Genomic DNA, 115343 nt, shown 5'->3' on the forward strand with positions numbered 1-115343 from the left:
ACCAACCGACAGACGTGGTTCATAATATGCAATCAAAATAGATTATCTTAGCCTTAAATTAATTTTTAAGGCTTTTTTTTAACCTGAATTTTTCCGCATGTTTTCTTTCAAGTATGGACCTTCTCAGTCAGTTTTTTTTATAAGTTGTTTCTGGCTAGCTCTTGTATTTGTTTCATGCAACAATAAAAACAACCAACTTAGTAATAACCAAATTTCTACCCAAGCAGACTCTATTTTCTCATTAATAGACAGTTCTTCTAACTCAAGATTTTCACATAACGAACATCTACTATTCCTTGAAAAAGCTGAAACTCATACCAATAAAATAGAGAATGACTCTCTAAAGAATAAACTGATTTCTAAAATTGCACTTAGATATTTAGTACTTAAAGACTCTACAAACTTTAGAAGAGCAAATCAACAAACCCTAGAGCTATCCAAATTATTAAATGATAGTGTAACCTTAGCCGAAGCCAATTGGGATCTGGCCGATTTTCATAGATTATATGCAAAAGCCGACAGTGCTTATCTTCACTTTTCGGAAGCGCAAAAAATATACGAAGCTCTTCATATGGATTATGAATCTGCACGTATGCTTTACAATATGGCTGTTACCCAAGCAGACATTAAAGACTATACCGGTAGCGAAATAAACACTATAAAGGCTATTGATATCTTAAAACCCTTAGAAGAGTACAAAAGACTTTACTTCTGTTATAATAATTTAGGTTCAATTACCAAAGAACTAAAAGAGTTTGATAGGGCGTTAGATTACTATAACACAGCTCTGCAATATCAAATGAAAATAGACGCCCCAAATAATTATCTGCTAAGCCTTAATAATAATATTGGAGTTGTTTATTTGGAACAGGGCAACTACAAAGAATCCATCCCCTATTTTGAAGAAGTTTTAAAGAACAAAAATCTCTCTACGGAACGTCCCTCGCTATATGCCATGGCGCTAAATAATCTTACGTATAGTAAAGCCAAAGTTAATTTTGAATCGGACCTATCTTCCAATTTCAAAAAGGTCATAAAGATTCAAGATAGTATTGGTGAAATTCAAGATATTTCAAGAAGTTACTACTGTTTTGCTGATTATTATTTAGGTAAACAAGACACTGTACAAGCCATAACCCAAGCAAAAAAAGCTATGGGTTATGCCAAAATTGCAAGTAATAATGATCGATTTTTAAAGAGTTTGCAACTGTTGGCTAAATTAGAACCTGAAAAATCTAGTTATTACACGCAACAATACATTTCTTTAAATGACAGTTTACAGCAGGTAGAAAGACAAGCACGAAATAAGTTTGCCCGTATACGTTTTGAGACAGATGAATTTATAGCTGAAAACGAAATACTATCACGACAAAAACAATTATGGACCGGTGTAGCGGTATCCATATTACTGCTAGGACTTATGTCCTACATCATTCTAGATCAAAGGTCAAAAAACCAAAAACTTCGTTTTCAACAACAACAGCAAGCCGCAAACCAGGAGATTTTTAATCTAATGCTTACCCAAAAGGAAAAATTAGAAGAAGGAAAAAAAATTGAACAAAAACGGATATCGGAAGAGCTTCACGATGGCGTGCTAGGTAAAATGTTAGGAGCACGCATGGTACTTACAGGTCTCAACAAAAGAACAGAAGAAGAGGCTATTTCTGAAAGAAAGAAAGCAATAGACGCATTACAAGAGGTAGAAAAAGAGGTCCGTTCTATTTCACATGAATTAAGCCATGCCGCCTACCAAAACATTCCAAACTTTATACACTCTATAAAAGATTTATTGCTTACCGTCCAAGCTACAGGCAATTTTGACTATAAGTTTGTTTATAATGAGACCTTTAACTGGGATTCGCTTGGGGCAAGCATAAAAATTAATGTTTATAGGATGATTCAGGAAAGTTTACAAAATTGTGTTAAACATGCCCAATGTAAAAACGTAATTTTGGAACTTAGTAAAACAGATTCTGGTTTTATGGTCACAATCATAGACGATGGAAAAGGCTTCAAAACAAGTTCCAGAAAAAAAGGTATAGGTTTGCGTAATATCTCGTCTAGAATTGAAAAAATAAACGGAACGTACACGATTAAGAGTAAACCTGGCAAGGGCACCACTGTTACGTTGGAAGTGCCTTTAAATAAAGAAATTAGTTAGAAGCATTTTTTCAAGTGTAGACTGACCAAGAAATTATGGATAATTTAATTAGAATATTAGCTGTTGATGACCATGAGATGATTGTTCTAGGTTACAAGTACACCATTGAAGGGTGTGATTTTGAAAAGTACAAAGTAACCGTAAATATTGCTCCTAGTTATCATGAAGGCAAAGCAGAAATAGAAAGTTCCGCAAACCGCATGCCCTATGATATAATATTATTGGACATCCAAATGTTTCCGGATAGCGCTAAAGAAGAAAGAGGTGGAGTAGACCTTGGGGTTTTGGTTAGAAAAATATCCCCGTCTTCTAAAGTAGTTTTTCTTTCTTCTTTTAGTGACAGCTACCATATTAACAACGTACTAAAGACTGTAAATCCTGATGGATATATGGTAAAATCCGAAGTTGATGAAAAAACGCTGCAAGATATGGTACGAACGGTAATTGAAAATCCCCCCTATTACACTGCAGCGGCATTGCAGGCCATACGCAGAAAAATGGCAAACGAAGACCAAATTGATGAACGTGATAAAAAAATATTGTATCAATTATCAATAGGAACCAAAACCAAGGATATCTCTTCTTTAGTTGCAGCATCCAGCACAACCGTTGAAAACCGAAAAAGACAGTTGAAAGTAATCTTCAATGTTGAAAACGGTAACGACTTTGCTCTTATTGAAGAAGCCAGAAAACGTGGATTTATTTAACAAACAACAGATACATTGTTGAGTAACAACAAATTACACATTAGTTTAATTTCTTAAAACAAAAAAACCCCAGTTTTTATGGGGTTTTTCTTTAAAGTTCAAACAGAACTGAAAACTATCTTTGGCACAAAGTGTATAACTACATCATATGCCACTATACCACGATAGTTTTAGGAACAACCATTCCAATGGTTATACTCCAAATTCACAAATGGAAGGAATGGAGTCTTTCGCAAATAGTTTGGAAAAATTGTTTTTTGCAGATGCTACCATTTTAAATTATACCAATAAAGATGAAAAAACCAATTTAGCCATTGAGCTAAACTGTAATATTTCGTTGGTAGAGATGTTATTTCACTTTAATAAAGGTACTTGGGGCAATTTCAAACCTGGAAGAACCTCTTTTATAAAATTGCTCAACAATCTTGTAAAAGAAAGTGGTTCCAAAGTAGATATTGAAGAGTTTACCTTTTTCCTAAAGGACACCGCTATTATTATCAACAAGATTTATGATAATAGTATTCCTGAGCAATTAGACAAGATTATTTCCGAAATATGTAAGCACTATGTGCATTTCAGCAAGGGTTTAACAGAAACACCTTATGAAATCTATGTTCCTGTTTTTGAGGAAGAAAACAATGAAGGAAACGAAATTCTTATACAGAATATAGAGGCAGATAACAATACCAAGAAAGACTATTTTCAGTATTGGGGTCTTTATTTTGAATCTGAGGATGATGCTGTCATCTACGATTTAAAAAGCTCTACAATAGAACACGGTGACCTATTTATGCTTAACCATTGATTAAAACAAGTTTTTTGAGGTAAATGACAGTAATATAAGCTGCCCATTCCCCAAAATAATCAATTCCCCCATTTTCTACTCAATTTATTGAGTAGATTGGGGGATGGGATTATATTGATTATTTGCTATGCTTTGAGAAGTTGGAACTAAACATTAAAAAGTTCTCTTCCACTCATTAAGGCATTTACTTTTTCCTTGACAGCTTCAATTTTTGCATTATCTTCGGCATTGGTCAAAACTTCATCAACCAAGTCAACAATTACATTCATATCAGCTTCTTTAAGACCTCTAGTAGTTATGGCAGCTGTTCCAAATCTAATTCCAGAAGTTACAAAAGGCGATTTATCATCAAAAGGAACCATGTTTTTGTTTGCAGTAATATCTGCTTTTACCAAAACTTTTTCGGCATCCTTACCCGTAATATCCTTATTTCTTAAATCAATAAGCATCATGTGATTATCCGTACCTCCAGAAATGATATTGTACCCTTTAGCTACGAAAGCAGCGGCCATTGCAGCGGCATTTTTCTTAACCTGTATCATATAATTAAGGAAATCATCAGAAAGAGCTTCTCCAAAAGCTATTGCTTTAGCCGCTATAATGTGCTCCAAAGGACCTCCTTGGTTTCCTGGGAAGACTGCTAAATCCAACAATGCGGACATCTTACGAAGATTTCCGTTCTTTAGTTTTATACCAAATGGATTATCAAAATCCTCACCCATTAGAATAAGCCCACCACGTGGTCCTCTTAAAGTTTTATGCGTAGTTGTTGTTACAATATGGCAATGAGGAATTGGATCACTCAAAATGCCCTTTGCAATAAGCCCCGCTGGATGAGAAATATCAGCTAACAAAAGAGCACCAACACTATCTGCAATTGCTCTAAATCTTTTAAAATCTATATCACGAGAGTAAGCAGAAGCCCCCGCTATAATCATTTTTGGCTTTTCCTTAGTTGCTATTTCTTGAATAACATCATAGTCTAGCATACCTGTTTCTTTATCAACGCCATAAAAAACAGGGTTGTACAATCTACCAGAAAAATTCACCGGCGAACCGTGGGTTAAATGTCCTCCATGGGAAAGGTCAAATCCAAGAATGGTATCCCCTGGTTTTAAACAAGCGTGGTACACTGACGCATTTGCCTGCGAACCGGAGTGAGGCTGAACATTTGCGTATGCAGCTCCAAATAATTCCTTAGCTCTATCTATTGCAAGTTGCTCTATTTTATCAACTACCTCGCAGCCACCATAATAACGCTTACCAGGATACCCCTCGGCATATTTATTGGTTAGTACTGACCCCGCAGCCTCCATAACTTGTGGGCTTGTAAAATTTTCAGAGGCAATAAGCTCTATGCCGTTTATTTGGCGTTCTCTTTCCTCTGCTATTAGTTCAAAAATCTGATTGTCTCGTTGCATAAGCAAATATTCTGTTAAATTGAGATGCAAAAGTACGAATTGCCCCTTGTTAAAACTCATAAAACAATATATTTGATCAAGAATTTATCAAATATAAATTAACAATCTTGCTATGCCCATACATGCCAATGACCCTTCAAAGAGAACATGGCTTCCCGTGTCCGATAATTCAGATTTCCCTATCCAGAACATTCCTTTTGGTGTTTTTCTCACTCGTGATGATATCATAACCATAGGAACCCGTATTGGAGATACCGCCATTGACCTTGGTGCCCTGCACCAACTTGGCTATTTTAATGATATACCCCTTACGGACGATATTTTTCTTCAGGATACATTGAACGATTTTATTTCGGATGGTCAAAAGACCTGGAGGTTAGTACGTAACCGTATTAGTGAAATATTTGAAGTTTCCAATGACACCCTAAAAAATAACGAAGACCATAAAAACGTAGTGCTTTTCTCTATGGATGAAATTGAAATGCAATTGCCCGTACAAGTAGGCGATTACACGGATTTTTATTCCAGCAAAGAACACGCCACTAACGTAGGTACCATGTTCCGCGACCCCAATAACGCCCTGTTACCTAACTGGCTTCACATTCCTGTGGGATATCACGGAAGAAGTTCTACCATTATCCCTAGCGGCACCCCCATTCATAGACCTATGGGGCAGACCATGCCAAAAGGGGCGGAAACTCCTGTTTTTGGGCCTTCACGTTTAGTAGACTTTGAATTGGAAATGGCTTTTATTACCACGGATACCAATGTCTTAGGTGAACCTATTTCCGTAGACGAGGCAGAAGAATATATTTTTGGAATGGTACTTTTTAATGATTGGAGTGCGCGCGACATTCAAAAATGGGAATATGTTCCCCTTGGACCATTTTTAGCCAAAAATTTTGCGTCATCTATATCTCCATGGATTGTAACGTTAGATGCTCTTCAGCCTTTTAAAGTAGACAGTCCAAAACAAGACCCTACTCCTCTACCCTATTTGCAGCAAAAGAAAAGACATAGTTACGACATTAACTTAGAAGTAGCTTTAGCTCCTGAAAATGGTACCGAAACTACCATTTCCGAATCCAATTTTAAATATATGTATTGGACCATGTCCCAACAACTGGCGCACCACACCGTAAACGGTTGTAAGGTGAATAGTGGAGACATGATGGGAAGTGGAACAATTTCTGGCCCAACCCCCAATTCCTACGGTTCCATGCTAGAACTATCCTGGCAAGGCACCAAGCCGGTACAATTGAACGACGGCTCAGAACGCACGTTCATTCAAGATAATGACACCGTAATTATGAAAGGATATTGCTCCAATAAAGATATCCGTATTGGTTTTGGAGAAGTCAGAACTACGCTTTTACCTCCTTTTGAGGCCAAAAAGAAAGGCTAATAAACTCTAGATATTTAATCTTGAAGATACCTTTAAACCACTCCCCTATAACGGGTGGGTTTAAAGGTATTTTTCTAAGTTGATATCCGTAATAGCACCATGGGAATCATGAGCTACTACCCCGCCATTTTTTATCACCAACAACTGAGGCGATTGGTGCATGACCTGAAATTTATAGCCGGTTTCATCGGAAACTTGACGGTAACTATGTAAATCCAAGAAGTAAAAGTCCATCTGCCCCTCTTCTATTGCATAGTTCTGAGTAAACATATTCAGCACCATCCGGCTAATTCCGCAAGTAGTGGAATGTTTAAATATTACTTGAGGCTTTGTTAAAGACTTCCTTTCAATTTCATCTAATTGCTCTAGAGAAGTAAGTGCTATCCAAGGGATTTTAGCTTCCTTTTTTTCTTCACCTTCATTTTTACTTCCAAACAAATTATTAAAGAGACCCATTTTGTATTTTTATAGTATCAGTCTAACGTTCTCCAAAACCTTACAACTGACTAAATGTCCTTTGTTTTATTACAATAAGCGACATTTTGTCCTGTGTTCTATATTGGTAGGATTGTTGACCTATTTCAGTCAAAAATAAACAATAACAACAGATAACAATATACATATGAACTTTAATAATTTCACCACAAAATCTCAGGAGGCCATTCAGCAAGCTCAACAGCTTGCTCAAAGCTTGGGCCACCAGCAGATAGAAAACGAACATTTGTTCAAAGCAATTTGGGAGGTTGATGAGAACGTACTTCCTTTTATACTGAAGAAACTAAATATTAACGTTCCCTTGCTACAACAAATCTTGGAAAAGGAACTGGAAAGCTTCCCTAAGGTTTCGGGAGGGGATATTATCCTGTCCAGAGAAGCAGGGAAAACTTTAAACGAAGCCAGTACCATTGCTAAAAAGATGGATGACGAATTTGTTTCCATTGAACATCTTTTATTGGCCATTTTAAAATCCAGCAGTAAAATAGCTCGGATATTAAAGGACCAAGGAGCTACCGAAAAAGATTTGAAAGCAGCCATTGAAGAACTGCGCAAAGGAGGAAGGGTAACTTCTCAAAGTGCGGAAGACACCTATAACTCCTTGGATAAATACGCCCGTAACCTTAACCAGTTAGCAGACAGTGGCAAATTGGACCCGGTAATTGGACGCGACGAAGAAATCCGTCGTATTCTTCAAATTTTATCAAGAAGAACCAAAAATAACCCTATGTTGGTTGGTGAACCAGGTACCGGTAAAACGGCAATTGCCGAAGGTTTGGCGCACCGTATTGTTCAAGGCGACGTTCCCGAGAACCTTAAAGATAAAATTATCTATTCTTTGGACATGGGAGCTTTAATTGCCGGTGCCAAATATAAAGGAGAGTTTGAGGAGCGATTGAAATCGGTCATTAAAGAAGTGACTTCATCAGATGGGGACATTGTCTTATTTATAGATGAAATTCACACGTTGGTTGGCGCTGGTGGTGGACAAGGTGCCATGGATGCCGCTAACATTTTAAAGCCGGCATTGGCTCGTGGCGAACTGAGAGCCATAGGCGCCACAACACTGGATGAATACCAAAAATATTTTGAAAAAGATAAAGCGCTAGAAAGACGTTTCCAAAAGGTAGTTGTTAACGAGCCGGATACGGAAAGTGCTATTTCAATACTACGCGGTATTAAAGAAAAATATGAAGCCCACCATAAGGTGCGAATCAAGGATGAGTCGGTAATAGCTGCGGTAGAATTATCGCAACGGTACATTACCAACCGGTTTCTACCGGACAAGGCTATTGATTTGATGGATGAAGCTGCCGCAAAATTACGTATGGAAATAAATTCCAAACCAGAGGAGCTAGATGTTCTGGACCGTAAGATTATGCAGTTAGAAATTGAAATTGAAGCTATAAAACGTGAAAACGATAAGGCCAAGCTAAAATTGCTAAATGTTGATTTGGCGAATCTGAAAGAAGACAGAAATGAGCTTTTTGCCAAGTGGGAAAGCGAAAAATCGGTCGTAGACGAGATTCAAAAGACCAAGCAGGATATTGAGGAATTTAAGCTTGAGGCGGAACGTGCCGAGCGTAATGGAGATTACGGTAAAGTTGCGGAACTACGTTATGGAAAAATTAAAGAGTCACAAGAAAAACTGGAGGAACTCCAAAAAGTATTGGATGAACAGCAGCTAGGCGATACTCTAATCAAAGAAGAGGTTACCAGTGAAGACATAGCGGAAGTCGTGGCAAAATGGACCGGCATTCCGGTAACCAAAATGCTACAAAGTGAACGCGAAAAACTCTTAAAGCTGGAAACGGTCCTTCACAAGAGAGTGGTTGGCCAGAACGAAGCTATTGAAGCCGTATCCGACGCCATTAGAAGAAGTCGTGCCGGATTACAAGATGCGAACAGACCTATTGGATCCTTCCTATTTTTAGGTACCACAGGAGTTGGTAAAACGGAGCTGGCAAAAACGTTGGCCTCTTATCTTTTTGATGATGAGAATGCAATGACGCGTATTGACATGAGTGAATATCAAGAGCGCCACTCAGTAAGTAGATTGGTTGGAGCACCTCCAGGATACGTAGGCTATGACGAAGGTGGTCAGTTAACGGAAGCCGTGAGAAGAAGACCTTATTCCGTGGTTCTGCTTGACGAGATTGAAAAGGCACACCCGGACACATTCAATATTTTATTACAAGTATTGGACGAAGGAAGATTAACGGACAATAAAGGTAGAGTTGCAGATTTCAAGAATACCATTATTATAATGACCAGTAATATGGGCAGTACTATAATTCAGGAAAAATTTGAAAACAGCAAAGACCCTTATAGCGCCACCGAGGCTGCACGAGTTGAGATTTTAGGATTGTTGCGAAAAACAATTCGTCCTGAATTCCTTAACCGTATAGATGACATTATCATGTTTACCCCGCTTAGCCGAGAGGATATAACCAAAATTGTTAGACTACAATTAAACAGCTTAAAGAAAACTATTGCAAAGCAGCATATAACAATTGATGCTACTGAAGAAGCCGTTAATTACCTAGCCAACAAGGGTTATGACCCACAGTACGGAGCCCGCCCCATAAAAAGGGTCATACAAAGAGAGGTTCTTAACAACCTTTCAAAGGAACTCCTGAGCGGAAATATAAAAGCGGATAGTATTGTTCTTATTGATTCCTTTAATGACGAACTGGTCTTTAGAAATCAAGATGAACTGGTAGAGTAAAAATATTTTTCTTAAAAATAGACTTGTTTTTAAAAGCACCCTAAAAAGGGTGCTTTTTTTTCTTAGGTATATACCATACAGTATATAATTTCTTTATCTTCGTATAAAACTGTACCATTATGTCTACGAAAGCCGAAAGAACTACAGCCTTTATTATTGAAACTGTTGCCTCCGTTTTTAATAAACACGGATATATCGGAACCAGTATGAGCGACCTTACGGAAGCTACAGGATTAACCAAAGGGGCCATTTATGGTAATTTTGAAAATAAGGAAGCTTTAGCCTTATCTGCCTATCAATACAACAGCAACTTACTCTTATCAAAAGTAGATGAAGTTCTCGCGGAAGAAAACAATGCTCTTGACAAGCTTTTTAAACTCACGGATTTTTATAGAAACTACGACTCGTTTACCCTGAGCATGGGCGGGTGCCCTATTTTAAATACCGGGGTTGATGCGCAGCACAATAATAGATTATTGGTTGCCGCCAACAAGGAAGTTATTAGGGAAATGGAAGGTAAGATAGCCTTAGTGCTTGAGAACGGTTCTAAGAATAATGAACTACACCTTCCCGTCACTCCTCTGCAATTTGCCAAACAACTTTTTACTATGATTCAAGGTGCAATTGCTATGGCCACTATGACCACTGATAAAAAGTACCTAACCAACACCATCGCTTATTTAGAGGTGCTCATAAAGAAAGAGCTTAAGAAGTAAAGTTTTACACCTACCATTCATAGCTTTCTTAAATCTTTCAGAAGTTTAATAGCTGTTACCCCTATTCTTTTTTAAGTAGGATTTAAAGTTTAACCAACCTGTTTTCCTCGGTTTTTTCATCTTCTTACTTGCCCACTACTCTAAAAATCCAAGTGTTACCTGTAAACTTACCATCAAACTTACTATCTCTAGCCTGCCTAGCCTGTCCCATAGTGTTATAGCGCCCTAAGTAGACGTAATTGAATTTGTTCTTACTACGCACAAAAGATTTAGGCTGAAGTCCCCTTTTCTTCATATCCGCCATAAAAGCATCAAAATACTTTTTGGTACCAAAAACATTGGCAATTAAATAGTAGCCTGGTTCCAGCCCGTCCTCAGTTTTTACTTCTTCGTATTTTTCACCTTTTTTAGGAACAACCACTTCTTTTTGTTGTGCTAGCTTGGCCTCTTGAGCCGCCTTCTCTTTTTCAAGCGCTTCTTGTTTTGCCTTTTCTTGAGCTACTTTTTGAGCTGCCGCTTCGGCCTCTCGTCTTTTCTTTTCAACACTCTCGGCTGCAGCAAGTGCCTCTTTTTCTTTGGCGTTATTAATAGAGTCCAGTCTTCTTTTTTGCTCCTCTTGTTCAGCTTTGGCAACTTCTGCTGCTTTCGCTTTTTCAGCCATTACATTTTCTTGCTCTTCTGCTTGTTTTTCTGCTGCTTGGGCAAGAGCTTCCTCTTCTTTGGCTTTTTCGGCAGCCTCCTTTTTAAGTCGTTTCTCCTCTTTTCTTAATGCTAAGGCTTGTTCTTTTTCAGATTTAGCTATGGAGTCTTGGGCAATTTTTTCTAACCTGCGACGCTCTTTTTCTTCTTTTTTAGCCTGCTTTTCTTCATCTTTTGAAGCTTCAGCCAATTCCGCAGCTTTTTCCAATTCTTGGGCTACAGCTTCATTTTTCTTTTCCTCTTCAGCGTCGGCAATTGTTTCAGATTCTATTTGATCGAGCTCATTTTCCTCTAGATCAACAGCCCCCACCATCTTATGACGTTCCTCAGGCTTTCCAAAAAAGTAAGCTGCCATCAACTCAAACGAAGGCTCGGAACTTACGGATGAACTTGCTCCAAATTCTACCAACGCACCTAAGGACAAATGATTAAAAAATGTGCCTCCCGCTCCAATGCCATATCCATAAAAATTGTTAAAGCCTAATTGCCCCCAATATTTATTCGTGTTCAATAATGCATTAAAACCTACTTGATTGGCCTCACCGGGAATGGTACGCAAATACATAGACGGACGTATAAATGAATTTTGTGCCGCACCTAAAGTTACCGGAAAATCATAGGAAACAATCCCCATGAAGACCTTATCCTCTTTTTCCGTATTCGCTTCTTTTTCGGTAAAATTAAAATCGATTAAATTTTCGGAAGCAAAACCTAATGTGAGTCGCTCCACACTCAAACTCACCCCTGGTGCCACCTGTAGTATAAAATCATCCGTTGGAGCGGATTGTAATAATGGAAAATCAGGATTTACGGTAAAACGATCATCGGCAAGAGATTGCACAAAACCAAATACGTTTGCCCCTACCGAAAGTTTTACACTTTCATTAAGATTAAAACTGTGCGCATAATTAATGACCCCGCCCGTATCAAAATAGACACCCGTATTTTGCTGAAAGAATGCCACGCCAACCGCAGACTTACCATTTAATTTTCTAGTGTAATTTAAAAACTGGGTAGTAGGATTACCATCTATTGCCTGCCACTGCCAACGCACCCAATACGCCAAAGAATTGGCATTGTTCCTATCTACGGAAAATGCGGGATTAAATAAACTGGCGTTGTACGTTGTTAAGTTATGTTGTCTTAAGTCTGCAGGCAAACGAGACTCTTGACTCCGCAGAACCAAAACAGACAATAAAAAGAGAAATGTGTATAGAGTTCTGAGCATGATTACAAAAAAACAAAAACCAGTATTCCTACATACTTTTTTTGTCTAAATTTAGTTAACAATTATGCAAGAGTTTTCAACCAAAAACTATTACCTATTATGCAACGGATCAAATCCTTATATATTATTATCCTTACTGCCTTAATTTTTGTAAGTTGTAAAGACGATACAAAAGTTAATCAAGATACCAACACAAATGGTGTAGTTTCTACTTTTTATTTTATTCGCCATGCAGAAAAAGACCGTACGGACCCTGAAAATGTAGATCCGGAATTAAACCAACGCGGTTTGGGAAGAGCTATGCACTGGGCAGAGATATTAAAAGATGTTGATCTAGATATTATTTACACCACAGATTACGAAAGAACTTCTATGACCGCCGCACCAACGGCCGTAAAAAAAGAGCTTGACGTAAAGTATTACGAACCTCAGAACGTAAACATAGAGCAGTTTAAAAAAGACAATCTTGGCAAGAACGTTCTTGTTGTTGGCCATAGTAACACCACTCCTGATTTTGTAAACCAAATGATAGGCATAGACCTATATTATGAAATGGACGATACCGATAACGGAAGTCTTTTTATTGTACAAATAGTTGGCCAACAAGCTACTTCACAAAGACTTCACATTAACTGCAATTGTCCTAAAGAACGGTAATCTTCTTTTTTGACGGCACAAAGAAAAGCGGTATAAGTTTTTAATATGCCCTTATCAAATATCTATACCCATGAATTAGTCTATAATTTAGGGAACTTCACTATTTTTGCGGTATGGTTCAGAAGAACATCAACATAAAGAATAAGAAGGCCAAGTTTGAATATGAGTTCATAGACACCTATGTAACGGGAATTGTTTTGGCCGGAACAGAAATAAAATCCATTCGTGAAGGAAAAGCTTCCATTACCCAAAGCTTTTGTGAGTTTAATGAAGCAGGAGAACTGTTTGTAATCAATATGCAGATAGACGAGTATTCCCATGCTTCCCATTTTAATCACAAGCCAAAGGCGGAACGCAAATTGCTCATGAACAAACGGGAGCTTAAAAAATTGCGCAAAGAAGTTACTACTTCCGGTTTTACCATCGTACCCACCAACCTGTTTATAAACGATAGAGGCTTGGCAAAATTAAAAGTGGCTTTGGCCAAGGGTAAAAAACTTTATGACAAGCGAGAAACCCTGAAAGACCGCGACAATCAACGTAATCTTTCCAGAATCAAGAAAAGTTTTAATAGCTAAAAAAGAGTGGTTTAGTTCTTATTCTCCAGAAGAGGAACAAAACGAAAAGAACCGAATTCCTTTTTCTCGAATTCTTTTTCGGACTTTCTGATGAACAAGGTCATGATTTGATCGTCCGTACCTACGGGAATAACCAATCTACCCCCAATTTTCAACTGGCTCATGAGTGCCCTAGGTACTTCTGGAGCACCGGCAGTAACAATTATACCATCATAAGGCGCCTGCTCCGGCAACCCTTTATACCCATCCCCAAAAATCATTTTCTTAGGTCTATAGCCCATTTTTCTAAAGAAAATCTTGGTCTTCTTGAACAGTTCCAATTGGCGTTCTATAGTGTATACCTTAGCCCTTAAAAGCAATAATACTGCCGTTTGATACCCACTGCCCGTACCTATTTCCAAAATATTCTGATCGGGTTTTACCTCTAATAATTGCGATTGAAAAGCTACGGTATAGGGTTGAGAAATAGTTTGATCGGCCGCAATAGGAAACGCCTTATCTTGATAGGCGTGTCCCTCAAAACTACTGTCCATAAATAAATGTCTGGGTATGGTACGTATAGCTTCCAGCACATTTTTATCCGAAATGCCTTTAGCTACCAATACTTCGGCCAACTTATTGCGCATTCCCCTATGTTTTAAAGTATCTCTCAATGGTTTGGTTTTGGAAGGTAAAGTTAACTTGTAAAATTTCAACTCACAAGTCTACCGACTAAATGTCAGCCTTCATTTTTTAAAAACCCGTAAACTTTAATCTTCCTAAATGAAACCCGAAAACTCCGAAACTATCCTTATTTTTGATACAAATTGAAATTTATGCTCAGAGTTGGCGTATTAGGCGCAGGTCATTTAGGAAAAATACATTTACGTCTGTTAAATGAATCAAAAAAATATGAATTGGTCGGTTTTTATGATGCCGATGCTATAAACGGAAAAAAGGTAGCGGATGAATTTGGGTACCATTATTACGACAACATCAATAAACTTATTGAAGCTGTAGATGTAGTAGATATCGTAACCCCTACCCTTTCCCATTTTGATTGTGCCAAAAAGGCTATGGAAAAAGGGAAGCATATCTTTATAGAAAAACCGATAACCAATACTTTTGAAGAAGCAGCCCAGCTTCTTGAACTGGAAAGAAAGTATAATGTTAAAGGCCAAGTAGGACATGTGGAACGTTTCAATCCCGCTTTTTCTGCGGTAAAACACCAGATTAACACCCCAATGTTCATTGAAAGTCATCGTTTGGCGGAGTTCAATCCCCGTGGTACGGATGTGCCAGTGGTGCTAGACCTTATGATACATGATATTGATGCTATTCTTAGCGTTGTAAGATCTGAGGTAAGGCAAATCAATGCAAGTGGGGTTTCGGTCATAAGCAAGTCTCCGGATATTGCCAATGCACGAATAGAGTTTGAAAATGGTTGTGTTGCAAACTTGACCGCTAGTAGGATTTCATTGAAAAACATGCGCAAATCACGTTTCTTTCAAAAAGATGCTTACATATCCGTAGACTTTTTGGAGAAAAAAGTTGAGGTGGTAAAAATGAAGGATGCTCCCGAAAAAGTAGGCGATTTTGATATGGTTCTCCAAAATGCGGAAGGCGAAAAGAAACAAATCTATTTTGAAAATCCCGAAGTGGGCACCAACAACGCCATTCTTGATGAATTAGAAAGTTTTGCAGATGCTATTGCCAACAACACTACACCAATCGTAAGCCTAAAGCAAGGCACACAAGCATTAAAAGTTGCATTACAGATTATTGCTTCTTTTTAAATCTTAAAAAACAAAACCTATGCAGAACATAGCAGTTATAGGTGCAGGAACTATGGGCAACGGAATTGCCCATGTTTTTGCCCAAAACGACCATAATGTACATTTAATAGATATTTCAGAAGATTCGTTGACCAAGGGATTAGCCAACATCTCTAAAAATCTGGATAGAATGTTGGCTAAGGAAAAAATATCAGAGAGCGATAAAAAAGCAACTCTAGACCGTATTTCAACCTTTACCACGCTTAAAGATGGGGTTGCCAACGTAGATTTAGTAGTTGAAGCCGCTTCCGAAAATCTAAATGTAAAACTGGGTATTTTTAAAGAGTTAGACGCTATTTGCAATGAAAAAACCATTTTAGCTACAAATACGTCCTCTATTTCTATCACTCAAATTGCAGCCTCTACAAATCGGCCGCAGAAGGTTATCGGCATGCATTTTATGAACCCTGTTCCCATCATGCAATTGGTAGAAATCATAAGAGGTTATAGCACTTCCGATGAAACTACGGCACAGATTATGGAGCTTTCCATGCAATTGGGCAAAACCCCAACAGAAGTAAACGACTACCCCGGTTTTGTAGCGAATAGGATTCTAATGCCCATGATTAACGAAGCCATTGAAACACTTTACAATGGTGTGGCCGGTGTTTCTGAAATTGATACGGTAATGAAATTGGGTATGGCACACCCAATGGGCCCGCTTCAACTAGCTGACTTTATCGGTTTAGACGTATGCCTATCCATCCTAAACGTTATGTACGATGGTTTTAAAAATCCAAAATACGCACCTTGTCCACTTTTAGTAAATATGGTAATGGCAAAAAAATTAGGGGTAAAATCAGGCGAAGGTTTTTATGATTACAGCGAATCAAAAAAGGCAGAAAAGGTTTCCGGCCAATTTTTATAAAAATTAAAACAAGCTCAGTAGAACCTACAATCCACAAGTAACATAATGATAAAAGATCATCTTTTAGAAATAAAGAATACACTTCCCGAACATGTAACCCTGGTTGCCGTTTCCAAAACAAAGCCGGACGAAGACATTATGGAAGCCTATGCCGCCGGCCAACGCATATTTGGAGAGAACAAGGTGCAGGAAATGACAGGCAAATGGGAGCGCCTGCCAAAAGATATCCAATGGCATATGATCGGCCATTTACAGCGTAACAAAGTAAAGTACATGGCTGAATTTGTTAATTTGGTTCATGGTGTAGACAGCTTTAGACTTTTGACCGAAATCAATAAAAGAGCGGAGCAAAACAACCGTACCATAGACTGTCTTCTTCAAATTCATATTGCGGAAGAAGACACCAAATTTGGACTCAACAAAGAGGAACTGCATGTCATTCTAAATTCGGAAGCATACCGTGAACTTAAAAATATAAATGTGGTAGGTTTAATGGGTATGGCTACTTTTACAGATGATGAATCCCAAGTAAGAAGGGAGTTCAGGCAATTAAAGTCAATTTTTGATTCCATTCAACCTGAAAATCCAAAAATAAAAACCCTATCCATGGGGATGAGCGGAGATTATCAAATAGCTATTGAAGAAGGAAGTACCATGGTACGCATTGGAAGTAGTATCTTTGGTAAGCGGAATTATTAACATTCTACTTTCAACCAAGACCAAACCGCTACCACAGTACAAAAACAGATAGATGTATTCCATTTTAGATATTGAAACCACAGGAGGTAAATTTAATGAAGAAGGCATAACAGAAATTGCCATTCATAAATTTGACGGACATAAGGTGGTAGACCAGTTTATTAGTTTGGTAAACCCGGAAAAAGAGATTCAGCCATTTGTTGTAAAACTTACCGGTATCAACAATAAAATGTTACAGACCGCCCCAAAATTCCATGAGGTGGCCAAACGAATTGTAGAAATAACCGAAGACACTGTACTCATTGCCCATAACGCACAATTTGATTATAGAATATTACGGACTGAATTTAGACGGTTAGGCTATAATTTTGAGCGAAAAACCTTGTGTACAGTTGAGCTTTCCAAAAAATTGATTCCGGAAGCGGAATCACATAGCCTTGGTAAACTGGTAAGGTCTTTGGGCATTGCCGTAAGTGACAGGCATAGAGCAAACGGTGATGCCTTGGCAACACTTCAACTCTTTAAAATATTACTTTCTAAAGACCTTGACAAGACAATCATAAAAAGTGTTATTCGCAAAGAAACGGAAGGTGAACTTTCTGATCGTCAGTTGGATATTGTAGACTCCTTACCCTCCGAAACAGGAGTATATTATATGCACGATAAGGACGGGGAAATACTCTATCTAGGCAAAAGTACCAACATAAAGAAAAGGGTAAATCAGCATTTTACCAAATCAGGCGGACGTTCAAGACAACTACAAAAAGCGACTAAAAAGGTAACTTTTGAAAGAACCGGGAATGAATTGATTGCTCTTTTAAAGGAAAACGAAGAGCTTAAAAGAAACCGACCTAAATATAACCACAGGCCCAAAGCCGTTATTTTTAGTCACGGAATATATGTTGAAAAAAATGAAGCGGGTTACGAAACTTTCAAAATCAGGAAAACAACAGAAAGAAACGGGTCTTTTGCTACGTTTAACAGTCTTGCCGGAGCTACTAACTTTATTTATAAGTTAACCCGTGAGTTCAATCTCTGCGATAAAATAAACGGTATATCAGAAGCTAAGGGCAATTGCTCTAACTACGATAATGATGCGTGCCTTGGTGCCTGCATTTCCAAAGAACCGGTTGAGGAGTATAACCAACGGGCCGCTCAAGCGGTAAATAAATATTCGTTAAACCAAAAAAACGTAGTTATAATAGATAAGGGGCGAGAAATTGGTGAATACAGTGCCGTATTAATAAAAAATGGAGACTTTAAGGGTATTGGTTATTATAACTTGAATCATCAAATTAATAATATTCATATCTTAGAATCTATAATCGTGCCTATGCGCGGTAATCATAATACCACGCACATAATTGAAACCTATATACGTAAAAAACACAGTTTAAAAATTCTAGAATTAAGCGATCAATAAAATTTGAGAGAACATAAACCCGATAAAGGCTGGAAGTATAAAGTTCATGAAATTATTTATGAAGCGGATACTCCTTTGGGTAAATGGTTTGACATTTTGTTGTTTATCCTAATCATCATCAGTGTACTTCTGGTAATGTTGGAAAGCGTAAAATGGATCGATGCAGAATACCACCAAACCCTTTTTATACTGGAATGGGTGGTAACCATCCTCTTTACCATTGAATATATTGCTAGAATCATCAGCATAAAACAACCTAAGAAATACATTTTTAGCTTTTATGGAATAATTGATCTGTTATCTACCATTCCATTATATCTTTCCTATATTTTCGCAGGGTCGCAAGTACTTTTGGCCATCAGGTCATTACGTCTTTTAAGGGTCTTTAGAATCTTAAAATTGGTTCGGTTTTTAGGAGAAGCCTCTCAGCTTAAAAATGCATTAAAAGCAAGTAGGGCCAAAATAACCGTTTTTCTATTTGCCGTACTTATTCTATCTGTAATATTGGGTACGCTCATGTATTTAATTGAGGGAGACGAGGCCGGTTTTACCAGTATACCTACGAGCATCTATTGGACTATAGTAACCCTAACTACAGTTGGCTATGGAGACATTGCGCCCATTACACCACAAGGGCAGTTTATAGCCACATTGATTATGTTGGTCGGTTATGGTGTAATTGCCGTTCCTACGGGTATTGTTACGGTAGAGTTTGGTAAAAGAGGACAAGAACAGAAAAAAGTAGGCAACAATCATTTTGTACACGTAAACACTCAAGCTTGCAGGAATTGTGCTAAAGAAGGTCATAGGGACGATGCCAGCCATTGTTATAATTGTGGAAGCGAGCTGTAATGGAAAAAATACTTTTATCCGTAGTAGGCCCAACCGCGATTGGCAAGACCAAACTTGCAATTTCCCTTGCACAGCATTATAATACCGAAATTATTTCTGCGGATTCCAGACAGTTTTTTAAAGAAATGAGAATTGGTACTGCTGTACCCACACCAGAAGAACTAAGTCAGGCCAAACATCACTTTATACAACATATCAGCATTTTTGATTCGTATTCTGTGGGTGATTTTGAACGGGATGCCCTTCAACTGTTAGAAACCCTTTTCGAAAAAAATCATATAGTGGTCATGGTTGGCGGAAGCGGATTATATACCAAAGCCGTAACCGAAGGTTTGGACGACTTTCCAAAAGTAGACCCAAAAATACGTGAGCAGCTTAATCAACATTTTGCCGAAAAAGGAATTGAATTCTTGCAAAAAGAACTTCAAGAAAGAGACCCCAAGTACTACACATCCGTAGATTTAAACAATCCGCATAGACTTATAAGAGCACTTGAAATTTGCATGGGTACCAACAACCCCTACTCCTCATTTCTATCAAAAAATAAAAAAAATCGTCCGTTTAAAACCATTACTATTGGTTTAGAAGCAGACCGCGCCCTAATTTACGACCGCATTAACCAGCGTGTAGACATTATGGTTAAGGAAGGCCTTGTTGAGGAAGTAGAACAACTAAAAAAACACAAAGAGCTTAACGCGTTACAAACGGTTGGCTACCGAGAGCTTTTCAGTTATTTTGAAAAGCAAGAGAACCCTGATTATAGCCCAGAACATAATGACCTTAACTTTGCCCTAGAGGAAATAAAGAAAAATACACGCAGATTCGCAAAACGACAATTAACTTGGTTCAAACGAAACGAGGAGACCATCTGGATTCCTTATAATGCAGATTTTCAAGAATTGATAGCGATACTAAATAATACTATTTCAAATGAAAAGTAAACACCCCATAATATTCGTCATGGGCGTATCCGGCTCGGGAAAAAGTACAATTGGCAAACTCTTGGCCAAAGAGTTAAATTTAGGATTCTATGATGGGGATGATTACCATCCGGAAGCCAACGTAAAAAAAATGGCCGAAGGCAATCCGTTAGATGACAATGACCGCCAAGGCTGGTTAGAAAAACTGAATCTTCTAGCCATAGAAAAAAGTGATACAGGAGCAGTAATAGCTTGTTCCGCACTTAAAAATAAATACCGCACTATATTACAGAACGGCCTAGATAAGGAACTTCAGTTTGTATACTTAAAAGGAACTTTTGATGAAATTATGGAGCGTCTTTCACAACGCAAAAACCACTTTATGCCCTCAGAATTATTGCGTTCCCAATTCAATACTTTAGAAGTCCCAAAAGAGGCAATTACAGTATCCATTATGCAGACACCCGAAGAAATTGTTGCTAAAATAATTAGCGATTTAAATTAAAAAAGCCCTGATATACAATATCAGGGCTTTTTATAAAATATGCAGTACTACTATACGTCCTCTTTTACCACTAAACGGAAACCTTCTCCGTGAATGTTCAAGATTTCGACCGTATCATCTAATTTTAAATACTTTCTTAGCTTAGCAATGTACACATCCATACTACGGGAAGTGAAATAGTTATCATCTCTCCATATTTTTGTCAATGCTAATTCCCTTGGCATCAAATCATTTTCATGAAGAGCCAAAAGCCTTAAAAGTTCATTTTCTTTTGGCGAAAGTTTAATAGCTTCCTCCTCTTTGTACTTTAAGAATCTGAGTTTAGAGTTTAAGTGGAAGTTTCCAATTTTAAATTCAAACTTCTTACTATCTGCCAATGTATTAGATGCTTTTCTTTGAAGAATAGCTCTAATTTTCATTAAAAGGACTTCAGAATCAAAAGGCTTGTTCAAATAATCATCAGCCCCTGCTTTATACCCTTTTAGAACATCTTCTTTCATGGTTTTAGCGGTCAGGAAAACGATCGGAACATTTTCATTCTTTTCACGAATTTCCTTTGCCAAGGTAAAACCGTCCTTATAAGGCATCATCACATCTAAAATACAGATGTCATAATTATCCTTTTTAAATTTTTCAAACCCCTCCATACCATTCTTGGCTAAAGTGACATCAAAATCATTCATTGATAAATAGTCCTTTAGCACAATTCCAAAATTGGGATCATCTTCTACTAAGAGTATTTTTTTATTAATTGTTTCCATAACTTGTTGAGTTAGATTAAAGGCAATTTTATATAGAAAGTACTTCCCTTTCCTTTTTCACTTTCTGCGTAAACTTCACCTTGGTGATCGTCTACAATCTTTTTTACATATGCCAATCCTAGGCCATGCCCCTTAACATTATGTAAATCTCCCGTGTGTTCACGGTAAAATTTTTCAAATACTTTTTTGACCACGGCTTTGCTCATCCCAGCTCCTTGGTCTTTTATTTCTATTACAATATAATTCTTGGCTACCTCTGTATATATATCTATACGTGGTGCCTTTGTTGAATATTTAATGGCGTTATCCAGAATATTTACGATAACGTTCGTAAAGTGCATTTCACTAGCCAAAACCTCAGTTCTACCTGCGTTTAAATGTGTTTCTATATATCCGCCTCTGTCAGATACAATCAACTCTACGTGGGCAATTGCATCCTCTATTATGTCGTGTACATCTACCCTATCCTTACTAATATCCAACTGGTTCTTCTCCAATTTGGATATTCTCAATACGTTCTCTACTTGGGCATGCATTCGCTTGTTTTCCTCACGAATCATGGTTAAATACCTATCTACTTTTTCCGGGTCTCCTATTATTTTAGGGTTTCGGATAGCCTCTACCGCTAAATTGATAGTTGCAATAGGTGTTTTAAACTCATGTGTCATATTATTTATGAAATCGGATTTTATCTCCGAAATCTGTTTCTGACGTATAAGCTGATAAATTGCACCGGAATACGCTATGACTATGACCAAAGTAAAAAGCAGTGACAACAGCGCCATTTTTATGATAGACTGAATCAAAAACTTTTTCTTCTTTGGAAAAGAGATCAAGAGCGAAAAATTGCTTGCTCCCTCACTATCCTTAAAGATAGCGGTTTCATACAGCATGTCCTTATCAAATTTGAATTTCCTAGACTTTACCTTGGTAGGAAGCCCTCTACTGTACACCCCATATTCATAATCAATATTAAGGTTCCTGTTCTTTAGCTCACGATTTAAAAGCAACTGAATTTCTTGATTGGAAACTCTTTTGTGGATAGGTACTTTCTTGGCGTATTCACTAAAAACGTCTTCAAATTGGGCCTTCTCTATTGCAGAGAGTCCACCAATTTTTTCAAGTTTTTGTACCGCATTCAGCTTATACTCCTTACCGTCCAATCCAAAATCTTCCTTAAAAATAGTTTTGGAACGCTTGCTCGTATAGTTTTTAATTGTGGCTACGGTATCGCTACCATTACCGTTATCAAAGAACGTAGATGCTATATTGTAATCTTCTTCTAAAATACCATGGGAATAAAACCGAATCTCATTGGAGTTTATATCACGGTCTATAAAAAAGATATTTCGTAAATGGGAACTTTTAGGCTCGCCTACACTATCTTTTATATTAATGTAGCGTTCAAAATAATCCTTTGTCTCTCTTTCCTCAATTTTATCCGACACTTCGTTCAAAACTTCGGACACTGTGTTGGAAAATTGTTCTTCCTTATCTTCTACAGACTGCTTTATCCACAAGAACTGAACAGATATTATTCCTATCAAGGAGAGACTCATCAACGCCACCAAAAGGACAAATAACCTCTTATTCATTTAAAAACAAAATTAAAGATTTAACAACTAGTAGATAGTAGGTTTAACCAAACCTTAACAAAAATGTTAAAACTGCGTGAGGCCTATATTTTATTAAGTATATCGCGATGCACATCTAAAACTTGAACCTTGGTTTGCTCTATGTTCTCGTTTTGGATAATATAGTTAGAAGCTTCTATTTTTTTAGCATCGTCCCATTGATTTTTCATTCGTGCTTTTATCCCTTCAACGGTATTGTCACCATCTCGTTGCATAACACGTTCTATTCTTGTCTCCTCCGGAGCGGTCACTAAAATGATACAATCATAAAAATCCTGTGAACCAATTTCGAAGATTATAGCCGCTTCTTGAATTACATATCCTGATTTTTGCTCCTTGGCCCAACCTATAAAATTTTGCCGTACCGCAGGATGAACTATGGCATTGAGGGCCTCTAAAAGTTCCTTGTTATTAAATACCTGCTGTGATACGTACGCCCTGTTCAATACTCCGTTAAGGTAAGCTTCTTCCCCTAACAAATCTTTAATGCTTTTGACCAATTCAGGGGACTCCTGCATTAAACTTTTGGCCCGGTTATCGGAATTGTATACCGGCACCCCCAACTCTCCGAACATTTTGGCAACAGTGGTCTTACCACTTCCTATACCACCTGTTAAACCTACAATGGTCATTTTTTATTCAATATATATTCCACACTGGTTGTTTGCAATTTTACGCTATGCAGACCACTTGGTTTTTTTCTTAATTCTAATTTAAGTTTTTCCCGGTTACCATCTCTTAACTGCCCATAATCTGCAATAACCTCAAAATCCGAAACTTCTAATTTTTTAAGGCGATCCAACTTGGCCTTACATATTACCCCTACTTCATCTGGAAACGTCTTTACCTCAATATTACCGGGAAAGTGAACCGTCTTAATCTTAACCTCAAAAACCTTTTCCGAAAAACGCGCAATTTTTGCAGTAAGCTCCACCTCGTTTGCAGAGTACATCGTGTTTTTTAGTTCTTCAGGTTTAAAAACCGCTACCATTTCAGAAAAATTGGTATCTAGATCTGGCAAGGTCAATTTATGGGTTCGGACCACATTTATGGTATCTATTTCCTTTGAAGGCCCCGTAATGGTAATGGAATCCGGTTTAACTTCCATTTTTCCATCCAACAAATAGTTTCTGGCCATATTGACCTCTACATTTGGTCTAACCGGCACTTTCTTGGAAATAACGGCCAACATACCCACAAAAAGAGTGTCGGTTTCAATATCTATCAAAGACATTGATCCACTTAACTGCTTTTCTACTTGTTTTCTATAAATCTCTTGGGGAATATAAAATATGGAGTCCTTTTGTTTGGCATCCGCTAGGTCAATATCAATTTTTGCATGCTTAAAATTAAAACCTAAAAACTGAAACCCACCGGCCTTAAGCTTAACTTTTAGCTCACTATCCGTAGAACCCTTAAACAAATACCCTTCTGGAACGTTCACATATTCCAAATCAAAATTTGCCGTACTCACATAACTCCGTGAAAGGTTGTTTATGAGCCATATCAAGGTGGAAAAAAACAAAAACACTAAAAATATTTTTACTTTTCTCTTCTTAAGTGCCTTTTTTACAAAATCTACTACCTTGTTTATCAATTATTTAAAAAATAAATATGGAAACAATGTTTCCGGTTCCTTTTTGCTAAAGTTAAGGAAGATGGTCGATTTTAAAAAACCATATCCATATCCCATAAATTGAATGCTCACAGCCACCAAAGACAATAGAGCAACAGCCAAATTTCTATTCTTCAAAAATGAATCTATAAAAATGAGCGAAAAATATATAGTGTATAAATACAAGGGTAAGGGTATACCAACCGCCATAAACACCAAAGATGCCAAAAACCCCAAACAAAACAACGTTGGAAACCAATAAGTCATTTTTGATGTCTTAGGATGCCATTTGTTCAAAATAGGCCGTACACTACCAAATTTCTTCACCTGTATAAAAAACTTGTTCCAATCTATACGGCGTTTATGATATACGAATGCCTCAGGTATTAGTTTAGTATCATACCCTTTCTCCCAAATACGAAAGGTAAAATCCGGATCTTCTCCCGGATGAATTTTACCAAAGCCGCCTACGGTTTCAAATGCGGTTTTGGAAATACCCATATTAAAACTTCGCGGCTGGAACTTATCAACTGCTTTCTTATTACCACGAATACCTCCCGTGGTAAGTACCGATGTCATTGCATAGTTAATAGCCTTTTGTAAAAGACCAAAAGATTCATGCGCTGCATCCGGACCTCCAAAACAATGCACATAGTCCTTGTTCAAAGCGTTATGAACCGCTTCCAAATACCGGGGAGGAATCATACAATCCGAATCTACAATAAGAAAATAATTGCCCTTGGCACGGGCCATTCCGTAGTTTCTGGAATTACCAGGTCCTGAATTTGCCTTTTTATAGTACGATATAGAAAGTCTATCCTTAAAATCTTCCACCACCTTTTCTGAAGAAAGCGTAGAGCCATCCTCCACAATCAGCACTTCAAAATTCTTTGAATAGGTCTGGTGCGTTAGGCTTTCTAATAGCTCCGTAATTTCATCGGGTCTATTATAAACAGGAACTATAAATGAAAAAGATAAATTCATGGGCTTTTTTACGGAAATTCTTAGGGCATTTTACATTACCTTTTTCCGCAATGTAAAATGCCCAAAATTTATGCCGAAAACAAACACTTCGCCAGAATTAAATCTATTGAAACGTATTCTATTTCTACTCGGTAAAGTGCTCTATAACTTCTTGGCTAACCCCTGTATTGGAGAAACCTCCATCATGAAACAAGTTTTGCATGGTAACCTTTTTAGTTAGGTCAGAGAATAGGGTTACCGTATAATCCGCACATTCCAATGCTGTTGCATTTCCTAAAGGTGACATTTTTTCGGCATAGCTAATGAAGCCTCCAAAACCTTTAACACCTTGACCAGCTGTAGTTGGCGTAGGCGATTGAGATATAGTATTGACACGTACATTCTTTTCCTTTCCAAAGAAATAACCAAAGCTACGCGCTACCGATTCTAGATAGGCCTTATTATCCGCCATATCATTATAATCAGGAAAAACGCGCTGTGCCGCCATATAGGTCAAGGCAACAATGCTACCCCATTCCGCCATGGCATCGGCTTTATATAAGCTTTGCAATACTTTGTGAAAAGATAGGGCGGAAACATCCCATCCCTTAGTTGTAAAGTCGTATTTTTCATCTGTGTAAGAACGACCTTTTCTAACATTAATGGACATACCGATAGCGTGCAGTACAAAATCGATTTTCCCACCAAGAATCTCCATAGACTGGGCTACCAAGTTTGCTAAATCTTCTTCGCTAGTTGCATCGGCAGGAATAACCTGAGAACCTGTTTTTTCGGCCAAATCTTTAATTTGCCCTAAACGCATGGCTACGGGTGCATTAGTCAAAACAAAAGTACCACCTTCTTCATGAATGCGTTCTGCTGTTTTCCAAGCTATAGAGTTTTCATCCAAAGCTCCAAAAATAATTCCTCTCTTACCTTTTAATAAATTATACGACATTGTGTTAGATTCTGTTGGTTGTTCTTAAAGCTTCAAAGATATTTAAAAAGTTGGCAACAAATAGTTGCCATGCGAAGAAAAACACATTTATAGTCTTAAAATAGACCTTAAACTAATAATATAACCCCCTGTAGTTAGGTACTAAACCTATATTCTAGTTCAAAAGTTGTCTTGCATGGGCCATTGCAGAATCAGAAAGTTCTTTACCCCCTAACATTTCTGCCAATTCCACTACCCTTTCCTCATTGTTCAATTGCTTCATATTGGTTTTGGTTACAGCACCTTCCTCCTGCTTGTACACCTTAAAGTGATGATCGCCTTTTGAAGCTACTTGAGGTAAATGGGTAATGGAGAATACCTGCATACTTTTGCTCATAGCCTGCATAATATCTCCCATTTTCCCGGATATTTCACCGGAAACACCAGTATCTATTTCATCGAACATAATGGTTGGCAAGTTTTCATACTTGGCCAAAATAGACTTTATAGTGAGCATAATCCTTGACAGCTCCCCTCCGGAGGCTACTTTTTTCAGCTCTCCGTAATCGCCACCTTTATTGGCCGAGAACAAAAATGTAAGGCCGTCCGCACCATTCGCTTTAAAATCATTTGCTTTAAAAAGTTCTATTTTAAACGTAGCACTAGGCATACCCAATGCTTTTAAAGAACTTTCTAATTGCTTTTTAAGCTCCGGCACTACTTTTTTACGTCTAGCCGTCAAGACATCGGCAGCTTTTTGCAGCGCTACTTTCTGATCCGCAAGCTCTTTTTCTTTTCTCTCTATATCCGCCTCAAGGTTTTCCGTAACGCTTACTTTTTCGGAGAGGTCTTCCCTGATCTGTAGCAGTTCGGAAACTTCTTGAACACCATGCTTTTTTTGTAAATCATATAGCTGCTGCAACTTGGTATTGGTCTCTTCCAATAATTGCGGATTGGCCTCTGTGCCTTCTTGGTAATTCTGAAGTTCGGAAGCTATATCATCAACTTCTATAAAAACCGATTGTATACGCTGGTTAAGATCTGCGTACTGACTACCAAATCCGGATAATTTATTGGCCACTTGCTTCAACTCCGTAAGCAAGCTCACAATACCCACCTGCTCATCATTTAAAAGTTGATGTCCGGACGATATAAGCTCCAATATATTCTCTACATTGTTCAGCTGCTCATACTGCTCCTCCAACTCTTCTTGCACCCCCAATTTTAAAGGTGCGGCCTGAAGTTCCTCTAACAGAAAACTATTATAATCATGCTCCTTGTTCGCTTCTTTTTGAAAATCAACAAGTTCTGACAACTCTTTTGAAGTTGTTCTATATAGGCGAAGTTTTGAAGCGTAATCTGTTAATTGAGCCTTGTTATCCGCAAGTGCATCTATAACTTTAAGTTGAAAATCATTATCCGTTAACTGTAAAGTCTGGTGTTGAGAATGCACATCTATAAGACCGCTACCCAAGCGCGAAAGAATATCCAATGTAACGGGAGAATCGTTGATAAAGGCACGGGATTTTCCACTGGGCTGTATCTCTCTTCGGATAATAGTCCGCTCTTCATATTCTAGGTCATTATCCTTAAAGAACGGTTTCAAATTGTATTTTTCAATTTGAAATTCAGCTTCTATAACACATTTATTATCCTTGTTCTGTAGCGAGGATAAATCGGCCCGTTTGCCCAGAACAAGGGATAAACCACCCAATAAAATAGATTTACCGGCACCGGTTTCGCCCGTAATACAGGTAAACCCATTGGTAAAGTCTACATTGAGATTATCTATTAATGCGTAATTTTTTATGGAAAGGTGTACTAGCACAGTTTTCTATTCGATTTGTGCCGTAAAGATAATTGATAATTCCGTACGGAAACAACTAGTACTTAATATCGTTCCAAGTACTGGAGTATAATGGCGCTATACTATTAAGTGTTTCTTTCAACTGAACGATATCCACTTTTGGACCATCAGAGAAAATATTCTGAATCTCGTCTGATTTGGCATCAAAAAAAGTCTGGACCAGAAAAGCATTGGGCCTACGCTTGATCATAGTTTCAAACAATTTCATAGTACCGGCAATAACCTGTTTTCCCGTACTGTTGTTATCGCCCAAAATATCCAATCCCTTACGATGGTAGTTATACATGGCAATACGATATTCGCGATACGTATTGGACAAAAGATTATCCACGAGCTCAAACCTACTGCGATCACTATTCTGATCCCAGCCTGCATAATTACTACTTTGTGCCTGTGTTGTAATTTGTTGTGCCTTTCTAAAATATTCCGTGCCGCCTTCCAAAGAAAAAGTATCTGCATCCAACCCTAAAATAATATACACGTAGTAAGACACCACACTAATTAAATTAGATTCGAATACGTTTTCATTGAACACCAAAGGTTGAAACTCTATATACTCAAAATTCAACTGATTGTCCTTGTAATTAAAAACAGGCGTTTCATAAGATGTATTAAAAACAGGCCGTGAAGATTGTATCTGGATGTTCCCTTCAAAACGATTGGATTCGTACTTGGTAATGGTAATGAACATTTGCGTATTAATACGCTCATTTTCCTTGAAGGTACGATTCGTCCATTTATTTTTATTGACAAAATCGTTCAGAGACCGTTCTAACGTACTAAATATCTGCTGATTGGTCTGCGATACCTGATCGGCGTTTATAGTAACAACGCAGTTCATTTCCTGTGCCGATACGGACACCATAAAGAATGAACCTAAAAGTAAAAAAATGAAGTTACGCATGGTATCTTTTCAAGATTTCGTCAAAAATGTCTTTGGCAACCTCCGCCTTTGTCTTTAGTTCAAACGGCTTAATTGATGAATTCTTATCTATAAAAGTAATTTTGTTCGTAGGTTTTCCAAAACCAGCCCCTTTGTCGTTCAGTGAATTAAGAACAATTGCATCTAAATTCTTCTTTTTAAGCTTAATTTTAGCGTTCTCCAACTCATTTTCTGTCTCTAGAGCAAACCCCACTAAAAACTGTTTGTGCTTTTGATCGCCCAGTGAAAGCAAGATATCTTTGGTTTTTACCAATTCAATAGAAAACTCGGTTACCTTCTTCTTTATCTTCTGGTCTGCAACAGTTTTTGGTCTGTAATCTGCTACCGCAGCGGCACAAATAGCAATATCTACCTCCTTATAATGTAAATGCACCTCATTGTACATTTCCTCAGCCGAGGTAACTTTTTTTAGGTCTATTGATTCATGTGTAACCGAAAACTTAGAAGGCCCAGACACCAAGATTACTTCAGCTCCTAGATTAGCCGCAACCGAAGCCAGCTCATACCCCATTTGCCCGGAAGCGTGATTACCAATAAAACGTACAGGATCAATAGCCTCATATGTAGGCCCAGCTGTAATGAGCACTTTCTTTCCGCTAAGCGGAAGTCCCTTTTTTAAATAGCCCTTAACAAACCCTACAATATCTTGTGGCTCCGCCATGCGCCCTTCTCCATGGAGACCACTTGCCAGTTCCCCAGAAGTTGCCGGAATCATAACGTTCCCAAAAGACTGCAATTTCTCAAAAGAATTCTTAGAGGATGGATGCTTGTACATATCCAAATCCATTGCAGGCGCAAAGAAAACAGGACATTTAGCAGACAAATACGTAGCGAGCAATAAATTATCGCAGGTACCCGAAGCCATTTTAGAAAGGGTGTTTGCCGTTGCTGGAGCAACCAGCATTAAATCTGCCCAGAGCCCCAATTCCACATGATTGTTCCATTCTGTTGCATCCTCTTCTTTTTTCACAAAAGAAGAAAGCACTGGGTTCTTGGAAAGGGTTGCTAAGGTAAGTGGGGAAACAAAAGAACTGGCGCTCTCCGTCAAAATAATTTTGACATTGGCGCCAGCTTTAATCAGTAAACGTACGAGAAAAGTAGTTTTATAAGCGGCAATCCCTCCGGTAATGCCTAAAAGGATGTTCTTACCGCCTAGCATATACTACTGGTCTTTCTCCGTATTTCTGTGATAAATTTTGTCATTTAACCACTCCTCCACTGCTAGAGCATGTGGTTTAGGTAACTTTTCGTAGAACTTAGATACTTCAATCTGCTCTTTATTCTCAAAAACTTCCTCTAAGCTATCGCTATACGTAGCAAATTCCTCTAACTTTTCTAAAAGTTCTTTCTTAATTTCAGAATTGATCTGTACCGCTCTTTTAGCCGCAATTGAAATTGCTTCATAGATGTTATCCGTTGGACGGTCAAACTCATTTTTGTTGATCGTTACTGTGGACACTGGAGCGTTCGAATTCTTAAGATCGTTCATATTCATAGTCAAACTAATTTATTTTGCTTCTTTCTCTTGGGTAAAACCCTGTAATTGTAACTGTACTTTTTCAAGTATCTTATCCGCCTTATCGGCATATTTTGTTTTAGGGAACTGCTTTTTTAATGCGTTATAGTCGGCAATAGCTTCTTTTAAACGCTCTTCCTGCAATCTTTCAAAACTATTCAAAGCAAACCTTGAAGCAGATTCAAACCTATAGAACATGGCATCTTCACGATAAATAGAGCCCGGGAAATCCGAAACAAAATTATCAAATGCTGCTACTGCAGGTGTAAGGAACGTATAATCAAACTGACCCAATTTATTAAACTGCTTGGCAATTTCATACGCCTTTAGTTCTTTTTTTGTTGTCAGCTCCTTTGCCATTGCGTTCGCTTCGGCAAAATACTCAGAATCTGGATATGAGTTGATGAAAAGTTGCAATTTTGCCAAGGCCTTATCCGTATCCGTTTGATCCAAAGAATACGATGGCGAAAGTTCAAAATAACTTTTAGCTCCTAAAAAAGAAGCCTCACCAACTTTATCACTTTTAGGGTAAGATTTCACAAAACGTTCAAACTGATAGCCCGCCATATTATAATCTTTCCTCTGGAAATAGGTATCTGCCAAGAAAAACATGACACGTTCGCCCTGGGGCTTACCAATATATTTAGGTGCTATTTGTTCAAAAAGACGATTGGCCCTTTTCATATCACCTTCCTCATAGAATTTCTGAGCCAGGTCATACTTGGGCTTAACTTCTTCATTTTTAAGTACCTTCTGATATTCGCTACATGACTGTGTCATAAGAGCGAGCAATAAGACAGGGGCTAATAACCTCATTTTAAAAAGCATTTTGCAAAATTACGGATTCCGAACGGATATAAAAAACAAAAAATAAAGTAGCTAAAATAGCATTCTAGAACCCTTACACCAATGCTTTTGGGGAAGATTTAACACCACTTAGGCAAAAACCTTAAAAGGTTTTACAAAGTCCGCAATACTTTTTTTCAAGTTTTCGGAGGCTTCCATGAGCGGAAGTCTAACACCGGCATTGGCAAGACCTAAAACCTCAAAAATAGCTTTTATTCCCGCAGGGTTACCCTCTTGAAAAATCAATCCCATACCATCTTGGAGCTCATAATGCTGTCTATAAGCTTCATCTACCTTACGGTCCAATCCCAATCTGATCATATTGGAAAACTCCGCAGGTAATCCTTGCCCTATTACAGAAATAACTCCAGAACCACCAGCAAGCACTGTAGCTAAGGCCGTAGCATCATCTCCTGAAATTACATGAAATCCCTTGGGACATCCTTTGATCAGCTCCTGTACTTGCATCAAGTTTCCGGATGCTTCTTTAATAGCTACAATATTATCTACATCATTAGCTAAACGTATAACGGTTTCCGGAAGCATATTGCTACCCGTCCTTCCTGGCACATTATAAAGTATGATAGGTTTTGGTGAAACTTGGGCAATTGCCTTAAAGTGTTGATAGATGCCTTCTTGTGTAGGCCTGTTATAGTAGGGAGATACTGATAGAACAGCATCAAAATTGGTGAGGTCTAAATTCTGTAATTCCTCAATAACGGCAACCGTATTATTACCACCTACACCAACTACTAAAGGTAATCTGCCTGCATTGGCAATAGTAACCGTATCAATAACCAACTGTTTTTCGGCCTTAGTAAGTGTTACGGATTCACCAGTGGTACCTAATACCACCAAATAATCTACACCACCGTCCACACAGTAATTAACGATGTTATGCAAAGCATCTACGTCTACTGAAAAATCTGTTTTGAACGGAGTGATCAACGCCACACCTGTACCAATTAATTGCTTCATTATTCAATTTCGTTTAATACACCAAGGTATTTTTTAAGCTCCGATTTAAAGGTCTTAAAATCTTTCAATGGTGAATCCATTATCAAATCATTATACATGAGATCCACATCTTTGAAACCTACACGAAATCGGGCCCTAGTTTTTACGCTCATCAACTGTAGCAATAAATTATCAGAGGTATAATAGTTTACGAGCAAATCATACTCCCTACTTAAAAATTCAAGTGCGTAACTATTTTCTATAGCTCCGTTCCACCCAAGGTCCTTATCCGAAAAAACAGGGGTGGCATACGGCGAATTTTTGTCGTAATAACTTTTATAACCAATAATCTTTACCGCATTCGGTCGCAAATTATAATCTTCTACGAACGCATAAAACTGGTTCGCATCATCAAAACTGTCCAGATCTACAATGCAACCAATTGAAGTAATACCTTTACTTCTTTCAATTACCGGCGGATCTTTAGCCAGTTCTTGTTTCAGAAATTTAACGCTCGATTTGTATTTGAACTTATCTTTTATTCCCTTAAACATGTACTTTTACATTTTGAACCATTCTGGTATGCAAAAATGGAATGGCTTCTACAAATGTAAAGAATCTCCACGCATAATATGGCGCTAAGATAAAACGAAATATGGTTTTAAAAATAAAACACTTTGTTATATTTACAACATTAACATTTTTGCATTCTTGCAGCGAGCAACACCCTACGCTTCAAAAAATAGATGCAAAACAAGTTCCTATTGACAATTCACTGGCAACTACAGAAAGCATTGAAACTCTTGTAAAGCCCTACAGGGAAAGGATAAACCATGTACTGGACAGCACTCTGGCCTACGCCCCCTATCCTATTTCCAAAACAGACGGAGCTCTCAACACCACTGCCGGAAACCTTATGGCAGACATTGTATTTTCCGAAGCTAATCCCATATTCAAATCAAGAACAGGACATTCAATTGATCTTGTTTTATTGAATCACGGTGGTATTCGCTCCTTAATATCAAAAGGAAACGTTTCTTCAAGAACGGCCTATGAAGTAATGCCTTTTGAAAATTCTATTGTTGTTGCAGAACTTAAAGGCAGTTCTATCCTAAAATTAACGGCCTATTTAAGAGATTCCGGTCGCGCCCATCCCATTTCCGGGTTGCAACTGACCTTGGATGCGGAAAACGAAATAAAATCCATTTCCATACAAGGTAAACCTTTGGACCCAAACAAAGTATATTACGTAGCTACATCTAATTATCTAGTAAACGGTGGGGATAGTATGGTCTTCTTTAAGGAAGCTCTAAAAATTACAAATACCGATTATTTAATCAGAAATGCCATGATAGACTACTTTAAAAAAGTAGACACCCTTAAGCCCATTGTTGATAATAGGTTCGTTAAACTACAGAAGTAAAAAAGATAAGCTTTTATGAACAGAAGGAAATTCATCAAAAATACTACGGCCTCCAGTGCCCTTGTGGGGCTGGGCGGACTTTCTCTAAGTTCTTGTTTTGGCGATGTAAAAAAGCATATTACCATTTTACACACCAATGATGTTCACAGCAATATAGACCCCTTTCCCACCGATCATTCTGAATTTCCCAATTTAGGAGGATTGGCCAGGAGAGCTACCTTGGTTGATGCTATTAGAAAGGAAAACCCGAATACCTTGCTTTTTGATGCAGGCGATATTTTTCAGGGTACACCATATTTCAATTTCTATGGTGGTGAGCTGGAATTTAAGCTAATGAGCATGCTTAATTATGATGCGGCAACTATTGGAAACCATGATTTTGACAATGGTATTGACGGACTTTTGGCTCAAATGCCCAATGCCAATTTTGAGATGATCAATGCCAATTATGATTTTAGCAACACGGTCATGAACGGGCAAGTGAAGCCTTACAAAATCTTTACAGTTGATGGCATTAAAATAGGGGTTTACGGCCTAGGCATTGAGCTAGATGGCCTAGTTACCAAAAAACTGTATAAAGAAACCCAATATTTAGAGCCTTTTGAAATAGCACAGGATACGGAACGTGCTTTGAAGAACGAAGAAAATTGCGATTTAATAGTATGCCTATCCCATTTGGGCTATGAATATAAAAATAAGCAAAAACCTCAGGATGTAACTCTGGCCGCCGCATTGGAATATACAGATTTGATTATTGGGGGCCACACCCACACGTTTCTAGACAAGCCTACTATCGTAGAGAATAAGTTGGGAAGAAATGTTTTAGTGAACCAAGTGGGGTGCTTCGGTATAAATCTAGGTAGAATTGATTTTTATTTTGATGGTTCAAAAAACAGCAATGCCACAGGTATATCCATAAATGTATAAGTATGATTAAAATTGAACGGACTACATACCAAAATGAACATTTTCCAGGCTTAGTGGCCAAGTTAGACGCCTATTTAAGCCAAACGGATGGGGACGAACATGAGTTTTATCATCAATATAACGGAATAGAAAATTTAAATCAGGTTGTTATTGCTTATATAAACGAAGTTCCCGTAGGCTGCGGAGCCATAAAAGAATTCAACCCTACTTCTGTGGAAGTGAAACGCATGTATGTTTCACCTGAGACCCGGGGAAAAGGTATTGCTACCCGTATCTTAACGGAACTAGAAAAATGGGCTGCAGAATCCGGATATGAAAGTTGCATCCTAGAAACAGGAAAACGTCAACCGGAGGCTATCGCTCTTTACAAAAAAAGCAATTATCAAGTGATTCCCAATTACGGCCAGTATGCGGGAATGGAAAATAGTGTATGTTTTAAGAAAGAGCTGACCTAACTACCTTTCCAACAAATTGGTTGTAATTTCCTGAAGCTCTTGCTCCAATGATATATTCGGAAAAGGTTTTCCCGCTTTCCTATACCAATACCCTGCATTAAACTTATCTCCTTCTACCCTATGAAGATAAGCGTGAATCCAACTCCCCGTTTCATTGAACATATCTTGCGCTATATCATGTGAAGCCTCCCAATTATCGGTCGCGGCAAGCCACATAGCTTTCAATGCATCTGGCCAATCCGTAGGCGGAGTTGCACTGGTTAATGTTTCTGTAAAATCTTGGTAACTTGTAGGTACTGCCATCAATTTATAGTGTCATTTGTTTTTTCCTATACAAAAATACCTAATTTCGATTGAAATTAACTGTGCGCTTTAATGGTTCAACTATTCCGAAGCTTACTACCCTGGAGGCCATTGCCCTATGTAATGGCATTACTCTGCGCCCTAACCATATTGGGCATACATATGTTGCCCAGCGTAGATAGTATGCTTAACGAAAACAATACGCGTATCTCCCATGTTTTTCTAAAATCACAAATCAATTACCATAAGGAGATAGCCCCTTTTGCCCGAAGGCCGTTAACTACATTTTTAATAGAATCTTCACAAAAGATATTTGGTTTTAGAGCCGGCTACGCTTTTATCTTGGTTAATTTTTTGTTGCTGGGTTGCAGTGGTGTTTTAGTGTACAAGCTTTCCCGGGTTCTCAAGGCTTCCAAAATCCACGGTTTAACCAATATGATGGTATTTTTCACATCATTTTCAGTGTTATTTGCGTTTTTCCCTCCTGTATTTACTTATGATGAACCTTTACAATATTGTTTTCTTCTTCTCGCACTAATTGCCTTTGTGCGCCGTAAGTGGCTTTGGTATATTATCTTATTCAGCTTGGCCCTAGTGGCCCGTGAAACTAGTATTTTATTACTCCCAGCATTGGTCTTGTTTCTTCCCAACACCGAAAATCATTTTGGAAAAAATATTTTTTCGAACTTAAAAAAATACGGCCTCCTTATTCTGCTGCCTGTTTTTTTCTACGGGTGTTATGTGGGCTTTTTTATTTACCATCAAAGGTTGCTACACGCAACCCATATTGAGATGGCCAGTAGATATTCCTGTTTTCTAGAGAATATTGAAAGTATTAAGAACAGCGTTGAATCCGTCGTGTCCATTTTTATTACCTTAGGACTGTTTCTTTACTTTACCTATTTCTATTTAAAAAGAAAAAACAGACCTAGTTGGCAGAACAAGTTTGTTTTTGCCTTTCTACTCACCGTAGCTATCAATACACCGATTGTCTTTTTAACCGCTTTTGCAAGGGAATCGCGACTATTTGCCTTACCCCTACTTTTTGTTTGGCCCATGTTCATGCAGCTTTTTGGAAGCGACCTAACCTTTTTAAAAAGCAAAAACGATTACAATAGCTTATTGAAAAATTGGCGAATGATGCTTGTTTTTACAACAATTACATTCGCTAACATTGTATTCTGCTTTGTCTATTACCCACAACTTGGACTGGGTGAAAACACGTACTTTGCAGCATACTTGTTCTGTACAATTCTATTACTGACTACACACTATTGTCTTTATAAAACTACGAGTAAAAAAGAGCTGTTATAAAAACACCCTACTTCTGGACCAACTATTTTACCATTTCCAAGAACTCTCCCTCAGTAACAATAGGCACATTTAAAGATTCTGCTTTGGTCCGCTTGCTAGGTCCCATTTTGTCTCCAGCTACCAAATAGGCTGTTTTTGAGGATATACTTGAGCCAACCTTACCTCCGTTCGCTTCTATTATTTTCTTAAGTTCATCGCGACTTACCGTCTCAAAAACTCCAGAAACCACAATGGTAAGCCCTTTTAGTTTGTCCGTTTGATTTTCCAATTGCTCCTCGGAAAGGGAAAACTGTAATCCATAAGTCTTTAAGCGAGCTATAATTTCACGGTTGGTATCATTGTTGAAAAACTCCACTACGGAACTGGCAATTCGTCCGCCAATTTCATCAACGGCAATGAGGCTCTCTTCAGAAGCAGCCATCAAAGCATCAATATTCTTATAGGCCCTTGCCAATTTCTTGGCAACAGTTTCCCCAACAAAACGAATTCCTAAAGCAAAAAGCACACGCTCAAAAGGAATCTTTACCGACTCTGCAACACCTTGAACCAAATTTTCGGCGGACTTCTCAGCCATTCGTTCCAAAGGCAGTACTTGCTCTTTTGTGAGTGTATATAAATCGGCATAGTTGTTTATGAGCCCTTCTTTGTAGAGCAACTCTACGGTCTCACTACCCAAGCCTTCAATATCCATGGCCTTACGGGAAATAAAATGCTGGATTCGCCCGGTAATTTGAGGTGGGCATCCATAAAAATTTACACAGTAATGCTTGGCATCACCTTCGGTACGGACCAATTCCTCATGACATTCGGGACAATGTATAATATATTGGGTAGGTTCTGAATCTTGAGGACGTTTTGTAAAATCAACACCCACTATTTTTGGTATAATCTCCCCTCCTTTTTCAACGAATACAGTATCACCTTCACGAATATCGAACTTTGCAATCTGATCGGCATTGTGCAGCGAAGCTCTTTTTACAGTGGTTCCTGCCAGAAGAACAGGTTCCAAATTAGCCACAGGTGTTATAGAGCCCGTACGCCCTACCTGATAGGTGATTTCGTTTAGATGTGTAGAAACTTGTTCCGCCTTAAACTTATAGGCCATGGCCCACCTAGGTGATTTGGAAGTGAAACCTAGTTCATCCTGATGCTGCAGACTATTAATCTTTACCACGACACCATCGGTTTCGTAAGGAAGGTTGTGCCTTCCTGAATCCCATTCGTTAACAAATGCCATAACTTCATCCGTTGTCTTGCAAAGTTTTGCTACTTCAGGGACTTTAAAACCCCATTCACGGGCTTTTTCAAGCATTTGCCATTGGGAGCTTATTCCCGTATCCTTTCCTACAATACTGTACAACAGACAATCTAACGGCCTTTGTGCAACTGCCGAACTATCCTGTAATTTTAAACTTCCCGAAGCCGTATTTCTAGGATTCATATAAGGTTCTTCACCATTTTCAACACGCTCTGCATTCATTTGCGCAAAACCTTCAAACGGCAGTACAATTTCTCCACGGATATCAAATTTAGGTGGATAATCACCTTTTAGTTGCAGCGGTACGGACTTTATGGTTTTTACATTTGTAGTTACATCATCGCCCTGAAAACCGTCTCCCCTTGTAACCGCTCTCACCAATTTTCCATCCTCATAGGTAATGCTAATAGACGCTCCGTCGTATTTTAGCTCACAAACAAACTCTACTTGGGCATCACCCAAAATACGCTGCATGCGCTTTTCCCAATCCTCTAAATCTTCTTTGGAGTAAGAATTATCCAAAGAATACATACGCTCATTATGAACAACCGTTTCAAAATTTTTGGTAACACCACCACCCACACGCAAAGTGGGAGAGCTGGCATCATAAAATTCCGGATGCTTTGCTTCAAGCGTTTGCAGCTCCTTTAGTTTTACATCAAACTCATAATCGGTTATGGTGGCATTATCAAGCACATAATAATTATGGTTGTGCTCTCGCAATTCTTGACGAAGGGATTCTATCTGTTCTTTTATTTGCATTTCCAGTTCAGTGTTACTCTAATTTAATATCTGTTTGAAGTTTTTGTCGTGGCGAATTACCCCAAAACTCCCTTTGTCATTCGGTCATTACCAAATATATCTTTTCGGACCTCAATTTCTGAAAAATTATATTCCCGTAAAAGTGCTTCCGTTTCTTTTGCCAAATACTGGTTGATTTCAAAAAAGAGCCTACCCTTTTCCGAAAGACTTTCTTTGGCCAGTTTTGTTATAGCCTCGTAAAATAGTAATGGATTTTCATCTGAAACGAAAAGAGCCATATCCGGCTCATGTTCCAAAACATTTTTGTACATCTCCCGCTTTTCTAATTCGCGCACATAAGGTGGATTGGAAATAATGATATCAAAATCCGAAGCAAACCCGTCCAAATTCAAAATATCAGCTTGAATAAATTCAACCTTAACCGAGTTAATTTCCGCATTCTTTTTTGCTGTTTGCAATGCTTTTTCTGAAATATCCAAAGCGGAAACTTTAGCCTGTGGCAGTAGCTTTGCCAACGAGATAGCAATACAGCCACTGCCGGTCCCGATATCCAAAATCCGTATACTTTCACCTTTTAAAGTACTATTCCCAACCTCCTCAACAATCCAACGGACCAAATCTTCAGTTTCCGGTCTTGGGATAAGCACATTTTCGTTCACTTTAAAATCAAGATCCATAAAAGTTGTACTCCCCATAATATATTGAACCGGACGATGTAATTTTAAACCGGCCAGAGCCTCAAAAAGCGGTTGCTCCTCTTCTTTTGTCAACGTTAAATTGGGCTGTAAGGCCAGTACAAAACGCTCCAATTGCAAATAATGGTCTATAAGCAAATAGAAGAAACTATCTACTTCTTCCTTTGGATACAGGGCGTCCAATTCTTTATGATAAACATTCTTGATTTCTCTTAAAACCATTGTTATTGGGGCTATACATTACAATTTAGCGAGCATATACACCGGGCAGGAATAGTGTCCCGTATCACCTAACGGTTTATCTATATATTCAAATCCCATTTTTGCATAAAGCTTTTGAGCGGCTTTCATATAGGGCATGGTCTCCAGATAGATGCTATCAAAATTGAATTCTTTTGCTTTCTTCAAACATTTTTGTAGCATTTCAGCGCCAATCCCACGTCCGCGGGCTTCTTCAAAAAAATACATCTTTTGGAGTTCGCAAATGTTATCCTCGCAGTTATCCAATTGTGCTATTCCTGCGCAGCCTAAAATAGTACCGTTTTCTTCCACTACAAAATATGCGGCACGCGGTTTTTCATAATTTTCAAACATGCTGTCAAGGGATACATCGGCGTAAGCCGTGCCTACCTTTGGCACCCCTAAATCCACTAACACCTTACGAATCAATGCCGCTACTTGGGCATTATCCTCTTTTCTAATAGCGCGAATGTTCACTACACCCATTTCCAATAAATAAAATTCTATTTTTACAGTGTGAAGATACGTAGAAATGTGCGCATGCTAAGTATCTAAAAACACCGCAAACAAAGTTTATGTCCACCAATAAATCCAAATCAAAAACCATAATATCCAAAGACGAAGCCTACATGCTTCGCTGTTTGGAAATTGCGAAAAACGGATTAGGAACCACAGCTCCTAATCCCATGGTAGGTGCCGTACTCGTTCATAACGACACCATTATTGGAGAAGGTTTTACCAGTCCGTACGGTGGGCCACATGCCGAGGTGAACGCCATAAATTCCGTAGTAGACCAATCACTTCTTAAAGAAGCCACCATTTACGTAACCTTGGAACCCTGCTCCCATTATGGAAAAACACCGCCTTGTGCAGATTTGATTGCCAAGCATGGTATACCAAAAGTTATCATTGGATTAATAGACCCACACACGAAAGTAGCAGGCAAAGGTATTCAAAAGCTCAAAGATGCCGGAAGTGAAGTGTTAACGGGGTGCCTGGAAAACGAATGCCGCACGCACCACCGCCGATTTCTAACTTTTCAAGAAAAGAAACGCCCTTACATTATTTTAAAATGGGCAGAGACTGCAGACGGTTTTATCGCTCCGAAAAAAGAAGAACGGGCCACCGACCCCGAGCCCTTTTGGATTACAAATCCATATTCCAGACAACTGGTACACCAATGGCGGAGTGAGGAGCAAAGTATTCTGGTAGGCACGAACACTGTTATTGAGGACAACCCAAAATTGGATGTTAGGCTGCACACCGGTAAAAATCCTATTCGGGTTATATTGGACCGAAAACTAAAAATAAGTAGCGATTATCATGTTTTGGATGGAAGCGTGCACACTTTAGTTTTAACCGAAGCATTCAAGACCGCCCAACCCAATGCAAGTGTAACCTATCATCAAATTAATTTTGATAAGGACGTAGCACAGCAAATATGCGATGTTCTTTACCAAGAAAATATAAGCAGTATTCTCATAGAAGGAGGAAGCCAAACCCTGCAAACTTTTATTGATTCCGGCCTATGGGATGAAGCAAGGGTCTTTACGGGCATGAGTCATTTTAAATCAGGAATAGCTGCCCCAAAATTTAAAGGAAGGCCTAACAGCACTAAATTCATTGAGACGGACACCCTAAAAATATACAGCAATGATTAAGAACATTATTTTTGATTTTGGTGATGTATTCATCAATTTGGATAAAGGCGTCATCTTCCGAGAAATGGAAAAATTTGGAGGCTCCATAGATTTATCACCGGAACTATTGGAATTGAACGGAATTTACGAAGTTGGCGGCATGACCTCCGAAGCGTTCGTAACCCAACTCCAAAAGCAATATCCCAAAGCAAATACCGCAGAAATTGAAAACATATGGAATTCCATGCTGTTGGATTTTCCTGAGGAACGACTAGAGTTTATTGAAAAGCTTGCTTCAGAAGGCGATTACCGACTTTTTTTACTCAGTAATACCAACGAGTTGCATATTACCCATGTAGAACAAAAAATGGGTGTGGACCGCTATACACGGTTTAAAAAACCATTTGAGAAGTTTTACCTCTCACATGAAATCAACCTAAGAAAACCCAATGCGGAAATCTATCAATTTGTTTTGGACGAAAACGGACTCAAGGCCGAAGAAACATTTTTTATAGATGACACCAAGGAAAATACGGATGCCGCCGAAAAATTAGGTATTACCTGTTGGAATATTCAGGTGGGCAAGGAAGATATCATTCAATTGAAATCAAAATTATAAGATGGCGTTCCTTGCGTTAAGCATATTGGCATCTAGCCTCATCTTCATTATTTTTAAGCTATATACCCGCTTTAAGGTAAATACGCTTTTTGCCATAGTTGCCAATTATTTCGTGGCCTGCAGTGTAGGTCTTATACGGTATGAAGGGACAACCCAAATAACCGAAGTACCGGAAAAACCTTGGTTCTTAGGCACTTTTATTCTAGGTATACTTTTCATTGTAGTCTTCAACCTTATGGCCATGGCCTCTCAAAAGGTGGGTGTTGCGGTTACTTCCGTGGCCACCAAAATGTCATTTGTAATTCCCGTTATTTTTGGCCTGTTATTGTATAATGAAGAATTGGGAACTTTTAAGGTAATAGGAATTTTGCTTGCCCTAGCAGCGGTTTATTTCGCTTCTGTGAAGGATTCTTCCATAAAATTCGAAAAATCATCCCTAATACTTCCTGCCCTAGTATTTTTAGGGTCCGGTATAATTGACGCCAGCCTAAAATACATACAGGAAATACACATTAAAGAAGAGGATTATCCAATATTTTCCGCAACCGTGTTTGCCTCAGCCGCGTTTATGGGGCTCGTAATTACTATTTTTAAACTTAAGGATTTGCGCTCAAATTTTAATCTAAACACACTATTTGGTGGAATTGCACTTGGTGTGGTGAATTATTTTTCCATCTATTTTCTTTTAAAGGCATTGCAAAACGACACCTTGAACAGCGCCTCTGTATTTACCATAAACAATGTAGCCATAGTCATGTTCACAACACTTTTAGGGATTCTTTTATTTAAAGAAAAGATAAGTCCTAAAAACTGGAGCGGTATTGCTTTGGCCATAACCAGTATAATTTTAGTTGCTTTTGGCTAATGGATGAAATAACCGATACATATAAAACTATAGCCAAACCCTCCGAAGAAATTCTGTTCAAAGAAAAAAAGAGCAAGTTTTTTGGATATACGTTTCCCGTTGAAAACGAGGAAGAAGTTAAAGATATAATTGATGCATTAAAAAAGAAACACCCCGGCGCCAACCATGTATGCTACGCATGGCAAATGGGAGTTGAACAACCTAGCTACCGTGCCAACGATGATGGAGAGCCGAACAACTCCGCCGGAATGCCTATTTACGGACAAATCCAGTCTTTTGAAGTTACGAATGTATTAGTAGCCGTTGCCCGAATATTTGGAGGAACAAAATTAGGTGTTGGAGGACTAATTTCTGCCTACCGAACCGGGGCACAAATGGCTTTAGAGGCTTCAAAAATTGAAGAGCGACTTATTGAAGATTCCTTTGAGCTCTCCTTTGAGTACTCCGAAATGGATAAAGTAATGCGCATTTTAAAGCAAAGACAATGCAACATTGTATCCCAACAAATGGAAATGGACTGTAAAATCATAGTTTCCATTAGAAAAAGAGATGCAAAGAGCCTATTGAAAGCTTTTGAAGGGTTACATAAGATCGGTGTTAAACCAATTACCTCATAACCCCTTTTACCTAGTTAAATACAGGTATCCAGCCCTAGACTGTGAACCATCTCCCAAATCAAGAACATAATAATAGGTTCCTACAGGTAACAATTCATCTCTTTCATAGGTGGAACGACCGTCCGAAATGCCGGTCCAAGTATTGGCATACCCTTCTTGCTCGTACACCTTTATCCCCCATCTATTGTATATCATCAATCTATTATTAGGGTAATTCATAATACAAGCAATTTGAAAAACATCGTGGGCACCATCGCCATTTGGTGTTATGACGTTAAAAATATTGATAGGACAAATAGGTTCGTCAATTTCAACTTGGGCGCTGGCTTCATCATTTGAAACATCTGTATCCGGTTGGTCTACATGAATCAATCTTATGATATTTAAATAATCGGTAGCTTCTACAACACGTACCCGTATATTCAGTTCAGCGGATTGACCGCTACTTAAGCTTTCAATATCCCACAGAGCACTAGACACATTATAAACCCCTGCCGTTGTTGTGTGTTCAATATAGGAATAACCATTAGGAATTCTTTCGGTTATAGATATATTACTAGCGCTAGCTGTTCCAATATTACGTGTGCTCATAGTGAAATTTACCTCGTCTCCAACTGCGGCAGAATTTGCATCCACAGACTTGGACAAAGCTAAATCTACATAGGAGATAGGAAGTTCTGTCAAAGTACAATCCATACAAGAAGTATCTACAATACAACTCGCACACGGGGTAGGGTCCGTAGAAGTATTTGTTGTAACCATACCGTTGGAGTCTTCCCCTGCAACACTAGCCAAGTTATTTACCTGTCCATTATCTATATCCGTTTGTGTAATTGCATAAGATGCCCTATACACCCAAGTCTCAGAGGTATTTAAAAGCCCATCTCCATTAACGTCTCCACTAGGAAGTTCTGTTACATCCCCTCCTAACAGCGGGTCGGATACCACAATATTAGCTAGCTCCACGGTTCCTGTATTGGTTACAGAAAACGTATAGGCAACTGAATCCCCAACATTGGTTGTACCATCTGCATCGGAATCAACATATACACCATCCTTGGTAATAGTTATTCCACGAATACCAACTTCTACACTAGCTTCATCATTGGATGGGTCTATATCCGTTTCGTCCAAACCAGTTAACCGAGCTGTGTTTACATAATCCGCCCCATCAACTACACGCGCCTGAATATTTAGATTAGCAGTTTGGCTATTGCCTAACGTAGGAATATCCCATACGCCCGTTGCAGAACTGTAATTTCCTAACGAGGTAATATGAGTGATATACTCAAATCCATTGGGAAGTATTTCTAATATTCTAATATTATTTGCGGTTACCGCACCATTATTTGTAGCGGATATAGTGAAAAATATTTCATCCTCTATGTCAACAATATCCAAGTTTACGGTTTTCGCTACCGCAATATCAAGGGTATTGGGCAAAGCCGTCATTGTACAATCAACACACAGCGGGTCTATGGTACACGTGGCACAAGGGGTTGGATCCGTAGACGTGCCTTCAACATTAATTCCGTTTGAATCTTCCCCACTAGCGGTAGCCAGGTTATTTACTTGGCCATTATCAATATCTGCCTGAGTAATACTGTACGATGCATTATAGACCCATGTCTCCGTCACATCCAAAGCTCCGTCTCCATTGGTATCACCAGAAGCAGGACCGGATATTGCCCCTCCCAAAAGTGGGTCGGACACCATTACATTCGAAATAATCTCGTTACCGGTATTGACCACAAGAAAAGTATAGTTGATAGTGTCTCCCGTATTTGTTAAACCATTAGAATCTGAATCTACGTAAACACCATCCTTGGTAATATCCAGGTTTCCAATTGCCGCGGGTACACAAGCGCTATTATTAGAAGTGTCCGTATCTCCTGTTGCCGTTATATCATTCCTAAACCCTCCTCCATTGGAACAGTTTTGGGTTGGGTCCACAATACTTTTATCCACTGAAAAAATAGCGGTTACAAGCCAACTTTCTGCACGAAGTCCGGCTATTGATTCCGAAGTTATTATTTGATCTCCACTGTTAAACGGACTTAAAATAGTTCCATCAATGCCATCGCTCTCTCCTCCATAAGCTAAAGTTGCAGAATTTAAGGTGTATCCTGCTCCTAGAATAAACGTATCCACAACATCATACACACCAGCGAGCCCACCACTATTGTCTGCCGTAATCCTATATGTAACGGTATATTCATCCGTAGCACTGTTATATACTGGACCAGATTCAACCGTTTTACTTACATCTATACTAGCTTGACAAGGAGAATCGGGTATGGTAACGGAACCATCATAAACCGTACAACTTAATCCCGGAACAGCCACTTGCAAAGTATATTCTCCTGCTTGAGAAGCGTCAAAAGGGTCAAAAACAAGTTCGTTACTCGTGCCTTGCTGCACTGTAGTACCCATGGAGTCAATCCAAGTAAATACTGCATCCGGCACGGGATTGGCCATTAAGGTCACCCTTGTTCCCGTTGCATCACAATTAGCAACTAAATCCGGTACGTAAGGAGTTACTTCAAATGCACCATCCGCAGAATTACCACAACTATCGGTAATTCTAATCGTATAGGTACCTTCATCTGTTCCTGTAAAAACACCATCTGTTGAAGTTCGCCCGATATTTGCCGGAATTGAAGAATCAATAATTTCATACTGATAAGGCGCTACCCCATTGGATCCTTCCGCTTGAATAACTCCCGAGCCCTCCGTACAGGTATACCCTACTATGTTTTCAAACGAAGTAGAAACATATACCGGAATATTAATATCAACGGTCTGAGGTTCACAAGGACAAGTAAATGGAAGCGCCGAAGTACAACTACCCCCACTCTGAAACTCTAGAAATAGCTGATAATTTCCTGGCGGAAGATTAGGTACATTTACCGGGGTTTCTTCCGTAAAAAAGGAAATACTCTCTCGAAACACCGTACTTCCCGTATCCGAATTCACCACATTTACATTTGTATAAAATGATGAACCAGAAGCTTTTATCTCATTTGGGTTAATAATTAAAGTATTGGAATTACCACAACTTTGTAAAAAATCCAATGTAAAATCGTGTTGAACAGTTTCCGATGGCAAAATCTCAAAAGTTACATTTCCGGATTCGCAGCCATCCGAAATTTCCGCTTCGTAATTTCCTGGAGGAAACGCTACGGGAAAAACAGAACTGTTGCTCATATTTTCAAATACCCTAGGATAACTATACGTTGTAACCACTCCGCTTTCCGAAGTAAAACTTGCCGGTCCGGAAAGAATGGTAACCCGCCCGTAATTTGTCCCCCCATTTCTCACACGAAAGGACATACCCGTTGTTCCGTCCATACACCCACGTTCAGGTCTTACAGTAGCTTCAAACACAGTAGGTGCTACAGGATCAAATGTTAAAGTGGTGCTTAATGTAGTGCTACAGCTATCTTCTAAAGTAACATCATAGATAGCCCCAAGCATAATATCAGTCTGACTAATTTCCGCCTCAAGATTATCAGCATCAGTAAACGTGTAAACAAGAACATCACTCGCATCGGTTTGATTGGTCAACGTTAATGTTGCCGGCACCAGTACACTCTTTTCCTGAACACTATTGGAAGCCAAGGATGCAAAAACAAAAAACGAAGTATTTCCTGAACAATCCAATGATTTTTGACGCCACATGTCAATATCAGCAGAATATGCAAAATTTATACGCTCCGTTTGTCCACAGGCATCAACAATATTGGCTGTATAGGCCGTACCAAAATCGTAATTGGTTCCAATGGGGTATGAAGTGTCACTACCAACGGACCCTGAAAAAATAACAGTTCCTGTTCCATCTTCAGTAACCGTGATACCATGTGGATAAACTCCGCGACCATAAGAAGAATACTCAGCCTCATAAGTATCACAACCTGCTTTTTCAATAAAATCAATTGCACCATCTAACGCCTCAATAGAAGGGACTGAGATAGTTACGGTTTCACTAACCGTATTTTGACATCCATCTTCAATTTGAAAAGTATATGTTCCTTCTGATAGATTGGTAAAGGTATCCGAATTCTGTTCCTGAATTATAGTTTGGGGCGTTGTACTTAAATCTACAATACGATATTTATAAGTGGGAAATGCCGGTGTTCCTATCAAATTCCCATCACTTCCATTAAGAATAGTCTCTCCGTCCGAACTTGTGGAGCACGATGGTGGCGTTATAGCTACATTAAGACTAGGTAAGGTATAACTGCCCAAAACTTCTATAGACGCTGTAAAAACATCAAAACTGGCATCTCTGACCTCTATGTCATATATTCCGGGCTGCAAGGCCAAGAAAGTGCCAGAGGATTGAAAACCTCTAAGTTCAGGACCATTACTAATTCTATATTGATAAGGTTCCGTACCACCATTAGCTTGAGCCGTAATGCTTCCATCCGAAGAACAAACCGATTCGGATTGCGTTAAATTAAGGTCTAACTGCGCCGTGAGAGTTGTGCAACAAAACAAGAATATATATACTAAAAGTTTAGACATATAAGTGAATTCAATACTTTATGAAAACACGTAACGATTACTAAATCCTAGGTATTGCTATATAGACATTAAATTGCACAAAAAATCGGTTGAATATCACTTTCTGTTCTAACCCCGTTAAACACATGTATTTATATTTTCGTTTCGTTCATCCTCAATTGGAGGATAAAAAATATGTCAGACAAAATAAAAACCAAATTCAAATGCGTATATCAAAGCTTAAATTTAGATAATAATCAATGCAACAAAAATGACTTATTTCTCATTTTCAATTATAACCTCCAAGATGTTTTTGGGGCACCTAATAGGCCTTTTACTTTTCTTATCAACAAACACTAAAACCGTATTTGCTTCTACAAGAATTTCCTGCTTTTCATTACGGATGACATAGTTAAATTCTATCCTAACCGAAGGTGTTTTTTTAAGCCTAGTTTCAACGCTGATGAGGTCATCGTAAAAGGCTGATTTTTTGTAGTTCAACGACAAAGAAACCACTGGTAGCATAATTCCGTTTTCTTCCATGTTTTTGTAAGAAATACCTTTACTTCGTAACCACTCAACCCTTCCCATCTCCAAGTATTGCGCATAATTGCCGTGATACACTACTCCCATCTGGTCTGTTTCCGAATATCGTACTCTAAAAGAAATTTTGTTAAAACTCATATATTATCATGTAAAAATTATATCTTTAAAAGATTTCGATTTTCGCGTTCTGAACATGCAAAAAAAAAAGGGTAAATTCAATAGAGTTTGATTTTTTTTTTAGTTTTTTTGTTCACATATTTGCCCTCCGAGAAAGTAAGGATTATCCCATATACTTTCAACCGACTTACGAAATCACTAACCAACAAAAATAAGATAAACTTTCACATGGGTGTTACTGCTATTTCCGTATGGAACAATTGTTTAACTTTTATTAAAGACAATATTCAACCGCAGGCATTCAAAACTTGGTTTGAACCTATTAAACCAATTAAGTTATCTGATAATGCTTTGAGTATTCAAGTACCCAGTAAATTCTTTTATGAGTGGTTAGAGGAGCATTACGTAAAATTATTAAAAGTAGCCCTTACCAAAGAGTTAGGTGAGACCGCAAAATTGGTGTACATCATTAGAATGGAAAACACCTATGGCAACAAAGAGCCTTTTACGGAAAAGATTCCAAGTTCTAACAGAGCTACAATGAGTCCACAAGAAATGGACGTTCCTATTAAATCAAAAAATCCAGAGCTCAAGAATCCTTTTGTGATTCCCGGTATTCGAAACATAAAAATTGAATCCCAGCTTAACCCCAATTATAATTTTGACAATTTCTTAGAAGGAGACTCCAACCGCTTGGCCAGATCAGCAGGTATGGCCGTGGCCAATAAGCCCGGGGGCACTTCTTTTAACCCATTATTGGTATTTGGAGGTGTTGGTTTAGGAAAGACCCACTTGGCCCACGCCATTGGGGTTGAAATTAAGGACAAGTACCCAGAGCGTACCGTTCTTTATATTTCCGCAGAAAAATTTACGCAACAATACATAGAATCCGTAAAAAAGAACACCAGAAACGATTTTATCCATTTCTATCAATTGATAGATGTGCTTATTATTGATGATGTTCAGTTCTTAAGTGGAAAATCGGGAACACAGGATGTTTTCTTTCATATATTCAATCATTTGCACCAAAACGGAAAGCAGGTTATCCTAACCTCGGACAAAGCTCCGGTAGACATGCAGGATATTGAACAACGCTTATTGTCCCGTTTTAAATGGGGATTATCGGCAGAGTTACAGAACCCCGATTACGAAACACGAATTTCCATCCTCAAAAACAAGCTATATAGAGATGGGGTTGAAATGCCGGACGACATTATAGATTATGTTGCTAAACACATTAAGAGCAATATTCGTGAGCTGGAAGGTGCCATTATTTCATTAATAGCCCAATCTTCTTTCAATAAAAAGGAAGTTACTTTAGAACTGGCCCAGCAAGTAGTTGAGAAGTTCGTTAAGAACACCAAACGTGAAGTTTCAATAGATTATATCCAAAAAGTGGTTTCAGATTACTTTGAGATGGATGTGGCAACGCTTCAATCCAAAACTAGAAAACGCCACATTGTACAGGCCAGACAGTTGGCTATGTTCTTTGCCAAAAAGTTTACCAAGGCATCATTGGCCAGTATAGGTTCACAAATAGGAAAAAGAGACCACGCTACCGTACTGCACGCTTGTAAAACGGTTGATAACCTAGCGGAGACCGATAAGCAATTCAGAAAATACATAGAAGACCTTACCAAGAAATTTTCTTAAATCCTTATGAAAGCCAAAGTCTTAATGGTATGTCTTGGCAATATTTGCCGGTCGCCATTGGCGGAAGGCATTCTACAGGCTAAAGTTGACCCGGAAAACGTTTTTGTAGACTCTGCCGGAACGGGAGGTTACCACATTGGCAACCCACCGGACCCGCGCTCTATTGCCGTTGCCAAGAAACATGGGCTGGACATAGAAAATCAGCGTTGTCGTCAATTTCAAAAGTCGGATTTTAAAAAATTTGATGTAATTTATGCTATGGACCGTAACAATCTTAACAACATTCTAAATTTAGCCGATTCTCCTGATGATGCTAAAAAAGTGAAGTTATTGCTTACGGAGGTAGAATTACCTGTAATTGAAGTGCCGGACCCCTATTGGGACGACAATGGCTTTGAAAAGGTATTTCAACTTATAGACACCGCTTGCACGTCTATTGCAAAAAAACTTTAACCCATTTAGGATTATGGCCAACTACAATGAAAACCAGGGAAAGTTATATTTAATACCCACTACATTAGGCAATAATGAACCTTTGGAAGTATTACCCATTTCCATAAAACAGGCCATAGAACAGATTGACCATTATATTGTTGAAAACGAAAAAACGGCCAGACGCTTTATAAAAAAGATAAGCCCCAGAAAATCACAGCCCAGCCTTCAATTATCCGTTCTTAACAAATACACCGAAGCCGAGGAAATACCCACATTTTTACAATCCTGTTTAGACGGTTTCAACACAGGAATCTTATCCGAGGCCGGTTGCCCCGGTATTGCCGATCCCGGTGCGGACGTGGTAAAAATAGCACATGAAAAAAACATTCAGGTAGTACCCTTAGTGGGCCCATCCTCTATTGTATTGGCCCTTATGGCCAGTGGCATGAACGGCCAAAGCTTTGCTTTTAACGGTTACCTGCCTATTGACGGGTCTGAGCGTAAAAGTGCCGTTAAGAGGTTGGAGAAGCTAAGCAAAGATTACGGACAATCACAATTGTTCATAGAAACCCCCTATAGAAACGACAAGCTCTTTGCAGAGCTGCTTAAAACACTACACCCTAACACCAGAGTATGTATAGCTTGCGATGTGACCCTACCTGAGGAATTTATACAAACGAAAACCATTGCCGACTGGAAACGCTCCAAGGTAGAATCACTTCATAAGCGCCCAGCTATCTTTATTATTCAAGGGTAATTCTACTTTTTGAGTTTTTATATCTTATTCTGGAACAATTATTTACTCCACTCCAAATTATTTTTTATTTTACTAGCTAACTTTTGATATAAGCCTAAATTAACCAGTATTTTTAGTGTTCTTAAAAGTTACTCTAAAGTAGCTGCTTTATTACACCATTAATCATTAACCTTTTTTTTCTAATATAGCACCCAAATTGGAATTTCTACTTAATGAAAGATAGATTAAAAGAAAATATTGAAAACTTGATAGCTCTTACGGACGAGGAGTTCTCTTTTATTTTATCTCATTTCTCATTAGAAAAGCACAAAAAAAATGATTTTATCATTAAAGAAGGAGAACATGTAATGCATTGCTATTTTGTGATTTCCGGGCTATTAAAATTAGTTTACGATGACAAAAATGGGAAACAACATATTGTATCCTTTGCCATGGAAAACTGGTGGGAAAGCGATTTTTCTGCCTATTTCTCACAAACTAAAGCTAAAATGGCACTACAATGCATTGAAGACACTTTAGTATTTTCCCTAAGTCTTGACAATTACCAAAAACTATCCGATGAATTACCCAAAATGCAGCATTTTTTCCTTCAAAAGTCGAATTTAGGACATATTGCATCGCAAAATAGAATCTTATCTTTTTTAACTTCAAATGCTAAAGAAAGGTATGAGCAACTTCTTAAACAGTACCCCATATTATTTCAACGTGTTCCTAAAACTCTGCTAGCTTCTTACTTAGGTGTGTCCCGCGAGACACTTAGCCGTCTTTCCTCATAAAATTTGAGCTTCTTTACAATTGTGATGTATGTCACGCTATAACCATACCATTAGTTAAATATTTGCAGCGTATATGGCAAAGCACAAGTATTAACAAATAAAGTATATAATTAGCTACTGCGTACGCAAAAAAAAGCAATATGGAAAAACGAATAATTAACCCGTGGAAATGGCAAAACGAAAGAAGTTATGTACAAGCCGTAGAAGTTACGAACCCAAAAGGCACGCTTTATATTTCCGGGCAAACTGCAATAGATGATGAAGGTAAATCTAGTACTGCTAGCATGAAAGCCCAATTAATTCAATCTATAGAAAACTTGGAACGCATAATAAAGGATGCCGGATATGAATGTAAAAATATTGTGAGATTAAACCTTTATACAACTTCAACTGAAGAGCTGTTTACGTGTTTTGATGTTTTCCAAAATTGGACAACCAAGCACAACATACGGCAGGCAAGCACCTTACTGGAGGTTAAAGGCCTTTTTGAAACATTAAAAATAGAACTGGAAGCTACAGTCATAAAATAACATCTGAATTGAGGTATTCATAAATAAAAATACCCTAAAACCAAGATAGAAAACGACCGAAAAAAAACAAACCCCAATATTTCTATTGGGGCTCGTCCACTTTCATATGTACATTAAATCTTAAATAGGCGATAGTTACACTTTAGGGTTTCGCCTTGGCGAAACATATGACATATCGTATCCTGAAAACTTTTTCATGTAAATTGCTATTGTTGTTCCGTAACTGTCCGATACATCAAACGCACCCCACGATCGCAGGTACTTTTTAACGTTACCGGCACCGGCCAAATGGGCCGCGGCCAACATTCCGGATTCCGTAATTTCAACACCACCTATTCGTTTTCCAACGAAACGGTCAATGTCTCTTCTCAAAATCCACTTATTACGAGCTACATTCGTGTGAAAAGCTCTTTCTTGCAACACTGGGTCGTTTAAGAAACTTGTTGCGTTATACACACCCATAAGCTGTAAGGTACCAATACCAAACTGGTATTTTCCCAAATACCCAAGTGTATTTGTTGTAAAATAGTTACCCTGCGATTCTTTAAACGCTAGAGCTTCTTTAAATCCGATATAAGAACTCCCTAAAAAAGGCGGAGCTATCAATATCGTTGAATGCATAGTTTTGTTTTTGGGAAACAAAACTTCAGTAGGTTGATTTACTTTAAGGGTTTCCGGCACTTTCACCTCTTTAGACTCAAATCCGAAACTCAATAAAATAAAGGTAATGATTAGGGGGCTTGAAAATCCTAGCCACTTTCTCATACATTATATTTACCTAAGACTTACGAAAATTTAACCTGCTTAGATTACGAGGGGCAAAGATAAGCCCGTTTTAGTCTTACAAATTAGAATGCTTTGTTAAAAATATACCGTTTTAGTTAACAAGTATTAAACTACGGACAAAATGCCTATCTATTAATTTTTTGAGCATTTATCCACCGGACATACTGCGCTTTATTGCGGTTGTGCTGGGCTAAAGTCTTAGCAAATTTGTGGTATCCAAAATTTTCCACATTGGCTACAAAGTAGAGGTAATCGTGCTTTTCCGGACTAAGAACCGCGTCAATAGCCGTAATATCCGGCATAGCAATTGGCCCTGGTGGTAGACCTGCGTACTTATAGGTGTTATACGGAGAGTCTAATTCCAAATCCTTATAAAGGACCCTTTTGATTACAGTGTTAAAGTTGCCGCTTTGCTTTTTGATGGCGTAAATTACTGTAGGGTCTGCCTGAAGTAATATGCCCCTTCGTAAACGATTAAGGTAAACGCCCGCTACTCTTGGGCGCTCATCAACTTTTGCGGTTTCTTTATGTACTACAGAGGCCAAAGTAATCACCTCTTCGGGAGAAAGCCCTAATGCTTTTGCCTTGGCTAAACGAGCATCCGTCCAAAAACGTTTGTATTCCTTTAGCATACGCTCCCTGAACTCTTTCTCGGAAGTATTCCAGAAAAACTCGTAACTGTTGGGTATATACATAGCCAACTCCGTATCCCTATTAAATCCGTTAGCTTTCAAGAAAGCTTCATCTGTAAATGCCTTCAACAAAGTTATGCTATCCGGCTCTATTTGCATCGCTATTCTACCGGCTAGGTCCGCTAATGTTTCCTGGTTGTTAAATGCAACTTTTACAGGTATATTCTGACTACGGAGTGAGTTTACAATATCATTATTGCTCGCCTCCTTTTTAATAGCGTACTTACCTCCTCTTACATTGGCGGCGTACCCCTTACGCTGTGCCACTTTCTCAAAAGAACTCATATCCTTAAGAAGTGGAGATACCAAATTCTTTACTTCGTTAAAATCTGCATCCGAAGGCACAAATACAAAGGCTTCGTTATTTTCAAAAGCCGTATTAGGCGCAAAAATGGCGTTGTAAACCGTGTAAGCAAAGATTCCACCGCCTACAAGACCGGCAATTGCTATAAATACTAGAATACGTTTTATATACATTAGGTATTTATTTTTTGAAACAAAATTTCATTTATATACTTCCCCTCGGAAAAAATCCAATCTCTTTTAATTCCCACCTCTTCAAAACCCATCTTCTTGAACAAATGAATGCTTGGGTCATTACCCTCCAATACATTGGCGTAAAGCTGTCGCAGATTCAAGACCTTATGAGCATAATCACACACCAATTGAATGGCCTCCGCCCCTACTCCTTGGTTCCTCTTTTCTTTATCCAAAATAACTATACCTATTCCCGCCCTAAAATTCTTAGGATCAAAATCAAATAGGTCAATAAGCCCAATTGTTGAATTCTGCTTATTGCAGATACAGAGCCGCAATTGCTTAACATCATAAATGTCCCTATGGGCGTTTTCCAAATAAAGCGCTAGTACATGTTTTGAATATGGGGTAGTCGTACCACTTATTTCCCACATCTGGGTGTTATTCTCAAGTTCGTAGAGAAAATCTAGATCATTGGGTTCTAAAGCCCGCAGATTTATATGTTCTCCATTTAAACTTAACATTCGATCTCTCCTTTGAATACCTGTTTGGCAGGGCCAATTAAATGAATCTGCTCGTACACACCATCCTTTTTAGCAAACTCTACCTCTAGCTCACCGCCCTGAGTATTCACTTTTATTCTATTTGCAGATGTTTTTCCGGAGTTATGCATAGCTATTGCTACAGCTGTAACCCCAGTTCCACAGGATAAAGTTTCATCCTCTACACCACGCTCATAAGTTCTTACGGCAAAGGCGTCATTATCTAAGGTTTCAACAAAATTAACGTTGCTTCCGGTTTGTCCGTACATTCCGTAACGCAACTTTTTCCCTTCTTTATAAACTTCAAAATCTTGAACGGACTTTACTATTTGCACGTGGTGTGGCGAACCCGTGTCCAAGAATACATACTCCGGTTTCTCTTTTATTTCGGACACATCCTGCATCTGCAGGCTAACAATACCATTTGCTATAGTTGCGTGGTGCTTGCCATCTGCAGCATTAAAAACAGTATCTTTATCTATAACACCCAAAAAATTGGCAAAAGCTACAGTACAACGGCCGCCGTTACCGCACAAACTGCCCTCACGGCCGTCTGCATTGTAATAGACCATATTAAAATCTGACAGTTCGTCATTTTCTAGAAGTATTAAACCGTCTGCCCCTATGCCAAATTTGCGGTCACATAAAGACGCTACCAGTTTGGTATCGTTTTTGGGGAAATGTAGTTGTCGATTATCGATGAGCACAAAATCGTTTCCGGTGCCCTGATATTTGTAAAAACTAAGTGTCATAGAATTATTTAAAGACACAAATATAGGCTTTTATCCCTATCGGAAATAACCTCTTTGGTCCACCACTTAGCGACCTGAAATAGTAGGGATTAAGATATATTTAGCAGTTAAAGAGTAGTTAAAGCAAATATAACGCACCTAAAAAACGACTAATTTTAACATATCAAAAGAATTTAAACAAAACGATAACATGAAAAAAATTGCCAGTACCTTTTTAATCGCCCTCTTTGCTGGAGCAATAACACTGGGCAGCTACAAATTATTTTTTGAAAACACCAATTACGCCGTTATATCCCAAGACGAAGGACATTCGGTTTTTAATACGAGCCTAACACCTACCTCTGCAAAAGGGGCGGGAATTAATGAGGTTGACTTTACCGTTGCAGCAGAAAACACCGTAAACGCGGTAGTACACGTTAAAAATGTAACCATTAACAGAACTCCCCATAGCCTTATGGACTTCTTTTATGGAAGCGGAGGAAATGAAAGGCCTCAAGTAGGAACCGGATCTGGGGTAATTATTTCGCAAGATGGTTATATTGTTACGAACAACCACGTTATTAGCAAAGCAAATCAATTACAGGTTACCCTAAACAATAACAAAACTTATGATGCCGAACTTATTGGCACCGACCCGAACTCTGACATCGCCCTAATTAAAATAGATGCTGAAGGAAATTTGCCATATTTGGCCTTTGGTGATTCTGATGACGTTAAAATAGGTGAATGGGTTTTGGCCGTTGGTAACCCTTTTAACCTTACTTCTACCGTAACTGCGGGTATAGTAAGTGCAAAAGCACGTGATTTGGGAAAAAATCAGTCGTTTATCCAAACCGATGCAGCCGTAAACCCTGGTAACAGTGGTGGGGCATTGGTTAATACGAACGGAGATCTTGTGGGTATCAACACCGCCATTACATCACAAACGGGAAGCTATGTGGGCTATTCCTTTGCAGTTCCCAGCAACATTGCCAAAAAAGTAGTTGATGATATCCTAGAATATGGAAACGTACAAAAAGGCATTTTAGGAATTAAGACCCTGAACATAAACACGCCTTACGCCATAGAAAAAGGACTTAATGAGATTGAGGGTGTATACATTTCCGGGGTTGAAGAAGGAACTGGAGCTGCCGAAGCCGAACTGATAGAAGGAGATATCATAAAGAAAGTAGACAATATCAAGATCCGCAAATTTGCCGATCTTACCGGTTATCTTTCCGCTAAAAGACCCAACGACTCTGTAGAGGTTACTATTGATAGAGACGGAGAAGAATTTACCGTGCCTGTCATGCTTAAGAAAAGACAGACCGTAATAGTTCCGGTAATGGGCCTTGAAGTAAAGAACTTAACAAAAGAGGACAACAAAAAGTTTAAGACCAAACAAGGTGTAAAAATTGTTGGTGTACCTGAAACCTACCGTGGTTACGGGTTGGAAGGAAAAGTTCTTCTTTCGGTTGACAATAATGAAATAAACGATATTGAAGAGGCCAGAACCCTTTTTGGAAGCATCTCTAGATACGGTAAAACCAGTATCACAATGATCAACGAAAAAGGAGAAAGAGAACGCCTGATTTTTCAATAAAACATTAAAACTTTAAATTAAAAACACCTCAATTGAGGTGTTTTTTTGTTTACTATTGTTTCAAACAACACTAAATAGCTACTTTTATACCAAAATATAACTCAACTCAACAAAATGAAATCTAACGCTTCTTACGAAAAAGAATTAGCCTTTCAGGCTGATAGAAGAAAAGCTACAACCGAATTCATAAAACTGGTCAGTGACCTTTGGTATGATAAGACGATAGAAATCGTGCTTTTCAAAAATCAGGTGATAGACAAAAACGTAAGTGACATTATAAATCTGCATGAATATGCAGGTGAATTTGTCCAAAAACCCATTTCTATTTTCGATTCCACCGAAATATTGCGGGCCATAAACGATATTCAGCTACCTCCTGCTAAATTAGACATTGGCAAGCTTACCTATGAATACCACTCAGATGACAATCACAATACAGATATAAAAGCCTTTGTGTTTGACAAACTAAAAGACGCGGACAATGCCCCACCTTTAAAACCTAAGGATATTGTTCTTTATGGCTTTGGAAGAATAGGTAGGCTTCTGGCTAGAGAGCTTATGGCAAAGACCGGTCAAGGCAATCAACTGCGCTTAAGAGCTATCGTAACCCGAAAAGCGGACAACCATGAGATTCTGGAAAAAAGAGCCAATCTTTTACGTATTGATTCCGTTCACGGTAAATTTTCCGGCACGGTAGAAACAGATATAAAGAATAATGCCTTGATAATAAACGGTACTACCGTTTACATGATCAGCGCCGATCGTCCCGAGAAAATCGATTACACCCAGTATGGAATAAACGATGCATTGATAATAGACAATACAGGAGCTTTCAGAACCAAAACCGAATTGGCCAGACACCTGGAAGCCGAAGGAGCTTCGCACGTGCTCCTTACCGCTCCCGGAAAAGAGGTACCTAATATTGTTCATGGAGTTAATCACAAAACGTATGACCCGGACGCCATTAAAATATTTTCGGCCGCTTCGTGTACTACCAATGCCATTACCCCTATTTTAAGTGTTATTGAAGATTCCTTGGGAATTACAAAAGGGCATTTGGAGACCATTCATGCCTACACTAATGACCAGAACCTAGTGGATAACATGCACAGCAAACATAGACGGGGCCGAGCAGCCGCTCTGAACATGGTCATAACCGAAACAGGTGCAGGTGCTGCAGTAGCTAAAGCTCTACCGGAATTAAAGGATAAGCTTACCTCTAATGCAATTAGGGTACCGGTTCCCAACGGTTCTTTAGCTATTCTAAACTTAGAAGTGAAAAATAAAACTTCCATAGATGGTATTAACGCCATTATAAAAAAGTATGCCCTAGAGGGAGATTTGGTAGAGCAAATAAAATATTCCTTGAGCAAGGAAATGGTATCTTCGGATATTGTAGGAACAAACGCACCTTCCATTTATGATAGTAACGCTACAATTGTTAACGGCAGCGGAAAAAATATTATACTTTATATTTGGTATGACAACGAGTATGGTTATTCGCACCAGGTAATACGTTTGGCCAAATACATATCAAAAGTAAGAAGGTATACTTATTATTGATTTTAAGCTACTTACAAGGGAATACTTTCCGCTTTTTTGAAGGTATTCCCTACTAAATAGCAACCTTATCCTTGATTTTTTTTATTAATTGATATTATTGAATTACTTTAGTCGGCTCTAAATAATTAATTCACAGAATCACTTCAACATGAAAGGCTTAAGAATCCTGTTACTGATAACGGCTTTATTAGCATATAACCTACAATTTGCCCAAGAAGCGGAAGCTCAAGAAGAGTTGTCACTTGATAAAGGGCCTATAGATAGTCAATTTGAGTACATTTTTACCAAATCTGGTAATTATCGTGCAGATGGAAAAAAATATGAGGTCGTGCGTACGATTTCATTGGACAAACTGCGCCAAAATGTTCTTGATACACTAAAAGGGTATAACAAAAGAGCTGCCGAATTAAAAGCTACTATTGGCGGACACGAATCTACAATAGGTTCGCTAAACAAAAAATTGGAAGAGACTACCAACAACTTGGTAGCTGTAACCGAGGAAAAAGACAGCATGTCCTTTTTAGGTATTATGGTTTCAAAAAGTACATATAATGGTATTCTTTGGACCGTTATTGCTTCTCTGTTAGCACTGTTACTTTTCTTTATATATAGATTTAGAAACAGTAACATCCTAACCCAGGAAGCCAAGACTAATTTAGCCGAACTGGAAACCGAGTATGAAGACCACCGTAGAAGGGCTTTAGAAAGGGAGCAAAAAATTAGCAGGCAGCTGCAAGATGAAATCAACAAGTACAAAAAACAGAAATAATCTAAAAAGCTCCTCACGGAGCTTTTTTTATTCTTTGTGTTATGAAAATTATTCAAGCCAACTCATCGCATATACCATTACTAGCACCTTTGTTCGATAGTTACAGGGTTTTCTACAAACAAGCTTCGGACATAAATGCCGCTACTTCTTTTCTTAAAGAGCGCTTTTCCCAATCGGAATCTATAGTTTTCATGGCTTTTATTGATGGGGAAGCTGTAGGCTTCACCCAGTTATACACTACATTTTCATCCGTTTCTATGCTCCCCTATTATGTGTTGAACGATTTATATGTAAACCAAACCCAAAGAAAAAAAGGCATAGGCTCCGCATTGTTGAATACAGCACAAGAATTCTGTTTAAAAAAAGGGTTTAAAGGCTTAGCCCTAGAAACGGCAACGGATAATCCCGCACAAAAGCTTTATGAAAAGCTGGGGTGGAAAAAAGATTCGCACTCTTTTCACTACTTTTGGCGCACTAATTCATAGCCCAAACTAAAATGCGTATTGATATTATCACCGTTTTACCGGAATTGCTGGAGAGCCCGTTTAACGCATCTATCTTAAAACGAGCCATAGAAAAGTGCATAGTTGAGGTGCACATGCACAATATACGGGACTACACGGACAAGAGCTACAACCAAGTAGACGATTACCAATTTGGTGGCGGTGCGGGCATGGTACTTATGATAGAGCCTATAGACAAGTGTATTTCTAAGTTAAAGGCCGAAAGAACGTACGATGAAATTATCTATATGACACCAGATGGGGAAACCCTGAACCAAAGAATGGCCAACGGCATTTCATTGCTTAACAATGTAATCATACTTTGCGGCCACTATAAAGGTGTTGACCAAAGAGTACGAGATGCTTTTATTACCAGAGAAATTTCAATAGGCGATTATGTACTTTCTGGCGGTGAACTAGGTGCCGCTATTCTTTGCGATGCCGTAATTAGGTTGATTCCCGGGGTTTTAAACAACGAAACATCGGCGTTGACGGATACCTTTCAGGATGACCTCCTTGCTCCTCCTGTCTATACCAGACCCTCAGAGTACAAAGGCATGAAAGTACCGGAAGTGCTTTTGAGCGGTAACTTTCCCAAAATAGAGAAATGGAGGGAAGACCAAGCACAAAAAAGAACGGAAGAACGTAGACCCGATCTACTGGAGTAACAGCCCTACGTATTTTGATATATCAAAAAATCAAAAAAATTATTGTCAGTTCTAAATTATAGAGTATTTTTGCAGCCTGTTAAATCAACCTCTGACGAAAATCGTGAATGTTGACCATAACATAATCATTAATAAAAAAATCATGGAAGAATTATTAAAATTCGTTCAGGACGAGTTTGTTCCAAAAAAAGAATTTCCAAAATTTTCAGCTGGTGATACTATCACTGTGTACTATGAAATTAAGGAAGGTGAAAAAACACGTACTCAGTTCTTTAGAGGTGTTGTTATCCAAAGAAGAGGTTCTGGTGCTACCGAAACTTTTACAATCCGTAAAATGTCAGGTACTGTAGGTGTTGAACGTATTTTTCCAGTAAACATGCCAGCCTTGCAAAAGGTTGAAGTTAACAAAAGAGGTAAAGTACGTAGAGCTCGTATCTTCTACTTTAGAGGTCTTACTGGTAAAAAAGCACGTATTAAAGAGGTACGTTCTTAAGCCAAGAATACATACAATAAAAAAATCCCGCAATAGCGGGATTTTTTGGTTATGAACAATTGTTAATATCAGCAGTTCATAAGTTGTTGATTTATAATATGTTAAAAAAATTGGTGGCTTAGACTATTTTTCCTACATTTATAAAACAATTAAAGAAAACATCTGTCGAAGATAGCTTCTGAAATTGTTATAGAGGTAGCGTTCTTTATAGTATTGTTTAGGTTTTATAAATGTTTAAAGATGTATTTCAGAGTACGCCATTTAGTAAAACGAACATATCAACAAAAGGCTGTCGCTTTTTGAGAAATGATTATGTGAACATATTTGTAAATATTCAACGGATGCAAGTCTAGGAAATATGCACAAAGAATGTGTAGACAATATGAAGAGATATAAATTGTAGCTTGGTTTGATAATTAAGTGCAATTCATCTCAAACGTTGAAATTGTGATGCGAATGCAATCAATGGTTGCCGATCTGTCGTAAGAACAGGGAAGAAAGTTTGCTATATCAGTTTCTAAAAAGCCATATCAATGTACAAGTACAATGATATGGCTTTTGTTTTGCCTTTTTTTTTCCTAATTCGCAAGGTTTTTGTTAAAATAGCCCATAAAGAGATACAGCTCAAAACAACCCCTTATCTTTTGGCTTGGAAGAATACATAAAGTTGTATATTTACTCCGCTTTAAATTAAACCTTTCCTTACATGTCCAAAATTTTTTATACAAAAACAGATGAAGCTCCGGCTTTAGCTACACAATCATTTTTACCAATTGTAAAAGCATTTACCAAAACGGCCAATGTTACCATAGAGACCAAAGACATTTCTTTGGCCGGAAGAATTATAGCTGTATTTCCTGATTTTCTAAAAAATGAGCAAAAAATCGCAAATGATTTAGAAGAGTTAGGTGCTTTGGCTAAAAAACCAGAAGCAAACATTATAAAGCTTCCTAACATTAGTGCTTCCGTTCCACAATTAAAGGAAGCCATTAAGGAATTACAAGACAATGGTTATGATTTACCAAGCTATCCGGACGAGCCTTCCAATGAAGCAGAAAAGGATATTAAATCTAGATATGACAAAATTAAAGGTAGCGCCGTAAACCCGGTACTACGAGAAGGAAACTCCGATCGTAGAGCTCCGCGCGCCGTAAAAAATTACGCAAAACAAAACCCACACTCCATGGGTGCCTGGAGTCCTGATTCCAAAACCCATGTTGCCACAATGGATCATGGGGATTTTAAAGCCAATGAGAAATCATTGACACTTGCCCAACCTACGGATATAAGAATAGAATTGGTCAAGAACAATGGAGAAACCCAAGTTCTTAAAGATAAATTAGGCCTTCTAGAAGGTGAAATCATAGATGCTACCGTTTTGAGCAAAAATGCACTTGTCGCATTTTTGAAAAAGCAGGTGCAAGACGCCAAAGACCAAGGTGTATTGTTCTCGCTTCATATGAAAGCTACCATGATGAAAGTTTCCGATCCAATTATTTTTGGACATGCCGTTGAAGTTTTCTTTGCAGACGTTTTCAACAAATATGAAGACACGTTCAAAACTTTAGGAATTAGTGCAAATGACGGTCTTGAAAACTTGTTCGCCAAGTTAAATGAGCTGCCAGTAGATAAAAAAGAGGCTATTGAAAAAGATATTCAAAAAGCTATAAATGAAGGTCCGGACTTGGCCATGGTAAATTCGGACAAGGGTATTACCAACCTTCACGTTCCTTCGGATATTATTATTGATGCGTCAATGCCGGCTATGATCCGTAATTCTGGTCAAATGTGGAACGCCCAAGGAAAACCACAGGATACCAAAGCGGTAATTCCGGATAGCAGTTATGCAGAAATATACTCGGCCACAATCGATTTCTGTAAAAAGAACGGTGCTTTTGACCCTACTACTATGGGAACCGTTCCCAATGTAGGTTTAATGGCCCAAAAGGCTGAGGAGTATGGTTCTCATGACAAAACTTTTGAAATTGGGGCTGCTGGAACCGTAAAAGTAGTAGACATCAACTCTGATAAAGTTTTAGAAGAACATGCGGTTGAAGAAGGTGACATCTGGCGTATGTGCCAAGTTAAGGATGCTCCTATCCAGGATTGGATAAAATTGGCCGTATCCAGAGCGAGAGCAACAAATGACCCTGCAGTTTTCTGGTTAGATGAAAATAGGGCGCATGATGCAGAACTTATCAAAAAAGTAAACACTTACTTACCTAATCATGATACCACCGGGTTAGACATTCGTATTCTTTCTCCTAAGAAAGCTACTGAATTTACCTTGGCAAGAATGAAAGAAGGTAAAGACACTATTTCCGTATCCGGAAACGTGCTTAGAGATTATCTTACAGATCTGTTCCCTATTTTAGAAGTGGGCACCAGTGCAAAAATGTTATCTATTGTACCACTTATGAACGGTGGTGGTCTTTTTGAGACCGGGGCAGGTGGATCAGCTCCAAAACATGTGGAACAATTCATTGAAGAAGGTCATTTACGATGGGATTCTTTAGGTGAGTTTCTTGCCTTAGGAGTTTCTTTGGATTTCTACGGAGAAAAAAATCAAAATGAAAAAGCTAGAATTTTAGGTGATGCTTTGGACAGTGCCACAGAAAAATTCTTGATTAATGATAAATCGCCTTCAAGAAAGGTAAAAGAAATAGATACACGTGGAAGCCACTTCTTCTTGGCCATGTACTGGGCCGAGGCTTTGGCCAAACAAGATAAGGATGCCGAATTAAAGGCTACTTTCTCTAAAGTCTATGAAGCTATTCAATCTCAAGAATCTAAAATTGTAGAGGAGCTAATGCAAGCTCAAGGCAAACCTCAGGACATTGGAGGGTACTACAAGCCAGATGCAGAACTTGCCGCTAAGGCAATGAGACCTAGTGAGACTTTTAATTCTATCTTGGATACATTATAACCATTATGAGTTAAGTACAATAAAAAGGCCCTGCATTTGCAAGGGCCTTTTTCTTTTTAAAATAGTGTTAACATTTTCTGTAAAGGTCTTTTTCTAGCTACATTTATAAAAAAATTGCTCTTAGATGAACCAACTTACCAAGGTCGTTCTCAGTGTCTTTCTACTTTGTTTTTTTAATAGTTTTGCCCAAAGGCAATACACTTTAAGCGGAACAATCTCAGAAGATTCCAGCAATGAAACCCTTATTGGGGTGGCTATTGTTTTTCCCGAACTGGAAACAGGGGTTACCACCAATGAATACGGTTTTTATTCCATTACCCTTCCAGAAGGCACCTACCAGTTGTTGATCAGATACCTGGGTTTTCAGGATGTTGTAAAAACGGTCACACTGGATGCGGATAAAAAAATGAATTTTCAGCTGATGGAATCCGCTGAACAGTTGCAAGAAGTTGTAGTAACGGAAGACGTAGAAAAAATGGATGTACGCAAACCCCAGATGAGCGTGAACTCCTTATCTGTGGGAACTATTAAAAAAATTCCGGTTATCTTGGGAGAAGCCGATGTTATTAAATCCATTCTCTTACTGCCCGGTGTAACCAACGCAGGCGAGGGTGCCTCCGGTTTTAATGTACGGGGCGGTGCCGTAGACCAAAATCTAATTTTATTAGATGAGGCCACTATTTTTAACTCCTCCCACCTATTCGGCTTTTTCTCTGTCTTTAACCCGGACGCCATAAAGGATATTAAACTATATAAAGGGGGAATTCCGGCCCGTTATGGCGGTAGAGTCTCGTCGGTTCTGGATATTTTCCAAAAAGAAGGAAATAGCAAAAAAATTAAAGTAAACGGAGGTATAGGCGCCGTTGCCAGCCGTTTGTTGGTAGAAGGCCCTATAAAAAAAGATAAAGCTGCGTTTCTTGTGGGAGGCCGTGCCTCCTATGCTCACCTATTCCTGCCCCTTTTTGACGTAGATAATACCGCCTATTTCTACGATTTAAATACCAAGCTCAATTACAACATAAACGATAACAACAGTATTTTCCTATCAGGATATTTTGGTCGTGATGTATTTGGTATAAGCGATAGTTTTGTAAATACTTATGGAAACGCAGTAGGTAATTTTAGATGGAATCACCTTTTTTCAGACAAGTTATTTTCTAACCTCTCTTTAATCTATTCCAACTATTACTATGGTCTAAAACTGGATTTTGTAGGCTTCGATTGGAATTCGGGCATTGAAAACTTCAATATAAAATATGACCTGAAACACTATATCACAGACAAGTTTCAAATCAATTACGGCATCAATAATATCTACTATCGTTTTAACCCTGGAAAAATACAGCCTAGCAACGAAGATTCCGGTATAGTAGAAGAGCAGTTAACACAAAAGTATGCCAATGAATTTGCAGCCTATATTGATATTGAACATGATATAACCAAAAACCTGAGTCTAAATTATGGACTCCGCTTCAGTAATTTTTTACGATTGGGACAAGACGAGGTAAACGTCTATTTAGATGATAACCCTGTCTTTTTTGACCCGGTACTGCAAGTATATCAAGAAGGCATACCTATAGACCGGTATAACGTAAAAAGAAGTGGTAGCTTGGCTACCTTTAACAACCTGGAACCACGTATATCCTTGGCATACACCTTAAACAACAGTAGTTCTATAAAGGCCAGCTACACCCATTTGGCACAGTACCTGCATTTACTTTCCAACACGAGCTCTCCTACTCCATTGGATGTTTGGACTCCAAGCGGCCCCTTTGTAAAACCCCAAATTCTTGATCAATACGCGGTGGGGTATTTTAAAAATCTAAAGGATGGTGATTTCTCTTTTGAAACCGAGGCTTTTTATAAGGACGTTCAAAATCGCATAGACTATATAGATGGCGCCAACCTTATTGCCAATGATGCCATTGAGCAAGTTATTCTAAATGGCGAAGCGCGAGCTTACGGTCTGGAATTTTTACTACGCAAAAACGAGGGTAAGTTTCAGGGTTGGCTTGCCTATACGCTTTCAAAATCTGAGCAAAGGACACCAGGAAGAACCATTGAATTGCAAGACGGGACTTCATTTACGGAAACTGGCATAAACTCCGGAGCCTGGTACAACACCCCGTATGACAAGACCCACGATATATCGGCCTATGCGAGCTATGATTTAAATCAAAAATGGAATTTTAATACCAATTTTGTATTTCAAACAGGGCAACCCACCAATTACCCTATAGGTCAATTTCGTTTTCAGGGGCTTACCGTTCCCTATTATGGACTGCGAAATGAAGAGCGTTTGCCCGCTTACCATCGTATGGATGTCTCCGCAACCCTGACCCCAAAAAAGAACAAAATCAGAAAATGGCAGACCGAATGGGTCTTCAGCGTATACAATGTATACAATCGCAGGAATGCCGCATCTATAAGTTTTAGCCGCAATGAGGATACCGGAGCCAATGAAGCGGTACGTACGTCAATCTTTGGCGTGGTACCGGCGGTAACGTATAACTTTAAATTTTAAGGCCATGAAAAAGTTTATCTATATACTCTGCCTGCTTTCGTTTTTATCCGCTTGTGAAGATGTTGTGGAAGTAGAAGTTCCAACGGACCAGTCTCGCTTAACCGTAGATGCCTTAATGCGAATTGATCTTACTCAGCCCTCCTCTACATATTATGCCGAAGTAAGAGTGAGCACATCAACTAATTTTTTTGAATCTGTAGAACCTGCACGACTAGACCAAATAAGCATTACCAATCTGGAAAGCGAAGAAACTATACCCCTCTTTGAAACCTTTAGCGGTAGCGGTGTCTACCAGAGTGAAACGACCACAGATTTTATGACGTCCGGTGATTTGGTACTGTTTATTGAACATCAAGGTTCTAGATATGCAGCGCAGACTGCCTATGTGCCTACGGTACCAATTACCAAATTAGAGCAGGGCGATGCAACTCTTTTTTCAGGCGAAGAAACAGAAATAGTAGTAGCTTTTAAGGACCAACCCAACCGAACCGATTTCTATCTTTTTGATTTTGATTTTAACGAATACTTGGTCACGGAAGATACATTTTACCCTGGAGAGACTTTTGAGTTTTCTTATTTTTATGATGATGATGTAAAAGACGGAATGGTACTGGATATAAGCATACTGGGTGTTGATAGGGGCTTCTATAACTATATGAACCAACTTATTGTGCAGTCCGGAGGAGACCAAGGTCCGTTTCAAACCCCAGCAGGCACGGTAAAAGGCAATATTATAAATATCACTAATGTTGAGGATATTTCGGATTTGGACAATCTTGATAGCCTAGTTGACCAAGAGAATTTTGCCCTAGGTTATTTTGCCGTTTGCCAAACGTACTCCAAGTCCATTTCTATTGAGTAATTTTACCCAAATTGAATTTTGCAACTATGTCTCAAAAGAGAACGGATAAAGATTTACTGGTAAAAGGGCTTAAACATATTGCCTATACAATTTTCCTAATGTTCCTGGCTCCAGGTGTAATATACCAAGCTTTCAAAAACCAAGGTCATCCCTTATATTGGCCCGTTCTAATATTAGGTTTTATATTCGCCATTGGAGCAATAGTAATGGCATTTTACAGTTTACGGTTAATTATGGAGTCTCTGTTCGGTAAGAAAAAGTAAAAATAACTCTATTGTTTGCTTCCTACATCTCCCCACTTATTAATTAACTGGGCATAATCATAATCTAGTACAGATTCTTGGCGCTCCAGCCTAAACTCGGAGAAAGCGCGCTGCAATATATCTTCTATGAGGTAATCTTCATGGACTTGATCAGGCTGAAATCGTTCTTTTAAGCTTATTTTAAACATGCTTGCCGTGGTATTGTACCAAAAGGCACGCCAACCGCTCCTAAGCTCCTTAACGAGGTCAAAAGCCGTTTCTCCGGTCTGTCTGTATATCAGTTTCACCAAAATCTGACCTTCAGTACGAGTCAGTTTTTTTAATTCTTCGGAAAATTCCTCTTCAATAAACTTTTGGATTTCTTTGGTATATTTCTTTTGGTGCCTACGCTTCTTAATTTTTGTAATACTGTCATTAAGTTCCTCTAGCCGCTCTGCCGCCAATTTGGCATAGGGATACACCTTTAATGTCTTTCTTCTCAGAATATAATACCTTAATTTATCCTTATAGGAAGTGAATTTTAATTTCCCGAACAGATAAACTTCATCCAAATCTATGGAATTCCTAAATATAGAATCGCCTTCTACGATAATCATCTTTTCCGCAATGGAGTCCAAAGGTTCTTCCTCTATTTGAGAATACCCTAAAAGAAAGAGGTTGGTAAAAAATAAAAACAGAATTGTTTTTTTCATAACGGACATTATACAAAAGCCTTGCCAAATTAACGATAAATAGGTCTGCTTATTATTAAATAAAAGTGAATATTAGTAAATTCGTATTTAAATATAAATTTAATGGCTACAAAGAAAATTCTTACCAAAAAATCACTTGATTTTTTTGAAAAATATTTGAATAACGCAGCTCCAACGGGCTACGAATGGGAAGGTCAAAAAATATGGATGGACTACCTTAAACCCTATGTGGACACCTTTATAACGGACACATACGGTACGGCCGTAGGGGTAATTAACCCAGATGCCAAATTCAAGGTGGTAATAGAAGGGCACTCAGACGAAATATCATGGTACGTAAACTACGTTAGCGACAACGGATTACTGTACGTAATTAGAAACGGAGGTAGTGACCACCAAATAGCCCCTTCCAAATGGGTGAATATCCACACGAAAAACGGAATAGTTAAAGGAATTTTTGGATGGCCAGCTATCCATACCCGCGATAAGGGCAAGGAAACACCTCCTAAATTGGATAATATATTTATTGATATAGGAGCAAAAAACAAAGAGGAAGTAGAGAAAATGGGAGTTCATGTTGGGTGTGTTATTACCTATCCGGACGAGTTCCAAATCTTGAACGGCGACAAATTTGTTTGTCGTGCCATAGATAACCGTGCCGGTGGCTTTATGATTGCCGAAGTAGCACGTTTGCTTCACGAGAACAAGAAAAAATTGCCTTTTGGGCTATATATTACCAACTCGGTTCAGGAAGAAATAGGTTTACGTGGTGCAGAGATGATTACGCAGACCATTAAGCCCAATGTAGCCATCATAACAGATGTTTGCCATGACACCACTACCCCAATGATCGAGCAAAAAACACAAGGCCATACCGAAATTGGTGCCGGACCCGTAATTTCCTATGCCCCAGCGGTTCAGAACAAATTACGAGAACGTATCATTGAAACTGCTGAGGCTAACAAAATACCTTTTCAGCGCATGGCAGCTTCCAGGGCTACCGGAACGGATACAGATGCTTTTGCTTACAGCAATGGAGGCGTTGCTTCCGCTCTTATCTCCTTACCGTTACGCTATATGCACACCACTGTTGAAACGGTTCACAGAGACGATGTTGAAAACGTAATCAGGTTGATTTACGAAACGGTCTTGAACATTAAAGACGGAGAAACTTTTAGTTATTTCGATTAAACAAATCTAACCCTCCCCAAAAAGGAGGGTTTATTTTTTACATATGGATGAATTAATTGATATCCTCGACTCCAATGGAAATACCACTGGAACGACGACAATGAAATCCGAAGCTCACCTAAAAGGGTTATTTCACCCAACGGTTCATATTTGGTTATACACCAAAAATGGACAAATCTTGCTTCAGCAACGGTCTAAAAACAAAGATGTATTTCCTTTAATGTGGGATGTATCAGTGGCAGGCCATATTGGGGCCGGAGAAAATATAGAGATTTCGGCAACGCGTGAAATTGAAGAAGAGATAGGCCTAAGCGTTCAGCCCGAAGCTTTGGAAAAAATCGGCATTTTTAAATCCGTTCACAAACATTCCGAGCAGTTGCTAGACTGCGAGTTTCATCACACCTTCTTATGTGAACTTAAAGCGCCCTTACATCAACTAAAAAAACAAGAAAGTGAAGTTGAAGAATTGGCCCTACTATCTTTAATTCAATTTTCTCAAGAAACATGGGGGCTGGCCAACACCCAAAAATATGTTCCTCATAGTACGGAATACTATAAGACCATTATTAAAGAGATTAAAAAGAGACTATAATGTTGTTATAAAATCCGAAATGGCATTCAAAGCATACGTTTTTTGCTCACCATTTTCCATATGCTTTACAACAAAAGAATTTTCTTCCAATTCTTTTTCCCCAATCAAAACTACATACGGTACATTTCTATTATTTGCGTATTTGAATTGCTTCTGAATTTTTGCATTGGACGGGTAGACATCTGCTTTAACACCATTTTTACGCAAAGCGGAGACCAATTTTAACGCGGCCAAACCTTCTTTATCCCCAAAATTCAAGCAAAGTACTTGCAATGATTGATCAATACGTTCAGGAAAAAGGCCCAGTTCTTCTAACACCAAATAGATACGGTCCAAGCCAAAAGAGATGCCAACCCCGCTTACATCCTTTAAACCAAAAATACCGGTAAGGTCATCATAACGGCCACCACCACCAATAGACCCCATTTTTACTCCTTCCGGTGCGCCAACTTCAAAAATAGCTCCTGTATAATAATTAAGCCCTCTAGCCAGAGTAACATCAATAGAAAGTTTAGCGGATTGTAGACCCATTTCTTCAATAGTACTCACGATAAAAGTCAGCTCTTCAACTCCTTTACTACCTGTTTCAGAGTCTTTTAACAGATCTCTTAAAGCTTGAAGCTGCTTTAAATTACTACCCGTTAGCGAGAAAAGTGGTTCTACCTTGGCAATAGCTTCCGGAGTCAACCCTCTTTCCGCCATTTCTTTCTTCACACCCTCTTCTCCAATTTTATCCAGCTTATCCAAAGCAACGGTAAAATCTATAAGGAGGTCTTGTGCACCTATAACTTCGGCAATACCCGAAAGAATTTTTCTGTTGTTCATTTTAATGTTAACACCTTCCAACTTTAAATCAGTAAAAACGGCATCGTACAACTGCACAAACTCTATTTCCTGCAAAAGGGAATCAGAACCAACTACATCTGCATCACACTGAAAAAACTCACGAAAACGTCCTTTTTGAGGCCTATCCGCACGCCAAACCGGCTGAATCTGATAGCGCTTAAACGGAAAATCAATTTCATTCTGATGCATGACTACATAACGAGCAAAGGGCACGGTCAAATCATAACGGAGAGCTTTTTCAGAAATCTTTGGGGTTAAAGAACTTGAATTTTTAGAACTGTAGGTAACATCATCTACCTTGTTCAAGAAATCACCCGAATTCAAAATCTTAAAAATGAGGCGGTCACCTTCATCACCATATTTTCCCATTAAGGTATCCGAATTTTCAAAAGAAGGGGTTTCAATAGGCTGAAAACCAAAGGTCTGAAAATGCCTTTTTACAATATCAAAAATGTAGTTTCTTTTGATGACTTCGGAAGGGGTAAAATCCCTGGTTCCCTTAGGTATGCTCGGTTTTTGTGCCATTAGATGTAATTGTGGTGCAAATATAAAATTTTAGAAAGACGAGCAGTGAATTATATAGATAATCCCAATTCCGTCCTATGTTGTAAAATTAGCGTGCTATAAAAATAAGGTTCGCCTAAACCTCTATAACCTTATCAAACCATTGGTACAGATCACCTTTTGTAATAACTGCACCTTGTTGGATAAGCTTAAATTTATCTAGGTTTTTATCTTCAGTATACATCTTGGAAGCCGTTAAATATTCTACGAAGTCTGACTGCCAATTTTTCTTGAACCAAGAAAACCCAATATTAGTGGTCAAATCTATTTCTGGGTTCATCACCTTTACCGAAATTAATTTCATTTCCTTTTCGGCCAAATAGAATAAATGCATTTGCTTTTCGGAAATATTTTCCAAATACGCTACTTTGGTAAGTACGCCCTCCCAGACCAAATCACTAAAAACATCTATCTCTTCTTCTGCAACTTGTGGTCTGTTCGTTTTAATTTCTTCCCATTCATCACCCGTTATGGATTGTGTAGCCAGGAAGTTTATAAATTCTTGATGCAGCTCTTCTAATTGCTGCTTGGTAAGCCTCATGTATTTCATTCTGCAAAAATAAAAAGACCGTACGATAAGTACGGCCTTTGTGCAATAAAATATGATTATTAGTTCTAGAAAATATAGCGTAGACCTATTTGAGCCTGCCATCTAGAGGCTAAGCTTGAGTCATAACCAAAAGTTCTACTTTCCGCATTACCATTAAAAGTATATACAGGTAATCCGGCTGCATCAAAGTTCACCCCTAATAATTGCTCACTATTTGGTTGTTGAATTAATCCCCAATCCGAATTGATCATGTTACCTATATTCAATATATCAAAGCTCAATTGGATGGTATTTGTTCTTCCATTGGCACATTTTATTCTATAATCTTGCAACAATTTTACATCCCACTTCCCTCTCCAAGGTGATATTGCTCCATACCTTTCAGCATACTCACCTCTTCTTTCATTTAAATAATCATCTTGGGAAATATAATTTTCTAAACTTGCGGCATCATCCGTACCACTAAATTGCATTGCTCCAATTTCACTGGTAGTTGGGATATATATTAAATCATTAATACTAGAACCATCTCCGTTAATATCCCCTCCATAAGTGTAGTTAAAACGTGCACCTTGCGCATACTCAAAAAAGGTGGAAAGTGTTGTTGACCATTTATCGTTACCGTAGTCCCACTTCTTACTTGCAACTCCAATAAAACGATGTTTGTCACCGTACTTGGAATGGGCCAAAACATCATTGTTTACATTACCTAAAGCTGGGTTTCCTGCAAAAGCATCTCCTGTTATCTCTGCTTCAATTGAATTTACATCCCTAGAATCCAAGAAGCTATATGCCAACATTGTATACAATCCATTGGTAAAGGATTTTTCAGCTTTTAAAGAAGCATTCCAGATTCTTCCTTTATCAGAATTTGTCATTACATAAGCGTTTCCATTAACAACATCACCCCAAGGTAAAGTAGCCTTTGCATGGTCACCGTCTAAATAAACTGCCCTATTATCAACTCCTTGCAATTGTCCTGAAGGCTCTTTCAAACCCCAGTTCTGAACGTGAACACCATTTATATCTTTCGTATAAGAAAAATCCGCAGTCAGAACAAGACCATTATCCAATCGTTTATCCACACCAATGTTGGTTCTCCAAACTTGGGGAAATTTAAAATCTGGATCTACGGCCTGATAGAAAAAGGCATCCACACCACTTACTTGGTTACCTACCCAAACAAAAGGAAAACGACCAGTAAATACTCCCGTTCCTCCTCGTAATTTAAACGTATTGTCTCCCTTTATATCATAGTTAAAACCAACTCTTGGAGATATTAACCAATCATTATTAGGCATTTCTGTAGAATCAATCAACAGAGCTTCTCCCGTTTCCGGGTCAAAATATTCTGTATCCGGTAGATATACCTCACCATTATCCGTATCAATAAATTCCTGGGCTTTATCCGCCGTATCAAAAAATAGAGGTTTATCCATACGTATGCCATAAGTCAATCGGAATTTTTCAGATATATTCCACTCGTCTTGTACATAAAAAGCTAATTGACCGACATTCGTTTCGGCCAACAACCATCCTCCATCTGCTCCATCACCTAAAGCATTTTTAGTATTAAAAGTAGCTTGCGCCGCAGTAAAGTCATAATTACTTGCATCAAAATCCGCAATATCTACACTACCAAAGACATCAAAGCCATAGCCTTTTAGATTAAATGAATTATCAAACTGAAATTTTTCAAAAGAAAATCCAACAGTATATGTATGATTACCTTTAAAGAAGTTCATGTTATTTGTAACCTGAAAAACTTTTTGATCTAATTTATTATTAATAGAAAAAGGCTCATGACCAGCTATAATATAAGGTGAGCCATCTTTGGTAATATTTATTACTGGAGCAGGTGTTGAGAACGGGTTTCTAAAATCATCAAAATGAGTAAACCCAACTTGCAACTTGTTTGTAGTTGTTGAGGAAAACGTTGAATTTAATTCTAACTGAAAAGAATTTAAGTTGTTGTTAATCTCATATCCCGAATTTTGAAACTGCAATGTATTTGCATTGGGTCCTCTAGTATTAATAGCCGTTGGATGCGCTGGTTTTTCCTTAGATGCTCTTAAAAAATTATAAATAACAGCTAAGCGATGATCATCGTTAATGTTCCAATCTAGTTTAAAAATACCTTTGGTAGATTCCGAAGCATGCGTAAAACCATCATATGAGCCGGTATTATAACCCGCCGCTGCAAGGGCTGATTGAACAGAAATCAAATCACTCTCCAAAACTCTAGATTCATTAATAGCACCTGACCCACTGTTTGAAACCCAACCATTTGTTCCCAAATCATCTCTTTCATCTTTTTCAAAGTTTGCAAAAAAGAATAATTTATCCTTTACTATAGGCCCCCCAATACTAATTCCGTATTGATTTTGGTTCAAGTCGGGTTTTGTAACATCTTCCCCTTTTATTTTTCCTCCAGTTAAACTTTCATTTCTAGTAAAGCCATATACTGTTCCATGAAACTCGTTTGTACCGCTTTTAGTTACCGCATTGACCGCAGCTCCGGTAAAACCAGATTGTGTAACATCATAAGGGGCTGTAGAAACTTGAATTTGCTCAATGGCATCTAACGATATGGGTTGAGAGCCAGTCTGCCCACCAGGAGTAGCTGCATCCAACCCGAAAGGATTATTAAAAACTGCCCCATCCAAAGAAAAATTGTTAAACTGATCATTACGTCCACCAAAAGAATTGCCACTGGCCGTTGGCTCTAACCTAGTAAAATCTTGAGCAGAACGAGAAATGGTAGGCAGGCGTGTTAATTCCCTTCTACCTACACTTGTTTCCGCACCGGTTCTGTCACCATTAAATGTCCCGGACCTATCAGAAACCACAACTACTTCGTCCAATGCCTGACTTTCACTTGTTAAGTTTATGTTTGCATTAAACGTTTCCCCTAATGACAAATACACATTAGTTAAACTATGTGGCTTAAAACCAACATAAGAAACTGTAACCGTATAGGGCCCACCCACCCTAAGGTTAAGTATTCTAAATAGACCATCTTCGTTAGTGATAGCGCCATACTTGGTACCCGTTGGGGTATGTACAGCAACTACGTTTGCACCTAATAAAGGTAAGTTCTGATCATCAACCACCGATCCGCTCATGTTGGAGGTCGTAACCTGTGCAATTGCGCTAAAGAAAGAAAGGAATAGCACAAGACTTAAATGAAGTTTGTTAGACATAATCATCTGTTTGAGTTAGTCTTACAAAAGAGCGCAAAAAAAAAGAGCTATGCAAGCATAGCTCTTCTAAGTTATCATAAGGTTATTAACGTTCTGTTAACGTTATTTTTTGTCTGCGACAACCTCAAAAGGGAAATCTACAATTACTTCCCTGTGCAATCTTATTTGTGCATTATAAGGACCAGTACGCTTAACGGCACCACCTTGAATGCTGATAAATTTCTTATCAATACTGTGACCTTCTTTTTCAAGGGCAGCAGCTAGATCAATAGTAGTAACCGATCCAAATAATTTATCGGCAGCACCTGTCTTAGCAGCTATTTTCAATTCCAAAGCTTTAAGAGCTTCAGCTGTTTTGCTAGCAGCATCAACAACTTTTTTCTCTTTGTGAGCTCTTTGTTTTAAGTTCTCTGCCAATACCTTTTTAGCAGAAGATGTAGCCATATCGGCTAAACCTCTTGGAATAAGGTAATTTCTACCGTAACCGTTCTTTACGTTTACGACATCATCTTTAAAGCCTAAATGCTCTACGTCTTGTTTTAGTATAAGTTCCATCTTGCCTTAAATTTATTTTAATAAATCTCCTACGTATGGCATCAAAGCCAAATGACGTGCTCTTTTGACTGCTTGAGCCACTTTGCGTTGGTATTTTAAAGAAGTTCCTGTAAGTCTTCTAGGTAACAATTTACCTTGCTCGTTTACTAACTTCATTAAAAAGTCCGCGTCTTTGTAATCGATATATTTAATACCTGATTTCTTGAAACGGCAATACTTCTTTTTAGTATTGGTCTCAATGTTCAATGGAGTCAAATAACGGATTTCACCGTCTTTTTTTCCTTTTGCTTGTTGTTGTAATGTTGCCATAATTCCTTAAGCTTTAGCTTTTAACCTTGTTCTTCTTTTCTCAGCCCACTCAATTGCGTGCTTGTCTAGTTTTACCGTTAAGAAACGCATAACACGTTCATCTCTTTTGAACTCTTGCTCATAAGGAGTAATTACCTCTCCGGTAGCTGTAAATTCGAACAAGTGGTAAAATCCACTTTTCTTGTGTTGGATGGCATAGGCCAATTTCTTCAGTCCCCAGTTTTCTTTGGAGACCATCTTGGCGCCATTTTTAATTAAGAAATCCTCAAATTTCTTAACTGTTTCCGCTATCTGATCATCAGAAAGCACGGGATTCAAAATGAAAACAGTTTCGTAATGGTTCATAAATGTATATTTTTTAGGGTTGCAAAAGTAATAATATTTATGAGACTTTACAAGAAAACGGAAATTTCTTCGTTATACTTTGATAATCCTAAAATCTTACATAACCAAATCTTAACCTATGTCATTACAAATTACACAAAAAAGCAGGCCAAGTTTACAATATTATTGTATTTAAGCCCGTTTTTTTAGTATTTTGTCGATGATTTAACCCCACAAATCGACCCATTTATGAAATTAAGAAGTATTATCGTAGACGATTCGTCCATGCAACGAATGGCAGTCGCGAAGCTTGTAAACAGTCATCCCAACCTAGCTATGGTGGCCGAGTACAGCAATGCGATCGAAGCCAAAAACGGCATTAAGAACAACGAGATCGATCTTATTTTTCTTGATGTTGAAATGCCTATCATCAGTGGATTTGACCTACTCGAATCCTTAGAAAACAGTCCTCAAGTAATTTTGATTACAGGTAAGCCAGATTATGCCCTTAAAGCATTTGATTACGATGTAACCGATTATTTGCACAAGCCTATTACCCTTGCCAGATTTGATGCTTCGGTAAAAAGAGCGGTTGCCAAATATGAACAAATGAATAAAGTTCAAGAAGACGAAGAACATATTTTCGTTAAGAGCAACCTTAAAAAACGTAAAGTTATATTAAACGATATTAAATGGATAGAAGCTCTTGGTGACTATATTAAATTGGTTACGGATGAGGCCAACATTGTTATCTTGTCTACCATGAAGTCATTTGAGCAGCAACTACCGGAAGATAAATTCTTACGCATTCACAAATCCTACATAGTGAATTTAGAAAAGATAGAAAAATTCAACAGTAAAAATGTTGAAGTTAGTGGAAGGTCCATTCCTCTGAGCAGGAACAAGAAGACCGAGTTAGCAGAAGCATTGGCCAATGTCTAGCACTTCTACTTTAAAATATAAATCCCGAACATCAAATGGTGTTCGGGATTTTTTTTATTCGCCCTTAAATATGGTCTACATTATAGATTACCCGTACACTGCGATACTGTGAAACGGAATTAAACGATTTTTCTATTCTCTTGATAGCCATTTTTGTCTTTACAACAGATTGGGCATGTGGTATCTTTATCAATACGTTTTTTAAGAAAAGATTCCGTACTCTGGCCACCGGCGGATACTCGGGCCCTAGTACATTACCCCCTAAAGTTGCACGAAGTGCTTTTGCAAACCATTCTGTTGCTTCGTTCAGACGGTTATACTCCCTATGCTTAAAAGTGATTTTTATTATTCTATTACTGGGAGGATATTTATACTGTTCCCGCTCGTACAACTGCTCATTGAACATAGTATCATAATCATGGGTAGATACCTGTTGTAAAATTTGGTGGTACGGATTATAACTCTGTATTAAAACTTTACCTCTTTTTTTGGTACGTCCTGCCCTACCCGCTACTTGTGTCAATAGTTGAAAACAACGTTCGTGCGCCCTGTAATCCGGAAAATTCAGAAGAGAGTCTGCATTCATAATACCTACCAAACTCACATTTCTGAAATCAAGCCCTTTGGTCAACATTTGCGTACCCACAAGAATATCCATCTCTTGTTGCTCAAAAGCGGTTATTATCTTTTCATATCCATGTTTACCACGAGTAGTATCTAAATCCATACGCCAGGTCTTAGCATCTGGAAATAAGGTTTCCAGCTCCTTTTCCACCTGTTCTGTCCCAAATCCTTTGGTATCCAAAGTCTGGCTACCACAGGCTTGACAGCTTACTTGCAATGCCATATGATACCCACAATAATGACAACGTAATTGTTTTTTATATTGATGATAGGTTAAACTTACATCGCAATTGGGGCACTGGGGCGAATGCCCACAAGTAGTACATTCCATTATTGGTGCGTACCCTCTTCTATTTTGAAATAAAATTACCTGTTCGCCTGCCTCCAGAGCTTCTTCAATCGCCAGAAACAAGCGTTCCGAAAAATGTCCCTTCATACGGCGCTTACGGCTCTGTTCCTTTATATCTACCAATTCAATATCCGGCATAAGCACATTTCCGTAACGCCGGGTAATTGCCGCATATCCGTATTTTCCAATTTTAGCATTGTAAAAACTTTCAATACTTGGTGTAGCCGACCCTAACAGAACTTTACTATCATGTAATTTACCCAACACTATAGCAGCATCACGCGCATGATATCTTGGTGCCGGATCAAACTGCTTAAAAGAACTCTCGTGCTCTTCATCAACCACAATAAGCCCTAAATTGGAAAAAGGCAAAAACAAAGCGGAACGCGCTCCTATGACTATTTGGGCTTTATCTTTGCTGGTCAAAACATTGTTCCAAGCCTCTACACGCTCCTGCACACTGTATTTGGAATGATACACCGTTATTTTTTCACCAAAATAATTCTGTAAACGAGAAATAAGCTGAGTGGTCAAGGCTATTTCAGGTAGAAGGTAAAGCGCTTGCTCCCCTCTGTGCAAACATTCTTCTATCAGTTTTACATACACCTCTGTCTTTCCCGACGAAGTTACTCCATGTAAAAGAGTAACCTTATCCGCTTTAAAACTCTCGGTTATATCGTCAAAAGCTTGTTGCTGATATTCGTTTAAATCCTTTAAACTATAGTTTTCTTCCTCTCCTTCGTAATTGACCCGGTCTGTTCTTATAAAGTACTCTTCCAGGATTCCTTTATGTACTAGCGATTTTATAACTGCTTTTGACCCCCCACTGGTTTTCTCAAGCTCGTCAACTTTAATCGGCTTTTTATTGGCAGCTTGTAATTGAAATAAGGATAGAACCACTTGGCTTTGCTTGGGAGCCCTGGACAAATCGGTTAAAAGAGCTTCTAGTTTTTCTTCCGAAAGGTATTCTTTGCCCAGTTTTACATAACGAACCAGTTTAGGCTTATACTGCTCGTACATTTCTTCTTTAAGAAGAATAACATTCTTTTCTATTAGCCGGTTCAATACCGGCAGAATATTTTTTCGTTCAATAATAGCGCTTACCTCCTGCACTTTTAGTACAGCCTGATGCTGTAATGCTTCATAGACCAAGAACTCATCATCCTCTAGCCCAGACTCATCTACTTCCCCACTGCTGTTCCGCAGAATAAGGGTCTCACTTTCCAATAAGAACGCTCCGGGTACGGCACTCCTGAAAACCTCGCCAATAGTACACATGTAATACTCAGCGATCCATTGCCAATGTTTTAACTGAATAGCATTAATAATTGGGTCTTCATCCAAAATACGGTCAATCTCCTTTGCCTCGTATATTTCAGGGTCATTGGTATGCACCTTGTTAACCAAGCCCGTATAGACTTTAGACTTTCCAAAAGGCACCCCTACCCGCATACCAGGACGCAAAAACTTAGCCTCGGTTTCAGAAACGGTGTAGGTAAATAGTTTCTCTAAAGGAATCGGTAATATAACATCAATAAAATACTGCATACAGTGGAGTGAAAATCTATCCGTCTACCCGTACCCAAGTCTGGGTGCGGTAAATAAAGGCCAAATACCCTCTTACTTTAAGTTCATCAGGATTATCCGGGTTAAGCCAAATTTTACATCTAAAGGTCATTGCCTGCTGAGGGTCAAAGAGAGTATCTCCTTTATAAACCCCGTTCCCATGGTATTCTGCATCTTCAATAATGGTCATACCCAATACAGGCTTGTCTTTCATATCTCCCTCGCATTTGGTGCAAATAAAGTTTTCCTTTCCTTCTTCCACTATTTCAATCACCTTACCATGCATTTTTCCATCTTCTTCATAAATTTCGATAATTGCTTTTGGTTTACCGGTGCGGTCATCTATGGTTTTCCATTTTCCGAATACACTTTGGGACTGCCCCATTGGAAGCATTGATAAAAACAGGAAAATTAAACTCGTAATATTGGTTACACTCATCTTCTAGAATATGTTTTTCTTAAAGAGTTCAATGAAGCATTAAGCTCGAACCCGAGCAACAATATATTAGAATTTAACCAGATATATACCATAAGTATCAACAAACCTCCTAAAGCTCCGTATAATTCATTATATCTAGCAAATTTTTCAACATATACCCCAAAAAGATATGATGTAAGCATGAACAATAAGGTAGTCATTAAAGCTCCAACAGAAAAGAAGCGTGCATGTTTACCCTCCATCGTACCAAAATAATACAATATAGCCGTTGTAAAATAGGACAGTATAACAAAGAAGAGCACCTTGCCTATCTGAGCTCCAACAATATCATTCTCAGTAAGATCGTAACCACGTGTTTTGGCCGCCCAAACACTTAAATAATCTGTAATATAAAACTCAAAATACCCGTAGGTAACAGCACCTACAATGAGTAAAATGGACAGGATAAGCCCCACCATTAGGGCATAAAGATATTGACGGAAAAAATTCCTGGTAAGCTCTACGTGATACGAATTTTCAAACCCTCCAAAAATGGCATTTACCCCATTGGCCATCAGAAAAATGGAGAACAAAAAAGCCGAGGATAGCAACCCACCTCTTTTCTGGTCTTTTATTTGCTGATAAATATCCCCAAAATAATCACTTGTAGCCGAAGGCAAAAAAGATTCTAAAAAAACAAGGAACTGAGAATCAAAATTTTCATTGCCCACACTTACATAAGGCAGTATAAAAGGTATTAAGGTGATGAGAAATATAAGTAACGGAAACAGCGCTAAAAACAAACTAAACGCAATGGAACTGGCACGTGTAGAGATAGCCCCACGAAAAATACCAAGAATATACATTTCCATTAAATCATAGAGCGATAGCCCCTCAAAAGCCGGTAATTTTATTCGTTTTAAGAAACGAGCAAGCCGGTTAATGACAGGAATTTTTTCAATTCTATCCTCTATCTCCTGCGACATTTACACCGCTTTTAAGCTTAAATCCATATTGTAGACAGAATGTGTTAGCGCTCCAGAAGAAATATAATCCACACCACACTCCGCATATTTACGCAAGGTATCTTCGGTTATCCCTCCCGAAGATTCCGTTAGGCACGTATCACCAATTAACTTTACCGCTTTACGGGTATCTTCATAATTAAAGTTATCTATTAGAATACGGTACACACCACCGGCTTCAAGAATTTGTTCAATTTCGTTTAAGTCCCTAGCTTCAACTATTATCTTAAGGTCTCTATTGGTTTCCTTTAAATAGTCTTTTGTTTTCTGAACAGCCTTACCAATTCCACCCGCAAAATCTATATGGTTATCCTTAAGCATAATCATATCATAAAGGGCAAATCTATGATTCTCTCCACCCCCTATTTTTACCGCCCATTTCTCCAAAGCACGAATGCCGGGCGTAGTTTTTCTTGTATCAAGAATTTTAGTTCCCGTACCCTCTAGCAACTTTACGAACGAATTTGTTTTGGTTGCGATGGCGCTCATACGCTGCATGGCATTCAAAACCAATCTTTCTGCCTTTAAAATGCTCTGTGATTTTCCTGTGACATAAAAAACGATATCACCATGTTTTACCGCCGAACCATCTTCTATAAGTGTTTCTACCTCCATACCAGGGTCTACATACTTAAAAACTTGTTTAGCGAATTCCACACCCGCAATAACACCTTGGTCCTTTACCAATAATTTAGCCTTACCCGTTGCTGTATCCGGAATACAAGCTAGAGAACTATGGTCTCCATCTCCTACATCTTCACGAATGGCGTTGGTTATGATATACTCTATTTCTTTTTGAAATTGTTCTTTGGAAATCATCTATGAAATTTTACTTAAAGCTAAATTAGTAAATTGTTGGGGGTTTATAGACTTTACCCCAAGGGTTATTTGTAAGAACTGCTTTGGACAGGAATAACGAATTTTTATTATTTCAAATTATATTTGCAGCATGACCATAAAACTCATCGCTATCGGAAAAACGGATAGCCAAGCATTGCTGCAACTTATTAGCGAATACGAGAATAGATTGAAGCACTATGTTAAATTTGACCTGACCATTATACCCGACATTAAAAACACCAAAAACCTCTCCGAAACCCAACAAAAGGAAAAGGAAGGTGAACTTATCTTAAAACAATTGACCAATACGGATGTACTGGTTCTCCTAGATGAAAACGGAAAACAGTTTTCATCCGTAGATTTCTCTTCCTATCTACAGAAAAAAATGAACGCCGGTCTTAAACAACTAGTTTTTGTCATAGGCGGGCCGTACGGTTTCAGCCCAGACGTTTACAGCAAGGCACAGGGCAAGATTAGTCTGTCTAAAATGACTTTTTCTCACCAAATGGTACGTTTATTTATAGTGGAACAAGTTTACAGGGCATTTACTATTCTACGTAATGAACCTTATCACCACAGGTAGAGCAATACCCTATTCTTCAACCGTTCAATCTAAAAAAAACCTCTTGTAGCTTATATTAACAAATCAACTTTTCTACATTAGCAGTCTAACAAAAAAATTGCCATGATTGTTACTAAAGGAATTCCGTTTAAGAAGTTATTTGATTTGTCTTTCCACCATATCATTTGGCTATTTCTATATATGGGTAGCGTTGCCGTGCTATACCGTTTTAATATTATTTCGTACGAAGTTCCTTGGTTACCAGTCTCTGTAATTGGTACCGCTGTTGCCTTTTACGTTGGTTTTAAAAACAATCAATCCTATGACAGAATGTGGGAAGCCCGAAAAATATGGGGAGGAATAGTAAATGATAGCCGTACATGGGGTATGTTGGTAGATGGATATATAACTAACATGAACGCCTTAGAAAAACATAATGAAGAGGACTTACACGCCATAAAAAAAAGACTTATTTACAGGCAGATAGGATGGCTTTACACCCATAGAGAACAATTATTGGTATCTACCTCTTGGGAACATGTTTCACAAGGTGGCTTGACCACCAAGCACGCCCAAAGACTTGAAGATAACTTTGGAGTGGGTATCATAAGTGACCATCTAGAATACCGTCAATTAAAAAACTTTCTTTCTAAAGAAGAATTTGAACGTTTGGTTACCAAAGCCAATACCGCTACGCAAATTATAAATGAACAATCCAGAGATTTACGAGAATTACGCAAAAAAGGGTTAATTGACGATTTTAGACATATTAAGATGCAAGATGTTTTACGTACTTTTTATGAATTACAAGGTAAGAACGAGCGAATCAAAAAATTTCCCTTCCCCCGCCAATACGCAAACATGAGCTATTATTTTGTTGGGATATTCATTTTTCTATTGCCATTTAGTATGATGCCCGAAGTGCTAGATTCCGGAACCGCCAACCTATGGCTTGCCGTACCAATCTGCGTATTGTTAGGATGGATATATGTTATGATGGAATTAATTGGGGATTATTCTGAAAATCCATTTCAGAGAATGGCGAATGATATTCCTATGCTTTCGCTTTGCAGAACAATTGAAATAGACCTTAGGGAAATGTTGGGAGAAACAGAACTACCACCTCCGGTAAAAGCAGAAAAAGGGGTGCTTATGTAGTTTTATATTGTAGTTATGGCATTATAAACTAAAAGTTGCTTATGCCCACCCTACCTAGAGTCACAACGAACCTTAACGGAAGTAAGCCAAGAAACATTTACATAATAACACATAAAAAAAGCCCTAATTAAAGGGCTTTTTCAATTCTTATCATTTAGAGAAGGGTTTAGTACAATACTCTAAACTTAATGGTATTCTCAACCTTTTTAAGGGCTTTGATTACGTCTTTATTATATTCCTTATCCAAATCGGTTATAACGTAGCCAACCTCACTATCCGTAGAAAGGAATTGCCCTGAGATATTTAAACCATACGTAGCACATACTTCGTTGATTTTTGCCATAATGCCAGGAACGTTCTTATGAATATGCAAGAAACGGTGTGCGTTCTGTTGTTTTGGCAAACGGATGTTAGGGAAGTTTACCGCATCTACCGTATTCCCAGAATTGATATAGTCCATAATTTTATTAGGAACAAAATCAGCTATATCACGTTGTGCCTCTTCAGTACTACCACCTACATGAGGCGTTAGGATAACATTCTTTAAACCTTGAAGCGGTGTATAGAAATCACCATTGCTACGAGGCTCCTCAGGATATACATCAATTGCAGCACCTCCAATTTTTCCGGATTTTAGACCATTGGCCAAAGCTTCAATATCTACAACAAAACCTCTAGAAAGATTGATAAGCATTGCGCCGTTTCTCATTTGGCTAATTTCTCTTGCGCCAATGAAATTCTTGTTTGCCTTGTTATCATCTATGTGTAAGGTAACTACGTCCGAAACATTCAACAAGTCCTCTAACGTATTGCACTTTTTAGCATTACCTAAGGACAACTTATCCTCAACATCATAGTAATACACACGCATACCTAGAGCTTCCGCCAAAATAGAAAGTTGCTTACCTATATTACCATAACCAACAATACCAAGATTCTTACCACGAACCTCTCTTGAACCTTCGGCGGTTTTTTGCCATTGCCCACTATGAATTTCGCTACTTCTAGAGAATACACTACGCATAAGCATAATGATTTGCCCAATAGCCAATTCCACAACGGAACGGGTATTACTGTACGGAGCGTTAAAGACTACAACGCCGTTTTTCTTGGCATGCAGCAAATCTATTTGTGTAGTACCGATACAGAACGCACCAACAACCAAAAGTTTATCCGCCGCATCCAATACTTTTTGCGTCACTTGGGTCTTAGAACGAATACCCAATACATGAACACCTTTAATCTTCTCTATAAGTTCTTCTTCTCCAATACTGTGTTTTACCAGTTCTACTGAAAAACCATCATCTGACAGGTTTTTGAACGCATCAGGGTGAACATTTTCCAAAAGAAGAATTTTAATTCTGTTCTTGGGATAAGAGATATTACGAGGTAAATCGTTTACAAAAAGAAATTCATCCATATTAGGTGTGATATAATCTGCATTTTTTGCCGCTTTTTCGCGATGCACATTTTCCGTGTACGCAAAGAATTTATCGGCAATACCGGCTTCGCGCATTACATAATCGCTATACCCATCTCCAATAACTTGAACTTCTCCTTCTAAGTTCATGTTTTTAAGACATTCTATTTTCCCGTTATGCTGAGAAAGCACATTTTTAGCATCAAAACCAATAATATTTCCTTCTTTATCAAATTCAAAGGTATTTGCATATACCCTATCCGATGGAATATTATACTCCTTAACAATAGGATCTATAAACTCTTTAAACCCGCAAGAGATTACATAAATATCATCCGAAAATTTTTCAAAAAACTCTTTATTGGAAGCAATAGACTTTGAAATTTTATGGCGCAACTCCTCAACTAACGGCCCTAAATCATCTTTATGGGCGTTTAATAATTTTATTCGTCTTTCAAGTGATTCGGTAAAGGATATATCTCCGTCAATACCCAGATTTGTAATCTCTTGAATTTGACTAATGATTTCGTCTCGGTTAGACTTGCCTTCCAAGGTCATTTCGGCCAGTACATCCAAAGCTTCTACCCTTGTTAAGGTGCTATCAAAATCGAATACGTATTTTCTACCTGTTTCTACCATGTCTTTGCTAAAAAATTAAGCAACAAAAATAAAGATTATTTCTGTCCAAATTGGACTAATGTTGCTAAAAGTTATCCTTATAACTAAACTAGTTCTTTTTGATAGGGATTTTCATTTTAATAAGAATGATAAAACGTACTGTGCTAATCCAGAAAAGAGAGTATCGCCTTTGAAAAAGCAGGAGTTTTATATGTTCCGTTATGGTCTCCGTCCACAATTACAAATTCGCTTTTGGGAATAGCTTGATGTAGTTCCTCCGGACTGCCATTGTCCAAATCTTCATTACCCGCTATGACCAAAACTTTGGCCTGCACATAACTTAAATGACTTTTTCTTGTGTACGGCTGAAAACGCTGTTGCAAATACAGACTCCTAAAATCCGCATTTACGGATTTAGCATAATCTACCGCTTCTTGGGTCTCTTCCGTTACCCTGCCGTTAAATGCCTGCATAAACTTTATTTTTCGGGGCCACCGGTAATGGGTGAAATCTATTCCCATACCGCCCAATACCGCTTTTTTTACCCGTTTATCCTTCAACAAAAGTTTGGCAAGCACAATACTCCCTCTAGAATACCCAACGGCCATATATTTTTTAAGCCTAAGGTGCTGCATTAAAAACATAATATCCATGATTTCTGAATCTAAGCTATATGCATCTTCCGTTTGCGGTTTGTCCGATTCTCCGTTACCCCTTAAATCAAGCGCAACCACCCTAAAATCTTCGGCTAATAGGTCAGCCTTTAAACTTGTATCTCCCCACGATTCCTTGGTGTTTATGAACCCGTGAACCAACAACACAACATCTCCTTTACCTTCATCCGTATAGGCTATTTTTGTATCATCAAACGAATTGAAAAATTGGGTCTGAGCCGATAATTTGGTAACGAACATGAACGGCATCACCAAAAGAAAAATACGAAGTGTACGCTTATACATTAACATAGATAATCCCTGTAATTACAGCAAGTCCAAAACTTAACAATGTTCCTATTAAAATATATTCCGTAAGTTTCCTGTTGTTGCTTTCCTTTAAATCGTTAAAGCGAAAAACAGATTTTGCCCCTATCAAAAGCCCTATAGCCTCCCATCTGCCCATAATAATGAACATAAGAACAAATAACCTTTCTATTATTCCAATATACTTTCCGGCATTGGGCAAAGATTTATGGTCTAGTTCAATTTTATCGGACATGGCTTCCAACAACTTCCCCATAATAATCGCAGCAGGAGAACTAACAAATACAAGAGCGGTTACCAACGGCCAATCCAAACCTTGAAAAAGAGCTACCGTATGCTCCGTTAAGTTTCCATAGTATACACAACAGTACAGTACGGCCACATGCAGCACCTGATCTATGAAAAAAGGAATGCTCTTGAGACGGAATTTTGGAGTTAAGTATAGTTTTAGCAAATCGATAACATAATGCGAAACCATAATAACCAATGCTACTTTCCAAAAATTAAAATCCCAGACCAAAAGCATGGTCAAGGCAAAGTGAAGCAAGACGTGCGCGTACAAGTATTTAGACTTCTCCTTATTAGCTTCCTTATGAACTACCCAACGGTTGGGTTGTAGCAAAAAATCACCTATTAAATGTGCCAATAAAAGTTTTGTAAACAGAACCATCTAACCTAAATCTTTTAAAGTTTTTGAATAGTACCCGAGTAACTCCAGAACCAAATCTAAACGTGCTCTTTTTTGACGTTGACTTACCGCAGATTGTTTAATATTTAGCCTTTCGGCGATTTCCCGTTGTGAAGCATTGGGATTGTCTAGCGCCAATACAATTATTTCTGCCGATACGGTGCTCCAATCATCCATAAAGTGCAGGGCCAACTTAAGCATAAGATTTAAGGTGTCATCAAAAAAGCCATTGCCCGTAGCTATGGTTAAATTAAGCTTATCCTCTTTTAGTGATTCAAAAGTTCTACCGGATCTATGATAAGCCGGACCGTTAGACTCACTAACCCCCACCCCCTTAAACGTTTCATTACCCAAACCAATACCCATACGGACATCTAGCCCTTTTACGGTCTTCATTAAAGCCTTGATATATATTGCCGCTTGCAAAGCATCTTCCTTTGCTATTTTTAGCTGAAACTCATCTCCTCTGTAAACCTCCCAATCTACTGGAGATTTACCAAGTTTGGATAAGTAATCCTTAAGAATGCCCAACCACTCCGATGAGTTGTAACCCTCGGAATTAATAATATCTCCTGTTATTATTGCCACCATAATAATATAAGCTAAAACGCTAATATACTAAAATATAAGCTAAAACACTAATATTTTTCTTTATAAGTCAAAATGCTTATAATCAAAACCATCTTCGCACATTTAGACAGTACTGCTTGTACTCCTTTCCAAAAAGCTCCAAAAGAGCCATTTCTTCAGGAATAATCTGAAACCTGTTCATATACGCCACAAAACCGGCAGCCAATAACGTATTAAAGGCATTCCCTAACCAAATACCCAAAGCCAGTAACAATATGAGCAATGCCAAATACATAGGGTTTCTAGAATAGGCAAAAATTCCTCCGTCAACCAATTTACTCGCTTTAGAAGGTTTGGTCGGGTCTATAGTGGTTCGCTGGCGAAGAAACTGAAAAAGAGCAACACCAGCTACAAGCCCGGCAAACACCAATAAGCCATAAATCAAATAATATCTACCAAAAAAATCAAAATAACCAAAAGGCAAAAAAGTAGCAAGCAAATACATAAGACCTGCAAAAATCAAGAAAACAACTGCTGGAGGTATCTTCAATTCCATAGAAAGAAATATTTATAGCATATCAAAATTACTACTTTTGAGACCGCTAAATGCATCCAAGGAAAAACAATATTAAAATTGGTCTATATGAAACTTGTTTTCGCTACGCATAACAAAAATAAACTTGAAGAAGTTAAAAAAATCGTCCCTCCACATATAGAATTGGTTTCCTTAACGGACATTGGTTGCTTTGACGATATTCCGGAAACAGGGGCTACTTTGGAAGAAAACGCCCATATAAAAGCAGACTACGTTACCAAAAACTACGGCCTTGCATGCTTTGCAGATGACACAGGACTCTTGGTAGATTCATTAAATGGTGCTCCAGGCGTTTATTCCGCCAGATACGCCGGCACAGATAAAAATTCTGATGACAACATGAATAAGCTTTTAGAGAATCTAAAAAGCAAAAATAATCGCGCTGCACACTTTAAGACCGTTATAGCCCTGAATATCAATAATGAAAAATATGAGTTTAGCGGTATCGTAGGAGGGGAAATAACAGAAGCAAAAAAAGGCGATAAAGGCTTTGGGTACGACCCTATTTTCCTTCCCAATGGTTATAATGAGACCTTTGCAGAACTTCCTTTGGAAACCAAAAACGCCATTAGCCACAGGGGCCGAGCCATGAGAAAATTAATAGATTTCCTCCAATAACGGCTATCTCAATAATAAAACGTACCTTTGCGCCTTAATTTTAACGCCGCCGGTATGGCAGGTGTTGCTCTGAGTACTAAGGTTATACACGATAATCGCTCTATGCAACACACCTATTAGCGATTAAGTATACCTTTTTTATGACAAAATTTGAAGCCTTAGGGCTAGACAAGTCCATATTGGACGCTGTCAAAGATATGGGATTCGAAAGCCCATCTGAAGTACAAGAAAAAGCAATCCCTATTTTATTGGAAAGTGAAACCGACCTAGTTGCACTAGCGCAAACAGGAACCGGTAAAACTGCTGCTTTTGGTTTTCCATTAATTCAGAAAATAGATAACAATAGCAGAACTACCCAAGGTTTGGTACTCTCTCCTACCCGTGAACTTTGTTTGCAGATTACAAATGAAATGCAAGCTTATTCTAAATATGTAAAAGGCCTCAATACCGTTGCCATTTACGGGGGAGCAAGTATTACGGAACAAGCAAGACAGATCAAACGTGGCGCACAGATAGTTGTAGCAACTCCTGGGCGAATGAAAGATATGATCAGCCGTGGCCTGGTAGATATAAGCAAAATAGACTACTGCGTTCTAGATGAAGCAGATGAAATGCTTAACATGGGCTTCTTTGAAGATATAAAGGACATCCTTTCAAATACTCCCAAGGACAAATCTACGTGGTTGTTTTCGGCTACTATGCCAAGAGAAGTAGCTACTATAGCTAAAAAGTTCATGCACAGCCCTATGGAAATTACCGTGGGAGCTAAAAATGCTGGAACTTCAAACGTACAGCACGAATATTATGTAGTTGGAGGTAGAGATAGATACCCTGCCCTTAAAAGACTTGCAGATGCCAACCCTGATATTTTCTCGGTAGTTTTCTGTAGAACAAAAAGAGACACACAACGTGTAGCTGAAAAGCTAATTGAAGACGGTTACAACGCAGGTGCTTTACATGGAGATTTAAGTCAAAACCAGAGAGATTTGGTTATGAACTCTTTCCGTAAAAAGCAAATACAAATGCTTGTTGCTACAGATGTAGCGGCACGTGGTATTGATGTTGATGACATTACGCATGTTATCAATTACCAGCTTCCAGATGAAATTGAAACCTACACCCACCGTAGCGGTCGTACTGGTAGAGCTGGGAAATCAGGTATTTCAATGGTTATCGTTACCAGAAGTGAGATGCGTAAGATTCACGCTATAGAGAAAAAGATACAGCAAGATTTCATCTCCAAGAAAATTCCGACCGGAATAGAAATCTGTGAGATTCAACTATATCACTTGGCCAACAAAATCAAAGAAACAGAAATTAATGCAGATGTAGAAAACTATCTTCCTGCCATTAACGATGTATTAGAAGGTCTGGACAGAGATGAGCTTATTAAAAAAATAGTATCCGTAGAGTTTACCCGTTTTTCGAATTATTACAATAAGACGAAAGACATGAACACTTCTGATGACCGTGGTCGCGACAGAGATAGAGGAGAAAGAAACGCACACGTACCTTCAAACGGTTCTGTACGTTACTTCATAAACGTTGGAGAAAAAGATGGTTACGATTGGATGTCCTTAAAAGATTTCTTGCGCGACACATTGGATTTAGGCAAAGAGGATGTTTACAAGGTTGATACTAAAGATTCTTTTTCATTCTTTAATACCGAAGCTGAACATACAGATAAAATTCTTTCGTTTTTCACGGACTTTAAACTTGAAGGTAGGTTTATAAACGTAGAAGTATCCAAAAACCCTGGCGGAAGTGGCGGCGGTGGTCGTGGCAGAAGCAGAAGCGGCGGTGGCAGAAAAAGAGATCGTGACAACGATCGTGGTGGCCGCTCAAGAAGCAGAAACTCTTCTAAAGGAAAGCCAAGTCATTCCGGAAAAAGAAGAAGCTCAAAAAGTAGAAGCGATTTCTTCTAGACCTCAAGAAACTTATTTTTAAAGTTAATTGTATATTAAAAAATACGCTTCGGCGTATTTTTTTGTTTTGTTTAGTACTTTTAAACCTGTATGCTTAAAGTAATGAAACCACTCTTAATAATTATTCTACTATTTATCTCAACCTTTTCATTTGCTCAAGAGGAAGAAGTTTTAGAAGAAAAAGAAATAAAAGCCATAGTTGTTAATGCCCAAACCGATGCGGTTATGGGTGATGTTCATGTTATAAACTTGAACAAGGTAAAAGGAACAATTACCAAAGAAGATGGGGAATTTACAATTTCGGCATCGGTAGACGATATCCTTTATTTTTCTTTTTTAGGTTTCAAATCACAAAAAATCAGGGTTACCAATGACATGTTTAAATTCAAGGACACTAAAATTGCCTTAACGGAACTGGCCTATGCATTGGAAGAGGTGATCGTTAAACCGTATCAACTCACCGGCTATCTTGAAATAGACGTTAAGAACGCTCCTATAAATAATGCGTACCAATATAGTATTTCAGGACTTTCAGTAGGTTATGAAGGCGGTAATAAAAACCCAAGCGCCGTTACCAAAGTGTTGGGCGCCATTTTAAATCCCGCAGATTTATTGCGTAATCTCTTTGGAAAACAGCCCAACCAGATGAAAAAGCTACGCAAAATAAAAGAAGATGATCAGATACGAGATCTTTTGGCTTCAAAGTTTGACCGTGAAGTCTTAACGGAACTACTTCAGATAGAGAAACTGGACATTCAAGATATTCTAAACAATTGTAATTACTCCAAGTCCTTTATAAGAACTGCCAACGACCTGCAAATTCTAGATGCTATAAGCAGTTGTTACGAAGATTTTAAAGTATTAAATCGTAAAAAATAAATTTTCTATTTTCCACAGCATTTTATAGCTTTAGGGAAAATAGACTACTTATGAAAAGACTGCTCTCTGCGGTTGTTATTTTCTCCCTTCTTATCGCCTGCAAAGAAAAGCGAAAGAATCTTATAGAAGAAGTATCAATTAAAACCGATACTGTTTCCAAAACTATCGAACCCAAAAAAAAACTGCCCTTTATATGGGATGCAGCCAATATTTACTTTCTACTAACGGATAGGTTCAATAATGGCAACCCTGAAAACGATGTAAATTTTGAAAGAACCCAACCCACTGGGCCTTTAAGAGGTTTTATGGGAGGAGATATTCAAGGTATCACCCAAAAAATAGAGGAGGGTTATTTCTCAGACTTAGGTATCAACGCCATTTGGTTTACGCCCGTCATAGAACAAATTCACGGTAATACAGATGAAGGTACGGGAAGTACCTATGGTTATCATGGTTATTGGGCAAAGGATTGGACCGCTTTAGATCCTAATTTTGGGACCCGAAAAGATTTGGAAATCATGGTTAAAACCGCCCATAAAAACGGAATTAGAGTTTTAATGGATGTGGTACTGAACCACACCGGACCTGTTACGGAGATAGATGAAGCATGGCCTGAAGAATGGATTAGGACTAAGCCTACTTGTGATTTCAGTTCCTACCAAACTACCGTAGAGTGTACCCTTGTAGATAACTTACCTGACGTTAAAACAGAATCCAATGAAGCCGTAGAACTGCCTGATGCCCTATTGGCCAAATGGAAAGAGGAAGGACGTTTAAGTCAGGAACTAGATGAACTTCAGCTTTTCTTTGAACGTACCGGTTACCCAAGAGCTCCAAGATACTATATCATAAAATGGCTTACGGATTATGTAAACAATCTTGGAATAGATGGTTTTAGAGTAGACACGGTAAAACATGTTAACGAAAATGCATGGTCCGAACTTTATAAAGAAGCTTCCCACGCCTTTGAAAATTGGAAAAAGATGCACCCTGAAAAGGTACTTGATGACCAGCCGTTCTACATGGTGGGCGAAGTGTACAATTATGGTATTTCCGGTGGTAGGGAATACGATTTTGGCGATAAAAAAGTAGATTATTTTGCCCATGGATTTAAAAGTCTCATCAATTTTGAACTAAAGGAAGATGCCAAAAAAGACTACGAATCTATTTTTCGCAAGTATAATAAAATACTGCACTCGCAGCTTTCCGGAAAAAGTGTGGTAAACTACCTAACCTCCCATGATGATGGTCACCCTTTTGATGCCGAGAGAACAAACCCATTTAAAGCCGCAAACATACTGTTGCTTACGCCTGGTGCATCACAAATCTATTACGGAGATGAAACGGCCCGAGATCTAACCATTAAAGCTACCGAAGATAACCCCGTACAAGGAGACGCCACACTACGCTCCTTTATGAATTGGGACGAACTTGATAGCTTACCAAGGACTCAAGAAATACTACAGCACTGGAAAAAACTGGGTACTTTTAGAAGAAACCATTTGGCAGTTGGCGCAGGAAGACATAAAAGACTGGGGAAAACGCCTTATGTTTTTAGCCGAAGCTACGTAGACGGTGACTACAAAGACAAAGTAGTTGTTGGGCTAGATTTACCAAAAGGGAAAAAATCGCTTTGGGTAAAAGGCTTCTTTGGTGATGGAACAACACTTTACGACACCTATTCAGAAACAGAAGTAGTGGTTGCAAACGGTAAAGTAATCTTAGAAAATGATTATGATATTGCTCTTTTGGAACTGAAAGAATAAAAGAGAATAAACACAATAAAAAGAGCCCTTTAAAACGAAGGGCTCTTTTTTATTTTACACCAAATTTACTTTTCCAAGTTTTCCTTTAAACTGGCCAAACCTGCTTCAAAATCCTTTCCTACAGCCTTATCCATGCTCATAAAGAGCATCATAATATTCATAGGAAACTTATGCTTTCCTGAAAAGCCCCAAGTTACCTTAGTATTTCCGTTACTCGCATCGTCTACCTGAAGATAACAATCAGACGTCGATTTAAAAGGTTTCAAAAACCGAAGTTCAGATTCTATGCGTTCTCCATCTATAATATTCTTAATTTCCTGTTCTCCTTCCCCTACTTCTTTGTTGCCGTTCCAATAACTGGTACAACCTACTTCTCCATCAGTACCGGTAAAGCGCTTCTCCATATTCGGGTCTTTTTTTGCCCATGGAGACCACTCATCCATCTTTTTTAAAGATTTTAAATATTGAAAAACTTCTGGTTTGGACTTGGCCACCTCCACCGTCCTAAAAACATTATAGGTTTTTGGTGCAATTAGTGATAATACAAAAATTAACACGACAACACTTACTACAACATAAAGTAATGTGTACATAATAGATTGATTTGTTGGTTATTACAGAAATATACTAAAAACTCCCGTGATTTTAAACAAATCAAAAATCTGAATTCTCCTTTTTAAATATAGCTAGTAACTTATGCGCCGTCTTTTTTAATTTCGGCTTCGTATCGCTTCAAGACGTCATCAATACTCCGTACAGATTTTTTGGTCCAATCCAGCTGTTTTTTGGCCTTTTCCTCTTCGGTCAAACCCCATTGCAAATCCGTAGCACGCATTTTCACCGTTAAGTGCTGTAAAATAATCGCTGCCGAAACGGATATGTTCAAGCTTTCCGTAAAGCCCATCATAGGAATTTTTAAAAACCCGTCACTCATATCAATTGCCTCTTGACTAAGTCCTTTCCGCTCCGTCCCGAACAACAGGGCCGTTTTTCCTTCAATCTTAAAATCCTCAAGCAAATTAGAATCGTTATGCGGTGTTGTAGCAATGATTTTATAACCCTCGTTCTTAAGCTTTTCTATACAGTCCCTAGTGTTTTTATGACGGTGCACATCTACCCATTTCTGTGCTCCCATAGCTATTTCACTGTCCAATTTTTTACCAAACCTAGACTCTATAACATGCGCTTCTTGAATACCGAACACTTCACAACTACGGATTACGGCACTGGTATTGTGCATCTGGTATACATCTTCAATGGCTACGGTAAGTAATTTTGTACGATCTTTTAGTACATCTAGAAACCTTTGCTTTCTTTCTTCGGTTATAAAATTCTCAAGATATTTAAGAAGTTGTTCATCTGCCATATATCGAATATAATAAAAACTCTATTTTTATAACGATGAAGAAAAAAATTACCATTTTAACAGGAGCCGGAATCAGTGCGGAAAGCGGCATAAATACGTTTAGGGATGCCGGTGGATTATGGGAAGGACATGATGTTATGGAAGTGGCATCTCCCCAGGGCTTTGCTAAAAATCCAGAACTAGTGCTTAATTTCTATAATCAAAGACGAGGACAATTACCCGAAGTATTCCCCAACGAAGCACACAAGGCACTTTTTAAGTTGGAAAAATCGTATGATGTTACCATTGTTACCCAGAACGTAGACGACCTTCATGAAAGGGCGGGCAGCACCAATCTTATTCATATTCACGGAGAACTTCTAAAGGCAAGAAGCACAGGAAACGAAAACACGGTACTTCCTTGGAAGGCAGATTTAAATTTAGGCGACCTATGTGAAAAAGGCTATCAGTTACGACCGCATATCGTTTGGTTCGGGGAAGCGGTACCTTTACTCGAAGAGGCCGCTTTGGCGACTCAAAACGCGGATATTGTCATAATTATAGGTACCTCTATGCAAGTCTATCCTGCAGCAAGCTTAATTGATTACGCCCAGGAAAACGTGCCCATATATTTTATAGACCCCAACCCTAACGTTTCCAAAAACCTTTATAACAACCTGACCGTTATTGCAAAAACAGCCGTAGAAGGTGTCCCTAATTTAGTTGACGAACTCCTGAAACAGGCTTAGAATAAAGCTATAATGACACAAGAGGAACTATACAAAGCACTGGACTATGTGAATCACTCCCGTGAAAAACGGGCAGAAATGGCCGATTTTATTAGTAAAAACCCACAATTGGTGGAAGCTCTTTTGCAAATTGCTTTTACCGTTGATGACCCTATTTCCAATAGAGCATGCTGGGTACTGGAGTTTACGGCAAAAGAAAACTTACCATTTATTTACCCACATCTAGATGTTTTCACCGCTAACCTAAGCAGAGTGCGTTTTGATTCTGCCATTAGACCAGTTGCCAAGATTTGCGAATTCCTGACCATGGCTTATTTCTCAAAGGAAAAGAATGAACTGCAGCAAGTATTGACGGAAGACCAACTAGAACAAATAACCACTGCCTGTTTTGATTGGCTGATAGGAGATTATAAAGTAGCCGCCAAAGCGTATTCAATAACTTCCCTTTATTTATTAGGGCACAAATTCCCATGGATACACCCTGAACTAAAAATGGTCCTAGAGCAAAGTTATGCAGATGGAAGTGCCGCATACAAAGCCAGAGCCAGACATGCTTTGGCCAAACTCAAGAAGCATTAGCCCTAAAAACCGAGTTATTAACTTTTTAGGTACAACTTTTTACCACAAGAACCTTAAAAACCTTTTAAAACTACCCATCTTAAGGTATCTTTGCTTTTTTTCAAAAATCAACCTTATACAACGTTATGTCGCTAAACGCTTTGAACGCTATTTCGCCTATAGATGGGCGCTACAGAAGTAAAACTGAACCATTGGCACCGTTTTTCTCGGAAGAAGCCCTTATAAAATACAGAGTACGTGTTGAAATTGAATATTTCATAGCTCTTTGCGAAATTCCGCTACCTCAGCTTGCCGATTTTGACCATTCCAAATTTGGGGCACTTAGAGAAATCTACCAGAATTTTGATACCGTAGATGCACAGGAAATAAAAGATATTGAGAAAACGACCAATCACGATGTAAAAGCAGTAGAATATTTCATTAAAGCTGCTTTTGACAAATTGGGACTTTCCGCTCATAAGGAGTTCATTCATTTTGGACTTACTTCCCAAGATATTAACAATACGGCAATTCCCCTTTCCATAAAAGAGGCCACCAACGAAGTATATGTACCCGAGTACACCAAGCTATTGAACAAAATTCAAGAATTGGCAACAGAATGGGCAGAAATACCCATGCTGGCAAGAACACATGGCCAACCCGCATCTCCTACGCGCTTGGGCAAAGAAATTGAAGTTTTCGTGGTTCGTTTAAAAGAACAGTTCAACCTTTTGAACGATATACCCAGTGCGGCTAAATTTGGTGGGGCTACGGGTAATTACAACGCTCACAAAGTGGCCTACCCATCTATTGACTGGAAAGCTTTTGGAACTAAATTCGTTCAGGAGAAATTAGGTCTTCACCATTCTTTTCCTACTACACAAATAGAGCATTATGACCACATGGCCGCCTTGTTCGATACTTTAAAACGAATAAATACCATTATTCTAGATTTGGACCGTGATTTTTGGACTTACGTATCCATGGATTATTTCAAACAAAAAATTAAAAAAGGAGAAGTTGGCTCTTCTGCCATGCCACATAAGGTAAACCCAATAGATTTTGAAAATTCAGAAGGTAATATAGGTATCGCCAATGCGCTGTTTGAACACTTATCCGCCAAATTGCCTGTTTCAAGATTACAGCGCGACCTTACGGACAGTACCGTACTTAGAAATGCCGGTATGCCATTTGCCCATACAGTTATTGCTTTTCAATCTACTTTGAAAGGATTGAACAAGCTTTTATTGAACAAAGATAAGTTTGAACAAGACCTTGAAAATAACTGGGCGGTAGTTGCCGAAGCTATTCAAACCATTTTACGAAGAGAAGGTTACCCTAACCCATACGAAGCTTTAAAAGGGTTAACCCGTACCAATGCTAAAATAGACCAGAATTCAATTGCAGATTTCATTGATACACTTAATGTTTCGGATGCAATCAAAAAAGAATTAAAAGTAATAACACCAAGTAATTATACCGGTATCTAAGGATTATAAAAATATCCCTAACGAAAAAAAGGCCGCAAATGCGGCCTTCTTCGGGGGATAATGGTTAGTGTTTATGTAAAAATTATCCTTTCTTTTGAATCTCCACTTGATGTGGATAAGGAATTTCAATTCCAGCTTTATCCAGGGCGATTTTACAGTTTTCTAAAGTTCCAAAGTATACATCCCAATAATCTTCTGGCTTACAGAAAGGACGTACGGCAAAGTTAACCGAGCTATCTGCCAATTCCGAAACATTTACAGATGGTGCTGGATCCTTTAAAACCTTTGGGTCTGCCAAAAGAACGTTAAGCAAAACTTCCTTGGCTGTTTTAATATCCTCTCCATACCCTACTCCAATAGTAGTATCTACTCTCATTTTACCTTCCGCAGTATAGTTTATGATATTTCCATTTGCCATGGCACCATTAGGGATAATGGCCAATTTGTTCTGGGGTGTTACTAGTTTTGTGGTAAAAATTTCAATTTCTTTTACAGAACCTAAAACTCCTTGTGCTTCTACCAAATCCCCAATTTTATAAGGCTTAAATATGATAAGCAATACGCCACCCGCAAAATTGGACAAAGAACCTTGTAACGCAAGACCAATAGCAAGACCTGCTGCTGCAATAATGGCGGCAAAACTAGTTGTTTCAACTCCCAATTTTGAAATGACCATTATGATCAAGAAAATTGTAAGAGCCCATTTTACCAAACTCAATAAGAACTTCTGTAAAGATTCATCATAACTCTTACGAGCCATTCCTTTACTAAGAACGTTCATTATTTTTTTGATAATCCATGAACCAATAATGTAAATTACTATTGCTCCTAATACTTTTGGACCGTATTCAACAACAAAGTCAATTCCTTTGCTCATCCATACTTCTGCTTGTTCCATAATCTTTTATAGTTTTCTGGTTAACGTTATACTAGGTAAGACACCCAATATTTTAAAAGGTCACTTAAAACTTTAATTTTATTCAAAAAAAAACAAACCAGAAGAACTGATTTGTTTTTTCAAAATATAATATGAGGTGTACTTTATTTCATAAAATCCACAAAATTAGACAGTTCACTTTCTTTTAGTTCCGATTTTTCAAGCGCTTGAACAAACTGAATCATTTTTGCCGGATTCATATTATTTCCTAAAACCCGGACCACTAAAAAGCCCTTATCATCATTATCTCCATAAATCACTACCTCATCTATGGCATCTTCATCTCCCAAATACTTAATGGTAGCCTTGCCAAAATCTGTATTCATTTTCATGAGTTCAGTAAAGTCTTCAGCGTTTAATATAGATTTTACAATAGCCTTCTCCTTCTGAAAATCTGCCTTGTTGGCCTCTGTTTTCTTAAAAGCAAGAACATTTAGTTTCTTTAACGAACCTAAGCTTTCTTTTTGTTCAGGAGACAATTCTGCTTCCTTGATATTTAACAGACCCGCAGGCAAGTCTAAGGTCAGGAAATTAGGGTTCTCTGAATTTGTTACATAATACTGCTGTAGGCTAGGTGTAGAATTACAAGCACCAAGTACACCCAGAAGCAGTACCGCCACAATCATATTTATTCTTTTCATATAATTCTTTTTAAAGGATTAAGTTTTAACAAAAGTTTATTTGGGACTCCAGTATTACCTTCCGCCTACTTCGTTTAATTCTTCAGGTAAATCCATCTTTCTAGTTAGCGCCCCAATCTTATTTAGATCTATATCTCCCGTTAAGGAAACCAACACACTTTCAAAACTTCTGTTGCCCATATCAAGTTCATCGTTATTAATATCCGACACAAATAATAAAAGTTCACTAACATGGTCTTCATCTCTACCCTGCTTAATATAGAATTTTACGGTGGCATCTTTATCCCTCACTTTCATGAGTTCTTCTAGATTAGAAGATTTTAGATACTTCTTTACCGTTTTGCCCATGTCTTCCGAAATTCTAACATCTTCGGTAATAAAAACTTTAATACCATCCAGACCTTGAGCAATATCCGCAAAATCTTGGGCGTCTTGGTCTTCCTTATCAAAAGCGGCAATATTACCTGCTAACCTTATCATACTTTTATTCACGGTTACTGACCCCACATTTTTCATATTATCATACTTATCGAATATGGACTGCGAAATTCCAAAGAATGGCAAAAGGGCCAATGCTAGTACTACACTTAATTTTTTCATGACTGTTCGTTTTAAGATTAATGATGATTTTAATTATTGATTGATGATGATTTCTGTATTATTTATTCTTACCTGCCTCATTAAGTTCTTCGGGCAAGTTCATTTTTTTTGTTAATGAACCTATTTTGTTCAAGTCTATGTCTCCGGTTAAGGATAACAATACGGTTTCAAATTTTCTTCCGTTTACATCTATGTCAGATTTCATTCCGGTTACGAACATCAAAAGTTCGCTCACATGGTCATCGTCTTTACCACTACGGATGTAAAATTTTACGTTGGCATCTTTATCCTTTACGCGCATAAGTTCTTCTAACTTGGCCGATTTAAGGTATTTATCTACCGATAGTTTCATATCGCCCGCAATAGCTTTGTCTTCTGTAATAAAGACCTTTAGGTTATTTAAACTCTTGGCAATATCCATAAAATCTTTGGCCTCAGGGTCATCTACCTCAACATCTATTTTACTTAATAAATTAAACATGCTACGGTTTACTACTACCGCACTTACCTTATCTAGGTCTTCATATTTATCAAAAAGGGACTGTGAAAAGCCTATGACCGGTAACATTGCTACCACTAGTACAATTAATATCTGTTTCATTTTTCGGGTTTTAATTTTACTTCTTGTTATAAATTTTTTGTTTTGCTACCACAAACTCGTTTAGGTAGCCCATTTTTTCCGTGCCTCTCTCCATATTCTGGCTAAGCATATCCAAGGCCTTTTTGGTTTCGTTATAAGCGTAAAGGGCCTGTTGCTGCTCTAGTTCTTTTTCATCATAATAGGTTTTGCCCAAATACACCCCAAACATAAGTACCACCGCTGCAGCAATTGACATCCATTTATACAAACTTCTGTTACCTCCTGTAGTCTTAGGTTCCAAAACAATTTCCTTAGAAAGTTGTTCCTTTTTAGCTCCGCTCGTAAAACTGAACAGCGGAATATACTGCTCCAAGTTTTCAGGCACCTCTCCTTTAGAAAAAAACGCTCGTAGCTCTTTTTCTTCTGCCACTGTTGTTTCTGCTTCAAAATATTTTTCCAGCAATTTTTCTATTCTATCCAATTCCATAGCTGTGTTTTTGAATTAATCTCTCCCTTACGGTCTTCCTTGCCCTGGACAAGGCCACTCTTACCGCCGTGGGTTTCATTTCTAACATTTTTGCAATCTCTTCATAGTCATATTCCTCAACATCTCGCAACTGCAATACCATTTTTTGTTGTTCCGGCAAATCTTCCATTATTTTTTCTACCCATGAAACACTGTCATTTGCTTCAACTTGTTTTTGTAATGAACTACCTTTTTCTACATAGTTGGTATGCACCAACTTCAGGTTTCCGGCCTGTTTGGATTTTAAGCGATCCAAACAAAAGTTTTTGGTCATGGTCATAGCAAAAGCTTCTACATTCTTATATTGGCCCATATTCTTGCTTTTGGACCAAAGTTTCAGCAGAATTTCCTGTGTGGCATCTTCAGCTTCTTCTCTTGACACCAATAACCGTTTTGCCAAACGAAATAGCTTATCCTGAAAAGGACCAACAATTTTTAAAAAATCTGCCTGTTGCATTCTATTGGTATAGTTATTTAAACATCTTTAAAAGACGTTACACAATGAAGACGAACCACTCTTAATTATGTTACAAATATTTTTTATATTTCATTTTTGTAAGTAAAGGCTACAACCTTTTACTAATCATCTACGTATACTAATTAAGAACTTTTAATTTAAACTCCCCCATTATATTATCACTCATTTTTTGGAACGGTAATTGATTCGGTAGTTATAGCCTCATAAAAAAACTATGAAAAAGTATTTCTTATCGCTCCTATCTGTTGGACTTCTATTCGCTAGTTGTAAAAATGACGACAATATTTTTCCTGACGAACCGGAAGAAGTAAAGACGGCATCTGATTTTCCTGCTCAAAATTTCATGTACCAGGTCATGAATTCTTTTTATTTCTGGCAAGCCGAAGTTCCAAATCTCTCGGATAACAAGTTTGAAGACTTGGCGGATCCCGATTATATTTCGTTTTTAGCTTCTGAGGATGACCCTAGTCGCTTTTTTTACAACGATTTATGTAAAGATCATGTTGACGCTGTTGGCGAGAGTGCCGCCCAAGACAGATTCAGTCGTGCTGTTGAAAATTATAAAGATCTAGTAAATTCGTTACAAGGCATTTCTAGTAGTAACGGTCTTGAATTTCAATTATATCTTGCAGAAAATGAGATTGATGTATACGGTGTTGTCACTTATATTTTACCAGATTCAGATGCATCTAGCAAGGATATTTCAAGAGGGGACATCTTTAATGGTGTAAACGGACAGGCCCTTACCCTTAGCAATTATATAGATTTACTTTTTAGTGATAATGCGAGTTATACGCTTAATATGGCAGATTTGTCTGAAGATGACCTTATAGGAAATGGTAAAGAGGTAGCGTTGACCAAGATTGAGAATTTTGCGGAAAACCCTATCCATTTGAGTAAAATCATAGAGCAGAACGGCACAAAAATAGGTTACATAATGTACAACGGTTTTTTAGCCGCATATGACGACCAATTAAATGATGTTTTTGGTACGCTAAAAGAACAAAATGTTCAAGAATTAATTTTAGATTTTAGATACAATGGTGGTGGCAGAGTAACTTCCGCAATACAAATCGCCAGTGCGGTATATGGTACAGAAACGGATAAGCTTTTCTTAAAAGCCCGTTACAATGATAAAATTATGGCCACTTTTGAAACTGGAGATGGAGAGGATTATTTTACGGATGTAACGTATGACTCAAAAACGCCTCTCAACACCCTTAATCTAAAACGGGTCTTTGTTATTGCTACAGACAGAACGGCATCCGCCAGTGAGCTTGTTATGAACGGTCTGGCTCCATATGTAGATGTTGTACATATTGGAGACGTAACCGTTGGTAAGAGCGAATTTTCAAATACAATGGTAGACGATCGTGAAAGTAATTATTTCTATTCAGAAGAACGTGAAGACTTTATCAACCCTGACAACCAGTGGGGGCTACAACCCTTATTTGGTAAAAATGAAAATGCAGACGGGTTTTCAGATTATGAAAGTGGATTAATTCCTGATTACCCATTAAGGGAGGATCTTGAGAATATGGGGGTACTTGGCCAAGAAGATGAGCCGTTATTAGCATTGGCCTTATCAGTAATTTCGGGTAATACGGCCAAACAAAATTTGAACGCTTCATTAGCTCCCAAACCCTTTTCAAATTCTAGGGTTTTCTCTTTGACAACGAACGCAATGGTTATGGATGGTTTACTTAAACCGTTAAAAAGAAAAAATTAAAAAATAAGATTATAATTTTTACGTTGTGATATTCTATTCACGGTGTTCTTTAAAACTTCCCCGAGTAACTTATATCAGCGGCTATGAAAAAAAGTATAACAACAGGATTGTTCCTTTCACTTTTTCTATTTTTCTCTTGTACTAAAAGTGATGATTTCTCCATTCCTGACACAGTAGACCCGGATTCGGATGCAGGAGTGGAAATACAGGATTTTATGTGGAAAGCCATGAATTTCTGGTATTTCTGGCAAACCGATGTTGAGAACCTTTCAGACACCAAGTTTCCTAATACTCCAGAGGGTTCCGAAGCTTACACTGCATTTCTAGCTTCTGAATCTGACCCTGGAAAGTTTTTTGACAATAAGCTACTGTCTTCCAAAGACCGCTTTAGTTTCTTTTCGGATGATTATGTAGAACTTACCCAATCTCTTGCCGGAATTTCCAAAAGCAACGGCCTTATGTTCGGTCTTGCCAGACAGAATAAGAACAGTAGTGAGCTTTATGGCTATGTTCAATACATTGTACCCAACTCTAATGCGTCTACAAAAAACATTAAAAGAGGAGACCTTTTTACAGGTGTTAATGGTACTACCCTTACCGACCAAAACTATATAGCACTTCTTTTTGGCGATAATGATACCTACACCTTAAATATGGCCGATATTGTAGGGGAAAACGCAGAACCAAATGGTACGGATATACAATTAACCAAAGAAGTGGGCCTTATGGAAGACCCTATTCTTCTAGATGAGATTATAGAGATACAGGATAAGAAAATTGGCTATTTGGTCTATACAGGTTTTACCAATGAATATGACGAAGAGCTTAATAGGGTATTTGGGCGCTTTAAAGCAAGTAACGTTACAGACCTTGTACTAGACCTTAGGTATAACCCTGGTGGATCAGTAAATACTGCCGTTCTTTTGTCTAGCATGATATACGGTACCAATTCCAAAGATGTTTTTCTAAAGGCGATATATAATGAAAAATATCAAAAAATATTAGATGACAATGATACTGAACTGAGACAGTTTTTTACAGAAAAAACAGGAAAAGGAACAGCTATCAACACCTTAAACTTAGATAAGGTCTATATTTTGACCACTAGTGGAACCGCCTCGGCAAGTGAACTAGTTATTAACGGACTTGACCCCTATATGGATGTTATTCAAATTGGGGGCACTACACGCGGAAAAAATGAATTCAGTGTAACCATGGTAGATGATAGGGACAATAACTACATCTATAGTCCGGAACGAGTAGGAAAAATAAATAAGAAAAATAATTGGGCCATTCAGCCTTTACTGGGAAGAAATGAAAATGCGGAAGGTTTTTCCGAATTCACTAGCGGACTCGCTCCTCAGGTTGAGCTACTAGAAGACCTTAGCAATTTAGGGGTTCTAGGTGATTTGCAAGAGCCGTTTTTGGCCAAAGCCATAGAACTTATAACCGGTTCATCTGCAAAAGGTGTGCAGAAAGTAGAATTCCCTATTAAAACTATGACCAATTCTAAAATGTTTACCCCTTTAAAGGATAATATGTACGTTACCGACCCACCTATTATTTGGTGATTATTTTTTAAGAGATAATTACTCTTGATACATAAGAATTAAATAATTTAACCTCCCGCTAAAGTTCTGTTTTTTAAGTCTAAAATTATATGGACTACAAAATACTGTCGACTAGAACTTAATCTTATACTAATCTCTCTTTCAGTTGTAGTAGAAGATTTACTTTTAAATGCGGTTTTGTTGTTTGCGAGCACTTACAAATGTGCTACAAAGGTACCAAAACCATTCTCAAACACATTTGATAGGTTAGGTCGTTTAGGTGCAGAGTACTTTAAGAAATAATCCGAGCAAACGGAAAAAGACTTGACTCTTATATCTCAGGAGAAACTACTATTTCAAGAAAAGCCACGGATCTCGACAACATTCTTGAGGGTATGTGAAGAAAAATTTGCACGAACTAATTACTAAATATAGAATTGAGGCAAAGCTCAACTCTAGAAAGCTTATTAATTCCCCCATTATCTGACCAATACTACCTTAAAATTACATTGTTAAATAAAACGTTGCTAAAATGATCGAGCATATTAAAATGTTTTAAAAATATGGAATAGAAATCATATTTTTAGCTGAATACTAAGTTTGCGAAATGAAAAATGAATTTTTAACGCCCCTAATAAACAAAATAGGATTTTCCGATAAATATATAATCCTATGTAATAATTTCAGTAGTTTCAAAGATGGAAAAACTCCTTCAATCAATGTTATTAGAGAATTAAATAACACATACTCTTGTTTGTCATATAGTAACAGCGATATGTGTTTTTACATGGAAGAGATAATCAATAATTACATTATTTATTTAAGTATATCTTTTAATAAAGGTTTAATAGAATGTATTTATTCTATCAAAATCAAAAAGGAAGAATTGGCAGCGTTTGCTTCCCGATTTGATTCTTTGGCGGCATTGAATAATAATAAGTTTGAAGACTTAGTAAAATACAATCTTCCAATTTCTTCATCAGACAGTGATTTTAAGAGTATTTTAGAACAAGTACTTATGCTAGATGGAGAGTTTAAGTCAGAATTGAAAAATGCTGATGGAATATAAGGGGGCTAATTTCAACCGATGACCTTGTTACTGATATGAGATGGTAAAATCACAAACTAAAAAACGGCCTGTGGAATACAGGCCGTTTTTTTTAATAATCCATTATAACTTCAGTATTCATAAAACTTTTGATACTTACGTTTTAAATGCGAGGGAATAGAAATTGCTTCCGGATGGAACAATCCCGCCAACAGCTCTACTCCATCTACCAAGGTGGCTGCAGAAGATTGCGTAAACAAATCAAAATCCGCAATATAAACTTGTTGTTTCTGTACGGCATCCAGTGAAGTCCACCCTTCTTTTAATAGTAACAAGTACATTTCCTTTAATGTTCTGTTCATATTAAAACCGCAAGGCGCAATGACCATTACTTCAGGATCATACAACTTTACCTTGTCCCAAGAAAGAACTCCACTGTTCCCAGATGGATTGGAAAGCATATCCACCCCACCGGCAAAACCTATTTGGTGCGGAATCCAATGGCCACAATTATAAATTGGTTCTATCCACTCCAACAACAACACTCTTTTTGTACGCACTTTAGCTGCCCTTAGTTGGTCTACCACATAATCTATTCGTTCATTTAACTTTGACAAATACGTATAGGCCACCTCTTCCTTATTCAATGCCTTGGCAATGGTAATGGCATTTTCAAAGACGTCGTCAAAACTAGATGGACTTATTGAAATAAGCTCCGGTTGCTTTTCTAGGTTTGCAACGGCCGCGGCGGTACATTCCGTATCAATCTGGCAAACATCGCACATATCTTGTGTAAAGATTACATCGGGAGCAATATCCGCCAGTGCTTTTTCATCTACGTAATAGAGTTTCTTTCCTTCTTTTTTACTTTCGGAAAAAAACACGTCTATCTCTTTACTGGAATAGTTTTTACCTTCCAATATACATCGTACTACGGGCTTTTTCTCCTTTAGTGCTTGTAGCGGACATTCAAACGTTATACCATATAAATGCTCTTGCAGCCCCATATCATAGAGCATTTGCGTAACAGCGGGCATGAAAGAGCAGACTTTGAGCATTTAGTTTAATTAAAATATATACCTCCTGGAATGATTCCTACAGCAATGGTGCTGATTAACTCCTTAGTACTTAAATCATAAATATATAAGTCTCCTTTACTAGCATAGTCTTTTGCATCTGTACCATAAAGCTTACCATCATTAACAGTCATACTATAAAACGAGACATTGGTTATATGAGCCTCGGTTGGCAATGCCTCTGATCCAGAATCAAATGAATAAACCGCATTAGACATGCCAAAATATAATGTGTTATTTTCCACACTTAAATCGCCAGGATGCTCTGTAGTTTCAAAATCTAAAATCTGTGCCAACGTATTGTCTGACGTGTTAATTTTTGCAAGTGTGCCATTGGTCTCTTCTCCAGTATATGCTGGAGCTCCACTACTTAACACCCATAAATTTCCAGCATTATCCCATTGCATAGAATTGGGAAAATCACCAACAGTGAGCGTAGTTGACACCACATCAGTGGAGACATCTATGATAGAAACCTTATTGTTCTGGCCAAAAGCCCCTTGATGTGCAACATATACAAAATCTTCATTGGAAGTAATTGCCTCTGGTCCTAACTCGGTAGGAATGGATTTTGATACTACATTGGACTCTAAATCAATAATGGCTACGTAATCATCCGTTTCATCGGCCGTATCACCCCAGTTTGTAACGTATCCCTTACCATTGGCAACAGTAAAGTACCTAGGATTTAAAAGTCCGTCTTCTATGATCGCTTCACTTTTAAACGTATACCGGTTGACCACATGAATTTTATGTGAGTTGTTAACTACAATATATGCCATGTCTTCATCAAAAGCTATGGATTGCACAATGTTGCCAAGATCTTCATTGTTTTCTGCCTTAAAAATAGTCTCTTTAACAAGCAATGAATCATTTGATATATATGTGACAGTTCCAGTACCATTGTTAAACGGACCTTCATTACTTATCAAAATTCCATTTTGGTAATCTCCCTTCACCTCTTCCATTATAACCTCATCGTCATCATCAGAACAACTAACTGCAAATAAAGCCGCCATGGCTACTAAAATTGATACCTTTTTCATTTTCATTTTGTTTTTTTAAATTTTCAACTTTAACTTTAATTGTATGTTTCTATTTGGCATAGGCCTAAAAGCCACATTTTGATACTCTTTATTATATAGATTGTTTATTTGCATTAACACTTCCATATTCAACTTCCGCTTCATTCTAAAATTTCTTCCAAACCCTAGGTTTGAAACGGAATAGCCTGGCAACGACCCAGAATTATCCGAAGTACTAAATACGCTACTATTAAAAAATAATTGGTAAAATAAGCGCCAGTCCGAATATGCATACGTTAAACTAGAAGTTACCTTATGTTGGGGCACATACATTAAAGTTTTATCTGTCTCTGAATCTACCGCCTTAGTGTGCGCGTAACTATTGTCCCAATTAACATCATGATTCCCCCAATTTTGCGAGAATATCAAAGAAACTTCTAGACCATAGTTTAATGCGTCTTTGATATTGACCGGAGACCAAATTCCCATATTGTTAGGTCTCCATTGTATTAGGTCCTCTGAATCAATATAAAAAGCAGCCCATTGAAAGGTATAACTCTCTTTTTTAAAGGTCTGCCCAATGTCTGCCTGTAAAGAAGATTCCGGCCTAATATCCGGGTTTCCACCAGCCCCCCCACCTAAAATCCAATAAACTTCATTGAATGTAGGAACCCTATAATTTTTTGAAGCATTAAAATAAACAGCGTGTTGAGGACTAAAAGAATATCTAGCGTTTAATGAGTAAATTAATGGGCTTTTGTAGTCACTTATAAATTCTTTTCTCAAGTTAGCTCCATAGGTAATTCTATCACCTAAATCGTGCTTAAATAAAAGGGTTGCAGCAAGTGTTTCTCTCTTGCCATTTTCAATAGAAGTCCCTTTTGCTTCAATATGATTATAATCGGCAATTCCATTAAGGACAACATTTTTAAAATTAATTTTATAATCATAATTGACCAAAAACGTATTTGTATTTCCAAAGGAAAAGTCTTCTCTTTCCTTGTTATCATAGTATTTGTACTTTTCATACAGATAACCAAGCTTAACCCGGTGAATACGTTTTGCATTAAAGCTACTCCATTCCAAAAGGTTACGGGAATTGTAATCCCGATAGTTAGAATTTGAAGGTGCGGTGATAGTGCCAGAAAAGTCACGATCGCCAATAAAAGTATTGTGGTAGTACTTTAGTAATTGCCCATCAGTTATTTGGTACCCTATGTTTGTATTGACATTGACATTATTAAAGGCTCCATTTTCATTTCTTTGGTCTGTTCCCAAATATTTATAATTATTTTCTGATTCAAGATAGCCTACTCCAAAACCCACTGTGGTTTTCGCGTCTCCAATAGAAGTATGATAGTTAAAATTCCTTGTATCAAAGCTTCCGTAACTAAAAAGCAACTCATGTTCAGAATGTTTATAGAATCTAAACAAGTCGTTCAAGTGTATACTACCCCCAATTGCTCCACTACCAAATTGCACACTCCCACCCCCACTTCTAACACTTACTGACCCGTAATTTCTTGGTATAATTGTATTAAAATCGGTTTGTCCAGTAAGTTGTGAGTTAATATTGACACCATTCCAGATGACCGCCGTCTGTGATGCGTTAGTTCCACGAAAAGATGGAGAAGAAATCATTCCTAATCCATTTTCTTTCAAATACACATTAGAATTAAATTGTAACAGGTCCGTTAAGGAACTACCGTTACGGTCTACTACAGAGTCATTTAGGATGTCTACTTTTCCATTTGAAAAATGCAAAAGTCGAACATCTGTAAGAATGACCTCATCCAAAACAGTTATGCTTTCCTGTTGGGCATTACAAAGGATAGTGCATAATAAAATATGAATAATCAAAAATGGCTTATAATCTCTCATACCGTTAAAGACCTTTTACCCGAAAGTCTTGTTTAAGGTTATGAAATTGGCAGGTCTCCTGACTTGTTCCATGTTATTTTACCTTCCCATCCATTTAAACGGACAGTGGTGTAGAAGAAAACAACACCCTCATTAAGAGGCACCAAGAAATTCTTGGTAAGAACATACAGTTGCGGGAACAGTTCCGGATTTTAACCGGATTCCCTTTTAATCGACAAAGTATATGCTACCGTATCGAACCAAAATTCGCGGCGAAGGTAATCAATTCGTTCAAAATTACAACCCTAAAAAAAGTCCGTTCTCAAACGATATAGAACAAAATAGATGTGCTTTTTACAAAAACGTCTTAATTAGTGGCTAAAAGCTTAACCTCAAAAATAAGTACGGAACCCCCAGGAATACCACGGTTATCAGAGTTTCCATAACCCAAAGCCGCAGGTACCAAAAGAATACCGTTTCCTCCTTCTTTAAAATAGGTGATTCCTTCTGTCCACCCAGCAATTACCTGCCTTAGGTTAAAAGAAACACCTTCCGCACTACTTTCATCAAAAACTTCTTTGTCCGTAAAGTAACCTTTATACGCCACAGTAACATCCGAATTAAAATTTGGTCGTTCTCCCGTACCTTCTTCTTCAACTACATAATAGAGTCCACTATCGCTCCTAGTGGCATTTAAACCATTTGCCGCAATATATTCCTTTATCTCCTCTTCATTCTTGGCTACATAATCTACTTTTTCATCATCACTACACGAGCCAAATACAACTAAGGCTAAAACAAATAAAATTTTCTTCATTACAATTTTTTTAAGCATCAAATATAATGAACTATTAACAGGCCTTAAACTATTTTTAAACTCCCTTAAAATTAATTTAATAGCACAATGACAATTAGTGGGTTACGTACCTCCTCTTTCAAAAAATATTTAGCCCGCCACTTTTTTCTTAGGGCATAAAGAATGTACCTTTAATGCCATAATAGAGCCATACCTCAACTACAGAAACAAAACAAACCCATTGAAAAACAGCATCTTAATTCTATTTTTTTGCTTCTTTATCGCTTGTAAGACCGATAAAAAAAGTGACTCGCGATTACAACTTGAGCCTTCAACAGAAATTGAAATTAGCCATGCCAAAGGTTTTTCAATTGAGACCTCCAGTAACGGACTAACCACTATTGAAGTCTCATCTGCTTGGCCTGGAGCGGACACTTCCTTTAAATATGCGTTGATTCCAAAAAGTAAATTGGCCTCAATTACGTTTAGTAAGGACGAATATGATGCTGTTGTTGCCGTACCCATAGAACGGTTGATCGTAACTTCTACAACTCATATACCCGCCCTTGAAGCCTTGGGCGTAACCAACAAACTAGTTGGCTTCCCTAATACAGATTTAATTTCCTCTGAAAAGACACGTAAACGAATTGATAATGGACATATAAAGGAACTAGGGAACAATGAAACGTTGAATACCGAAATTACCCTAAACCTTAAACCTGATGTAGTTGTAGGTTTTGGTATTAACAATCAGAATAAGGCGTACGAAACCTTAATTCGTTCTAACATTCCTGTGGTTTATAATGGAGACTGGACAGAGGAATCTCCCTTAGGAAAAACGGAATGGCTCAAGTTTTTTGCTCCTTTTTTTGGTTTGGAAACTAAAGCGGACAGTATCTTTAAATCTATAGAAAAGTCTTACTTACAAACAAAAGATATTGCTAATCGTGCTACCAAAAAACCTACGGTTCTTACAGGCGGACTATACAAAGACGTTTGGCATGTTGCTGGAGGAAAAAGCTGGATGGCACAATTTTTAAGGGATGCCAAAACCGATTATTTATGGAAAGAAACTCCCGAAACCGGGGGAATTGGCCTGAGCTTGGAATCTGTTCTAGCCACTGCACAAGATGCAGATTATTGGCTAAACCCTTCAATGCTTACCTCCTATGAAGAAGTAAATGAATCCAACAAACATTACACTCAATTTAAGGCTTACAAGGACAAAACCGTTTTTTCCAATACAATTGCCAAAGGAGAAACAGGCGGTTTATTATACTATGAATTGGGGCCTATGCGGCCAGACCTTGTGCTAAAAGACCTTATCCACATTTTTCATCCAGAATTGCTTCCGGACCACGAACTGTTTTTCTTTAAGCCTTTAAACTAATTGCAAGACCCTAAAACATACCGTAATTCATTCATTTTCCTGATTGCTATTTTAGTAGTTGCATTAGGGGTCAACGTCTCTTTGGGGTCGGTTTCTATTCCCTTTTCGGAAACATTACATTCCATATTTGGCAAAGAAATAGAAAATACCGCTTGGGAATATATCATTTGGAACTACAGGATACCCAAAGCTTTTACGGCTATATTGGTAGGCGCAGGATTATCCTTAAGCGGGCTCTTGATGCAAACCTTGTTCAGGAACCCCTTGGCAGGCCCATTCGTACTGGGTATTAGCTCCGGGGCCAGTTTAGGTGCCGCTTTCTTAATTATGGGGTCATCAACATTGGCATCATTATTCGGGTTGAGTCTAGTTACGGATGTATCTATGGCCATTGTTTCCAGTATAGGTAGTTTTCTGGTACTTTTGGCCGTTATCACTGTGGCTTCCAAAGTAAAGGACACTATGGCCCTTTTGATAATAGGACTCATGTTCGGGAGTATTAGCGCTGCAATAGTGAGTGTGCTTTCTTACTTTACGGATGCAGAGAAGCTTCAACAGTTTGTGTACTGGTCTTTTGGGAGTGTTGGCAACCTATCTTGGCACCAATTGGGCCTACTGTTCATCATTATCCTTTTAGGAATACTTCTTGCCATATTGTGCATAAAACCGTTAAACGCCCTTCTGCTTGGAGAAAACTATGCAAAAAGTTTGGGCGTAAATTTAATTCGTTCACGGTATCAAATTATTATTGCAACGGGCTTACTGGCCGGGGTTGTTACCGCGTTTGCCGGTCCCATTGCTTTTATAGGTTTGGCCGTGCCACATTTAACACGCCAAATCTTCAACACCACGGAACATCGCATTTTACTTCCTGCCGTTCTAATCTACGGAGCCATTTTAATGCTTATTTGTGATACTATAGCCCAACTTCCTAATAGTGCCGAAGTATTTCCTATCAACGCAATTACAAGCATTCTAGGAGCTCCTGTAGTTATCTGGTTGTTAATTAGAAAAAGAAAGATGGTGTTTTAACAATAGTTCTTTTCTTTAAGCTTTAAATTATACATATAAGATCATATGTTATACTCTGGTTATTCCTAATCCTATAGTTTTACAAGTAATGAACTATTGAACTTTTTTCTTTAAATCAATCTTAACAACATCAATGAAAACTAAACTAATTTACCTGCTTCTTCTTGTATCTACAACCTATTTCTTGAATGCTCAAAAGAACGATAAAGGATGGGAGAACCTATTGGACAAAGACCTTACGAACTGGGATATTTTCATGGGTGTACCTCATACGTCATTAGACCTAGAAGGCTATGAAAAAGGAGACGGTATGCACGGCACACCAATTGGACTCAACAATGACCCTTTAAATGTCTTTACCACTACTCAGGAAAACGGGGAAACCATTTTAAATGTAAGCGGGGAAATTTACGGAGGTTTAAGCACCAAAAAAGAATATGAAAACTACCATTTGATCTTTGATATAAAATGGGGAACGAAAAAATACGAACCACGCTTAAAAGATAAAAGAGACAGTGGTGTACTCTACCACGCCCAAGAACCTCACGGACAGTTCTGGAACGTTTGGATGCGTGCCCCGGAAATGCAAGTACAAGAAACGGATTGTGGTGATTTCTTTCCACTGGCCGGTGTTAGCATGGACATCAAGGCTACAAAACGAATGGACAACGGAAAAGAGTTTTGGTTCTATGACCCAAATGGCGAAATGCGTACTTTTAAAACCGGCGGTAATGGCCGTTGTAGAAGAATTGCTGATTTTGAAAATCCGCATGGGCAATGGAGCCGTTTGGAACTTATCTGCATAGAGGATAAGGCCTACCATATTGTAAACGGAAAAGTGGTTATGGTTCTAGAAAATGCAAAAGAATACAACAAAGAAGGTATCGCAAAATCACTGACAAAAGGAAAAATACAGTTTCAGTCCGAAGCCTGCGAGGTTTATTACAAGAATATTAAGATAAAGAACATCAAAAAGTTACCAAAGGAAATCAAAAAACAACTTT

General features: G+C 38.2%; 111 protein-coding genes and 1 riboswitch (1 of these 112 running past the window's edge). Of the genes, 56 read left to right on the forward strand and 55 right to left on the reverse strand.

The window, feature by feature from the left end; genetic code table 11:
- Positions 1-97: 97 nt before the first annotated feature.
- From KO513_RS17695 to KO513_RS17705, 3 genes are all read left to right on the forward strand, one after another.
- Entirely contained in the window at positions 98-2161 is a 2064-nt protein-coding gene (locus KO513_RS17695; protein ID WP_215914563.1) for a tetratricopeptide repeat-containing sensor histidine kinase, read from the forward strand.
- 35 nt (positions 2162-2196) lie between these two features.
- Positions 2197-2868, forward strand: coding sequence for a response regulator (locus tag KO513_RS17700; protein ID WP_215439080.1), 672 nt, complete (start codon positions 2197-2199; stop codon positions 2866-2868).
- A gap of 148 nt (positions 2869-3016) precedes the next feature.
- Positions 3017-3673 carry a hypothetical protein gene (locus KO513_RS17705; protein WP_215439078.1) on the forward strand — a complete coding sequence of 219 codons (657 nt, stop codon included), beginning with the start codon at positions 3017-3019 and terminating at the stop codon, positions 3671-3673.
- Between the two features lie 146 nt (positions 3674-3819).
- Here the strand turns inward: KO513_RS17705 and glyA are convergent, their stop codons facing one another.
- Complete coding sequence (gene glyA, locus KO513_RS17710; RefSeq protein WP_215914564.1) at positions 3820-5094, reverse strand: serine hydroxymethyltransferase; 1275 nt, start codon at positions 5092-5094, stop codon at positions 3820-3822.
- Positions 5095-5206: 112 nt separating this feature from the next.
- Here glyA and fahA point away from each other — a divergent pair, with 112 nt between their 5' ends.
- Positions 5207-6499 carry a fumarylacetoacetase gene (gene fahA / locus KO513_RS17715; RefSeq protein ID WP_215914565.1) on the forward strand — a complete coding sequence of 431 codons (1293 nt, stop codon included), beginning with the start codon at positions 5207-5209 and terminating at the stop codon, positions 6497-6499.
- A gap of 60 nt (positions 6500-6559) precedes the next feature.
- Here fahA and ytxJ read toward each other — a convergent pair whose 3' ends face one another.
- On the reverse strand, positions 6560-6955 hold the full coding sequence (gene ytxJ, locus KO513_RS17720; protein WP_215914566.1) for a bacillithiol system redox-active protein YtxJ: 396 nt from the start codon (positions 6953-6955) through the stop codon (positions 6560-6562).
- Between the two features lie 166 nt (positions 6956-7121).
- Between ytxJ and clpB the strand changes: the two genes are divergently transcribed.
- Both clpB and KO513_RS17730 read left to right on the forward strand, forming a co-directional pair.
- Positions 7122-9722 (forward strand): ATP-dependent chaperone ClpB, encoded by a 2601-nt coding sequence (clpB, locus tag KO513_RS17725; protein WP_215914567.1) that lies wholly within the window; start codon positions 7122-7124, stop codon positions 9720-9722.
- Positions 9723-9841: 119 nt separating this feature from the next.
- Positions 9842-10438 (forward strand): TetR/AcrR family transcriptional regulator, encoded by a 597-nt coding sequence (locus KO513_RS17730; protein WP_215914568.1) that lies wholly within the window; start codon positions 9842-9844, stop codon positions 10436-10438.
- Between the two features lie 124 nt (positions 10439-10562).
- On the opposite strand, the gene KO513_RS17735 is transcribed toward KO513_RS17730, so the two are convergent.
- Positions 10563-12365, reverse strand: coding sequence for a PorP/SprF family type IX secretion system membrane protein (locus KO513_RS17735; protein ID WP_215914569.1), 1803 nt, complete (start codon positions 12363-12365; stop codon positions 10563-10565).
- A gap of 99 nt (positions 12366-12464) precedes the next feature.
- On the opposite strand from KO513_RS17735, the gene KO513_RS17740 reads away from it, so the two are divergent.
- Together KO513_RS17740 and smpB are read left to right on the forward strand one after the other, a co-directional pair.
- The gene (locus KO513_RS17740) at positions 12465-13022 is read left to right on the forward strand and encodes a SixA phosphatase family protein (protein ID WP_215439070.1); all 558 of its coding nucleotides are present in this window, start codon (positions 12465-12467) and stop codon (positions 13020-13022) included.
- Positions 13023-13135: 113 nt separating this feature from the next.
- A complete protein-coding gene (smpB, locus tag KO513_RS17745) occupies positions 13136-13600 on the forward strand; it encodes an SsrA-binding protein SmpB (RefSeq protein WP_215439069.1) in 465 nt (154 codons plus the stop codon).
- Positions 13601-13611: 11 nt separating this feature from the next.
- Here smpB and KO513_RS17750 read toward each other — a convergent pair whose 3' ends face one another.
- Positions 13612-14253: a protein-L-isoaspartate(D-aspartate) O-methyltransferase gene (locus KO513_RS17750; protein WP_215439068.1), complete on the reverse strand. Its 642-nt coding sequence runs from the start codon at positions 14251-14253 to the stop codon at positions 13612-13614.
- Between the two features lie 162 nt (positions 14254-14415).
- On the opposite strand from KO513_RS17750, the gene KO513_RS17755 reads away from it, so the two are divergent.
- Genes KO513_RS17755 through KO513_RS17785 form a run of 7 tightly spaced genes read left to right on the forward strand, consistent with a single transcriptional unit; the run spans position 14416 to position 20681 of the window.
- Complete coding sequence (locus KO513_RS17755) at positions 14416-15375, forward strand: Gfo/Idh/MocA family protein (RefSeq protein WP_215914570.1); 960 nt, start codon at positions 14416-14418, stop codon at positions 15373-15375.
- A 19-nt stretch (positions 15376-15394) separates the two neighbouring features.
- Positions 15395-16282, forward strand: a complete 888-nt coding sequence (locus tag KO513_RS17760; protein WP_215914571.1) for a 3-hydroxyacyl-CoA dehydrogenase family protein — start codon at positions 15395-15397, stop codon at positions 16280-16282.
- A 42-nt stretch (positions 16283-16324) separates the two neighbouring features.
- The gene (locus KO513_RS17765; RefSeq protein WP_215914844.1) at positions 16325-16981 is read left to right on the forward strand and encodes a YggS family pyridoxal phosphate-dependent enzyme; all 657 of its coding nucleotides are present in this window, start codon (positions 16325-16327) and stop codon (positions 16979-16981) included.
- 52 nt (positions 16982-17033) lie between these two features.
- Positions 17034-18404, forward strand: a complete 1371-nt coding sequence (locus KO513_RS17770) for an exonuclease domain-containing protein (protein WP_215914572.1) — start codon at positions 17034-17036, stop codon at positions 18402-18404.
- 3 nt (positions 18405-18407) lie between these two features.
- The gene (locus KO513_RS17775; RefSeq protein ID WP_215439064.1) at positions 18408-19256 is read left to right on the forward strand and encodes an ion transporter; all 849 of its coding nucleotides are present in this window, start codon (positions 18408-18410) and stop codon (positions 19254-19256) included.
- The gene (miaA, locus tag KO513_RS17780; RefSeq protein WP_215914573.1) at positions 19256-20197 is read left to right on the forward strand and encodes a tRNA (adenosine(37)-N6)-dimethylallyltransferase MiaA; all 942 of its coding nucleotides are present in this window, start codon (positions 19256-19258) and stop codon (positions 20195-20197) included. The genes KO513_RS17775 and miaA overlap by 1 nt, the downstream gene beginning before the upstream one ends.
- On the forward strand, positions 20187-20681 hold the full coding sequence (locus KO513_RS17785) for a gluconokinase (protein WP_252735947.1): 495 nt from the start codon (positions 20187-20189) through the stop codon (positions 20679-20681). Before miaA ends, KO513_RS17785 begins: the two co-directional genes overlap by 11 nt.
- Before the next feature lie 50 nt (positions 20682-20731).
- Here the strand turns inward: KO513_RS17785 and KO513_RS17790 are convergent, their stop codons facing one another.
- From KO513_RS17790 to KO513_RS17850, 13 genes are all read right to left on the reverse strand, one after another.
- Positions 20732-21442 (reverse strand): response regulator transcription factor, encoded by a 711-nt coding sequence (locus KO513_RS17790; protein ID WP_215439062.1) that lies wholly within the window; start codon positions 21440-21442, stop codon positions 20732-20734.
- 11 nt (positions 21443-21453) lie between these two features.
- The gene (locus KO513_RS17795) at positions 21454-23037 is read right to left on the reverse strand and encodes a sensor histidine kinase (RefSeq protein WP_215439061.1); all 1584 of its coding nucleotides are present in this window, start codon (positions 23035-23037) and stop codon (positions 21454-21456) included.
- A gap of 83 nt (positions 23038-23120) precedes the next feature.
- The gene (gene coaE / locus KO513_RS17800) at positions 23121-23708 is read right to left on the reverse strand and encodes a dephospho-CoA kinase (protein ID WP_215439060.1); all 588 of its coding nucleotides are present in this window, start codon (positions 23706-23708) and stop codon (positions 23121-23123) included.
- Entirely contained in the window at positions 23705-24607 is a 903-nt protein-coding gene (locus KO513_RS17805; protein WP_215914574.1) for a CdaR family protein, read from the reverse strand. Before KO513_RS17805 ends, coaE begins: the two co-directional genes overlap by 4 nt.
- A 66-nt stretch (positions 24608-24673) precedes the next feature.
- Positions 24674-25675 (reverse strand): glycosyltransferase, encoded by a 1002-nt coding sequence (locus KO513_RS17810; protein ID WP_215914575.1) that lies wholly within the window; start codon positions 25673-25675, stop codon positions 24674-24676.
- 124 nt (positions 25676-25799) lie between these two features.
- Complete coding sequence (locus tag KO513_RS17815) at positions 25800-26612, reverse strand: enoyl-ACP reductase FabI (RefSeq protein WP_215439057.1); 813 nt, start codon at positions 26610-26612, stop codon at positions 25800-25802.
- 154 nt (positions 26613-26766) lie between these two features.
- Positions 26767-28419, reverse strand: a complete 1653-nt coding sequence (recN, locus tag KO513_RS17820; RefSeq protein WP_215914576.1) for a DNA repair protein RecN — start codon at positions 28417-28419, stop codon at positions 26767-26769.
- A gap of 55 nt (positions 28420-28474) precedes the next feature.
- Positions 28475-29362, reverse strand: coding sequence for a DUF4835 family protein (locus KO513_RS17825; RefSeq protein WP_215439055.1), 888 nt, complete (start codon positions 29360-29362; stop codon positions 28475-28477).
- The gene (coaBC, locus tag KO513_RS17830; RefSeq protein ID WP_215914577.1) at positions 29355-30560 is read right to left on the reverse strand and encodes a bifunctional phosphopantothenoylcysteine decarboxylase/phosphopantothenate--cysteine ligase CoaBC; all 1206 of its coding nucleotides are present in this window, start codon (positions 30558-30560) and stop codon (positions 29355-29357) included. Before coaBC ends, KO513_RS17825 begins: the two co-directional genes overlap by 8 nt.
- A 3-nt stretch (positions 30561-30563) precedes the next feature.
- Positions 30564-30896 carry a DNA-directed RNA polymerase subunit omega gene (locus tag KO513_RS17835; protein ID WP_197057960.1) on the reverse strand — a complete coding sequence of 111 codons (333 nt, stop codon included), beginning with the start codon at positions 30894-30896 and terminating at the stop codon, positions 30564-30566.
- Positions 30897-30908: 12 nt separating this feature from the next.
- The gene (locus tag KO513_RS17840; RefSeq protein WP_246560469.1) at positions 30909-31733 is read right to left on the reverse strand and encodes an outer membrane protein assembly factor BamD; all 825 of its coding nucleotides are present in this window, start codon (positions 31731-31733) and stop codon (positions 30909-30911) included.
- 120 nt (positions 31734-31853) lie between these two features.
- Positions 31854-32741 (reverse strand): 4-hydroxy-tetrahydrodipicolinate synthase, encoded by an 888-nt coding sequence (dapA, locus tag KO513_RS17845; protein ID WP_215439052.1) that lies wholly within the window; start codon positions 32739-32741, stop codon positions 31854-31856.
- Positions 32741-33274 (reverse strand): DUF6913 domain-containing protein, encoded by a 534-nt coding sequence (locus tag KO513_RS17850; RefSeq protein ID WP_215439051.1) that lies wholly within the window; start codon positions 33272-33274, stop codon positions 32741-32743. The genes dapA and KO513_RS17850 overlap by 1 nt, the downstream gene beginning before the upstream one ends.
- A gap of 149 nt (positions 33275-33423) precedes the next feature.
- Here KO513_RS17850 and KO513_RS17855 point away from each other — a divergent pair, with 149 nt between their 5' ends.
- Genes KO513_RS17855 through KO513_RS17865 form a run of 3 tightly spaced genes read left to right on the forward strand, consistent with a single transcriptional unit; the run spans position 33424 to position 35525 of the window.
- Positions 33424-34143 (forward strand): 5'-nucleotidase C-terminal domain-containing protein, encoded by a 720-nt coding sequence (locus KO513_RS17855; protein ID WP_252735948.1) that lies wholly within the window; start codon positions 33424-33426, stop codon positions 34141-34143.
- Positions 34144-34158: 15 nt separating this feature from the next.
- Positions 34159-35070 (forward strand): bifunctional metallophosphatase/5'-nucleotidase, encoded by a 912-nt coding sequence (locus KO513_RS17860; protein ID WP_215914579.1) that lies wholly within the window; start codon positions 34159-34161, stop codon positions 35068-35070.
- A gap of 2 nt (positions 35071-35072) precedes the next feature.
- Positions 35073-35525, forward strand: coding sequence for a GNAT family N-acetyltransferase (locus tag KO513_RS17865; RefSeq protein ID WP_215914580.1), 453 nt, complete (start codon positions 35073-35075; stop codon positions 35523-35525).
- On the opposite strand, the gene KO513_RS17870 is transcribed toward KO513_RS17865, so the two are convergent.
- On the reverse strand, positions 35526-35828 hold the full coding sequence (locus KO513_RS17870) for a hypothetical protein (RefSeq protein ID WP_215914581.1): 303 nt from the start codon (positions 35826-35828) through the stop codon (positions 35526-35528). It abuts the gene before it with no gap.
- Between the two features lie 72 nt (positions 35829-35900).
- Between KO513_RS17870 and KO513_RS17875 the strand changes: the two genes are divergently transcribed.
- Entirely contained in the window at positions 35901-37142 is a 1242-nt protein-coding gene (locus KO513_RS17875) for a glycosyltransferase family 39 protein (protein ID WP_215914582.1), read from the forward strand.
- A 22-nt stretch (positions 37143-37164) separates the two neighbouring features.
- On the opposite strand, the gene ligA is transcribed toward KO513_RS17875, so the two are convergent.
- The 3 genes from ligA to KO513_RS17890 are packed head-to-tail and all read right to left on the reverse strand — an operon-like array spanning position 37165 to position 40583.
- Positions 37165-39162 carry an NAD-dependent DNA ligase LigA gene (gene ligA, locus KO513_RS17880; RefSeq protein ID WP_215914583.1) on the reverse strand — a complete coding sequence of 666 codons (1998 nt, stop codon included), beginning with the start codon at positions 39160-39162 and terminating at the stop codon, positions 37165-37167.
- A gap of 56 nt (positions 39163-39218) precedes the next feature.
- Positions 39219-40079, reverse strand: coding sequence for a peptide chain release factor N(5)-glutamine methyltransferase (gene prmC, locus KO513_RS17885; RefSeq protein WP_215914584.1), 861 nt, complete (start codon positions 40077-40079; stop codon positions 39219-39221).
- Between the two features lie 18 nt (positions 40080-40097).
- Complete coding sequence (locus KO513_RS17890) at positions 40098-40583, reverse strand: GNAT family N-acetyltransferase (RefSeq protein ID WP_215914585.1); 486 nt, start codon at positions 40581-40583, stop codon at positions 40098-40100.
- An 89-nt stretch (positions 40584-40672) separates the two neighbouring features.
- On the opposite strand from KO513_RS17890, the gene ribD reads away from it, so the two are divergent.
- The 4 genes from ribD to KO513_RS17910 are packed head-to-tail and all read left to right on the forward strand — an operon-like array spanning position 40673 to position 43838.
- Complete coding sequence (gene ribD / locus KO513_RS17895; RefSeq protein ID WP_215914586.1) at positions 40673-41758, forward strand: bifunctional diaminohydroxyphosphoribosylaminopyrimidine deaminase/5-amino-6-(5-phosphoribosylamino)uracil reductase RibD; 1086 nt, start codon at positions 40673-40675, stop codon at positions 41756-41758.
- The gene (locus tag KO513_RS17900) at positions 41751-42356 is read left to right on the forward strand and encodes an HAD family hydrolase (protein ID WP_215914587.1); all 606 of its coding nucleotides are present in this window, start codon (positions 41751-41753) and stop codon (positions 42354-42356) included. The genes ribD and KO513_RS17900 overlap by 8 nt, the downstream gene beginning before the upstream one ends.
- Before the next feature lies 1 nt (position 42357).
- The gene (locus KO513_RS17905) at positions 42358-43221 is read left to right on the forward strand and encodes a DMT family transporter (RefSeq protein ID WP_215914588.1); all 864 of its coding nucleotides are present in this window, start codon (positions 42358-42360) and stop codon (positions 43219-43221) included.
- Positions 43221-43838, forward strand: coding sequence for an IMPACT family protein (locus tag KO513_RS17910; protein WP_215914589.1), 618 nt, complete (start codon positions 43221-43223; stop codon positions 43836-43838). Before KO513_RS17905 ends, KO513_RS17910 begins: the two co-directional genes overlap by 1 nt.
- 6 nt (positions 43839-43844) lie before the next feature.
- Here the strand turns inward: KO513_RS17910 and KO513_RS17915 are convergent, their stop codons facing one another.
- Both KO513_RS17915 and KO513_RS17920 read right to left on the reverse strand, forming a co-directional pair.
- A complete protein-coding gene (locus tag KO513_RS17915; RefSeq protein WP_215914590.1) occupies positions 43845-48365 on the reverse strand; it encodes a DUF7507 domain-containing protein in 4521 nt (1506 codons plus the stop codon).
- A 255-nt stretch (positions 48366-48620) separates the two neighbouring features.
- Positions 48621-49028, reverse strand: a complete 408-nt coding sequence (locus tag KO513_RS17920) for an acyl-CoA thioesterase (protein WP_215914591.1) — start codon at positions 49026-49028, stop codon at positions 48621-48623.
- Positions 49029-49235: 207 nt separating this feature from the next.
- On the opposite strand from KO513_RS17920, the gene dnaA reads away from it, so the two are divergent.
- The 5 genes from dnaA to KO513_RS17945 all read left to right on the forward strand — a co-directional run bounded on the left by dnaA (position 49236) and on the right by KO513_RS17945 (position 53158).
- Complete coding sequence (gene dnaA / locus KO513_RS17925; protein WP_215439036.1) at positions 49236-50660, forward strand: chromosomal replication initiator protein DnaA; 1425 nt, start codon at positions 49236-49238, stop codon at positions 50658-50660.
- Positions 50661-50666: 6 nt separating this feature from the next.
- The gene (locus tag KO513_RS17930) at positions 50667-51113 is read left to right on the forward strand and encodes a low molecular weight protein-tyrosine-phosphatase (protein ID WP_215914592.1); all 447 of its coding nucleotides are present in this window, start codon (positions 50667-50669) and stop codon (positions 51111-51113) included.
- A gap of 13 nt (positions 51114-51126) precedes the next feature.
- Positions 51127-51852 (forward strand): SAM-dependent methyltransferase, encoded by a 726-nt coding sequence (locus KO513_RS17935; RefSeq protein WP_215914593.1) that lies wholly within the window; start codon positions 51127-51129, stop codon positions 51850-51852.
- Between the two features lie 212 nt (positions 51853-52064).
- On the forward strand, positions 52065-52628 hold the full coding sequence (locus KO513_RS17940) for a Crp/Fnr family transcriptional regulator (RefSeq protein WP_215914594.1): 564 nt from the start codon (positions 52065-52067) through the stop codon (positions 52626-52628).
- 140 nt (positions 52629-52768) lie between these two features.
- Positions 52769-53158, forward strand: a complete 390-nt coding sequence (locus KO513_RS17945) for a RidA family protein (RefSeq protein ID WP_215914595.1) — start codon at positions 52769-52771, stop codon at positions 53156-53158.
- Positions 53159-53293: 135 nt separating this feature from the next.
- On the opposite strand, the gene KO513_RS17950 is transcribed toward KO513_RS17945, so the two are convergent.
- From KO513_RS17950 to dapF, 4 genes are all read right to left on the reverse strand, one after another.
- Positions 53294-53923, reverse strand: a complete 630-nt coding sequence (locus KO513_RS17950; protein WP_215439031.1) for a hypothetical protein — start codon at positions 53921-53923, stop codon at positions 53294-53296.
- Positions 53924-54069: 146 nt separating this feature from the next.
- Positions 54070-55113, reverse strand: a complete 1044-nt coding sequence (mltG, locus tag KO513_RS17955; protein ID WP_215914596.1) for an endolytic transglycosylase MltG — start codon at positions 55111-55113, stop codon at positions 54070-54072.
- The gene (locus tag KO513_RS17960; protein WP_215914597.1) at positions 55113-55637 is read right to left on the reverse strand and encodes a GNAT family N-acetyltransferase; all 525 of its coding nucleotides are present in this window, start codon (positions 55635-55637) and stop codon (positions 55113-55115) included. The genes mltG and KO513_RS17960 overlap by 1 nt, the downstream gene beginning before the upstream one ends.
- On the reverse strand, positions 55631-56407 hold the full coding sequence (gene dapF, locus KO513_RS17965; RefSeq protein WP_215914598.1) for a diaminopimelate epimerase: 777 nt from the start codon (positions 56405-56407) through the stop codon (positions 55631-55633). Before dapF ends, KO513_RS17960 begins: the two co-directional genes overlap by 7 nt.
- A 190-nt stretch (positions 56408-56597) precedes the next feature.
- On the opposite strand from dapF, the gene KO513_RS17970 reads away from it, so the two are divergent.
- The 10 genes from KO513_RS17970 to KO513_RS18015 all read left to right on the forward strand — a co-directional run bounded on the left by KO513_RS17970 (position 56598) and on the right by KO513_RS18015 (position 68560).
- Entirely contained in the window at positions 56598-57989 is a 1392-nt protein-coding gene (locus KO513_RS17970; protein ID WP_215914599.1) for a S1C family serine protease, read from the forward strand.
- Positions 57990-58103: 114 nt separating this feature from the next.
- Positions 58104-59552 carry a glyceraldehyde-3-phosphate dehydrogenase gene (locus KO513_RS17975; RefSeq protein WP_215914600.1) on the forward strand — a complete coding sequence of 483 codons (1449 nt, stop codon included), beginning with the start codon at positions 58104-58106 and terminating at the stop codon, positions 59550-59552.
- A 148-nt stretch (positions 59553-59700) separates the two neighbouring features.
- Complete coding sequence (locus KO513_RS17980) at positions 59701-60321, forward strand: tRNA (guanine-N1)-methyltransferase (protein WP_215439025.1); 621 nt, start codon at positions 59701-59703, stop codon at positions 60319-60321.
- 41 nt (positions 60322-60362) lie between these two features.
- Positions 60363-60806 (forward strand): GNAT family N-acetyltransferase, encoded by a 444-nt coding sequence (locus KO513_RS17985; protein ID WP_215914601.1) that lies wholly within the window; start codon positions 60363-60365, stop codon positions 60804-60806.
- Positions 60807-60817: 11 nt separating this feature from the next.
- Complete coding sequence (gene trmD / locus KO513_RS17990) at positions 60818-61492, forward strand: tRNA (guanosine(37)-N1)-methyltransferase TrmD (RefSeq protein WP_215914602.1); 675 nt, start codon at positions 60818-60820, stop codon at positions 61490-61492.
- A gap of 142 nt (positions 61493-61634) precedes the next feature.
- Positions 61635-61985, forward strand: coding sequence for a 50S ribosomal protein L19 (rplS, locus tag KO513_RS17995; RefSeq protein WP_215439022.1), 351 nt, complete (start codon positions 61635-61637; stop codon positions 61983-61985).
- Between the two features lie 706 nt (positions 61986-62691).
- Positions 62692-64911 (forward strand): NADP-dependent isocitrate dehydrogenase, encoded by a 2220-nt coding sequence (locus KO513_RS18000; RefSeq protein ID WP_215914603.1) that lies wholly within the window; start codon positions 62692-62694, stop codon positions 64909-64911.
- A gap of 124 nt (positions 64912-65035) precedes the next feature.
- A complete protein-coding gene (locus KO513_RS18005) occupies positions 65036-67435 on the forward strand; it encodes a TonB-dependent receptor (RefSeq protein ID WP_215914604.1) in 2400 nt (799 codons plus the stop codon).
- 4 nt (positions 67436-67439) lie between these two features.
- Positions 67440-68297, forward strand: coding sequence for a DUF4249 family protein (locus KO513_RS18010; RefSeq protein WP_215914605.1), 858 nt, complete (start codon positions 67440-67442; stop codon positions 68295-68297).
- A 26-nt stretch (positions 68298-68323) separates the two neighbouring features.
- Complete coding sequence (locus KO513_RS18015; RefSeq protein ID WP_215914606.1) at positions 68324-68560, forward strand: DUF6095 family protein; 237 nt, start codon at positions 68324-68326, stop codon at positions 68558-68560.
- Positions 68561-68568: 8 nt separating this feature from the next.
- On the opposite strand, the gene KO513_RS18020 is transcribed toward KO513_RS18015, so the two are convergent.
- Positions 68569-69252 (reverse strand): DUF4294 domain-containing protein, encoded by a 684-nt coding sequence (locus KO513_RS18020; RefSeq protein WP_215439017.1) that lies wholly within the window; start codon positions 69250-69252, stop codon positions 68569-68571.
- A gap of 102 nt (positions 69253-69354) precedes the next feature.
- Between KO513_RS18020 and KO513_RS18025 the strand changes: the two genes are divergently transcribed.
- Positions 69355-70443 carry a M42 family metallopeptidase gene (locus tag KO513_RS18025; protein ID WP_215914607.1) on the forward strand — a complete coding sequence of 363 codons (1089 nt, stop codon included), beginning with the start codon at positions 69355-69357 and terminating at the stop codon, positions 70441-70443.
- Between the two features lie 43 nt (positions 70444-70486).
- The gene (locus KO513_RS18030) at positions 70487-71035 is read left to right on the forward strand and encodes an NUDIX hydrolase (RefSeq protein WP_215914608.1); all 549 of its coding nucleotides are present in this window, start codon (positions 70487-70489) and stop codon (positions 71033-71035) included.
- On the opposite strand, the gene hisS is transcribed toward KO513_RS18030, so the two are convergent.
- The 6 genes from hisS to rpsF form a co-directional block, all read right to left on the reverse strand.
- The gene (hisS, locus tag KO513_RS18035) at positions 71030-72406 is read right to left on the reverse strand and encodes a histidine--tRNA ligase (RefSeq protein WP_215914609.1); all 1377 of its coding nucleotides are present in this window, start codon (positions 72404-72406) and stop codon (positions 71030-71032) included. The genes KO513_RS18030 and hisS overlap by 6 nt on opposite strands.
- 115 nt (positions 72407-72521) lie before the next feature.
- Positions 72522-72995 (reverse strand): DUF6495 family protein, encoded by a 474-nt coding sequence (locus KO513_RS18040; RefSeq protein ID WP_215439013.1) that lies wholly within the window; start codon positions 72993-72995, stop codon positions 72522-72524.
- 65 nt (positions 72996-73060) lie between these two features.
- Entirely contained in the window at positions 73061-76198 is a 3138-nt protein-coding gene (locus KO513_RS18045; protein ID WP_215914610.1) for a TonB-dependent receptor, read from the reverse strand.
- A 102-nt stretch (positions 76199-76300) separates the two neighbouring features.
- Positions 76301-76753, reverse strand: coding sequence for a 50S ribosomal protein L9 (rplI, locus tag KO513_RS18050; protein ID WP_215439011.1), 453 nt, complete (start codon positions 76751-76753; stop codon positions 76301-76303).
- 12 nt (positions 76754-76765) lie between these two features.
- Entirely contained in the window at positions 76766-77062 is a 297-nt protein-coding gene (rpsR, locus tag KO513_RS18055) for a 30S ribosomal protein S18 (protein WP_013991412.1), read from the reverse strand.
- Between the two features lie 6 nt (positions 77063-77068).
- On the reverse strand, positions 77069-77407 hold the full coding sequence (rpsF, locus tag KO513_RS18060) for a 30S ribosomal protein S6 (RefSeq protein ID WP_215439010.1): 339 nt from the start codon (positions 77405-77407) through the stop codon (positions 77069-77071).
- Between the two features lie 228 nt (positions 77408-77635).
- Here rpsF and KO513_RS18065 point away from each other — a divergent pair, with 228 nt between their 5' ends.
- Entirely contained in the window at positions 77636-78328 is a 693-nt protein-coding gene (locus tag KO513_RS18065) for a LytR/AlgR family response regulator transcription factor (protein WP_215439009.1), read from the forward strand.
- A 64-nt stretch (positions 78329-78392) separates the two neighbouring features.
- Here KO513_RS18065 and priA read toward each other — a convergent pair whose 3' ends face one another.
- From priA to nadC, 4 genes are read right to left on the reverse strand one after another with little or no spacing between them, the layout of a single operon-like run.
- On the reverse strand, positions 78393-80849 hold the full coding sequence (gene priA / locus KO513_RS18070) for a replication restart helicase PriA (protein ID WP_215914611.1): 2457 nt from the start codon (positions 80847-80849) through the stop codon (positions 78393-78395).
- Between the two features lie 16 nt (positions 80850-80865).
- The gene (locus KO513_RS18075; protein WP_215914612.1) at positions 80866-81306 is read right to left on the reverse strand and encodes a DUF2147 domain-containing protein; all 441 of its coding nucleotides are present in this window, start codon (positions 81304-81306) and stop codon (positions 80866-80868) included.
- Positions 81303-82271, reverse strand: a complete 969-nt coding sequence (locus KO513_RS18080) for a YihY/virulence factor BrkB family protein (RefSeq protein WP_215439006.1) — start codon at positions 82269-82271, stop codon at positions 81303-81305. The genes KO513_RS18075 and KO513_RS18080 overlap by 4 nt, the downstream gene beginning before the upstream one ends.
- Positions 82272-83129, reverse strand: coding sequence for a carboxylating nicotinate-nucleotide diphosphorylase (gene nadC, locus KO513_RS18085; protein ID WP_215914613.1), 858 nt, complete (start codon positions 83127-83129; stop codon positions 82272-82274). It abuts the gene before it with no gap.
- 130 nt (positions 83130-83259) lie between these two features.
- Between nadC and rlmH the strand changes: the two genes are divergently transcribed.
- On the forward strand, positions 83260-83733 hold the full coding sequence (gene rlmH, locus KO513_RS18090) for a 23S rRNA (pseudouridine(1915)-N(3))-methyltransferase RlmH (protein WP_215439004.1): 474 nt from the start codon (positions 83260-83262) through the stop codon (positions 83731-83733).
- A 102-nt stretch (positions 83734-83835) separates the two neighbouring features.
- Positions 83836-84870: a bestrophin family protein gene (locus tag KO513_RS18095; RefSeq protein ID WP_215439003.1), complete on the forward strand. Its 1035-nt coding sequence runs from the start codon at positions 83836-83838 to the stop codon at positions 84868-84870.
- A 166-nt stretch (positions 84871-85036) separates the two neighbouring features.
- Here KO513_RS18095 and serA read toward each other — a convergent pair whose 3' ends face one another.
- The 5 genes from serA to KO513_RS18120 form a co-directional block, all read right to left on the reverse strand.
- Positions 85037-86929 (reverse strand): phosphoglycerate dehydrogenase, encoded by a 1893-nt coding sequence (gene serA / locus KO513_RS18100; protein ID WP_215439002.1) that lies wholly within the window; start codon positions 86927-86929, stop codon positions 85037-85039.
- A 143-nt stretch (positions 86930-87072) separates the two neighbouring features.
- Entirely contained in the window at positions 87073-87873 is an 801-nt protein-coding gene (locus KO513_RS18105; protein WP_252735949.1) for an alpha/beta fold hydrolase, read from the reverse strand.
- On the reverse strand, positions 87860-88558 hold the full coding sequence (locus tag KO513_RS18110) for a DUF3307 domain-containing protein (RefSeq protein ID WP_215914614.1): 699 nt from the start codon (positions 88556-88558) through the stop codon (positions 87860-87862). The genes KO513_RS18105 and KO513_RS18110 overlap by 14 nt, the downstream gene beginning before the upstream one ends.
- Positions 88559-89167 (reverse strand): SatD family protein, encoded by a 609-nt coding sequence (locus tag KO513_RS18115; RefSeq protein ID WP_215439000.1) that lies wholly within the window; start codon positions 89165-89167, stop codon positions 88559-88561.
- A gap of 82 nt (positions 89168-89249) precedes the next feature.
- The gene (locus KO513_RS18120; RefSeq protein ID WP_215438999.1) at positions 89250-89702 is read right to left on the reverse strand and encodes a methyltransferase family protein; all 453 of its coding nucleotides are present in this window, start codon (positions 89700-89702) and stop codon (positions 89250-89252) included.
- Positions 89703-89789: 87 nt separating this feature from the next.
- Here KO513_RS18120 and KO513_RS18125 point away from each other — a divergent pair, with 87 nt between their 5' ends.
- From KO513_RS18125 to KO513_RS18140, 4 genes are all read left to right on the forward strand, one after another.
- A complete protein-coding gene (locus KO513_RS18125; protein WP_215914615.1) occupies positions 89790-90359 on the forward strand; it encodes a non-canonical purine NTP diphosphatase in 570 nt (189 codons plus the stop codon).
- 140 nt (positions 90360-90499) lie between these two features.
- On the forward strand, positions 90500-92284 hold the full coding sequence (locus KO513_RS18130; RefSeq protein ID WP_215438997.1) for a DEAD/DEAH box helicase: 1785 nt from the start codon (positions 90500-90502) through the stop codon (positions 92282-92284).
- Positions 92285-92386: 102 nt separating this feature from the next.
- Positions 92387-93163 carry a carboxypeptidase-like regulatory domain-containing protein gene (locus tag KO513_RS18135; RefSeq protein WP_215438996.1) on the forward strand — a complete coding sequence of 259 codons (777 nt, stop codon included), beginning with the start codon at positions 92387-92389 and terminating at the stop codon, positions 93161-93163.
- A 50-nt stretch (positions 93164-93213) separates the two neighbouring features.
- The gene (locus KO513_RS18140; RefSeq protein ID WP_215914616.1) at positions 93214-94929 is read left to right on the forward strand and encodes an alpha-amylase family glycosyl hydrolase; all 1716 of its coding nucleotides are present in this window, start codon (positions 93214-93216) and stop codon (positions 94927-94929) included.
- Positions 94930-94994: 65 nt separating this feature from the next.
- Here the strand turns inward: KO513_RS18140 and KO513_RS18145 are convergent, their stop codons facing one another.
- Together KO513_RS18145 and KO513_RS18150 are read right to left on the reverse strand one after the other, a co-directional pair.
- Positions 94995-95522 (reverse strand): SRPBCC family protein, encoded by a 528-nt coding sequence (locus KO513_RS18145; protein ID WP_215438994.1) that lies wholly within the window; start codon positions 95520-95522, stop codon positions 94995-94997.
- Between the two features lie 101 nt (positions 95523-95623).
- Positions 95624-96295, reverse strand: a complete 672-nt coding sequence (locus KO513_RS18150; protein ID WP_215914617.1) for a TrmH family RNA methyltransferase — start codon at positions 96293-96295, stop codon at positions 95624-95626.
- Positions 96296-96330: 35 nt separating this feature from the next.
- On the opposite strand from KO513_RS18150, the gene KO513_RS18155 reads away from it, so the two are divergent.
- The 3 genes from KO513_RS18155 to purB all read left to right on the forward strand — a co-directional run bounded on the left by KO513_RS18155 (position 96331) and on the right by purB (position 99071).
- Positions 96331-97023, forward strand: a complete 693-nt coding sequence (locus KO513_RS18155) for an SIR2 family NAD-dependent protein deacylase (RefSeq protein ID WP_215914618.1) — start codon at positions 96331-96333, stop codon at positions 97021-97023.
- A 12-nt stretch (positions 97024-97035) separates the two neighbouring features.
- Positions 97036-97602, forward strand: coding sequence for an adenylosuccinate lyase (locus KO513_RS18160; RefSeq protein ID WP_215914619.1), 567 nt, complete (start codon positions 97036-97038; stop codon positions 97600-97602).
- Between the two features lie 125 nt (positions 97603-97727).
- Positions 97728-99071 carry an adenylosuccinate lyase gene (gene purB / locus KO513_RS18165; protein ID WP_215914620.1) on the forward strand — a complete coding sequence of 448 codons (1344 nt, stop codon included), beginning with the start codon at positions 97728-97730 and terminating at the stop codon, positions 99069-99071.
- Between the two features lie 82 nt (positions 99072-99153).
- Here the strand turns inward: purB and KO513_RS18170 are convergent, their stop codons facing one another.
- The 6 genes from KO513_RS18170 to KO513_RS18195 form a co-directional block, all read right to left on the reverse strand.
- Entirely contained in the window at positions 99154-99969 is an 816-nt protein-coding gene (locus KO513_RS18170) for a mechanosensitive ion channel family protein (protein ID WP_215438989.1), read from the reverse strand.
- A 143-nt stretch (positions 99970-100112) separates the two neighbouring features.
- Complete coding sequence (locus KO513_RS18175; RefSeq protein ID WP_215914621.1) at positions 100113-100649, reverse strand: DUF4252 domain-containing protein; 537 nt, start codon at positions 100647-100649, stop codon at positions 100113-100115.
- Positions 100650-100703: 54 nt separating this feature from the next.
- A complete protein-coding gene (locus KO513_RS18180) occupies positions 100704-101249 on the reverse strand; it encodes a DUF4252 domain-containing protein (RefSeq protein WP_215438987.1) in 546 nt (181 codons plus the stop codon).
- Positions 101250-101307: 58 nt separating this feature from the next.
- Complete coding sequence (locus KO513_RS18185; protein WP_215914622.1) at positions 101308-101850, reverse strand: DUF4252 domain-containing protein; 543 nt, start codon at positions 101848-101850, stop codon at positions 101308-101310.
- A gap of 16 nt (positions 101851-101866) precedes the next feature.
- The gene (locus KO513_RS18190) at positions 101867-102316 is read right to left on the reverse strand and encodes a hypothetical protein (RefSeq protein WP_215914623.1); all 450 of its coding nucleotides are present in this window, start codon (positions 102314-102316) and stop codon (positions 101867-101869) included.
- A complete protein-coding gene (locus KO513_RS18195; RefSeq protein WP_215914624.1) occupies positions 102303-102812 on the reverse strand; it encodes an RNA polymerase sigma factor in 510 nt (169 codons plus the stop codon). The genes KO513_RS18190 and KO513_RS18195 overlap by 14 nt, the downstream gene beginning before the upstream one ends.
- Positions 102813-103047: 235 nt before the next feature.
- Between KO513_RS18195 and KO513_RS18200 the strand changes: the two genes are divergently transcribed.
- From KO513_RS18200 to KO513_RS18210, 3 genes are all read left to right on the forward strand, one after another.
- Positions 103048-104562, forward strand: a complete 1515-nt coding sequence (locus tag KO513_RS18200; RefSeq protein WP_215914625.1) for a S41 family peptidase — start codon at positions 103048-103050, stop codon at positions 104560-104562.
- Between the two features lie 83 nt (positions 104563-104645).
- Positions 104646-106133, forward strand: a complete 1488-nt coding sequence (locus KO513_RS18205; RefSeq protein WP_215914626.1) for a S41 family peptidase — start codon at positions 104646-104648, stop codon at positions 106131-106133.
- Between the two features lie 586 nt (positions 106134-106719).
- A complete protein-coding gene (locus KO513_RS18210; protein WP_215914627.1) occupies positions 106720-107181 on the forward strand; it encodes a hypothetical protein in 462 nt (153 codons plus the stop codon).
- Positions 107182-107291: 110 nt separating this feature from the next.
- Here KO513_RS18210 and KO513_RS18215 read toward each other — a convergent pair whose 3' ends face one another.
- From KO513_RS18215 to KO513_RS18230, 4 genes are all read right to left on the reverse strand, one after another.
- Positions 107292-108218: an ABC transporter substrate-binding protein gene (locus KO513_RS18215; RefSeq protein ID WP_215914628.1), complete on the reverse strand. Its 927-nt coding sequence runs from the start codon at positions 108216-108218 to the stop codon at positions 107292-107294.
- Between the two features lie 5 nt (positions 108219-108223).
- Positions 108224-109282, reverse strand: coding sequence for a YncE family protein (locus KO513_RS18220; protein WP_252735951.1), 1059 nt, complete (start codon positions 109280-109282; stop codon positions 108224-108226).
- A gap of 15 nt (positions 109283-109297) precedes the next feature.
- Positions 109298-111142: a TonB-dependent receptor plug domain-containing protein gene (locus tag KO513_RS18225; RefSeq protein WP_215914630.1), complete on the reverse strand. Its 1845-nt coding sequence runs from the start codon at positions 111140-111142 to the stop codon at positions 109298-109300.
- A 31-nt stretch (positions 111143-111173) separates the two neighbouring features.
- Positions 111174-111401, reverse strand: a riboswitch (cobalamin riboswitch).
- Positions 111402-111488: 87 nt separating this feature from the next.
- A complete protein-coding gene (locus tag KO513_RS18230) occupies positions 111489-111938 on the reverse strand; it encodes an FKBP-type peptidyl-prolyl cis-trans isomerase (protein ID WP_215914631.1) in 450 nt (149 codons plus the stop codon).
- 220 nt (positions 111939-112158) lie between these two features.
- Between KO513_RS18230 and KO513_RS18235 the strand changes: the two genes are divergently transcribed.
- The 3 genes from KO513_RS18235 to KO513_RS18245 form a co-directional block, all read left to right on the forward strand.
- Complete coding sequence (locus KO513_RS18235) at positions 112159-113307, forward strand: ABC transporter substrate-binding protein (protein WP_215914632.1); 1149 nt, start codon at positions 112159-112161, stop codon at positions 113305-113307.
- Entirely contained in the window at positions 113308-114339 is a 1032-nt protein-coding gene (locus tag KO513_RS18240; protein WP_215914633.1) for a FecCD family ABC transporter permease, read from the forward strand.
- Positions 114340-114472: 133 nt separating this feature from the next.
- Positions 114473-115343 carry the 5' portion of a 3-keto-disaccharide hydrolase gene (locus tag KO513_RS18245; protein ID WP_215914634.1) on the forward strand. The gene runs 2 nt beyond the window's last position, so 871 of the gene's 873 nt are visible here — the first part of the coding sequence; the start codon lies at positions 114473-114475; only part of the stop codon is in view: it crosses the right edge, with 1 base visible at position 115343.

It is taken from the genome of Zobellia sp. B3R18 (assembly GCF_018860715.1).
GTDB classification, from domain to species: domain Bacteria; phylum Bacteroidota; class Bacteroidia; order Flavobacteriales; family Flavobacteriaceae; genus Zobellia; species Zobellia russellii.

Coding starts and splice junctions, on each gene's coding strand:
- ytxJ (WP_215914566.1), bottom strand. CDS start 6,955: ATGGGTCTCTTTAATAATTTGTTTGGAAGTAAAAATGAAGGTGAAGAA.
- KO513_RS18105 (WP_252735949.1), bottom strand. CDS start 87,873: ATGTTAATGTATAAGCGTACACTTCGTATTTTTCTTTTGGTGATGCCG.
- KO513_RS17730 (WP_215914568.1), top strand. CDS start 9,842: ATGTCTACGAAAGCCGAAAGAACTACAGCCTTTATTATTGAAACTGTT.
- dapA (WP_215439052.1), bottom strand. CDS start 32,741: ATGAAGCAATTAATTGGTACAGGTGTGGCGTTGATCACTCCGTTCAAA.
- KO513_RS17860 (WP_215914579.1), top strand. CDS start 34,159: ATGAACAGAAGGAAATTCATCAAAAATACTACGGCCTCCAGTGCCCTT.
- KO513_RS17960 (WP_215914597.1), bottom strand. CDS start 55,637: ATGTTAAGTTTAAATGGAGAACATATAAATCTGCGGGCTTTAGAACCC.
- KO513_RS17705 (WP_215439078.1), top strand. CDS start 3,017: ATGCCACTATACCACGATAGTTTTAGGAACAACCATTCCAATGGTTAT.
- KO513_RS17910 (WP_215914589.1), top strand. CDS start 43,221: ATGGATGAAATAACCGATACATATAAAACTATAGCCAAACCCTCCGAA.
- KO513_RS18130 (WP_215438997.1), top strand. CDS start 90,500: ATGACAAAATTTGAAGCCTTAGGGCTAGACAAGTCCATATTGGACGCT.
- KO513_RS18175 (WP_215914621.1), bottom strand. CDS start 100,649: ATGAAAAGAATAAATATGATTGTGGCGGTACTGCTTCTGGGTGTACTT.
- KO513_RS17945 (WP_215914595.1), top strand. CDS start 52,769: ATGGAAAAACGAATAATTAACCCGTGGAAATGGCAAAACGAAAGAAGT.
- serA (WP_215439002.1), bottom strand. CDS start 86,929: ATGGTAGAAACAGGTAGAAAATACGTATTCGATTTTGATAGCACCTTA.
- prmC (WP_215914584.1), bottom strand. CDS start 40,079: ATGGTTTTAAGAGAAATCAAGAATGTTTATCATAAAGAATTGGACGCC.
- KO513_RS18180 (WP_215438987.1), bottom strand. CDS start 101,249: ATGAAAAAATTAAGTGTAGTACTAGCATTGGCCCTTTTGCCATTCTTT.
- KO513_RS18185 (WP_215914622.1), bottom strand. CDS start 101,850: ATGAAACAGATATTAATTGTACTAGTGGTAGCAATGTTACCGGTCATA.
- dapF (WP_215914598.1), bottom strand. CDS start 56,407: ATGACACTTAGTTTTTACAAATATCAGGGCACCGGAAACGATTTTGTG.
- KO513_RS17930 (WP_215914592.1), top strand. CDS start 50,667: ATGAAAGCCAAAGTCTTAATGGTATGTCTTGGCAATATTTGCCGGTCG.
- KO513_RS18015 (WP_215914606.1), top strand. CDS start 68,324: ATGTCTCAAAAGAGAACGGATAAAGATTTACTGGTAAAAGGGCTTAAA.
- KO513_RS18010 (WP_215914605.1), top strand. CDS start 67,440: ATGAAAAAGTTTATCTATATACTCTGCCTGCTTTCGTTTTTATCCGCT.
- KO513_RS18160 (WP_215914619.1), top strand. CDS start 97,036: ATGACACAAGAGGAACTATACAAAGCACTGGACTATGTGAATCACTCC.
- ligA (WP_215914583.1), bottom strand. CDS start 39,162: ATGCAAATAAAAGAACAGATAGAATCCCTTCGTCAAGAATTGCGAGAG.
- KO513_RS17735 (WP_215914569.1), bottom strand. CDS start 12,365: ATGCTCAGAACTCTATACACATTTCTCTTTTTATTGTCTGTTTTGGTT.
- KO513_RS18110 (WP_215914614.1), bottom strand. CDS start 88,558: ATGGTTCTGTTTACAAAACTTTTATTGGCACATTTAATAGGTGATTTT.
- ribD (WP_215914586.1), top strand. CDS start 40,673: ATGTCCACCAATAAATCCAAATCAAAAACCATAATATCCAAAGACGAA.
- KO513_RS18075 (WP_215914612.1), bottom strand. CDS start 81,306: ATGAGTGTAACCAATATTACGAGTTTAATTTTCCTGTTTTTATCAATG.
- KO513_RS18120 (WP_215438999.1), bottom strand. CDS start 89,702: ATGGAATTGAAGATACCTCCAGCAGTTGTTTTCTTGATTTTTGCAGGT.
- KO513_RS17795 (WP_215439061.1), bottom strand. CDS start 23,037: ATGAATAAGAGGTTATTTGTCCTTTTGGTGGCGTTGATGAGTCTCTCC.
- KO513_RS17760 (WP_215914571.1), top strand. CDS start 15,395: ATGCAGAACATAGCAGTTATAGGTGCAGGAACTATGGGCAACGGAATT.
- KO513_RS17695 (WP_215914563.1), top strand. CDS start 98: ATGTTTTCTTTCAAGTATGGACCTTCTCAGTCAGTTTTTTTTATAAGT.
- KO513_RS18215 (WP_215914628.1), bottom strand. CDS start 108,218: ATGCTCAAAGTCTGCTCTTTCATGCCCGCTGTTACGCAAATGCTCTAT.
- KO513_RS17785 (WP_252735947.1), top strand. CDS start 20,187: ATGAAAAGTAAACACCCCATAATATTCGTCATGGGCGTATCCGGCTCG.
- KO513_RS17790 (WP_215439062.1), bottom strand. CDS start 21,442: ATGGAAACAATTAATAAAAAAATACTCTTAGTAGAAGATGATCCCAAT.
- KO513_RS17935 (WP_215914593.1), top strand. CDS start 51,127: ATGGCCAACTACAATGAAAACCAGGGAAAGTTATATTTAATACCCACT.
- KO513_RS18220 (WP_252735951.1), bottom strand. CDS start 109,282: ATGAAAAAGGTATCAATTTTAGTAGCCATGGCGGCTTTATTTGCAGTT.
- KO513_RS18095 (WP_215439003.1), top strand. CDS start 83,836: ATGATTGTTACTAAAGGAATTCCGTTTAAGAAGTTATTTGATTTGTCT.
- dnaA (WP_215439036.1), top strand. CDS start 49,236: ATGGGTGTTACTGCTATTTCCGTATGGAACAATTGTTTAACTTTTATT.
- KO513_RS18000 (WP_215914603.1), top strand. CDS start 62,692: ATGTCCAAAATTTTTTATACAAAAACAGATGAAGCTCCGGCTTTAGCT.
- KO513_RS18230 (WP_215914631.1), bottom strand. CDS start 111,938: ATGAAGAAAATTTTATTTGTTTTAGCCTTAGTTGTATTTGGCTCGTGT.
- coaE (WP_215439060.1), bottom strand. CDS start 23,708: ATGACCATTGTAGGTTTAACAGGTGGTATAGGAAGTGGTAAGACCACT.
- rpsR (WP_013991412.1), bottom strand. CDS start 77,062: ATGGCAACATTACAACAACAAGCAAAAGGAAAAAAAGACGGTGAAATC.
- glyA (WP_215914564.1), bottom strand. CDS start 5,094: ATGCAACGAGACAATCAGATTTTTGAACTAATAGCAGAGGAAAGAGAA.
- KO513_RS18125 (WP_215914615.1), top strand. CDS start 89,790: ATGAAACTTGTTTTCGCTACGCATAACAAAAATAAACTTGAAGAAGTT.
- KO513_RS17950 (WP_215439031.1), bottom strand. CDS start 53,923: ATGAGAAAGTGGCTAGGATTTTCAAGCCCCCTAATCATTACCTTTATT.
- KO513_RS17870 (WP_215914581.1), bottom strand. CDS start 35,828: ATGGCAGTACCTACAAGTTACCAAGATTTTACAGAAACATTAACCAGT.
- KO513_RS17875 (WP_215914582.1), top strand. CDS start 35,901: ATGGTTCAACTATTCCGAAGCTTACTACCCTGGAGGCCATTGCCCTAT.
- KO513_RS17980 (WP_215439025.1), top strand. CDS start 59,701: ATGAAAGGCTTAAGAATCCTGTTACTGATAACGGCTTTATTAGCATAT.
- KO513_RS18065 (WP_215439009.1), top strand. CDS start 77,636: ATGAAATTAAGAAGTATTATCGTAGACGATTCGTCCATGCAACGAATG.
- KO513_RS17970 (WP_215914599.1), top strand. CDS start 56,598: ATGAAAAAAATTGCCAGTACCTTTTTAATCGCCCTCTTTGCTGGAGCA.
- KO513_RS17920 (WP_215914591.1), bottom strand. CDS start 49,028: ATGAGTTTTAACAAAATTTCTTTTAGAGTACGATATTCGGAAACAGAC.
- KO513_RS17865 (WP_215914580.1), top strand. CDS start 35,073: ATGATTAAAATTGAACGGACTACATACCAAAATGAACATTTTCCAGGC.
- KO513_RS18005 (WP_215914604.1), top strand. CDS start 65,036: ATGAACCAACTTACCAAGGTCGTTCTCAGTGTCTTTCTACTTTGTTTT.
- KO513_RS17850 (WP_215439051.1), bottom strand. CDS start 33,274: ATGTTTAAGGGAATAAAAGATAAGTTCAAATACAAATCGAGCGTTAAA.
- KO513_RS17975 (WP_215914600.1), top strand. CDS start 58,104: ATGAAATCTAACGCTTCTTACGAAAAAGAATTAGCCTTTCAGGCTGAT.
- fahA (WP_215914565.1), top strand. CDS start 5,207: ATGCCCATACATGCCAATGACCCTTCAAAGAGAACATGGCTTCCCGTG.
- KO513_RS18045 (WP_215914610.1), bottom strand. CDS start 76,198: ATGTCTAACAAACTTCATTTAAGTCTTGTGCTATTCCTTTCTTTCTTT.
- KO513_RS17905 (WP_215914588.1), top strand. CDS start 42,358: ATGGCGTTCCTTGCGTTAAGCATATTGGCATCTAGCCTCATCTTCATT.
- KO513_RS17835 (WP_197057960.1), bottom strand. CDS start 30,896: ATGAATATGAACGATCTTAAGAATTCGAACGCTCCAGTGTCCACAGTA.
- KO513_RS18020 (WP_215439017.1), bottom strand. CDS start 69,252: ATGAAAAAAACAATTCTGTTTTTATTTTTTACCAACCTCTTTCTTTTA.
- miaA (WP_215914573.1), top strand. CDS start 19,256: ATGGAAAAAATACTTTTATCCGTAGTAGGCCCAACCGCGATTGGCAAG.
- coaBC (WP_215914577.1), bottom strand. CDS start 30,560: ATGCTAGGCGGTAAGAACATCCTTTTAGGCATTACCGGAGGGATTGCC.
- hisS (WP_215914609.1), bottom strand. CDS start 72,406: ATGGCACAAAAACCGAGCATACCTAAGGGAACCAGGGATTTTACCCCT.
- rlmH (WP_215439004.1), top strand. CDS start 83,260: ATGACCATAAAACTCATCGCTATCGGAAAAACGGATAGCCAAGCATTG.
- priA (WP_215914611.1), bottom strand. CDS start 80,849: ATGCAGTATTTTATTGATGTTATATTACCGATTCCTTTAGAGAAACTA.
- KO513_RS17915 (WP_215914590.1), bottom strand. CDS start 48,365: ATGTCTAAACTTTTAGTATATATATTCTTGTTTTGTTGCACAACTCTC.
- KO513_RS18205 (WP_215914626.1), top strand. CDS start 104,646: ATGAAAAAAAGTATAACAACAGGATTGTTCCTTTCACTTTTTCTATTT.
- clpB (WP_215914567.1), top strand. CDS start 7,122: ATGAACTTTAATAATTTCACCACAAAATCTCAGGAGGCCATTCAGCAA.
- KO513_RS18115 (WP_215439000.1), bottom strand. CDS start 89,167: ATGGTGGCAATAATAACAGGAGATATTATTAATTCCGAGGGTTACAAC.
- KO513_RS18210 (WP_215914627.1), top strand. CDS start 106,720: ATGAAAAATGAATTTTTAACGCCCCTAATAAACAAAATAGGATTTTCC.
- KO513_RS17740 (WP_215439070.1), top strand. CDS start 12,465: ATGCAACGGATCAAATCCTTATATATTATTATCCTTACTGCCTTAATT.
- mltG (WP_215914596.1), bottom strand. CDS start 55,113: ATGTATATAAAACGTATTCTAGTATTTATAGCAATTGCCGGTCTTGTA.
- KO513_RS17755 (WP_215914570.1), top strand. CDS start 14,416: ATGCTCAGAGTTGGCGTATTAGGCGCAGGTCATTTAGGAAAAATACAT.
- KO513_RS17890 (WP_215914585.1), bottom strand. CDS start 40,583: ATGGGTGTAGTGAACATTCGCGCTATTAGAAAAGAGGATAATGCCCAA.
- KO513_RS18080 (WP_215439006.1), bottom strand. CDS start 82,271: ATGTCGCAGGAGATAGAGGATAGAATTGAAAAAATTCCTGTCATTAAC.
- KO513_RS17985 (WP_215914601.1), top strand. CDS start 60,363: ATGAAAATTATTCAAGCCAACTCATCGCATATACCATTACTAGCACCT.
- KO513_RS18145 (WP_215438994.1), bottom strand. CDS start 95,522: ATGTACACATTACTTTATGTTGTAGTAAGTGTTGTCGTGTTAATTTTT.
- KO513_RS17815 (WP_215439057.1), bottom strand. CDS start 26,612: ATGTCGTATAATTTATTAAAAGGTAAGAGAGGAATTATTTTTGGAGCT.
- trmD (WP_215914602.1), top strand. CDS start 60,818: ATGCGTATTGATATTATCACCGTTTTACCGGAATTGCTGGAGAGCCCG.
- KO513_RS18190 (WP_215914623.1), bottom strand. CDS start 102,316: ATGGAATTGGATAGAATAGAAAAATTGCTGGAAAAATATTTTGAAGCA.
- KO513_RS18135 (WP_215438996.1), top strand. CDS start 92,387: ATGAAACCACTCTTAATAATTATTCTACTATTTATCTCAACCTTTTCA.
- KO513_RS18170 (WP_215438989.1), bottom strand. CDS start 99,969: ATGGAACAAGCAGAAGTATGGATGAGCAAAGGAATTGACTTTGTTGTT.
- KO513_RS18225 (WP_215914630.1), bottom strand. CDS start 111,142: ATGAGAGATTATAAGCCATTTTTGATTATTCATATTTTATTATGCACT.
- nadC (WP_215914613.1), bottom strand. CDS start 83,129: ATGATTTCCAAAGAACAATTTCAAAAAGAAATAGAGTATATCATAACC.
- KO513_RS18040 (WP_215439013.1), bottom strand. CDS start 72,995: ATGAAATACATGAGGCTTACCAAGCAGCAATTAGAAGAGCTGCATCAA.
- purB (WP_215914620.1), top strand. CDS start 97,728: ATGTCGCTAAACGCTTTGAACGCTATTTCGCCTATAGATGGGCGCTAC.
- rplS (WP_215439022.1), top strand. CDS start 61,635: ATGGAAGAATTATTAAAATTCGTTCAGGACGAGTTTGTTCCAAAAAAA.
- rpsF (WP_215439010.1), bottom strand. CDS start 77,407: ATGAACCATTACGAAACTGTTTTCATTTTGAATCCCGTGCTTTCTGAT.
- smpB (WP_215439069.1), top strand. CDS start 13,136: ATGGTTCAGAAGAACATCAACATAAAGAATAAGAAGGCCAAGTTTGAA.
- rplI (WP_215439011.1), bottom strand. CDS start 76,753: ATGGAACTTATACTAAAACAAGACGTAGAGCATTTAGGCTTTAAAGAT.
- KO513_RS18150 (WP_215914617.1), bottom strand. CDS start 96,295: ATGGCAGATGAACAACTTCTTAAATATCTTGAGAATTTTATAACCGAA.
- KO513_RS17700 (WP_215439080.1), top strand. CDS start 2,197: ATGGATAATTTAATTAGAATATTAGCTGTTGATGACCATGAGATGATT.
- KO513_RS17840 (WP_246560469.1), bottom strand. CDS start 31,733: ATGAGGTTATTAGCCCCTGTCTTATTGCTCGCTCTTATGACACAGTCA.
- KO513_RS18195 (WP_215914624.1), bottom strand. CDS start 102,812: ATGCAACAGGCAGATTTTTTAAAAATTGTTGGTCCTTTTCAGGATAAG.
- KO513_RS18025 (WP_215914607.1), top strand. CDS start 69,355: ATGGCTACAAAGAAAATTCTTACCAAAAAATCACTTGATTTTTTTGAA.
- KO513_RS18140 (WP_215914616.1), top strand. CDS start 93,214: ATGAAAAGACTGCTCTCTGCGGTTGTTATTTTCTCCCTTCTTATCGCC.
- KO513_RS17900 (WP_215914587.1), top strand. CDS start 41,751: ATGATTAAGAACATTATTTTTGATTTTGGTGATGTATTCATCAATTTG.
- KO513_RS18155 (WP_215914618.1), top strand. CDS start 96,331: ATGAAGAAAAAAATTACCATTTTAACAGGAGCCGGAATCAGTGCGGAA.
- KO513_RS17810 (WP_215914575.1), bottom strand. CDS start 25,675: ATGAATTTATCTTTTTCATTTATAGTTCCTGTTTATAATAGACCCGAT.
- KO513_RS18200 (WP_215914625.1), top strand. CDS start 103,048: ATGAAAAAGTATTTCTTATCGCTCCTATCTGTTGGACTTCTATTCGCT.
- KO513_RS17825 (WP_215439055.1), bottom strand. CDS start 29,362: ATGCGTAACTTCATTTTTTTACTTTTAGGTTCATTCTTTATGGTGTCC.
- KO513_RS17770 (WP_215914572.1), top strand. CDS start 17,034: ATGTATTCCATTTTAGATATTGAAACCACAGGAGGTAAATTTAATGAA.
- KO513_RS18030 (WP_215914608.1), top strand. CDS start 70,487: ATGGATGAATTAATTGATATCCTCGACTCCAATGGAAATACCACTGGA.
- KO513_RS17940 (WP_215914594.1), top strand. CDS start 52,065: ATGAAAGATAGATTAAAAGAAAATATTGAAAACTTGATAGCTCTTACG.